Origin of the sequence: Kitasatospora cheerisanensis KCTC 2395 (genome assembly GCF_000696185.1) — a bacterium.
In the GTDB taxonomy this organism is placed as follows: Bacteria; Actinomycetota; Actinomycetes; order Streptomycetales; family Streptomycetaceae; genus Kitasatospora; species Kitasatospora cheerisanensis.
On record NZ_KK853997.1, the window covers coordinates 4,170,316 to 4,283,041 of the forward strand.

Genomic DNA, 112,726 nt, shown 5'->3' on the forward strand with positions numbered 1-112,726 from the left:
CGGGCGGGGCAGCAGGGACGGCAGGTGGGTGCGGGCGGTGGTGGCGGCGGCGTGTTCGGCGGCACGGGCGAGAGCGACCGGGTCGGCGGTGCTGGCGGTGAGGGCGGCGGCGGTGGCGCCGGCCAGCCGGCGGACCACGGGGACCAGGTCGACGGGGCCGGAGCCGAGCGGGACGGAGAGGCCGTCAGAGAGGATCCGGTGCCAGTGCGGGCGCAGCTCGGCGATTCCTGCGGAGCCCAGGAGGGACGTCAACTCGCGGCGCGCACCCCGGTGTTCGGGGCCGGACTGGTCGAAGAGCAGGCCGCCGCCGGTGAGCCGGGCGGCGGTGCCGCCGGTGGTGTGCTCGGCGGTCCGGTCGAGGGGGAGGCGGGTGAGGATCTCGCGGTACGCGTCGGGGTGGTGGACGAGGACGGTCCGGCCGAGACGGAGGAGCGGGCGGTGGCGGGTGGCCGCGAGCAGGGCGAACAGCACGGGGTGGCTGCGGAGGTAGACCGTGCGGTCGGCGGTGCGGGCGGTCACTTCGGGCTCCGGGGGTGGGGGACGGGATCGGAGTGGTGGGGGCGGGGTCAGGGCGGGGACCGGAAACGTCGTGGCCGCATCGCGCCCCGCTGGTCGCCAGCGGCCCGGCGCCGCCGTTCCCCGGGCCCTGGGGGCTTCGCCTCCGCCGGGGCCGGGGGCGTCAGCGGGACTTGGCGAGTTGTCGGGCGCAGTAGTGGGCGGCGGCCGGGCGGTCGGGTTTGTGGGAACGGCCGGTGAGGGGACGGGGCCGAGGAGGAGCGCGTCGGGGCGGGCGGAGCCCATCCGGGCGAGGGGGGTGCGGAGGGCAGCGCGGAGGCGGTGGGGGTCGGCGCCGGGGCGGGGCTGGACGAGGGCGACGAGCTGTTCGTCGCCGTCGGGGGCGGGGACGCCGACCAGGACGGCGAGTTCGACGTCCGGCAGGTGCAGGGAGGGCTCGTACAGGCCGGGGTAGATGTTCTCGGCGCGGCGCAGCACCATGTCCTTGAGGCGGCCGGCCAGCACGATCCGGCCGTCGGGGTCGAGGCGGGCGCGGTCGCCGGTGCGGACCCACGGGTCGGGGGATTCGCCGAGGTAGCGGTCGCGGGCGGCGGGTGCGGCGAGCAGGAGTTCGCCGTCGGCGGTGAGCCGGGTGCGCACGCCCGGCAGGGGGTGGCCGAGGAGGTCGCCGGGGCCCTGGTGGGCGCTCTTGTCGGCCTCTTCGACGGCGGCGGCGGGAAAGAGCTCGGTGAGCGCGTACACGCCCCAGGCCTCCGTCGCGCCGGCGGCCTTCGCCCGGCGGAGCAGGGTGGCGTCTGCGGGGGCGGAGCCGGTCCAGACCCGGCCGGTCAGGCGGGTCAGGGGGCGGAGTTGAGGGGGCGTCAGGTAGGTCTCGTCCGGGGTGAGGCGGTCGATCTGGCGTTGCAGGGTGCGGCTGCGGCGGGCCGGCAGGGCGACGGTGGCGCCGGCGGCGAGGGCCGGGACGAGGACGAAGGTGGTGCCGCCGAGCACGGTGCGGCCGGGGCGGGGCCGGACCAGGGCGTCCACGGCGCGCATGCCGGCGGCGAGCGAGGCCCGGGTGTGGACGACGGCGCGCGGGGCGGAGGTGGTGCCGGAGGTGAAGACGATCACCGCGTCGCCGTCGCCGTCGTACGGGGCGGGCGGCGCGGCCGGGTGGTCGCCGAGGGCGCGGGCGCAGCCGGGGTGGCGCGGGCCGACGGTGGCGACGGGGCGAGGGTGTGCAGCGGCGGCAGTTCGAGGTGGGCGCGGCGGGTCAGTGGGCGGGCCCAGCCGGCGACGGCCTGGGCGGCGGCGTCGGCGAGGATCAGGGCGGGCGGGGCGAGGGCGAGCCGGGCGCGCAGCACGTCCGGTCCGGCGGCCGGGTCGAGGACGGCGGTGCGCAGTCCGAGGCGGTGCGCGGCGAGCAGGACGGCGAGTGCCCGGGGGCCGGGCCGGACGGCGATGCCGAGGGTGTCGCCCGGTCGCAGGCCGTGCCGGTGGTGCAGGGCGGCGGCGAACCGGTCGGCCCGGTCGGTGAGTTCGGCGCAGCGGGCGAGGACGCGCGGGGTGCCGGAGCGGGTGCTGCCGAGCAGGGCCGGGCGCGAGCCGCCTTCGCGCAGGGTGCGGTCGAGCTGGTCGAGCACGGTCGGGACTCCTTGGGAGGGGGCGGGTTCAGCGGACGTCGACGGAGCGGTGGCCGGCGCCGCGTTCCAGGTACCAGCGGGCGGTGCCGCGCAGGCCGTAGGCGCGGATGCGGCGGGTGGAGTTCTGGACCACCATGTCGCGGCGGTGCACGATCGCGGTGCTGATCAGGCGGATCTGGTTGATGAAGGCGCGGTCGGTGGGGGAGGGCCGGCGCGGCATGCCGCCGGAGTCGAGGTACAGGTCGGCGGTGATGGCCATGTTGTTGCCGGCGTGCATCCGGTAGGGCGTCAGGTAGCCGTGCCGGCGGCGGTGCGCGGGGCGGATCCGGCCGAAGAACGCGCCGAGGGCGACCAAGACGCGGAACACGGTGCGTCCGATCGGGCCGTGCTCGTCGCGCCGGGCGGTGACCCGGCCGCAGACCAGCCCGCCGCAGGCGAGCATCCCGGCCCGGGCGGCGGCGGTCCAGCCGGGTTCGGGCAGGCAGTCGGCGTCGGTGCGGGCCAGCAGGGTGGCGCCGTGGTCGATGGCGTGCCGGAAGCCGGTGTCGACGGCGCAGCCGACGCCCTTCTGCGGTTCGACCAGCAGCTCCACCGGGAACGGGGCCCGGTCGGCGAAGGCGAGGACCTGCTCGCGGGTGGTGTCGGTGGAGCCGTTGTCGATCACCAGCAGGGTGAAGTCGCGGTCGTGCTGCCCGGCCAGGGCACGCAGCGTGGCACCGATCCGGGCCTCCTCCTGGTAGGCGGGGACGATCACCCACAGCGCGGTCACGACTTCTCCCAGACCATCGTCATCAGGCTCACCCCGCCGCCGAGGCCGACCATCAGCACCCGCTCGCCCGGCTCCAAGTCGCCGCATATTCGGTCGAGTTGGATGCCGATGGTGGCGGAGGCCAGGTTGCCGAGCTCGGGCACGGTGACCACCAGCTTGTCGTCGGGCACCCCGGTCAGCTCCACGAACCGCTCCAGGTACGGCAGCGTGACCTGGTGCACCAGCACCCGGGCGTAGGCGTCCCAGCCGAGGCCGGTGCGGCGGGCGACCCGGGTCAGGATGTCCGCGCCGATCTGTTCGAACACCCCGCGCAACTCCTTGCCGCCGCCGCGGAAGTAGCTCCACTCGTCGCCGCGCGGATGCCGGGAACCGCCGCCCGGGATGCCGCCGACCTCCCAGTGCTCGGACGCCGTCTCGGTCTCGACGTCGAGGATGCCGCCGCGCTCCACCCGCTCCACGACCACCGCCGCGCCGCCGTCGCCGAAGGTGTAGCCGGCGAAGCCGTCGCGGAACTCGGCGAGCCCGGACGGGTCGCGGCGCATCGCCCGGCTCGGCGTCTCGCCCGTCACCACCAGCGCCCGGCGGGCCCGCCCGGCCAGGATCATCGCGCGGGCGGTGTCGATGCCGTTCAGGAAGCTGTTGCAGGCGTTGGACAGGTCGAACGCGTGGGCGCGCGACCCGAGTTCGGCCTGCACCAGGTGCGCGGTGGCGGGCTCGCAGACGTCCCGCGAGGCGGACGCGAACAGCAGCAGGTCGATCTCGTCCGGCCCGATCCCGCGCGCCGCGAGCGCCCGGCGGGCCGCGCCCAGGCCGAGCGTGGAGGCGTACTCGTCGGGCCGGGCGAAGCGCCGGGTGCGGATGCCGGTCGCCTTCTCGAACATGCCGTCGGGCAGCGGCAACCGGGCGCCGGCCGCCACCTCGTCCTGCAACTGGCGGGAGGTGACGGTCTGTTCGGGCAGGTGCGAGCCGGTCGCGGTGATCCCGACGCGAGGCAGGAGGTCCATGGCTCGATGCTGGCGCGGGCCCGCCGCGGGGGCGTGAGTACGGGTACTCACGCCGGGCCGGGGAGTACGGAGGCCGGACCTGGGTCCGCCCGGGGAGGGAAGCCCCTCGCCCGGGCGGACACTGACAGGACGTGCCGGAGCCGTACCGGAGTTACTCGGCGTCGGCCTGGATCGGGATGACCTGCGCCGGGGCGGCGGCGGCCTTGCCGGCCGCGGCGTTCTCGGCGTCCCCGGCGACCGGGGACATCGCGGTCAGCAGCTGCCGGGCCAGCCCGAGGCCGGTGCCGCCCATGGTGAGCGCCTTGGCGAACATCTCGGACATGCCCTCGGCGCCGTTCAGCAGCACCATGTGCTCGACGTTGCCGAACGCGTCCGCGCCGGCCCGGACGATCGCCGGCCAGTTCTCGGCCAACTGCTGGGCGACGACCGCCTCCTGGTTCTCGGCCAGCGCCGCGGCGCGGGCCTTGATGCCCTCGGCCTCGGCCAGGCCCTGCGCCCGGGTGGCCTCCGCCTCGGCGAGACCCTTCGCCCGGGCCGCCTCCGCCTCGGCCAGGCCCTTGGCGGCCTCGGCGGCGGCCTGCGCCTCACCGGTGGCCCGGGTGGCCTCGGCCGCGGCCAGACCGCGCGCCCTGGTGGCCTCGGCCTCCGCGGCGGCGGCGACCTTGACCCGGTTCGCCTCGGCGGCGGTCTTCAGCTCGGTCTCCCGGGCGAGCGCCTCGGCGGCGGAGATCCGGGCGTCACGGTCGGCCTCGGCCTTGGTGCGGGTCTCGTACGCGCGGGCGTCGGCGGGCTTGCGGACGTCCGCCTGGAGCTGCTGCTCCTTGCGGTGCGCCTCCAGCTCGGCGACCTTGGTCTCCTGGACCACGACCTCCTGCCGGGCGGCGGCCTGCGCGAGCGGGCCGGCCTGCAGTGCGCGGGCCGCGGCGGTGTCCATCTCGGCCTGGTAACCGGCCTGCTGGATACCGGAGTTGCGGGTCGCCTCGGCCTTGCGGGCGAAGGCCTCCTGCTCGGCCTCGGTGGCCCGGCGGTCGGCCTCGGCGGCGGCGATGCGGGCGTCGCGCTGGACCGCCGCGGCGTGCGGCGCGGCCAGGTTGGTGATGTAGCCGGTCGGGTCCAGGATCTCCTGGATCTGCAGCGAGTCGATGATCAGACCGAGCTTCTCCATCTCGATGCCCGAGGCGGAGCGGGTCTCACCGGTGAGCCGCTCGCGGTCCCGGATCATGTCCTCGACGGTCAGCCCGCCGACGATGGAGCGCAGGTGGCCGGCGAACACGTTGTGCACCCGCTGGCCCATCATCTTCTGCTGGTCCAGGAAACGCCGGGCGGCGTTGGCGATCGACGCCGGGTCGTCGCCCACCTTGAAGATCACAACCCCCTTGACGTGCACGGGAATTCCCTGCGACGTCACACACTCCACGTCCAGCGCGGCCTCGTTCAGGTCCAGCGACAGCCGGCGGACCGCCTGGACACCCGGCACCACGAAGGTCCCCCGACCGGTGACCACGCGGAAGCCGAGCCCCTCACCGTGCTTGGAACCCGAGATGACCAGGGCCTCGTTCGGCTCGGCGACCCGCCACATGAGCTTGAACAGGACGATCAGAAGAACGACGCCGCCGACGGCGGCTCCAACGATGCCGATCAGCATCGGCAATCTCCCCCTTCAGGGCACACCGGCTCCGTGCTGCGCTTGGGTTGTGCAGATCTGGCGCGGAACCCGGTGGCAGCCGCATTCTCCGCCGGAACCGATCACGGGGGAAGAGCCGGGACGGTGGGAACTCTCACTGTCCCGAAACTGTTGCGACAGGTTTGCGGAGCTGCCCTGACGTGCAATCAGAAGGGCTCGACGTAGACGGTCCGCGGTGGCTGGTATTCGACCACGACCACCATGGTGCCCGGCTGCAGGGGCTCGCCCGGGGTGGCCCGGTACGCCAGGAACGCCTCGCTGCCCAGCCGTTCGGGAACGTTCACCATCACCTCGCCGACCAGCCCCGCGCCGATCCGCCCCGTCACCCGTCCCACCAGTCCGATCACCCGGACAATTCTCCCACCCCGGACGGGGCGTGAACAGCTCCGCCCCGCGCGGGAGTTGCCCGCCGGGCGCGATCCGGCCCCGGTGACGCGCCCTGGACCGGGGCCGCCCGGTGCCCTACGGTGAGGAACCGAACGCAGGCGGACGACGCCCGCGCGGAACGGGAGCTCGGAGCACCGGGCTGAGAGGGCGCTGACGGTACGCGGACCCGCGGACCACCTGCTGCGCCGACCGCAGGAACCTGACCGGGTAATGCCGGCGTAGGGAGTTGAAGGTCCGATGACCGAATTTTCTGAGCACACGTCTGCCCGCGAGTCCACCGCCGCGGCGGGCTATCCCACCCCGGCCTGGCGCAAGGCCTACCGCCAGGGCAGCCGCCCCGACCTGCGGGTCCCCTACCGCGAGGTCGAACTGACCGACGGCCGCACCGTCCCGCTGTACGACACCTCCGGCCCGTACACCGACCCGTCCCACGCCACCGACGTCCGGCGCGGACTGCCCGCGCTGCGCGACGCGTGGATCCGGCAGCGCGGCGACGTCGAGGAGTACGAGGGCCGGCAGTCCCGGCCCGAGGACGACGGCATCAAGCACACGGCCCCGCGCGGCGGCGACCTGCGCAACCTGGACGCCGTCTTCCCCGGCCGTCCGCGCCGCCCGCTGCGCGCCCGCGACGGCGTCGCCGTCACCCAACTCGCCTACGCCAAGCGCGGGTTGATCACGCCCGAGATGGAGTTCGTGGCCCTCCGGGAAGGCCTGGAGCCGGAGTTCGTGCGCGAGCAGGTGGCGCGCGGACGGGCCGTCATCCCGGTCAACGTGAACCACCCCGAGATCGAACCGGCCATCATCGGCACCGACTTCCTGGTGAAGATCAACGCCAACATCGGCAACTCGGCCGTCACCTCCTCCATCGAGGAGGAGGTGGAGAAGATGACCTGGGCCACCCGCTGGGGCGCCGACACCGTCATGGACCTCTCCACCGGTCGCAACATCCACACCACCCGCGAGTGGATCCTGCGCAACTCGCCCGTCCCGATCGGCACCGTCCCGCTCTACCAGGCGCTGGAGAAGGTCGACGGCCGGGCCGAGGAGCTCAGCTGGGAGGTGTACCGGGACACCGTCGTCGAGCAGTGCGAGCAGGGCGTCGACTACATGACCGTGCACGCCGGCGTGCTGCTGCGGTACGTCCCGCTCACCGCCCGCCGCAAGACCGGCATCGTCTCGCGCGGCGGCTCGATCATGGCCGCCTGGTGCCTGGCGCACCATCAGGAGAACTTCCTGTACACCCACTTCGAGGAGCTCTGCGACCTACTGCGCGCCTACGACGTCACCTTCTCGCTCGGCGACGGCCTGCGGCCCGGCTCCATCGCCGACGCCAACGACGAGGCGCAGTTCGCCGAGCTCACCACCCTCGGCGAGCTCGGGCGGATCGCCCGGGCCAAGGACGTCCAGGTGATGATCGAGGGCCCCGGGCACGTCCCGATGCACAAGATCCGCGAGAACATGGACCTCCAGAAGGAGATCTGCGACGAGGCCCCGTTCTACACGCTCGGCCCCCTCACCACCGACGTCGCGCCCGGCTACGACCACATCACCTCCGGCATCGGCGCCGCGATGATCGCCTGGTGGGGCACCGCGATGCTCTGCTACGTCACCCCCAAGGAACACCTGGGCCTGCCCAACCGGGACGACGTCAAGACCGGCGTCATCACCTACAAGATCGCCGCGCACGCCGCCGACCTCGCCAAGGGCCACCCCGGCGCCCAGGCCTGGGACGACGCCCTCTCCGACGCCCGGTTCGAGTTCCGCTGGGAGGACCAGTTCAACCTGGCCCTCGACCCCGAGACGGCCCGCGCCTTCCACGACGAGACCCTCCCCGCCGAACCCGCCAAGACCGCGCACTTCTGCTCCATGTGCGGCCCCAAGTTCTGCTCGATGAAGATCAGCCACCAGATCCGCGACGAACACGGCGGCGAGGCCGAGCAGGCCGTGCTGGCCGGCATGGCCGAGAAGTCCGCCGAGTTCGCGGCCCACGGCAACCGCGTCTACCTGCCGCTGGCCGACTGACGACCACCACACCGGCACCGCCGCCCCGGGAGGAAGAGGGGGCCTCCCGGAGCGGCGCCGTGGTGCCCGTGATCAAGAGGTAGCCCCTGGAGACTGCGAGGGGGAAGCCGTCAGCAAGACCTGCCGAGCCCGTGCTGCCAAGCTCACTGCGACACGGGCAAGTCGGCGAGGCGGAGTGGTCGGCGCTGGCGGGCGCCTACTCTCGCCAGGAGTCGAGTGAGACGCTCGGCCCGTTCTGGAGGTAGCTGGCAAGGGCAGTGCCAGTCGTGGAGACGAACTCCGGCGGAATGGCGTCGGTGCTCACCCATGAGACTTCCGAGTGCTTCTCGGGCTCCCCATTGCTGAGGGTGCCCGACCACTCGTGCGCGGCGAACACTACGGTCAGGAAGCCGTTGGGCGCCTCGACGCCTCGGGCGCCGTGGATGACGTGCACCAACTGCAAGTCATCGGGGGCGACTACGAGTCCGGTTTCCTCGTTGAGCTCGCGCACGGCAGTCTGGGTGATGGGCTCGCCTGGCTCGCTCTTGCCGACGGGCAGGTCCCACATGCCTCGGGCGAACTTGGCCTTGGGGCCGCGTCGCAGGAGAGCCACCCGCTGCGTCGCGCGGTCATGGACGATCACGGCGGCGACCAGCAGTGTCATCGACTCCGTGGCGGGCTTGAGCGCGGTGGACTGGTCGGCGGTTGTCTGGGCCACGTACTTCGGTCCCTTCCGGCGGTGCGGCTGTCAGGTCAGTGCCTCGCGTGCGCGGCGTTCCAGGTCAATGGCCCCTGGGACGCCGCGTCTACGGTAGATCGCCAACTGAGGGCGAATCGAACCAATCGCCTTTCTGGCGCGGTCCGAGGTCCTGCCCTCCATGAGGTCGAGAGCTTCCCCCGGTTCCGGCGTAATTGCACCTGGTCAACCGCCACTCAACGGGCCTTTTGCCTCAGGGAAGACGCCGTGTGCGCTGGTACGGAGCCTGCGCGGGAGCTACGGGGGACCAGTCCGGACGTACGGCCCTCAGCCATCGGCCTTGAACCTGCGTCACGTGTGACCGTTGCTGCCTGGTCCCGCTTCGGTGCGGGTCCTGTTCTCCCGCCTCTCGTTGTCGCGCCGCCAGCGGAGCCGAGCTGTGCGCGCGCGGACTCCGGGAGGATGCCGTCGGCTGGTCGCGGGCGGCGGGGCAGATCAGCCGGGCGCGGGACGTGTTCTACGCCTGCGCGCGACCCGACCTCGGCATCGCGGGGCCGCCACCGCCCTCGGGCCGCCGGCCTCGGACGTGGCAGCAGCCCGGACCTCGGTTGTGTCGTGCCCACCGCCGTGCTGACGGGTGGTCAGGCGGTGGAGCCGAAGATCATGTGGTGGCCGCGGGCGGTGTCCAGGTACTCGCGGACGCGGTGGATCAGGCCGTCGCGGAGGTGGAAGACCAGGCAGTAGTCGTTGGCGTAGTGCTTGCCGTCGGCGAGGGTCGCGGTCATGGTCTCCTCGACGACGACCCGGTCGCCGTCGGCGTGGAAGCCGTGGAAGGTGACGGTGACGTCGCGGACGAACAGGCGGGGGAAGTCCTCGGCGAGGAAGCGGGCGATGGCCTGCCGGCCGATCAGGTGGCTGGGGCAGTCCAGGGCGAGGGCCGTGGCGTTGCCGGGCGGGGCCAGCCACTCGGCGTCCTCGGTGAAGACGGCGGCGATCCGGTCGGCGTCGTGGCTGGCGAACTCCTTCCATGCGTGCTGGACGAGGTCGCGGCTGTGGGATGGCATGGACGCGAGGCTAGGCGGACGCGGGCTCCCGGACCGGCGGGTTTCGGACATGGTCAACCGGGTCCGGGGGTGGCCGGAATTCGTTCGCGTACGGCCGCCGGGGCGGTGCAGACTGCTCGACATGACAGAGCGTGAGGAACTGCCCGCCGAGCCGCTGGAGTGGTGCGTGGCGGCCAACGTGGCGAGCCTCACCGTCCACGGGCCGGGCGGCGAGGACGTCCGGGCCGGGCTCAAGCACTTCGCGCCGGGGGCCAGGCTCTGGGTGTTCCCGCCCCGGTACCAGGGTGACGACGAGCGGCTCCAGGTGGTCGGCGTCCACCGCGGGCGCGGGGCGCGCCACATCAACATGATCGTCTTCCGGCGGCACCTGGAGAACTTCCGGATCAAGCCGCTGTACAGCCCCGCGGTGCAGCGCGCGAAGGGCAGGAACTACTGGAGCTGGAACCGCGTGTGGTGCTGTCCCGAGGTCACCCGCCCCTGGGTCGACCGCTGGAACCTGCTCGCCCAGGGCACGCCGTCCGAGGAGTTCCCGCCCTGGCCGGTCCGCCGGACCTTCTCGCCCGCCGAGACCTGCCCGCACGGCGGTGACGGCTCCGCCTGACTGCTCCGTCTGACCGCGCGGGAGAGCCGTTCGGCGGGCCTCCCCCGCGACGGGTACGGCGCGGATACTGGAATCTCCTGACGGGGGTGGTGCGGTGATGACCGAGATCAGAATCGGCCTGGCGGTACGGGCGTTGACCGAGGCGGACCTGCCGTCCTGCGGCTGGTCCGGGGACGCCATGCACGTGCGCCAACTCGCGGCCCAGCTACGGCGGATGGCGGCCGGCGAGATCGACTACCTGGCCGCGTGCACCCCCGCGGACCTACCGGTGGCGCTCGGCGGCATCGACTACACGGCGAGCCCGGGCGCCGGAACGATCTGGCAGCTCGGCGTCCACCCCGCACTCCAGTCCTGCGGGATCGGCACCTTCCTGATCCGCACCGCGGAGCAGCGGATCACCGCCCGCGGCCTGACCCGCGCCGAACTCGGCGTCGAGGACGACAACCCCCGCGCCCGCGCCCTCTACGAACGGCTCGGCTACCGGCCGTTCGGCCGCGAGCCGGACTCCTGGAACGTGGTGGCGGAGGACGGCTCGATCCGCCGCTACGAGACGATGTGCACCCTGATGCGCAAGGAGCTCTGACGGGGCGTTCGGCGCTTCGGCGCCGTCGGTCAGGTGGTGGGGTGGAGGCCGGCCGGGAGGTCGGTGGTGGCGAGTTGGGCGGCGAGGGTCTCGGCCTGGGTGCGGGTGAAGCTGCCGCTGATGACGGCATCGCCGCCGCTGATGGGCTCGCGGACGGCGGGGCTGGAGACCACGGCGCCGTCGATGACGATGGCGAACTGGTTGGCCGGGTCGGGCTGGGGGCCAGCCGGGTGGTGAGGGCGGTGAAGGCGGTCGCGCCGGCGGGGGTGAAGGTGAGGTTGATCAGCCACTGGGTCTCGTAGCGGGCGGTGCTCGCGGCGATGTCGGCGCCCTTGAGCGCGGCCGGTCCGAGCGCGAACTTCGTGGCGGGCTGCTGGGCGGAGCCGGCGGTGCTGCAGACGACGGCCGGAGCGGCGGGGTCGGCGGGCCGGGCCGGGGCCGAACAGTTCAACGCCTGGTACTGCGCGACCAGTTCGGGCGGGAGACCGTTGGGCGGGGTGGGGCTGTCGGGGAGACCGGAGGCGAGGACCGGGCGGAACTCCACGACCAGTTGATGGGTGAGGGCGTCGACGTGGTCGGCGACCGGGCCGGCGGCGGAGAGGGAGAGGGTGCCGCCCTCGGTGCTGACCCGGGGGTTCTTGAGGCCGAGCAACTCGGCGCGGTGGCGAAGCTGCTCGGCGGCATGCCGGAGTTCCTCGACGGACATCGGACGGTCCGCGGCGAAGTTCACCGCCGTCCGCTTCGGGCCGTCGGAGCCGCACCCGGTGACGGCGAGTCCGGCGGCGAGCAGGGCGGCCAGGGAGACCAGGGCGCGGGCGCGGATCGGTGGCGTCATGGCAGCCATTGTGGCAGCCGGACGGGTGGTGCGGGCGGGTAAAGGGAAGTTCAACCAGCCGGAAAATCAAGGGAGTTGGCGGAGTTCGACCCCGGTGGGTGAGCCGCTGCGCGGCCGGTGCCGAGACCACCTGGACGGTGTCGACGCCGGGCAGGCGGAGGTGGGCGAAGCCGCCTTCGAGGGCGTGGTCGGCGCCGGCGGCGCGGTTGACGGTGGCGCCGGTGGCGCCGAACCCGCCCGCCGGCTGGTCCTGCCGATGGACGGCGCGATCGTCACCGCGCTGCGCGAGGGCAGCGCCGCACCCGCCGCCGAGGCCCGGTCGATCGCCGCCGCGCTGCTGGCGGCCCCGGCGCCGGAGCCCGCCGCGGCCGCCTGATCCGTGCGCGTACGGGCCCGGAACGCCATTCCGGGGACAGGATGTGAGGGACCGTCCGCTACCGCCCAGCCAGGAGGCGCACCATGCCGGCCGACGTCCACCCCGGGCCCGAACCCGACCCCGCCCTCGACGGGCTGCGCCGCGCGGCCGCCGCGCTCCGGCCCGAACTGGTCGCCCTCCGGCGGGAGCTGCACCGCCACCCCGAGATCGGACTCGACCTGCCGCGCACCCAGGCCCGGATCCTCGCCGCGCTGGACGGCCTCCCGCTGGAGATCACCCTCGGCGAGCGGCTGACCTCCGTCACCGCCGTGCTGCGCGGCGCCCGGCCGGGCCCGGCGGTGCTGCTGCGGGCCGACCTGGACGCGCTGCCCGTCCAGGAGGACACCGGCCTGCCGCACGCCTCCGCGGTGCCCGGCGCGATGCACGCCTGCGGGCACGACCTGCACGCCGCCGCGCTGGTCGGGGCGGCCCGGCTGCTCGCCGGGTGCCGCGAACTGCTGTGCGGCAGCGTGGTGTTCATGTTCCAGCCGGGCGAGGAGGGGGACGGCGGGGCGGGCCTGATGATCGAGGAGGGCGTGCTGGACGCGGCCGGGGAGCGGGTCGTCGCCGCCTACGCGCTGCACGTGGCCGCCGCGCTGCTGCCCGCCGGGCAGGTGGCCGGCCGGCCCGGCCCGATCATGGCCGCCGCCGACCGGCTGCGGGTCGCGGTGGTCGGCCGCGGCGGGCACGGGTCGAGCCCGCACCTGGCGCTGGACCCCGTCCCGGCGGCCTGCGAGGCGGTGCTGGCGCTGCAGAGCATGGTCACCCGGCGGTTCGACGCCTTCGACCCGGTGGTGCTGACCGTCGGCAGCTTCCACGCGGGCACCGTCGACAACGTCATCCCCGACCGGGCCGAATTCGCCGCCACCGTCCGCTCGTTCTCGCCCGCCGCCCGGGAGGCGGTGCTGGAGCAGGCCGTCCGGGTGGTGCGCGGCATCGGCGAGGCGCACGGCTGCCGGGTCGACGCGGCGGTCGAGCCCGGCTACCCGGTGACGGTCAACGACCCGGGCGAGGCGGCGTACGCGGCCCTGACGGCCCGTCGGCTGATCGGCGCGGAGCGGTACCTGGAGCTGCCCCGGCCGCTGGCCGGCTCGGAGGACTTCGGGCTGCTGGCCGCGCACGTCCCCGCCGCCTACCTGGTGTTCGGCGCCTGCCCGCCCGGCGCCGACCCGGCCGCCGCGCCCTACAACCACTCCGCGCAGGCCCGGTTCGACGACGCCGTGCTCGGCGACGCGGCGGCGCTGCTGGCCGCGCTGGCCCTGGGGCGGACGGGCGGCTGAACGGCCGGAGTCACAGCGCGCGGGCGGCCCCGCCGTCGATCCGGATCGACTCGCCGTTGATGTGCGCCGCGCCCTACCCTGGACGACGCGACCGCTCCGCTCAGTCGCCGTCCCGGCGCGGCCGGCCCTCCTCGTCGGTGAGGCCCTCGGGTCCGGGGCTGGTGAAGTCGGGTGGGGTGTAGCCGAGGCGGTCGGGGTCGGGTCGGCCGTCGGCGTCGGTGAGTTGTTCGGGTCCGGGGCTGGTGAAGTGGGGGCCTTCGGTGCGGCGGCGGCCCTGGTCGTCGGTGAGGCCGCGGGGGCCGGGGCTGGTGAAGTCCGGGCTGTGGTGGTCGGGTGGGGTGAACCCGGCAAGGCGCGGCCTGCCCTGGTCGTCCGTCAGTCCTTCGGGGCCGGGGCTGGTGAAGTCGGGTGGGGTGTAGCCGAGGCGGTCGGGGTCGGGTCGGCCGTCGGCGTCGGTGAGTTGTTCGGGTCCGGGGCTGGTGAAGTGGGGGCCTTCGGTGCGGCGGCGGCCCTGGTCGTCGGTGAGGCCGCGGGGGCCGGGGCTGGTGAAGTCCGGGCTGTGGTGGTCGGGTGGGGTGAACCCGGCAAGGCGCGGCCTGCCCTGGTCGTCCGTCAGTCCTTCGGGGCCGGGGCTGGTGAAGTCGGGTGGGGTGTAGCCGAGGCGGTCGGGGTCGGGTCGGCCGTCGGCGTCGGTGAGTTGTTCGGGTCCGGGGCTGGTGAAGTGGGGGCCTTCGGTGCGGCGGCGGCCCTGGTCGTCGGTGAGGCCGCGGGGCCGGGGCTGGTGAAGTCCGGGCTGTGGTGCCCAGGCCCGGTGAACCCGGCCGGGCGCGGCCCGCCCTGATCGTCCGTCAGCCCCTCGCGGCCCGGGCTGGTGAAGTCGGGGCTGGCGTACGCGGCCCGGCTGAAGCCGGGGCGGTGCAGGTCGGGCGGGGCGGTGCGGGGGCGCGGGACGGCGGCGAGCCCGGCGGAGTGGTGGTCGAGCAGCCAGGGCAGCAGGGCGCGTTCGCGCAGCGCGGCGTGCCAGGCGGCCCGGGCCTCGGCCAGCTCGGCGTGCTGCTGCGGATCCGCGTCGGGGCCGCCGGAGGCGTCGCGCAGCGCGGTGAGGACCAGCCCCGCGCCGCCGATCAGCAGCGCGGCGGCGGCGACGGCCAGCGCCAGCAGGCCGGCCGTCACGGTGGAACGGCCGAGCGCCAGCCCGGGCGCGGCGGCCCGCAGCAGCCAGCCGAGCAACAGCAGGACCAGCCCGGCCCCGCCGGCCAGCACCGGCGTCAGCACCGTCAGCACCGGGAACAGCCCGGCCCCGGCGGGCGGCGCGCCGTCCGGCCGCTCGGCGAGGGCGGTGCGCAGCGCCAAGTAGTGCGCGTACTCGGCGGCGGCGGGCGCGGCGACGGCGTCGGCGTCCGCGAGCGCCTTGGTGTGCAGCTGTTCGGCGGTGAGGTGCGTGCCTGGCGCGGCCAGGGCCTGCCGGACGGTGGGGTCGCGCAGCGCTTCGTCGAGCAGGCGCGCGAAGTCGGCGCGGTCCTCGGCGAGCAGGCGCGGCGGGTGGCTCATGGGTACCCCGTTCCGCGAGGTGGACGGAAGGTCGCAGGCCTCGATGGTAGGGGTGCGCGGGAGCGCGCCGACAGGCTCTTTCCGGAACTTCAGTGCGCTCAGTTCCCTTGCGCGGCCGTACAGTTGTTCAGTTCGGGGGCGGCCCGCCGGGGGTCAGTTCAGTGGCAGCCGGGCGACCAGCAGGCGACCGTCCATGGTGACGCCGCCGTCCATCGCGATGGCCAGCTCGTCGGCGTAGATGTACGGGCCGGGCACGTGCGGCGGGGTGCCGTCCTCCGGGTGCTCGCCGGTCAGGTACGGGATCGGGCTGTGGCCGTGCACCACCCGGTAGCCGCCGTACATGGCGAGCAGCTCCTGCGCGGCCATGGTGCCGGCCTGGCCGCGGAACGCGAACCGCTTGGTGAACTTGCGGAAGGCGTCCCACCATTCGTCGATGCCCTCGTCGGCGAGCAGCGCGTGCACGGCGTCGTTGACGTCGGCGATGGTCTCGCCGTACTCCAGGTACGCGGTGGTGTCGGAGTGCAGCAGCAGGTGGCCGTCCTCCAGCGCCATCGCGGGCAGCCGGGACAGCCAGCTGATGTGGTGCGGCTGCAGGCGCTCCAGGTCGTGCTGCTGGCCGCCGTTGAGCCGCCAGGCGGCCAGGAAGGAGGCGGTGCCGGCGGTGGACTGGACGGCCTCGTCGGCGTAGCGGGCGGCGCCCAGGAACAGCAGTTCGTGATTGCCCATCAGAGCGCGGCAGTAGCCGCCGGCCGCGGCCGCCTCGGCGGCCAGCTGCATCACCAGGTCGATGACGCCGATGCCGTCCGGGCCGCGGTCGGTGAAGTCGCCGAGGAACCAGACCCGCGAACGCCCGGCCGACCAGTGGCCCTCGGCGTCGATCAGGCCCTGCTGGTGCAGCGCGGCGAGCAGTTCGTCGAGGTAGCCGTGCACGTCGCCGATCACGAACAGCGGACCGGGGCCCTCGCCGGGCTCGGGCTGCGGGTACGGGAAGTGCACCTCGACGGCGGGCGCCGCCTCGATCGGCGGGCCGAGCTCGATGGTCGGCGGGTCCTCGTGCGGGGCCGCCCCGGTGGGGGCGTAGTGCCCGGGCACGGGCGCGCTGTCGCCGAACTGCCCGGCGGGCGCCCAGTGCTGCTCCAGGTAGTGGGCGCCGCCGTAGGTGCTGTGGGTGTCCTCGTACTGGTAGCCGGCCGGTTCGGCCGGCTCGAACCAGGAGCCTTGGGGGAGCACGTCGAGGTCCTGGCGGGAGCGGATGCCCGAGTGCGGGTGCTCGGGTTCGCGGAAGAGGTCCTCGGGTGTCATTCGCCCATCATAGAAAGCGCACTCTCCCGCCGTCCTCACCTGGTCGGTATCCGTTTTCCCCGTTGACCCGTCGGACGGCGGACCGGCCGCCCGGTCTGCCCCGGTCCGAGGTGGTCCGGACCACTGGCGGGCGCGGGCGGCGCACCCTCACACCTCGCCCGGCGGGCGGGGCGGACTGACCGTGGTACGCGGGCAGCGGCGCTGCGAGGAGGCCCGCACGATCAGCTCGGTCGGCATCAGCGTGCCGGGCGGCGGACCCGTCCCGGCGGTCCGGTAGCGCGGCGGGAACAGCCGGCCGGGGACCGCTCCGGAACCCGCGTCGACTCCTTCGATCGCGTCGATCAGCAGGTTGACCACGGTGGTGCCGATCCGACGGGGTTTCAGCGACAGCGTGGTGATCGGCGGTTCGGTGTTGGCGTAGACGTCGGACTCCGAGCAGCACACCAGCAGCAGGTCGTCCGGCACCCGCAGGCCGTAGCGGCGGGCGGCGGCCAGCAGGTCGGTGCCGTTCGGGTCGAACAGGCCGTACACCGCGTCCGGGCGGTCCGGGCGGGCCAGCAGCCGGTCGGCGGCGACCGCGCCGGCGGCCGGGTCGTGCGCCGGGTACGCCTCGTACACCGGCTCCTGGCCGACCCGGTCGCACCAGGCGAGGTACGCCTCGGTGGACAGCCGGGTGTAGGTGTCGGTGGAGGTGCCGGTGAGCAGGCCGATCCGGCGGGCGCCGGCCTCGCTCAGGTGCTCCAGGATGCCGAGCACGGCGGCCTCGTGGTCGTTGTCCACCCAGGCGGTGACCGGGCAGTTGCCGGGCTTGCCGTCGGAGACCACCGGCACGCCGGACCGGTACAGCTCGGTGACCAGCGGGTCCTGGTCGGGCGGGTCGATCACCACCGTGCCGTCCAGCGCGATGTTGCTCCACACGTCGTGCCGGGAGGACGCGGGCAGCACCACCAGGGCGTAGCCGCGGCCGAGCGCGGCGCTGGTGGCGGCCCGCGCCATCTCCGCGAAGTAGGCGAACTCGGTGAAGGTGAACGGCTCTTCGCCGTAGGTGGTGACGGTCAGTCCGATCAGGCCGGACCGGCCGGTGCGCAGGGTCCGGGCGGCGGCGGAGGGCCGGTAGCCGAGGCGCTCGGCGACCTCGCGGACCCGGCTGCGGGTCTCGTCGGGGAGGCGGCCCTTTCCGTTGAGCGCGTCCGAGACCGTGGTGATGGAGACTCCGGCGGCCGCCGCGACGTCCCGGATGCCTGCCCGTTCCAGGCGCCGTGAGGCGGTGGCTCGGCGACCGTTCTGATTGGCTGCTGCTGTCATGGCGGACCGATCGTATGGCGCATCGCGGCGTTCTGTGACCGGTTCGCTACGGGACGTCGAAGAACCGTTTCTCCATGAGCACCCCCGGGGTGCGCCCTTCGATAGCTGCGGTTTTTCGCCTCGGATACCTCTGACATGTGCCAAAGGAACCCGGCAGAATGGCTGATCTGCACCCGTAACCCGGACGAGCATCTCACCCGCACGGGTGAGAGGCGGTCGGTATCGTTCACGGCACCCGACCGGGGACTGATCGGCACCACCGCCGATGGAGAGAAACGGAGAACCCCGTGGTTCAGCGCGAGCACGGCCCCCGCCTGCGGCCGAGCCTGGACGGCATTCCCAGTTACAAGCCCGGAAAGCCCGCGGGCGTCGACTCCTTCAAGCTGTCCTCCAACGAGAACCCCTACCCGCCGCTGCCGGGCGTGCTGGAGGCCGCGGTCGCCGCCGCCGGCGACTTCAACCGCTACCCCGACATGGGCGTCGGCGCGCTCACCGCGGAGATCGCCCAGCGCTTCGGCGTCCCCGTCGAGCACGTCGCCACCGGCACCGGCTCGGTCGGCGTCGCGCAGTCGCTGGTGCTCGCCACCGCCGCCGAGGGCGACGAAGTCATGTTCGCCTGGCGCTCGTTCGAGGCCTACCCGATCATCACGCAGATCGCCGGCGCCACCCCGGTGCCCGTCCCGCTCACCGCCGACGAGGGCCACGACCTCGACGCGATGCTCGCGGCGATCACCGACCGCACCCGGCTGATCTTCGTCTGCAACCCCAACAACCCGACCGGCGCCGCCCTGCACCGCGAGGAACTGGTCCGCTTCCTGGACGCCGTGCCCGCGCACATCCTGGTCGTCCTCGACGAGGCCTACCGCGAGTTCATCCGCGACGAGGACGTCCCGGACGGCATCGAGCTCTACCGCGACCGCCCCAACGTCTGCGTGCTGCGCACCTTCTCCAAGGCGTACGGCCTGGCCGGCCTGCGGGTCGGCTTCGCGATCGGCCACGAGCAGGTCGCCACCGCGCTGCGCAAGACCGCCGTCCCGTTCGGCGTCAGCCAGCTCGCCCAGGACGCCGCGGTCGCCTCGCTGCGCGCCGAGGACGCCCTGCTGGAGCGGGTCGAGGCGCTGGTCGCCGAGCGCACCCGGGTCACCGCGGCGCTGCGCGCCCAGGGCTGGACGGTCGGCGACTCCGAGGCCAACTTCGTCTGGCTGCGGCTCGGCGAGCGCACCCTCGACTTCGCCGCCGCCTGCGGCGAGGCCGGCGTGGTGGTCCGCCCGTTCCCCGGCGAGGGCGTCCGGATCTCGATCGGCGAGGTCGAGGGCAACGACCTGTTCCTGACCGCCGCGGAGGCGTTCCGCAAGGAGATCTGACCGAACGTCTGATCGAACGTCAGAAGGTGGGGCGGGCAACGCGGTTGCCCGCCCCGTCGGCGTGGAAGGACTCCCGGCGGCAAGCGAACGCACCGCAGGGAGGCCCCGGATGAGCCGGCAGCACACCGATCCCACGCCCACCACCTGGTACAACATCCTCCCGGACCTGCCCGAGCCGGTCCCGCCGATGCTCCACCCCGGCACCAAGGAACCGGTCACCGCCGACGACCTCGCCCCGCTGTTCCCGGCCGAACTCGCCGCCCAGGAACTCGGCGGCCCCCGCGAGGTCGACATCCCCGGCCCCGTCCTCGACCTGTACCGCCGCTGGCGGCCCGCCCCGCTGCTCCGCGCCGAACGCCTGGAACGGGCCCTGCGCACCCCCGCCCGGATCTACTACAAGTACGAGGGCGGCAACCCGACCGGCTCGCACAAGCTCAACACCGCCCTCGCGCAGGCGTACTACAACAAGCGGGCCGGGGTGACCCGGCTGGTCACCGAGACCGGCGCCGGGCAGTGGGGCAGCGCGCTCGGCCTCGCCTGCTCCTTCCTGGAGCTGGACTGCGAGGTCTTCATGGTCCGGGTCTCCTACGACCAGAAGCCCTACCGGCGGGCCCTGATGGAGACCTACGGCGCCCGGGTGCACGCCAGCCCCTCCGAACTGACCGCGGCCGGCCGGGCCGCGCTCGCCGAGGACCCGGCCGCCACCGGCAGCCTCGGCCTGGCCATCGCCGAGGCGGTCGAGTCGGTGGCGGCGGCCGGCGGACGCGCCAAGTACGCGCTCGGCTCGGTGCTCAACCACGTGCTGCTGCACCAGACGGTGATCGGGCAGGAGGCGCTCGCCCAGTTCGCCGAACTCGACGACTACCCGGACGTAGTGATCGGCGCGGCCGGCGGCGGCTCCAACTTCGGCGGGCTCGCCTTCCCGTTCCTCGGCGAGCAGTTGGCGGGCCGCCGCGCCGTGCGGGCGGTCGCCGTGGAGCCCGCGTCCTGCCCCACGCTGACCCGCGGCCGCTACGACTACGACTTCGGCGACAGCGCCGGCACCACCCCGCTGATGAAGATGCACACCCTCGGGCACGCCTTCACCCCGCCCGCCATCCACGCCGGCGGGCTGCGCTACCACGGCATGTCACCGATCGTCAGCCACCTCAAGGAGCTCGGCCTGGTGGAGGCCGTGGCCGTGCCGCAGACCGCCTGCTTCGAGGCCGGGGTGGCGTTCGCCCGCGCCGAGGGCGTCGTCCCGGCCCCGGAGTCCACCCACGCCGTGCGGGTGGCGATCGACGAGGCGCTGGCCTGCCGGGAGTCCGGCGAGCCGCGGGCGATCGTGTTCGCGCTGTCCGGGCACGGGCACTTCGACATGCAGGCCTACCTCGACCACTTCGCCGGGAAGCTGACCGACTGAGCGGCCGCCGGCGGGTGAACCGGGGACGGGACTTCGCTGGGAGGTTTCTGGGAGACCGGTCAAGAGCTGGTGGTCCGCCGGTAGGCCGACGGCCCGCCGGCGGGTGATGCGCGGCGATTCGTCCGGATCGATGGTCCCAGCCGGCGCCCAGGATCCGCACAGGGCGGCGAAAGAGCACAGGACGATGCTTCTGCGCCATGAAGGTGCTTCCGCGACGGCGTGGTGCCGTCCTCGTCAACTCCGCGCTCGGCGTGGCCCTGCTGGGCGGGGCCGCGCTGGCGTACACCACCCTGGACAGCGGGACCAGCAAGGCCGCCACCGGCGCCAAGGTCCGGACCGCCACGGTCACCCAGGGCACGGTCCAGGCCACCGTGTCCGGATCGGGCACGCTGTTCTCGCCCTCCGACGCCGGTCAGGACTTCACCACCGGCGGCCGGCTGACCGCGGTGAAGGTCTCGGTCGGCGACGCGGTGAAGAAGGGCCAGGTGCTGGCCACCGTCGACACCACCGCCGCCCAGCAGCAGGTCGACCAGGCGCAGTCCGCGCTGACCGCCGCCGAGGCCAACCTGACCAAGGCCGAGGCCGGCGAGACGGTGACCACCACCGTCCCCGGCACCGGCGGGTCGGGCTCGGGCTCGGGCGGCTCCGCGGGCTCGTCCGGCCGCAGCGGCACCGGCGCGTCGGGCTCCGGCACGGCCGCGACCACTCCGCAGCCGACCACCACGACCACCGTGAAGATCGACCAGGCGCAGATCGCCCAGGCCCAGCAGCAGGTCGACAACGCGCAGACCACCCTGACCAACGCGAAGACCGCGCTGGCCGGCACCACGCTGACCGCCACCACCGACGGCACCGTCGCCTCGGTCTCCGGCAAGGTCGGCGAGACCGTCTCCGGCACCGGGTCCTCCTCCTCCGGCTCCTCCGGCAGCTCCTCCACGGGCACCAAGACCTCGACCGGCAGCGGCAGTTCGAGCACCACCCCGAGCGGCTTCATCGTGCTCACCAACCCGTCCGGGATGGAGGTCACCGCGAACTTCTCCGAACTGGACTCGCTGAAGCTGAAGAAGGGCCAGAGCGCCACCGTCACCCTGAACGCGCAGTCCGACACCAAGCTGGCGGCGAGCGTGCTGTCGGTCAGCTCGCTGCCCTCCAGCTCCACCAACGGCGCCGTGCAGTACGGCGCGGTGCTGCAGATCACCGGTGACACCTCCACCCTGCGCACCGGCCTGAGCGCCACCATCTCGGTGGTCACCGGCTCCGCCGAGAACGCCCTGTCGGTGCCCACCGCGGCCCTCCAGGGCACCGGCGCCACCCGCACCGCGACCGTGGTCCACGACGACGGCAGCACCGAGCGGGTGCAGGTCGGCGTCGGCATCGAGGGCGACACCACCGTGCAGGTCGTCGACGGCCTCACCGCGGGCGAGAAGGTCGAACTGACCGCCACCACCGCGGGCACCGGCAACGGCTTCCCGTCCGGCAGCTTCCCCGGCCTGAACGGCGGCGGCTTCGGCGGCGGCGCCGGCGGCTTCGGCGGCGGGACCGGCGGGACCGGCGGCGGCACCCGCGGCGGCGGCACCGGGGGCTCGCGCTGATGAGCACCGGCAAGCCCCCGGTGATCCAGGTCCGCCGGGTCACCAAGTCCTACGGCCACGGCGACGCCGTCGTGCACGCCCTGCGCGGCCCGCTCGGCCCGGACGGCGAACCGCTCGGCGTCGACCTGGACGTCGCCGAGGGCGACTACGTCGCGGTGATGGGCTCGTCCGGCTCCGGCAAGTCCACCCTGATGAACATCCTGGGCTGCCTGGACGTGCCCACCGCCGGCCGCTACCTGCTGGACGGCACCGACGTCGGCCACCTCGACGAGGGCCAGCTCGCGCTGGTGCGCAACCGCAAGATCGGCTTCGTGTTCCAGTCGTTCAACCTGGTGCCGCGCACCACCGCGCTGGCCCAGGTCGAACTGCCGCTCGCCTACGCGGGCGTGCGGGCCGCCGAGCGCCGCCGCCGGGCGATGGCCGCGCTCACCCTGGTCGGCCTCGCCGACCGGGCCGGCCACAAGCCCAACCAGCTCTCCGGCGGCCAGCAGCAGCGCGTCGCGGTGGCCCGGGCGCTGGTCACCGCGCCCGCGATGCTGCTCGCCGACGAGCCCACCGGCAACCTCGACAGCCGCTCCACCGAGGAGGTGCTGGGCATCATCGACGGCCTCAACGCGCGCGGCCGCACCGTCGTCACCATCACCCACGAGGACGAGGTGGCCCGGCACGCCAAGCGCGTCGTCCGGCTGGTCGACGGCGCGATCGTCTCCGACGTCCGGCAGGCCCCGTCGACGGCCCGCCGCCGGCGCTGGCGGCGGGGGTGGTCGCGTGATCGTCTGGCAGATGGTCCGCTTCGCGGTCGGCGGCCTGGCCGCCAACAAGGTCCGCTCCGCCCTCACCATGCTCGGCGTGCTGATCGGCGTGGCCTCGGTGATCCTGCTGCTCGCGGTCGGCAACGGCTCCTCGGTGGCGGTGAAGGAGTCCATCACCTCGCTCGGCACCAACTCGCTGACCGTCTCCTCCGCGGCCTCCCGCGGCTCCGCCACCGCCGCCAAGAAGCTCACCGTCGAGGACGCCAAGGCGCTCGCCTCGGCCACCGACGCCCCCGCCGTCAAGTCGGTCGCCCCGGTGGTCACCACCACCGGAACCGCGCTGTACGGCAACATCTCGTACCAGCCCGGCCAGATCGTCGGCACTTACCCGGCGTACTTCGAGACCGCCAACCAGAAGGTCGCCAAGGGCGACTACTTCTCCGCCGACGACGTGCTGAACTCCCGCAAGGTCGCGGTGCTCGGCTCGACCACCGCGAAGGAACTGTTCGCCGCCGAGGACCCGATCGGCAAGAGGATCACCATCGGCGGCACCCCGTTCACCGTGACCGGCGTGCTCGCCGCCAAGGGCTCCACCGGCTTCAACGACCCCGACGACGTGGTGATCGCCCCGCTGCCGACCGTGCAGAACGCCTTCACCGGCTTCGGCTCGGTCAACCAGATCCTGGTCCAGGCGTCCTCCGCCGACACCACCACCGAGGCGCAGGCCGACATCACCCGGATCCTGATGGGCACCCACGCCCTGAAGGACGCCACCAAGGTCGACTTCCGGATCAGCAACCAGACCTCGCTGCTGAGCGCCCGCGAGTCCACCACCAAGACCTTCACGGTGCTGCTCGGCGCGGTCGCCGCGATCTCGCTGCTGGTCGGCGGCATCGGCATCACCAACATCATGCTGGTCACCGTCACCGAACGGACCCGGGAGATCGGCATCCGCAAGGCGCTCGGCGCACCCCGCGCGGTCATCCTCGGCCAGTTCCTCGCCGAGTCCACCCTGCTGTCGATGATCGGCGCCGGCCTCGGCGTGCTCGCCGGGATCGTCGGCTCGCACTTCTCGGTGGTCGGCATCAAGCCGGTGGTGATCCCCGAATCGGTGCTCGGCGCGTTCGCCATCGCCGTCGCCATCGGCCTGTTCTTCGGCAGCTACCCCGCCAACCGGGCCGCCTCGCTGCGCCCCATCGACGCCCTCCGGCACGAGTAGAAGGAGCCCACCCATGTCGGACGAGCAGGAGCTGCTGGCCACCGCGCCGGACACCCGCGACATCACCGCCGAGCTGGCCGCGCCGCCGCGCCGCAAGCTCCCCTGGCCCACCCTGGCGCTGGCCGGCGGCCTGATCGCCGTGCTGTCCTTCGCGGGCGGCGTCTGGTACCAGAAGGACAACGGGAGCGGCACCGGCAGCGGCGCCCGGGCCTCCGGCAACCAGGCCCCCGGCGGCCAGAACGGCGCCCGCCGCGGCACCGGCCAGGGCGGCTACGGGGGCTACGGCGGCGGCCAGAACGGCCAGGCCGGGCAGGGCGGCGGCCAGTTCCCCGGCGGCGCGGCGGGCGGCTTCACCCGCGGCACCGTCAAGTCGGTGGACGGCACCACCGTCTACCTGACCGACGCGAACGGGAACACCGTCAAGGTCACCACCGGCGACTCCACCAAGGTCACCACGACCAAGGAGGGCAAGGTCGGCGACCTGCAGCCCGGCCAGAGCGTCACCGTGATGGGCAGCAAGGGCGCGGACGGCTCCTACAGCGCGACCCAGCTCACCGAGGGCGGCGCGGGCGGCTTCGGCGGCCGCGGCGGCCAGGCCGGAGCGGGCGGCCAGGGCGGGACCGGCTCCGGTACCGGTTCGAGTACGACCGGATGACTAATCCCTTCTTCATTCACTTTGCGTAGCCTGCCCGGGCTAGGGTCTGTCTGACGGTGTTCGGCCGGGCAGGCCCGGCAGAACACCTCGGACCGCCCCGGAACCGCCCGGGGCGGCCCCATCGGTCCCGGCCCGGGAGGCGGAGCAGATCGTGTCCGGAGCAGTGCAGTCGAGCCCCGTCGCGGCGACCCCGGGCGGCGGCGAGCCGTTCCTGCTGGTGGTGGACGACGAGCCCAACATCCGCGAACTGCTCTCCGCCAGCCTGCGGTTCTCCGGCTTCCGGGTGGCCTCCGCCGCCACCGGCCAGGAGGCGCTGGACGCGGTCGCCGCCGAGCGCCCCGACCTGGTGGTGCTCGACGTGATGCTGCCCGACCTGGACGGCTTCACCGTCGTCCAGCGGCTGCGCGACCAGACCCAGTGGCCGCAGAGCCCCGAGCACGTCCCGGTGCTGTTCCTCACCGCGAAGGACGGCACCGGCGACAAGGTCCAGGGCCTGGCCGTCGGCGCCGATGACTACGTCACCAAGCCGTTCAGCCTGGAGGAGCTGATCGCCCGGATCCGGGCGATCCTGCGCCGGGCCGGCGGCCCCGCCGACGACGGCCGCCTGGTGGTGGCCGACCTCACCCTCGACCCGACCGCGCACGAGGTCACCCGGGGCGGCGTCCCGGTGTCGCTCTCCCCCACCGAGTTCAAGCTCCTGCACTACCTGATGGCCAACGTCGGCCGGGTGGTCTCCAAGGCGCAGATCCTCGACCACGTGTGGGCGTACGACTTCGGCGGCGACCTCTCCATCGTCGAGTCGTACATCTCCTACCTGCGCCGCAAGCTCGACTCCGGCCCGGCGCACGGCCCCAAGCTGATCCACACGGTGCGCGGCATCGGCTACGCGCTGCGCCGCCCGCCGAACAGCTGAGATGGCCCGCTTCTCGCTGCGGGTCCGGCTGCTGGTGCTGTCGCTGCTGCTGGTCACCACCGGCCTGGTGGTGAGCGACACGCTGGTGCTCGGGGTGGTCCGCGGCCAGCTGGTGGAGCGCGCCGACCAGCAGTTGGAGCGGTACGCCGAACCCCTCTCGCGGCGCGCGCCGACCCGGCAGCAGACCCCGGTGTCGGTGTTCAGCCCGCAGTCGGTCAGCCGCCGCACCGGCCAGACCCTGCCCAGCGAGTACGTGGTCCGCTACCTGTCCGCGGACGGCACGGTGCTGTCGGTGCTGCGCCAGCCGCTGACCGACTCCGAGCCCGCCCCGCAGCTGCCCGCGCTGACCGCCGCCGGGCTGACCCGCCGGGAGGGCGCGCCGTTCACCGAGAAGGTGCCGCGCGGCAGCGAGTGGCGCTCGCTGGTGCTGCCGCTGCAGCGCACCACCGGCGGCGACTTCAGCTCCCCGCGGTTCGTGCAGGTCGCGGTGCCGCTGGACGACGTGCAGTCCACCATCAAGCACCTGCGCACCACCTTCTTCACCATCGGCGGCGCGGTCCTGGTCGGCCTGGCCGGGCTGGGCGCGCTCGCGGTCCGGGCCGGGCTGCGGCCGCTGCGCCAGCTGGAGGCGGGCGCCCAGCGGATAGCCGACGGCGACCTCTCGCACCGGATGCCCGAACTGCCCGCCCGCACCGAGGTCGGCCGGCTGTCGGCGGCACTGAACCGGATGCTCACCGACATCGAGACGGCGTTCGCCGACCGGGCCGCGTCCGAGCGCCGGATGCGCCGCTTCGTCGCCGACGCCTCGCACGAGCTGCGCACCCCGCTGGCCGGCATCCGCGGCTTCGCCGAGCTGCACCGGATGGGCGCGCTGGAGGACGTCGACCGGGCGATGGACCGGATCGAGTCGGAGGCGGTGCGGATGGGCGGTCTGGTCGAGGACCTGCTGATGCTGGCCCGGCTCGACGAGGAGCGCCCGCTGAACCTGGCCCCGATGGACCTGCGCACGCTGGCCGCCGACGCCCTGCACGACCTGACCGCGCTGGACCCGGGCCGCCCGGTGTCGCTGACCGGCCCGCGCGGCGAGGGCGCCCCGCAGCCCGCGCCGGTGCTCGGCGACGAGGCCCGGCTGCGCCAGGTGGTGACCAACCTGGTGGGCAACGCGGTGAAGCACACCCCGCCGGGCACCGCGGTGCGGATCGGGGTGGGCCGGACCGACGGCAGCTGCCTGCTGGAAGTGGCGGACCGGGGCCCGGGCATGACGGAGGATCAGGCGGCGCTGGTGTTCGAGCGCTTCTACCGGGTGGACGGCTCCCGGGCGCGCCGGGCCGGCGAGGGCGGGGGAGCGGGCCTGGGGCTGGCGATCGCCTCGGCGCTGGTGGCCGCGCACGGCGGCGAGCTGTCGCTGCGCACCGCGCCGGGCGACGGCGCGGCCTTCCGGGTGGTCCTGCCGCACCAGTCCTGATCCGGGCCCGCCCCGCCCGCAGGCTGACCTGCGCTGATGCTCCGTCAGTGCGAACGGTGTCAAGCGCCGTTCGGTACAGCGGCGGTGCCCGGCGGCTGCTTGTGAGTGGCCGAGCGGGCAGCGGATCATCGGACTGTCGGAAAACACCCACCCCCGTGCGAATGCACTGATAAGCATCATGGATACTGCTCTTGTGAACGTGTTCACGTTCACAAGCGGACAAGCTTGGGCAGGTTCGGCACCCTCGCGTGCTAAATATGCTTTTTGTCCGGTATGCACATCCTGTGAGAGAGGGCGCAGTGGACCTAGCAGTCGCTCACGAGACCATCTCGCGATGGCAGTTCGGCATCACCACCGTCTACCACTTCCTCTTCGTCCCACTCACCATCAGCCTGGCGTCGATCGTCGCCTGCCTGCAGACCGCGTGGGTGCGCACCGGCAAGGAGAAGTACTTCCACGCCACCAAGTTCTGGGGCAAGCTCTTCCTGATCAACATCGCCATGGGCGTGGTCACCGGCATCGTCCAGGAGTTCCAGTTCGGCATGAACTGGTCCGACTACTCCCGCTTCGTCGGCGACGTGTTCGGCGCCCCGCTGGCGATGGAGGCGCTGATCGCCTTCTTCTTCGAGTCCACCTTCATCGGGCTCTGGATCTTCGGCTGGGACAAGCTCCCGAAGAAGATCCACCTGGCCTGCATCTGGATGGTCGCCATCGGCACCGCGCTGTCCGCGTACTTCATCCTGGCCGCCAACTCCTGGATGCAGCACCCGGTCGGCTACCGGATCGACCCGGCCACCGGCAAGGCCCAACTCACCGACATCGTCCGGGTGCTGACCCAGAACACCACCCTGGTGCAGGTCTTCCACACCCTGACCGCCGCCTTCCTCACCGGCGCCGCGTTCGTGGTCGGCATCGCCAGCTTCCACCTGTGGCGCGCCAAGCAGGGCAAGCAGCCCGACAAGCGGAAGACCGCCGCGATGCGCACCTCGCTGCGCTTCGGCCTGGCCATCGCCGTGGTCGCCGGCCTGGGCACCGCGATCAGCGGCGACACCCTCGGCAAGGTGATGTTCGAACAGCAGCCGATGAAGATGGCCGCCGCCGAGGCGCTCTGGGACACCCAGGCCCCCGCCCCGTTCTCGGTGTTCGCCGTCGGCGACGTCTCCAAGGGCCACAACTCGGTCGCCCTGGAGATCCCCGGAATACTGTCCTTCCTCGCCCACAACGACTTCTCGTCCGAAGTCCCCGGCATCAACGACATCGCCGCCGCCGAGGCCGCCCAGCACGGCGGACAGCCCACCGACTACATCCCCAACATCTTCGTCACCTACTGGGGATTCCGGCTGATGATCGGCTTCGGCATGACGTCCTTCGTCGCCGCGCTGATCGGCCTGTGGACCACCCGCCGGAAGTTCTGGCTGGCCCCCGAGCACCGCACCGGCGAGGACGAGCCGCCGAAGCTGATGCTCACGAAGAACCGGGAGATGAACGTCTTCTTCACCCGGTGGAGCTGGCGGATCGGCATCCTCACCATGGGCTTCCCGCTGATCGCCAACAGCTTCGGCTGGATCTTCACCGAGATGGGCCGCCAGCCCTGGGTGGTGTTCGGCCTGATGCGCACCCGCGACGCGGTCTCCCCCAACGTCAGCGTCGGCACCCAGGTGCTCGGCCTCTGCACGCTGACCGCGCTGTACGCGATCCTCGCCGTGATCGAGGTCAAGCTGCTCGCCAAGTACGCCGCCGCCGGCCCCGACACCGACGAGAAGCCGCCCGCCAAGGACCCGACGCTGCGCGGCCCCTCCGACGACGAGGACGCCGACAAGCCCCTCGCCTTCGCGTACTGAGGACGGATCACATGCACCTGCACGACCTCTGGTTCATCCTGATCGCCGTCCTGTGGATCGGCTACTTCTTCCTGGAGGGCTTCGACTTCGGCATCGGGATCCTCACCCGGCTGCTGGCCCGCAACACCGCCGAACGCCGCGTCCTGATCAACACCATCGGCCCGGTCTGGGACGGCAACGAGGTGTGGCTGCTCACCGCCGGCGGCGCCACCTTCGCGGCCTTCCCCGACTGGTACGCCACCCTGTTCAGCGGGTTCTTCGTCCCGCTGCTGGTCATCCTGGTCTGCCTGATCGTCCGCGGCGTCTCCTTCGAGTACCGGCACCAGCGCAGCGGCGAACGCTGGCAGCGCAACTGGGAGCTGGCCATCTTCTGGACCTCCCTGCTGCCCGCCTTCCTGTGGGGCGTCGCCTTCGGCAACATCGTCCGCGGCGTCGAGATCGACCAGGACAAGAACTACGTCGGCACCCTCTGGGACCTGCTCAACCCGTACGCCCTGCTCGGCGGACTCACCACCCTGGTGCTGTTCACTTTCCACGGCGCGGTGTTCGCCGCCCTGAAGACCACCGGCGAGATCCGGCTCCGGGCCCGCGTCCAGGCCACCGTGCTCGGACTGATCACCGCCGCGCTCGCGCTGGCCTTCCTGATCTGGACCCAGATCGACTCCGGCAACCACTGGAGCCTGGCCGCCACGATCGTCGCCGTGCTCGCCCTGCTCGGCGCCCTCGGCGCCAACCAGGCGGGCCGCGAGGGCTGGGCGTTCGGCTTCAGCGGACTGACCATCGTCGCCGCCGTCGGCATGCTCTTCCTGTCACTGTTCCCCGACGTGATGCCGTCCACCCTGAACCCCGACTGGTCGCTGACCGTCAGCAACTCCTCCTCCTCGGGCTACACGCTCAAGGTGATGACCGTCGTCGCGGTGGTCTTCACCCCGCTCGTGCTGCTCTACCAGGGCTGGACGTACTGGGTCTTCCGCCGCCGGATCGGCGTCCAGCACATCCCCGCCACCGCCCACCACTGAGCAGGAGCACCGACCGATGGACAGCCGGCAGCGGATGCGTCCGATCGACCCCCGGCTGCTGGCGTACGCCCGCACCACCCGCGCCTTCCTCGCCGGCTCCGTCCTGCTCGGCGGGGTCGGCGCGGCCCTGCTGGTCGCGCAGGCCGCGCTGATCGCCGACCTGGTGGTCCGGGCGTTCCAGCGCGGCCAGTCGCCGCTGTGGGGGCCGCTGCTCGGCCTCGCCGCGGTGACGCTCGGCCGGGCCCTGGTCGCCTGGCTCACCGAACTCACCGCGCACCGCTCGGTCGCCACCGTGAAGTCCACGCTGCGGCGACGGCTGCTCGACCACGCCACCGCGCTCGGCCCCGGCTTCCTGGCCGGCCGGCGCAGCGGCGACCTCGCCACCCTCGCCACCCGCGGCGTCGACGCCCTCGACGACTACTTCGCCCGCTACCTGCCGCAACTGGCGCTCGCCGTGGTCGTCCCGGTGGTCGTCCTGGCCCGGATCCTCGGCGCCGACTGGGCGTCCGCCGCGATCATCTGCGGGACGCTGCCGCTGATCCCGCTGTTCATGATCCTGATCGGCTGGGCCACCCAGGCCCGGACGGACCGTCAGTTCGCCGGCCTGTCCCGGCTCTCCCACCACTTCCTCGACGTGGTCGCCGGCCTGCCCACCCTCAAGGTCTTCGGCCGCGCCAAGGCCCAGGCCGCCGCGATCGGCCGGATCACCGAGGACTACCGCCGCGCCACCCTGCGCACCCTGCGGCTCGCCTTCGTCTCCTCCTTCGCGCTGGAACTGCTCTCCACCCTCTCCGTCGCCCTGGTCGCCGTCTCCATCGGCTTCCGCCTGGTCGACGGCACCCTCGACCTGGAGACCGGCCTGCTGGTACTGGTCCTCGCCCCCGAGGTCTACCTGCCGCTGCGCCAGGTCGGCGCGCTCTACCACTCCAGCGCCGAGGGCCTGGCCGCCGCCGGGAAGATCTTCGAGGTCCTGGAGACCCCGCTGCCCGAGCCCGGCCGCCGCCCCGCCCCGCCGGTGGCCGGTACCGACATCCGGATCGACGGCCTGACGGTCCGTCACCCCGGCCGCGCCCAGGACGCCCTGCACGAGGTCTCGCTGCTGCTGCCGGCCGGCCGCACCACCGTCCTCACCGGACCCAGCGGGGCCGGCAAGACCACCCTGGTGAACGTCCTGCTCGGCTTCGTCCGCCCCGACGCCGGCCGCGTCCTCATCGGCGACCAGCCGCTCGCCGACACCGACCTGGCGAGCTGGCACGCCCAGCTCGCCTGGGTCCCGCAGCACCCCCACCTGTTCGCCGGCACCGTCGCCGAGAACGTCCGCCTGGCCCGCCCCGACGCCACCGACGCCCAGCTCGCCGCCGCCCTCGCCGCCGCCCACGTCGACTTCGCCGGCCCCGACACCCGGCTCGCCGAGAACGGCCACGGCCTCTCCGCCGGCCAGCGCCAGCGCCTCGCGCTGGCCCGCGCCCTGCTCGCCGACCGCCCGCTGCTCGTCCTCGACGAACCCACCGCGCACCTCGACCCCGTCACCGAGGCCGCCCTGCTGGACACCCTCGGCCGGATCGACCGCACCGTCCTGCTGATCACCCACCGGCCCGCGCTGGTCGCCCTCGCCGACCACCACGTCCGACTGCCCGGCACCCCCGCCCCGCACCCGCCGCCGCGATCCCCGCCCCGGCCCCGGCCGCCGCGCTGGCCGAACCCCGGCCCGCGCACCGGGACGAACCGGCGCCCGCCGCGTCGACCCGGGTGCCCCGGATGTGGCTCGCCGTGCTGCTCGGCTCGCTCGCCCTCGGCTGCGCCGTCGCGCTGATGGGCACCTCCGGATGGCTGATCTCCCGCGCCTCGCAGATGCCGCCCGTGCTGTACCTGATGGTGGCCGTCACCTCGGTCCGGGCGTTCGGCATCGGCCGCAGCGTGTTCCGCTACGCCGAGCGGCTGGTCTCGCACGACGCCGTGCTCAAGGCCCTCGGCGGGATCCGCACCGCCGTCTACCGCCGCCTGGAACAGCTCGCCCCCGCCGGACTCCCCCAGTTCCGGCGCGGCGACCTGCTGTCCCGGCTGGTCGCCGACGTCGACGCGGTCCAGGACTTCCACCTGCGCTGGCGGCTGCCCGCCGCCGTCGCCGCCGTGGTCTCACTGGCCGCCTCCGCCGCCCTCGCCGCGTTCCTCCCGCTCGCCGGACTCGTCCTCGCCCTCGGCCTGCTGCTCGCCGGCGCCGGCGTCCCCGCCCTGGAACGCCGGATCTCCGGCCGCACCGAACGCCGGCACGCCCCCGCCCGGGGCGAACTGGCCACCGCCGTCCTCGACACCCTCACCGGCACCGCCGAACTGACCGTCGCCGGCGCCCTCCCCGCCCGGCTGCGCGCCACCCGCACCGCCGACGCCGCGCTGACCCGGCTGGCCGGGCGCTCCGCCGCCTCCGGCGCGCTCTCCGCCGGCCTGGTCGCCCTGGTGACCGGCCTGACGGTGGTCGCCGCCGCCGCGGTCGGCGTGCGCGGCGTCGCCTCCGGGGCGCTGCCCGGCGTCTGCCTGGCCGTCGTGGTGCTCACCCCGCTGGCCGCGTTCGAGGCCGTCGCCGCGATGCCCACCGCGGTGCGCTTCCGGGAGCGCGCCCGCGCCGCGCAGGAACGCCTCGCCGAAGTCCTGGCCTCGCCGCTCCCGGTCACCGAACCGGCCGCGCCCGAGCCGCTGCCCGCCGCCCAACTCCCGGTCGTCATCAGCGGACTGACCGCCCGTTGGCCCGGCGCCGCGCACGACGCGCTGCGCGGCGTCGACCTCGAACTGCGGCCCGGCCGGCGGGTCGCCGTGGTCGGCCCGTCCGGCTCCGGCAAGACCACCCTCGCGCACGTCCTGCTGCGCTTCGTCGAGCCGTCCGCCGGCAGCGTGCGGCTGGCCGGCACCGTCGACACCCGCGAACTCGCCGGCGAGGACGTCCGCCGGGTGATCGGCCTGTGCGCGCAGGACGCGCACGTCTTCGACAGCTCCGTCCGGGAGAACCTGCGCCTGGCCCGCCCCGACGCCGACGAGCCGCGACTGCGCGCCGCCCTCGCCCGGGCCCGCCTGCTCGACTGGGTCGACGGCCTGCCCGAGGGCCTCGACACCATGGTCGGCGAACACGGCGCCCGGCTCTCCGGCGGCCAGCGCCAGCGCCTCGCGCTGGCCCGCGCCCTGCTCGCCGACTTCCCCGTGCTGATCCTCGACGAACCCGCCGAACACCTCGACACGGCCACCGCCGACGCCCTCACCGCCGACCTGCTCGCCGCCACCGAGGGCCGCACCACCCTGCTGATCACCCACCGGCTGGCCGGCCTGGACGACAGCAGCGTGGACGAGGTGCTGGTGCTCGACGACGGCCGGGTGGTCGAGCGCGGCCGCTGGTCGCAGCTGGCGGACCGGCCCGGCGGGCGGCTCGCCGCGATGATCGCCCGGGAACGCGCGGGAGAGGCCCGAGCGGTCGCCGCCTGAGCCCGGGGCGGTTCCTCCGACGGCGCTCCCCCGGAGACGCCGTTCGAAGCGGTGTCGCCGGGCCCCGAAGTCCGGACGAACCCGGACGAACAGGCACACTGGTGACATGGATCACCCGGCCGCCGAGAGCGGTCCACCGCGCATTCCCGAGATCTCCTCGCTCGGGCTGGACACCCTCGTCACCGAGGTCTCCGAGCGCCTGCAGTCCGCCGCCGTCGTCACCGACCGGATGCAGCGGCTGCTGGAGGCCGTGGTCTCGGTCGGCGCCGGACTCGACCCGCACGCCACTCTGCAGCGGATCGCCTCCGGCGCGGCCGAACTCGTCGACGCCCGGTACGCCGCGCTCGGCGTGGTCAATCCGCACGGCAGCGGCCTGTCCGACTTCATCCACATCGGCGTCGACGACGAGACCGCCCGCCGGATCGGCCACCTGCCGACCGGACGCGGCATCCTCGGCGCCCTGATCGACGACCCCCGGCCGCTGCGGCTCACCGACCTGTCCACCGACCCCCGTTCGGTCGGCTTCCCGGCCGCACATCCGCCGATGGTGTCCTTCCTCGGGGTGCCGATCCGGGTCCGCGGCGAGGTCTTCGGCAACCTCTACCTGACCGAGAAGCAGGGCGGCGGCTCCTTCACCCCCGAGGACGAGCAGGTGGTGCTGGCCCTGGCCGCCGCCGCGGGCGTCGCCATCGAGAACTCCCGGCTGTACGAGGAGGGCAGGCGCCGGGAACGCTGGATCACCGGCGCGGCCGCCGTCACCACCTCGCTGCTCTCCACCGACGAGGCGCAGATCGCGCTCACCGTCGCCGCCGAACAGGTCCGCGAACTCGCCGAGGGCGCCCTCGGCATGGTCCTGCTGCCCGCCGGCGAGGACCGCATGCGGGTCGCCCACGCCTCCGGCGAACGCGCCGACTACCTCACCGGCGAACTGCTCCCCGAACACGGCCTCGCCCCCCGGCTGCTGGCCGGCGAAGCCGTCTTCCTGGACGACCTCGCCGCCGCCCCCGAGGCCGCCTCCGACGACCAGTTCGACCGCCTGGCCCGGGGGTTCGGGCCCGCCATGGCCGTGCCCATGGTCTCCGCCGGACGGGTGCTGGGCGCCCTGTGCGTGTGGCGGCAGGCCGGCACCGCGCCGTTCACCGACACCGAACGCCAACTCGCCGAGACCTTCGCCTCACAGGCCGCACTCGCCCTGCGCCTCGCCGAGTACCAGCGCAACCAGCAGCGCCTGGCCGTCTTCCAGGACCGCGACCGGATCGCCCGCGACCTGCACGACCTGGTCATCCAACGGCTGTTCGCCACCGGCATGATGCTGGAGAGCGCCGCCCGCCGGGCCGTCGTCCCCGAGGTCCAGGAACGCATCGGGCAGGCCGTCGACGAACTCGACGCCACCATCCAGGAAGTCCGCACCACCATCTACGCCCTCCAGCACGGCGACACCGACGACGAACCCGACACCCTCCGCACCCGGGTCCTGCGCGAGGGCAGCCAGGCCGCCGCCGCACTCGGCTTCCGGCCCACCATCACCTTCACCGGACCGGTCGAGAGCCTGGTCGGCGAGCAGGCCTCCCGCCAACTGCTCGCCGCGCTGCGGGAGATGCTCTCCAACACCGCCCGGCACGCCCGCGCCTCCCGGGTCGCCGTCGAACTCGACGCCACCGTCCACCTCGGCCCCGACGGCCGCCCCGTCGCCCCCGACCCCACCTGCCCGGGCCTGCCCGGCGTCCTCCTCACCGTCACCGACGACGGCGTCGGCATCCCCGACGGCGGCCGCCGCTCCGGCCTCCGCAACCTCACCCGCCGCGCCGAAGCCCTCGGCGGCGACGCCTGGCACGAACCCGGCCCCCACGCCAAGGGCACCCGCGTCCGCTGGACGGCCCGCCTCTGACGACCCGCCGGCGAAGGCCCCGGACCGTCGGGCCGCGCTCCGGTGGGTGACGACGCGTCAGAGCAGGGTCTCGATGACGGCGGCGACGCCGTCGTGCTCGTTGCTGACGGTGTGCCGGGCGACCGAGGCGAGGACCAGGGGGTGGGCGTTGGCGACGGCGTAGGACTGGCCGGCCCAGGCGAGCATTTCGAGGTCGTTGGGCATGTCGCCGAAGGCGACGACCTCGGTGGCGTCGATGCCGTGGCGGGTGCACCAGCGGGCCAGGCTGGTGGCCTTGGTGACGCCGGGGGCGCTGATCTCGATCAGCGGGATGGGGCTGGAGCGGGTGACCTCGGCGAGCGGGCCGACGACGGCGCGGGCGCGGTCGAGGAACTCGTCGGGGGACAGGTCGGGGTGCTTGCCGAGCAGCTTGAACAGGCCGTCGACCTGGCCGGAGGCGAGCAGTTCGGCGGCCGGCCCCACCGGATGGTCCGTCTCGGACTCCCCGTGGAAGACGGTGTACTCCGCCTCCCGGGCGAACCCGCCCGGGAACTCGAACGCGAAGGCGGTGCCCGGCAGTTCGGCGCGCAGCCGGTCGACGACGGTGAGCGTGGCGGACACCTCCAGCGGGCAGCTCTCCAGCAGTTCGCCGCGCCGGACGTCGACCACCGCGCCGCCGTTGGAGCAGATCGCCACGCCGTGGCCGCCGATGTGCGGGCCGAGGTGCCGCATCCAGCGCGGCGGGCGGCCGGTGACGAAGACCACCTGCACCCCGGCGGCCTCGGCGGCGGCCAGCGCGGCGGCCGTCCGGGCGGAGACCGTCCCCCCGGGGCACAGCAGGGTGCCGTCGAGGTCGGTGGCGATCAGGCGGGGGCGAGGGGAGATGGTCACCCGTCCATCTTCGCGCACTCGTGCGAGAACCGGGCCCGCCCCGGACCGGGGCGGGCCCGGGCGGTCAGCCGGCGACGTTCAGGGTGAGCGCCGCGGTGTGCAGCGTGCCGCCGGTCTGGAACTGCAGGAACAGCCGCCAGTCGCCGGCCTGCGGCAGTTCGGCGTGGAAGGACAGGCTCGGGCCGCCGCCCGCCCCGGCGGTCGCCGGGTCCTCCGGGTGCAGGTGCGCGAACGCCTGGTCGCCGGCGTGGAAGGCGGTCAGGTGCGCGTACGTCTCCAGGTAGGGCTGCAGGTCGGTGACCGGCTTCCCGTCCTTGCTGACGGTGACGGTCAGCTCCCCGGCCGCGCCGGCCTTCGGCGTGCCCGCCACCGCCACGGTGTACCCGTCGACGGTGGTGCTCGCGGCGGCCGCCGGCAGCGGCACCGCGACGGCCTGCCCGGCCACGGTGGCCGTGCGGCTGAGCACCAGGCCGGTGCCCCTGCCGCTGCCCGCGCCGGGGACGAACGAGGCGTACATCCGCCACTCGCCGGGCTGCAGGGCGGCCAGCGGGGCCGTCCAGGCGCCGTCGGCGCCGCGCACCGGGTGCAGGTGCTGGAAGCCGGACAGGTCGGAGCGGATCGCGTAGAAGTGCATCTCCTTGGTCTGCTCGGGCTGGTAGTCGGTCAGCACCTTGCCGTCCGGGCCGGTCACGGTGAACCGGTACTCGGAGCCGGCGAGCGCGCCGTCCAGGCGGTAGCCGCCCTGCTCGGCGGCCAGCCCGTCGGCGCCGTGGCCCGTGCCGGGCATACCCGCCATGCCGTCCGGGCCGTGGCTCATGCCCGGCATGTCGTGCCCGGCGGGAGAACCGGTGGCGGACGGCGCGGCGCCGTGGTCCATGCCGGGCATCGGGTCGCTGCCGCAGGCGGTCAGCGTCAGGGCGAGCGCGGCGGCTGCCGCGCCCGCCAGGAGGGCGCGGCGGGTGGTCGTGGTGGTGCGGGTCATCGGAGTTCGCTCCAGGGTGCGCGCGCACCGGCGGTGCGCGTTCGCGGACAGGACGCGGCGCCCGGCGGCCCCGAGGGGACGGCCGGGTGGCGCCCTCACCTGCGGGTGACGCAGACCAGGGTCAGCAACTCCCGCCCGCCGTCCGGCGGCGACCGGCCGCTCTGCGCCCCGCAGCTCCGCAGCGGCCCGGCGACGGCGGGCGGCTGCGGGTGGGTCCACGGCGCGGCGGCGGCCGGCGGTCCGGTCAGCGACGAGCGGTCGCGGGCCTGGGTGGAGACGCAGTCGGCGGAGGACCGCCCGTGCGCGCCCGGCGCACCCGCGGTAACCCGCCCGCCCGTCTCCTCGGCGTGCGCCCCCCGATGCGTCATCACCTCGGCGTCCTCGGCCCGGTGGCAGCCGGCGGCGCTCGCCGGGCTCCCGTGCATCAGGAACAGCCCGAGCAGCAGGGCGCACAGCACCGCCCACCGGGCGCCCGTCCGCCCGGCGGGAGCCGTCGCCCGCCCGGTCCGCCGCATCCGGGAAACGATACCCCCACCCCGTATCTGTGGAGGGTAAGAACCCGCGGGGGCGCCGCCGACAGTTGACGAGACGTCAGACGTCACGGCCGCCAGGCACGGTACGGGTATGACCGGCTGTTCCCGTTCGATGACGAATCACCGAGTCGACGTCCGGGTCGGTGTTCAGAGCGGCCTGGTCAACCACCTGCCCGCGGTCCCGCACTTCACCGTGCCGATCGTCCACCCCGCCGCCCCCCGCCGCCCCGTGCAAACCGCCACCACCGAGGCCCCGAGCGCCCCGGCCGCCACCCCGTCGACGCCGGCCGGCCCGACGCGGACCGCGGGCGGGAAGGAGGCGGCCGTTCCGGCCGCCGTGCCGGCCGCCCTGACCGCGGCCGGCTCGCCGACCCCGTCCTCCACCCCGGTCGGCGCCGGGAACCTCGCCTCCACCGGCGGCGGCTCCGGCTCGACCCCGATGCTGATCGGCGGCACCGTCCTCGTGCTGCTCGGCGCCGGCGGCGTCGCGTTGGCGGCCCGCCGTCGGGCGGCCCACCGCGGCTGACCGAAATCAGGTCAACTCCCTTTGCCGCGAAGCCCGTTGCGGTGTTCGGGGCGAAGGGCCGCAGGGCATTCCGGTTCGCGTGTTCGAACCGGTCCGCCTAGAGTTCCGCCGACGAAGCAAGCGGACGGATCGGGGAGAACGTGGCGGGCAGGCGGGCGGCAGGCAGTGCGGACGCGATGAGAGACCCGGCGGTCGGGGGCGCGGAAGCGGCGTACTGGCGGGCCATGACGGAGGCGGACGAGCGGGAGGCCCGCCGCAAGCGGACCCTCGGCATCACCGCGCTGGCCACCGGACTGGTGGCGGTCGGCGCGATGGTCGCGGTCGCCGTAATGGTGCAGGACTCCGCCGACGGCCCGTCAACACCCAGGACCGCCGCGGCCGGTGCCACCGCGTCCCCGACCGCCAAGCCCTCCGCGAGCGCGGGCGGGAAGAACGGCCAGGGCGGCCAGGACGGTCAGACCGGCCAGGCCGGCCACGAGGACGCCGGCGCGGGCGGCTCCGACGCGGTGCCCGGCCTCAAGCTCGGCAGCGCCGCGAAGGTCGGCGCCGCCGACGGCCGCGACGGCAAGGCGCTGCAACTGACCGGCACCGGCGACGGGTTCGCGGAGGCCGCCGGCGCGTCCGTGGACACCACGAAGGACTTCACCGTCTCCGCCGTGGTCCGCAACGACGCGGCCAGCGCGTCCAAGGCGGCGGTGTCGCAGAACGGCGAGCAGTTCTTCTCCTTCTACCTGGGCCGCGAGGACGCCGGCGCCAACAAGAACCGCTGGGTCTTCAAGGTGCAGACCGCCAACGAGACCGGCAAGACCGCGACGGCGCTGTCCACCGCGGCCGCCGCCACCGGGCGCTGGACCACCCTGACCGGCGTCTACAACGCCAAGGCGAAGACCATCTCGCTGTACGTGGACGGCACCCTCGCCCAGACCACCCCCGCGCCCTCGATCGTGACCGGCACCGGCCCGCTGGAGCTCGGCCGGGCCCGTTACAAGTCGGCCTGGGCGGACGCCTGGAACGGCTCGATCACCGACGTCCAGGTGTGGAAGAAGGCGCTGACGGCCGATCAGGTCTCCAAGGCGGCCACCGGGAAGCCCGGCGAGGCCCCGGCGGCGAACCTGCTCGGATCCTGAGCCCGGGCGCACGGAAGGGGGCCGGCGGATCGCCGCCGGCCCCCTTCCGTGCGCCCTCGCGGGCCTCAGCCCAGGCCGTTGACCTTCTTGTACTCGAGCGCGTACGCCAGCTTGCCCGGCTTGGCGTCCGAGTACGGCTTGCTCAGCTTGTCGAACTCGCCCTTGTTGGCGGCCTTCCCGGCGTTCCACTGGTCCAGCGCGGCCAGGTCGCCGGCGGTGAAGCCGGAGCCGACCACGGTGCTCTTCGGCAGCGCGGTCATCGCCTGGGTGGTGGCCTTCACGGCGGCCAGGTAGCCGGTCAGGTCCGACCGGTTCCACCCGGACAGGTCGACCGGGGCGGCGTCCCGGATCCAGCTGCCCCAGTAGAACTCCTGGAACGGCACCGAGTTCTGGGTGTAGCCGATGTCGCGGCCGAAGTAGAGCAGGCTGCGGTACTTGTCGTCCTGGAAGTTGGCCAGCCCGACCGAGGTCGGCAGCTTGTTGATCTTCACCGGGTTGCCCTGCGGGTCGCTCAGGTACACCCACTTGTTGGCCTGCATCCGCGCCCAGAAGTCCTTCTGGGTGAGGGTGCTCAGGTTCGCCAGCACCCGCAGCCGCACGTGCAGGTCCGCGCCGCCGTCCGGGGTCTCGTAGAAGGCGGTCAGCGTGTGGTGGCCGTCCGTCAGGAACGGCTCGCCGCCGGGGCCGATCACCACGGTCTTCATCGCGGCCTCGCTGTCCGCGGTCTCCCCGCCGACCGGCAGCGTGCAGGTGAACGAGGACGGGTCGTCCAGCCGCGCGCCCGGCTGCACCGCGACCGCCTCGATCCGGCCGTCCGCCTCGCACCAGTCGCTGAACTTCTTGTTGACCGCGTCCTTGCCGAGCGTGTACCGGCCGAGCTTGTAGTACACCTCGTCGTACCCGAGCGAGGGCTGCGTCGGGTGGACGTCGCCGATCCGCACGTCCAGCAGCTCCCCGGGCTCGGCGCACAGGTACCCGGCGAACGGCGTGTGCCGGTTGTCGTGCCCGCAGAACGACGGACGCTGCCCCGGGGCGCCGGGCGCGGCCACCGCGCTCGGCGCCGTGGCGGCAACAGTGACCAGGGCCGCGCCGACCGCCAACAGCGGTACCGCGGACGGGACTCGGAATCGCATGACACTCCCTGCGAAGCATGGCTGAATGTGCCCGTGAGCGTCGCAGCGGCCGGCCAACACGCGGTAACCCCGCCATGGCGTCCCGGAGAACGCGGATGAACGATCCCCGCCGGCCCGGCCGCGACGTCGCCTGCGGCCCGCATCACTCCGACCGTCCTCCCCCGGATGGTCATGGTTTCGGAAAGTCCGCTCTTCCCGGGCCGTCTCGGATCTACGTTCGAACGGATATGTGGATGCCGTCGGGGGAGGGCGTGGCATGGCGATCGAGCTGCCCGGTGAAGTGGTGGAGTTCCTGTCGTTCATCGGGATCAACTGGCCCACGGTGAACGAGGACAAGGTGCGCGAGTTCGCGTCCCATGTGCGGGAGTTCGCGCAGAACGTGGAGTCGGTGCACCAGCAGTCGACGTCGACGATCCAGCAGTTGGGGCAGGCGTACGAGGGGGCGTCGTACGAGGCGTTGCTGGCGAAGTGGGCGTCGCTGTCGGACAGTCACCTGAACGAGTTGGTGCAGGCGTGCCATGTGGTGGCGCAGGCGCTGGACGTCGCGGCGGACGTGATCGTGGCGATGAAGGTGGAGACGATCGGTGAGCTGATCGCGTTGGCGGCGGCGTTCGTGGCGGACCAGGCGGCGGCGGTGGCGACGTTCGGTGCGGCGGAGGCGGCGGTGATCCTGATTGAGGAGACCGCGAAGCGTCTGATCAATTATCTGGAACAGCAGTTGGAGCAGTACATCATCGCGCAGGTGGTGGAGGCGGCGATCGGTCCGCTGGTGGACACGGTGGCGAACGCGGTGCAGGGGATGGTGTTCCAGGCGGCGGAGGCGGCGCTGGGGGTGTCGTCCGGTGGCGGGGGCGGCACCGGCTTTCGGATCGACCCGGCCGCACTGGAGACGCACGCCCGCATGATGCACGACCATGCCGAGGCAGTCGCAGGCCACGCGCAGGCGTTCGGGGCCAAGGCCGGAGCGGTGAGCTTCGCGTGACCAATCGGATCGTGAAGGCCCTGGAAGACGGGGCGGAGAAGCTCGGCAAAGCCCTCGCCGAGGATGCCGGCAAGGCCGTGTCGAAGCTCTACCAGGAGACCGGGGCGAACCTCCGGAAGGTCGCCAAGAACACCGCGGAGGTCGAGGAGAAGCACGCGGCCGAACTCAAGAAGATCCTCGAGGACGGAAAGACGGACGCCCGCCCGGTCGCGCTGTCCGGCAAGGGACACGCGCCCGGCCACGGAGCGAGTCCGGCCGGGCCGCCCTGGCCCGTGGTCGACGGTGTCGCGGGCGCGGCGCGGGGAAAGAGCCTGAACCCGCCCCACCGGAGGCACACGCTGGCAGGGGTGAAGGGCGGTCAGGTCAAGGCGGAGAACAGTGTCATCCTGCGTGGATACGAGAAGGACGTGCACGACGACGTCGCGCAGATCGCGGCCGGCCGCGCGCACTGGAACGCGCAGACCCAGCGCTACGAGATCAACGGCCGGAGCTACGGCGTCGAGCCGCACGGAACCGTGTTCCCGGACTCCGGTGTCGGAATCGTCAACATGGACCGGAACGAGTACGCGGCGCTGAAGGAGCTGGCCAAGGCCGACGGAGACCCGTCGAAGGTGCCGGCATTCACCAGGGATCCCCGGTTCCGCGACAATCCGCACGTGATCACCAAGGCCCACGCCGTCTACCACGGGAAACACAAATGACGTACAACGTGCTCCTCACCAGCATGCTGTCGCGAGACCGCGTCGCCGCCGTCCTCGCGGAGCTGTTCCGGCAGCCGCTGGACGAGGTCGATGTCGCAGGCGCGGACGACTACGACCACCGGAACTGGGACGCGACCGTCAGTTGCACCTACGAGCCGGTCCACGGCGACGTCTCCTGGGCACTCGACATCTACGTACCCGACGGACACCCGGATCGCCCGGCCGAGGCCGAACTGGCGGCGGCGCTGGCCGAGGCGCTGGGGCAGCCGGTCCTGTTCCCCGCGGCGGAGCAGCTGCCGAGTGCCTACTGGCTGGCGGCGCCGCACGGCCTGCTGACCCGGGCCCGGCTGTACGAGTCGGACGAGGAAGAAGCCGGGTTCACCATCGACGCGGTCGGCCGCGCGGTGCCCGGACTCCCGAACGTACCGGTGGAGCCGCAGTCCGAAGTGATCCGGGAGCACCGGGTCGCCACTCCCGTCAGCGATGCGTTCAGTGCCTGGGTCGCCGAACGCAGGACCGGGAACGCCGCATCGGGCGGCGAGCAGACAGAGGGCGAGTGGTACGCCCGGACCCGGCTGGGCGCTTGGGAGTCCCTCGTCACCCGTATGTCGACAGGGTGGCCGCCCGACGGCTGGTACCCCGTCGCCTTCTACCAGGAGGACCTGGCACTGCGGGACGACCTGACGCAGACGGCCACCCAACTCGACGGGGAGAGCGCGGTTCGCTTCGCCGAGGCCCTTGCCCTGGTCGACGACGCTTTCCGCGTTCGGACCGTCGAGGACAGGGGCACGGCTCTCGCCGAAGCAACGGGTCTGCCGCGTCTCGAGCTCGCGCTGCGCGGCTGGTGGTGGCAGCGCCGCCCCGAGCCGGTTCCCTGGCCGCGACCCGGTGAATGAGCCAGGTCGGAGGCCTCTGCCGACCCCGGTGCCCGTACCGCCTGTTGAACGGGCACCGGTCCAACACCACAAGTGAACGCAGCCGGCCGGCTGTTGTGACGCAAGGTCAGCTGTGCGCACCCCGGCGACGGCGGAGGGCGACCAGGGTCGCGGCGCCGCCGGCCACCAGGGCGAGGCCGCCGCCCACCGCGGGGACCAGGCCGTCCGCGCCGGTGCTGGCCAGCGTGCCGGAGGTGGTGGTGCCGGGGGTGGTGCCGGTGACGACCGGGGCGCTCGTCGTCGCGGCCGGGGAACCGGTCGGGGTCGGGGTCGGCGACGGGGCCGGGGTCTCCGTGGCGCTCGGTGCAGGGCTGCTCGGGGCCGGGGAGGTGGGGGCCGGGGAGGTCGCCGGGTCGGTCGGCTCCGGGGTCGGGGTCGGGGTCGGCGCCGGGGAAGGGTCGGCGCCGGGGTGGTGCCCAGGAAGGCGAAGGTGCGGTGCGCCTCCGGGTTGCCGGCGCCCCAGGTGAGGATCTGGTACTCGGCCCGGACGTCCACCTTCCAGCTCACCAGCTCCGGCTGGGCGGCCAGGGTGTAGGAGACGGTGGTGTCACCGGCGGGGAGGTCGCACCAGATGATCGTTGTCGGAGAGTTGAGCTCGCTCGTCACGTGGTTGCAGGAGCCCGCGGGGGACGCCGTCGCGTCGGTGACCTTCACGCCGATCGGGGTCGGGAAGTAGGGCCAAGTGGGCTGACCCGCGGCGCTGTTGAAGTGGAGCTGGAGCTTGCCTGGGTCCACCGCGTGCACCGTCACCTGCTGGGTGACCGACGTGCCCGCCGGCAGGTCCGGGGCCGTCAGCTTGACGGTGTTCCGGGCCACGTGCCCGGGCGTCTCCACGGTGACCTTCGCGGCCGCCTTGCTCGCGGGGCCGCCGGCCGGGCTGCTGCCCGCCGTCTTCACCTCGGCCACGGCGTCCGCGACGTTCCCGCCCCGCGGCACGAAGACCGCGCCGTAGTAGGCGACCGTCCCGTCCGGCACGGAGTCGCCGACGGCGATCAGCGGCGAGGCGAAGATGTTGGGCGGGGCGGAGTCGCAGGTGTAGACGCCCGCGGTGCCGGTCACCGTCGCACAGGTCGAGTTCTCGAACCGGGTGCTCAGGTCGACGCTGATCCCGGCCGGGAGCTGGAGCGGGGCGGCGGCGTCGGTCAGCGGCTTCGCGCTCACGGCGTAGACCCAGGTGCCGTCCGCGATGCCGTACACGCTTCCGGGCGCCAACGGGCGGCTGTACTCGCCCGGTTGGAGCACGAGGTCCTTGAGCTGGAACGTCACGGGCTGCGGGTCCGCCTGGGCCGCCCCGGCGAAGGCGAGGGTCGTCCCGGCGCCGAGCGCGGCGACCGCGATCCCGGCACTCAGCCTGCGGCGTGAGGCACTTCTGGCCATGCGCATCTCTGTCTTCCTCGAAGTCGAATGGCCGCGGCTCGACCGCGGCGGCGCGAGGTCCCCCCTGCGCGCGGACGCAGCGTAGTCGAATCCGGTACGAACAGAGAACGCAATTCCCCCACCGGCCACGACCGTTGAGCCCCCTCCCGAACCGGCCCGGACGGCCGCCGGAATCGGGCGCGCCCTCCGGTCCCGGTGATCCTCCCATCCACCGGTGGAGCGAGGGACGGAAGACCTGGCGGCTGGCCGGGGAGTTGGAGTCCGCCGGGTCGGTGCCGACGCCGACGGCAGCAGCCTGTGCGACCGAGCGGATCCGGCTCGGGAAAGCTGGTGACCTCGGTCGAGCCTCGTTCACCCATCACCGTCTGTCGTACATCACTTGGTACTCCTGTGCGCCGACGCTCCGGATTCCGGAGGTTCGGGTGCTGTCGACGGCAGCGCTCCGCCCGGTACTACCGTCGACCGGCGGCGAGTTCGGCGAGGCGATCGCCGATCACCGAGACGCCGGGCCTGGGCTCCCGCGCGTAGTACCAGGGCTTGCGCCGGCGCAGCAGTTCCTCGCCGTGCTCGGCCCAGCTGAATCCGGGCTGCCGCAGGAGTTTCCGGAAGACCGCGTCGGCCGTCCCTGGATGGGTGGCGACCAGTCGGCGGATCGGCAGGGGCGTGATCGATTCCTCGCGCAGGTAGGTGCGCAGCAGGTTCTGGTGCTTCCGGCGGCCCGCCAGCTCAGGGGCGGTGAACAGGTCCCGCAGCATCCCGTAGTCCGCATAGAGGTTGAGCCCCTCGACCTCGTCGTAGATGACGCCGACGGTTTCCGCCTCCGCGAGTTCGGGCGAGAGTTCGACGGTCGGGAGATCCGGGTGGGGAAGCCGCTCTCCTCGGCCCCGGCCGGGGTGTGCGGCCGCGGTGGACTCCTGCCGCTGCCGGTAGTAGGCGGTGAGCAGGTCCGCGGCCTCGGCCGGGGGGAGGACGAGTTCGTCGGTGCCGGAGAACTCGACGAAGGCGGCCCGGTCCTCCCGCATCTGCTGCCAGCCCTGCTCGACCTTCTCGGGGTTGCGGAAGACCAGTTCGGGCCGGCTGACTGCCAGGTGGAGCGCGGCCCGGGCGATTTCGGCGGCGCTGGACCTGGGGTGGTGCTCCATCGCCCCCGAGATCAGCCACGTCCCCCCGTCCGGCTGGAGGGGCACCAGGCAGACGAGGAGGAACCCTCCCTTGGACACGCCGCGGAACGCGCCCCGCCCGAGGGTCGAGTACGTGCGGTACTCCAGATCGTCGACCAGGTTCAGCAGGACGACGGCTTCGCCGTCCTTGCGCCGCACCTCGAAGACCCCTTCGACCGGCTCGCGCCAGCTGAGCAGCATCTCCCGTTCGGCCCCGGTCAGGTCCCGCCGCCCGGCGACGAACCGGTCCACCACCGTCGAACCGTCCGGCAGGCGGTACCGCAGGAGGAAGTGGTCGATGATCCGGATCGCCTCGGCTTCGTCCAACCACCGCTCGGGGCCGGCCGCCTCCAGCAGCAGCGGCGTCAACCACCGGTCGAAGCGCGCGCTCTGCCCGAAGGCGACCAACTCACCCTTCAACTCGGCACTGCGATCGATCAGGTTGGCAAACAAGCGTGCGTCAGCGTCCACGGCACCACGTTAGCGATCGCCCCGACTCCTTCGCTCCGCGTTGCCGGCCCTCACGCCGGCAAGCTCGCGCGTAGGGTCGGCAGCATGCGACTGAGTACGGTGATCCTCCCCATCCACCGGTGGAGCGAGGGGCAGAAGATCTGGCGGCGGGCCGAGGAGCTGGGGTTCCACGCGGCCTACACCTACGACCACCTGAGCTGGCGGAGCTTCCGGGACGAGCCGTGGTTCGGGTCGGTGCCGACGCTGACGGCGGCGGCGTGCGCGACCGAGCGGATCCGGTTGGGGACGCTGGTGAGCTCGCCGAACTTCCGGCACCCGGTGACGCTGGCGAAGGAACTGATCACGCTGGACGACGTGTCCGGCGGCCGGATCTCGCTGGGCATCGGCGCCGGCGGAACGGGCTTCGACGCGACCGCCCTCGGACAGCAGGCCTGGTCGCCCAAGGAGCGGGCCGACCGGTTCGGCGAATTCCTGCCGCTGCTGGAGGAGTTGCTGACCAACGGGACGACCACCCGGGAGGGCGCGTACTACTCGGCGGTGGAGGCGCGGAACATCCCGGGCTGCGTGCAGCGCCCGCGGCTGCCGTTCTACGTCGCGGCGACCGGGCCGCGCGGCCTGCGGCTGGCGGCCGAGCACGGGCAGGGCTGGGTGACCTACGGCGACCCGAAGGGGCCCGCCGAGGTGCCGGTCGCGCAGGCGCCCGCGGTGATCGCCCGGCAGGTCGAGAAGCTGACCGCGGCCTGCGAGCAACGCGGCCGGAACGTCGGCGAGTTGGAGAAGCTGCTGCTGCAGGGCTCGACCGCCGAGCAGCCGCTGCAGTCGGTGGACGCCTTCGTCGACTGGGCCGGGACGTACCGCGAACTCGGCATCACCGAACTGGTGGTCCACTGGCCGGTGCCGGACTCGATCTTCGCCAACGACCTCGACGTCTTCGAGCGGATCGCCACCGACGGCCTGCGTCAACTCGGCTGACGCGCCGTCGGACCGGACGGCGGCCCCGGGCCCGGGACCGGCCAGGGGCCGCCGCAGAAAAGGTCGCCGGGGAGTCCTAGGCTCGTCGCATCCCGGCGCACGCACGGGACGAGAGCCTCAGGAGGGGTAAGGATGAGCGGGGACAGCGGCGGTCCCGGGCAGCAGCCCGGCGGCCAGTGGGGCTACGGACAGCCCTACGGCCAGGGCCACGGCCCGGGTTACGGGCACACGGGCTGGGGAGCGGGAGCCCCCGGCGGGTGGGGGCACGGTCCGTGGGGGACCACGCCGCTCGCCCCGAAGCCGGGCGTCGTCCCGCTGCGGCCGCTGTCGTTCGGCGAGATGTTCAGCGCCGTGTTCGACACCGTCCGCCGGTACTTCAAGGCGCTGTTCCTGCCGCTGCTGGCCGTCACCGGCATCGGCGCGGTGCCGGTGGTGGTGCTCGCGGTGCTCTTCACGGGCAACCTGCGCGACGCCCTCGACCGGCTGCCGGACGACGGTTCGGCGACCGGCCGGCAGGTGTGGGACGTGTTCGGCCCGATGCTGGTGCTGGGCCTGGTGTTCCTGCTGGTGCTGCTCGCCCAGTACGCGGTCGCCGGCCCGGTCTCCACGATCGTGCTGCGCGCGGCCGCCCTCGGACGCCCGATGACGGCCCGTCAGGCCTGGCGCGAGGCCATGCCCCGGGTGTGGCCCGCACTGCTGTCGCAGGCGCTGGTCATTGTGCCGGTGATGCTGCTGGCCGTCCTCGCGATCGTGGGTCCGATCGCCTGGGCGGTGGCCGCCGACAACCCGCTGATCGGGCTGTTCGCCTTGGTGATGGTCCCGGCCGCGGTGGTGGCCGCCGTCTTCGTCAACATCCGCCTGGTCCTGCAGGTGCCGGTGCTGGTGCTGGAGGAGACCACCGCGGTCGGCGCGATCCGCCGGGCCTGGCGGCTCAACGAGGGCAACTGGTGGCGCAGCCTGCTGCTGTCCTTCGTGGTGTGGCTGATCGGCCGCCTCGCGTCCAACATCGTCAGCTACCCGTTCGGCATCGTCCTCTCCGCGGTGATGCCGAACACCGACCCCTACGTCTACGACTACGACACGCCGCCGACCGCCGCGCTGCCCGGCACCGGTGCGCTGACCACCGTGGTGGTGATCGGCCTGCTGTTCGTGCTGCTGGTCGTCGCGGCGACCGCCCCGCTGACGCCGCTCGCCAACGGCGTGATGTACATCGACCGCCGGATCCGCAAGGAGCGCCTGGACGTCGCCCTGGCGGAGGCCGCCGGCATCCGGCTGGGCGACCCCACCGGGTACGCCGCCCCGCCCGCCCAGCCCACGCCGCCGGCCCCGTCCGCCCAGCCCGCCCCGGCGGCCCAGCCTGCGCCGCCGGCCCAGCCCGCGCCGCCCGCCGAGGCTCCGGCAGCCCCGCCCGCCAAGGCTCCGGCAGCTCCGGTCGCCCCGCCCGCCGAGGCTCCGAAGGCCCCGCCGGCCGACGCCCCGCCGGTGCTGCCGGCCCAGCCCGGCACGCCTGCTGACGCTCCGTCGGACGCATCTGCTCCGTCTACGAAGGATGACTCGGACGCGGGCTGATCCGGGCCGGGTTGCGTTTCGATCACGGACTGCCCGATTGACGCGGGATTACGGCATTCGCCCGCCCAATCGTGTTGTTGACGACTGCACAGGGCTCCCATAATTCGTGCACCGCATGTGAAGCCGGTGTCCGAGTCGGCCCGGGGGACGGCTCGCCGCTGCCGTGCGGTCATCCATGTGCACTCTGGGGGGAGACCCTTGTCCGTTTCCGAACCGACCCCTGGTCAGGTGCCGGCCGCCACGCCTGCCGAGCAGCCGCCGGTCACCGAGTCCAACCCGTTCGCCCCGACCGCGCCCGACCCGGAGAACGCCGGGGCCGTGCCGTCCGACGCCCCGCAGCCCGCTGCCGCGGGGCGCGGACTGCCCCGGGCGGCGGGCGTGGCGCTGACGGTGGCCGCGCTGCTCGCCGTGACCGCGACCAGCGCGGCCGTCACCGTCGTGGTCGGCCGGCCCGACCCGGCCAAGCGGGTGGCCGCCGCCCCGGCGGCCACCGCGAGCGCCTCGGCCAGTGCGAGCGCCAGCGCCTCGCCCAGCCCGACGCCGACCCCACCCCCGCCGCGACCGTGGCGCCGCGCCCGGCCAGCACCCTGCAGGGCAGCGTCTCCGGCGGCAAGCACAGCGGCGACCTGCGCTACTTCCTGCTGCCGGTGCCGGACAACGCCGACCCGTACGGCTCGCCGGACGGCGCGATGCTGACCACGGAGGACCTCCAGGCGCAGTACAGCGACAGCGTCGACATCAAGGAGGTGCTGGACTCCTGGGGCTTCAAGGACGCCGCCGGCCGCACCTACCGCCTCCGTGACGGCAAGACCGAGATCCGCTCCGAACTCAAGCGCTTCGGCCGCACCGACCGCGCGCAGGGCTTCGCCGACCACTCGGGCTACGGCGACAACTCCTTCGACATCGACGGCGTGTCCAACGCCAAGGGCTACATCTTCAAGCCCAAGGAGCAGGCGTACACCGGCGCCCTGATCGGCATCGGCGTGGTCGGCGACGTGGTCTACGAGATCACCGTCGAGGTGCAGGGCGACCCCGACAAGGCGCTGCTCTTCGACGCCATGAAGCGCGAGCGCGACCGCCTCACCAACGGCTGACGGCCGTCCCGAACTCTTCTTCCAGGAGCACCAGTTGAGCACCGAGTCCACGGGCGCCGCGGAGCCCGGGGCGGCCGCCGCCGTGCCGTCCGAACCCCCGGCGGCAACCCCGCCCGCCGAGACCGCCACCGAGAACCCCACCGAGAACGCCGCCGAGACCGAAGTGGCGCCGCCCGCCGCGGCTGACGCCCCGTCCGACGGCCCGTCCGAAGTGCCGCAGGACGGGCCGGCCGAGCAGGACGAGCCGAACGAGCAGGGCGAGCCGGCCGAGCCGGTCGCTGAGGGTGTCGAACCCGCCCGCAGGAAGCGGAAGTTCGGAGTCGGCGCGCTGTTCCTGACCGCCGTGGTGGCCGGGCCGCTGATCGGCGTCGGCGTCGGCTACGGCATCCAGGCGGCCCGCCCGGCGACGCCGCTGCCGGCGCTGGAGGCGCCGAAGCTCAGCTACCCGGCCGAGCGGGTCGACGCCAAGGCGCTGGCCGCGGCCGGCCCGCAGCCGCTGAACATCGACGGCGACCTGCGCGACCTGCTGATCAAGCGTCCGGACGGCAGCCAGGACGAGACCGACGGCGACGGCGACGGCTGGCTGACCGTCGCGGACCTGGCGGAGTACCGCGGCGACAGCGCCCGAGAGTTCACGGACCTGCTGGCCGACGGCCTCCGCCGGACGGCGTCGGTCAGCTGGTCCTCCGGTGACGTCAAGTACCGGGTGAAGCTGATGCAGTACACGCCCGAGGCGGTGAACAAGGTGATGCTCGGCATGATGCCCCGCAGCACCACGGACATGGACCTGTCGCAGATCGCGGGCAATGACGACAGCCTGATCATGACCTCCAAGGTGGAGTACACCTACGCCCGCAGCACCGAGAAGTACTACTACGGCGAGGCACTGGCCCGGAAGGGCACCGTGCTGATGGACATTCAGGTCTACGGCAAGAACCCGGTGGACCGGGTCCAGCTGGCGGACGTCGCCAAGCGACAGTGGGAGCGAATCGCGTGACCGACATCGAATCCCCCGAGCCGGTCGCCGAGCCCACCGTGCCGTCGCCGACCAAGCCGGCGGTCGAGCCGGATGCCGAACCCGCCCCCGCCGCACCGGAGTTGGCCGAGCAGGAGGCCCCTGCTCCGGCGAAGCCCCGGCGTACCGCGCTGAAGGCGGTCGCCGCGGTGGTCGCGGCGGCGCTGGTCGGCGTCGGCATCGGCGAAGCGATCATCAAGGTCCACTACAGCGACGAACCGGCGCCCGCGGCCGCGGCGCCCGCCGCCCCCTCGGCGAGCCCGACCCAGGCGTGGGGCGCGAAGTCCAACGGCAACCACTTCGGGAGCCTGCGCGACCTGATGCTGCCGGTGCCGTCCGGCTGGCGGCTGGGCCCGGACTACAAGTCGATCGGCAACGACCACGAGATCCGTGACACCGACCTGGACAAGGTGCTGAAGGAGACCCTCGCGGACGTTCCGGAGAAGTACCGGAAGGACGCCGAGAACGCCCTGTCCTCGCTGCACATCCAGGGCATCGGGGCGCGCACCCTGGCCTCCACGGACAACTCGACGATGGTGACGCTGGTGCTGAGCCAGTACAACCAGCAGGCGGTGGCCGCGGAGAACAACTCGTACGGCAAGTGGTACACGGACAACGAGCTGTACCGGGTGGGCCCGGGCGTCGCCGGCCACGCGGAGGCGCACTGCGCGCTGCCGATGCTGAAGGCGGGCGACCAGCTCGACTACCTGCAGTGCTACGCCGGCGTCGGCGACCTGCTGGTGCAGCTGGAGGTCGCCGGGACCGCGCCCCTCGACCAGAACAAGGTCATCGACCTGTTCCGTCAGCAACTCGACCGACTGGCCATCCCGGGAGCCACCGCATGAGCACCGACACCACCCCGAGCACCGGGCCGTCCGAGCCGTCCGAACCGTCCAAGCCCGAGCCGACCGTGCAGGCCGAGCCGGCCGTGCAGGCCGAGCCGGCCGTGCAGGCCGAGCCGGCCGTGCAGGCCGAGTGGGCGGCCCCGTCGGGCGCGGAGAGCACCGCCCCGGACGCCGACGCGGCGGAGGCCAACCCCTTCGCCGGGCCGTTCCCCGAGCGTCCGAAGGCCGACCGGAAGCGGAGGTGGCAGGTCGGCGGCGCGCTGCTGCTGACCGTGGCGCTCGGCTCCGGGAGCGCCGTCCTGATGACGCTGCCGGACCGCACCGACCTGCCCGGTCTGGCCACGCCGAACGACGGCCGGTACGTGTTCCCGGAGTTGGCGCTGCCGCCGCTGCCGGTGGGCGCCTCGGCCCCGTCCGACTACAAGCTCAAGACGCACGCCGCGGACCTGCGGGGGCTGCTGCTGCCGCTGCCCAAGGGCGCGGTCGGCACCGGCCCGTCCGCGGCGCCGAGCCCGAGCGCCTCGGCGTCCGCGTCCGCGAGCGCCGCACCGAGCGCGTCCGCCAGTGCCTCCGCCTCGGCGGGCGCGGCCGCGCTGCCGCCGGTGGCCGGCCGCTGGGTGCCGTGCGACCGGGACATGATGCTGGCCAAGGAGGACAAGTACGCGCAGCGGCTGACCAGCGACGCCTGCCGCGGCGCGGCCGCCCAGGGCTGGAGCGCCAAGGACGGCACCCGCACCGAGCTGCGGCTGATCCGGTTCGGTTCGCAGGACGAGGCGAACGACTTCTTCAACGGCGCCAACCTGATGGGCGCGACCAAGGACATCGAGTCCTCGCACCTGGACGTCGACGGCTCCTACAAGGTGGCGCTGGGCCAGTCGAACGTCCGGCTCTCGGACGCGAAGGCGGGGGACCTGCCGACCGGCCGGATCGGCTGGGTGGCGTGCGGCGACACGGTCGCGCTGATCCAGATGACCAATCCGCAGGGCGTCCCGGAGCAGGCGTTCCGGCAGGTGCTGCTGCTGCAGAGCAGCCTGATGGCCTGACCTGCGGCGACCCGCCGCGACCCGCCGCGACCCGGTACGCGCCGCAAGAACGTCGGCACGTGCCGGAGGAGCGCCGGAAGGCCGCCCGGAACGGCGGCTGACGCGGCGTCAGTGGTGAAGCGGCTCCCGCCCGCCCCCCGAACCCCTAGGGGGCGGGCGCGGAGTGTCATCCCGTGGGCGGATGAAGGCTCGGCCGCCCAGCGCATGTTCCCGGGGTGTGACGAGGACTACGTTGATGACCGTGTCCACAGTCATCAAGACGGACGGCCTCACCAAGAGGTTCCCCCGGGTCACCGCGCTCGACCGGCTCACCGTGGAGGTGCAGCCCGGCGTGGTCGGACTGGTCGGAGCGAACGGCGCGGGCAAGTCCACACTCATCAAGATCCTCCTCGGGCTGTCCCCGGCCACCGAAGGCACCGGCCAGGTGCTCGGCCTGGACATCGCCACCCAGGGTGCGGAGATCCGCGAGCGCGTCGGCTACATGCCCGAGCACGACTGCCTGCCGCCGGACGTCTCCGCCACCGAGTTCGTGGTCCACATGGCCCGGATGTCCGGCCTGCCGGCCTCCGCGGCCCGCGAGCGCACCGCCGACACGCTCCGCCACGTCGGCCTGTACGAGGAGCGCTACCGCCCGATGGGCGGCTACTCGACCGGCATGAAGCAGCGCGTGAAACTGGCCCAGGCGCTCGTCCACGACCCGCAGTTGGTGCTGCTGGACGAGCCGACCAACGGCCTCGACCCGGTCGGCCGGGACGAGATGCTGGGCCTGATCCGGCGCGTCCACACCGACTTCGGCATCTCGGTGCTGGTCACCACCCACCTGCTGGGCGAGCTGGAGCGCACCTGCGACCACCTGGTGGTGATCGACGGCGGCAAGCTGCTGCGGTCCTCCTCCACCGCCTCGTTCACCGAGGCCACCCAGCTGCTCGCGGTCGAGGTCACCGACCACCCGACCGACCGCGACTTCGACGCCGAGGCGGTGCTGCGCGAGCGCCTGACCGCCGCCGGGCTGACGGTGCGCCCCGACGGCAGCCGCATCCTGCTGGTGGAACTCGCCGGCGACGGGACGTACGACACCGTCCGCGACACCGTGGACGACCTCGGCCTCGGCCTGATCCGGCTGGAGCAGCGCCGCCACCGGGTCGCCGAGATCTTCAGCGCCGACCCCGGCGTGCCCGCGGAGCACCAGCCGCAGCAGGCGCAGGAGTCGCACGAGTCGCACGAGTCGCACGACGAGCAGGCCGCGGCCGTGCCGGCAGGAGGCGAGCAGGCATGACCACCCCCGCCCAGACCCACAGCGGCGTCATCCACGACATCGGCTACCGCCCGTACACCGGGCCCCGGTTGGGCCGCGGCTACGCCACCCGTTCGCTGTACGTGCAGAGCCTGCGCGCCGCGTTCGGCCTCGGCCGGTCCGGCAAGTCGAAGGTGCTGCCGTTCCTGCTGCTCGGCGGCCTGACCGCGCCGGCGCTGGCGATGCTCGCCATCGCGGTGTTCGCCAACCTGAAGCAGATGCCGCTGGACTACGCCCAGTACCTGTCCAACTTCTCGGTGCTGACGCAGATCTTCCTGGCCGCGCAGGCCCCCGTGCTGATGTCCCGCGACCTGCGCCACCACGTCGTGCCGCTGTACTTCTCCCGGCCGGCCGGGCGCGGCGACTACGTGGCCGCCAAGTTCGCCGCCATGTTCAGCGCCCTGATGATCATGCTGTCGCTCCCGCTGCTGGTGCTGTTCGTCGGCTCGCTGCTGGCCAAGTTCCCGTTCGGCGACAACCTGGTCCACCTGCTGTACGGCCTGGTCGCCGCCGTCCTGTACGCGCTGCTGTACTCCGCGCTCGGCCTGCTGATCGCCGCCGCCACCCCGCGCCGCGGCTTCGGCGTGGCCGCCATCATGGGCACCCTGATGATCACCGGCGCGATCGCCGCGATCGTCCGCGGCCTCACCGGCGGCTACGACCCGGTCCCGCGGGAGTCCGCGTACTGGGCCGAGCTGATCTCGCCCAGCGGCACCGTCGAGGGCCTGGTCAACCAGCTCTTCGGGATCGGCGGCGACGGCCCCGACAAGCTGCACGCCCCCGGCTCCCTCGGCGCACTGGTGTTCGCCGCGGTGATCGCCCTCGTCACGGCCGGCAGCTACGCGCTGATGCTGCGCCGCTACCGGAACGTCTGAGAGGCAGCCATGGCCGTCATCACCATCGACAAGGTCTCCCGCTGGTTCGGCAACGTGGTCGCCGTCAACGACGTCACCATGACCATCGGACCGGGCATCACGGGCCTGCTCGGCCCCAACGGCGCCGGAAAGTCCACCCTCATCCACATGATGAGCGGCTTCCTCGCCCCCTCCTCCGGCGCGGTCACCCTGGACGGCGCCCAGATCTGGCGCAACCAGCAGGTGTACCGGCAGATCGGCCTGGTCCCCGAAAAGGAGTCGATGTACGACTACCTGACGGGCTGGGAGTTCGTCCTCGCCAACGCCGAACTGCACGGCCTCGCCGACCCCGGCGCCGCCGCGAAGCGGGCCATCGCTCTGGTCGAGATGGAGTACGCCCAGGAACGCCAGACCGGCACCTACTCCAAGGGCATGAAGCAGCGCGTCAAGATGGCCTCCGCCCTGGTCCACGACCCGGCGGTGCTGCTCCTCGACGAGCCGTTCAACGGCATGGACCCCCGCCAGCGCCTCCACCTCATGGAACTGCTGCGCCGGTTCGGCGCCGACGGGCGCACCGTGCTGTTCTCCTCGCACATCCTCGAAGAGGTCGAGCAACTCGCCCGCCACATCGAGGTGGTGGTCGCCGGACGGCACGCCGCCTCGGGCGACTTCCGCGAGATCCGCCGCCTGATGACCGACCGCCCGCACCGCTACCTGGTGCGCTCCAGCGACGACCGCCGGCTGGCCGCCGCGCTGATCGCGGACGGCTCCACCGCCGGCATCGAACTCGACACCGCCGAGAAGGCGCTGCGCATCCAGGCGATCAACTTCCAGGGCTTCACCACCCTGCTGCCCAAGGTCGCCCGCGAGGCCGGCATCCGGCTGTACACCGTCTCCCCGGCCGACGAGTCGCTGGAAAGCGTCTTCTCGTACCTGGTCTCGTCCTGAAGGGCCACCGATGAACACCACCGTCGCCAGGCTCACCGCCCGCGGCCTGTTCGGCCGCCGCCGGATCCTGATCCTGCTGGCCGTCCCGGTCCTGCTGCTGGTCATCGCCGTGATCGCCCGCAACAGCACCCTGGACAAGCTGGAACTCGCCCACAGCATCCTCGGCAACCTCGCCCTGGGCACCCTCGTCCCGATCACCGGCCTGATCGTCGGCACCGGCGTGATCGCCACCGAGATCGAGGACGGCTCGATCGTCTACCTGCTGGCCAAGCCGCTGCCGCGCTGGCAGATCGTCACCACCAAGCTGGCCGTCGCCGTCGGCGCCGCCTGGCTGCTGTCCGCGCTGCCGACCTACCTGGCCGGCCTGATCCTCTACGGCTCCGCGGACGGCATCGCGGCCGGCTACGCCGTCGGCACGCTGGTCGCCGGCGCCGCCTACAGCGCACTGTTCCTGCTGCTCGGCGTGGTCACCCGACACGCGGTGATCGCCGGCCTCGCCTACGCGCTGATCTGGGAGAGCCTGATCGGCAACTACGTCGAGGGCGCCCGCACCCTGTCCGTCCAGCAGTGGGGCCTGTCGCTGACCCAGGCGGTCGCCGCCGACGGCACCGTCACCGCCCCGGTCGGACTGAGCACCGCGGTCTGGCTGCTGATCGTCGCCGCGGTCGGCGCCACCGCGCTGGCCTCGGTCAAGCTGGCCGGGCTCACCCTCAACGGCGAGGAGTAGCCCCCGACGGCGAGGAGCAACCCTCCCGGAGACGCGGAACGGCGGGGACGGCACATGCCGTCCCCGCCGTTCCGCGTGGTCCGTCAGACCGTCCGGTCGCGGCCCGCGCCCCAGCCGGCCACCGCCGCCACCGCGGACAGCGCCAGCATCACGACCAGCGTGGCGTCCCAGCCGCCGGTCAGCTGGTGCAGCGCGCCGCCGCCGACCGGGCCGGCCGCCGCCACCAGGTAGCCCACCGCCTGGCTCATCCCGCCCAGCCGGGCCGCGCCCAGCACGCTGTCGGTGCGCAGCACGATGAACGCCAGGCCCAGGCCCAGCGAGCCGCCCTGCGCCAGGCCAAGCACCGTCGCCGAGGCCCACGCGCCCGACACCGGGGCCAGCAGCAGCCAGGCGATGCCCGCCGCGTTCAGCCCGGCCATGGCCAGCGCCAGCCCGCGCTGCCGGGTCATCCGGCCCGCCGCCAGCGGCACCAGGAACGCGCCGACCACCTGCACCAGGTTGCTGAACGCGAACACCAGGCCGGCTTCGCCGCGCGGCATCCCGTGGTCGGCCAGGATGGTCGGCATCCACGCCACCAGGGTGTACACCAGCAGCGAGGAGATGCCCATGAACGCGCTGATCTGCCAGGCCAGCGGAGACTTCCACGGACTGACCGCGGGCCGCTGCGGCACCGCCGCCGGCGCCACCCGCACCGGCACGGTGGCCTCCTGACGGGCCTTCAGCACCTGCGGCAGCCACGCCAGTCCGGCGACCAGCGCCAGCACCGACCAGGCGCCCAGCGAGGCCTGCCAGCCGCCGCCCAGGGCGTGCTCCAGCGGCACCGACAGCGCGGCGGCCATGGTCGCGCCGACCAGCATGGTGGTCGAGTAGACGCCGGTCATCATCGCCGCCCGGTGCGGGAACTCGCGCTTCACCAGGCCCGGCATCGACACGTTCAGCACCGCGATGGCCACGCCGATCACCACGCAGCCCAGGTACAGCGTCGCCACCGACGGCAGCACCCGCAGCAGCACGCCCGCGCCCAGCGCCAGCACCGCGCCCAGCACCACCCGCTCGGTGCCGAACCGGCGGGTCAGCCGCGGCGTCAGCGGCGCGCCCACGCCCTGGAACAGCACCGGCACGGTGGTGATCAGGCCGCTCGCCGCCGCGGACAGGCCGAAGGTGTGCTGGATCTCCGCCACCATCGGCGAGACCGCCGCCAGGCAGGCCCGCATGTTCAGGGCCACCAGCACGATGCCCGCCAGCAGCAGGGCGGGGTGGGCGAACTTGGCGGTTCGGGTACCGACCTTCGGGTCGAGGACGGGCTGCACGGCACGGGTGACCGACATGGCGGGGCTGACTCTCTGTGCGGGTGAACGAAGAAGGGGGACCGGAGGGTTGACGGCGCGTTACTTGCGCGCGGCGATCTCGGCGAGCAACTGCTCCACCGCCGCCGTCGGCTCCGCCAGCAGGGCCCGACAGGCCGCCTCGGCGCGCTCCGGGTCACCGCTCTCGATCGCGTCGACCAGCGCCGCGTGGGTGCCGATCGCCACCTCGGGCATGTCGTGGTCGCCGAACGCCGCGCGCATCGACTCCCGCACCGAGGCCCCGAAGTAGCGGTACACCTCGGTCAGCGCCGGATTGTGCGCCGCCTCCACCACCGCCGTGTGGAACTCCAGGTCGTGCTCGACGGTGGCCTCCCGGCCGGCCCGCTCCGGGTGCGCGGCCATCACTTCGGCCTCCCGGGCCAGCGCCGCCCGCATCCGGGCCAGGTCGTCCGGGGTGTGCCGCTCGGCGGCCAGCCGGGCCGCCTCGGTCTCCAGCGCGGCACGCACCTCCAGCACGTCCCGCACCCCCGAGCGCTGCACCCCGCGCAGCACCGACGCCGGGTCGCTGGTCGAGCGGACGAAGGTCCCCTCGCCCTGCCGGGAGACCAGCATGCCGGCGTGCACCAGCACCCGGATCGCCTCCCGGACGGTGTTGCGCCCCACTCGCAGCCGCTCGGCGAGCTCGTGCTCGGTCGGGATCCGCGACCCCACCGGCCACGCCCCGCCCGCCAGTTGCTCCCGCAGCTGCTCGATCGCCTCGTCCACCAGCGAACGCCGCCCGGCCGCCTGCAGTCCCTCCACGCCGGGCTCCCTTCACGTGCGCGGTCCGATGTCGGTCATCCTACAACTGCTTTGCCCGGTCATCCTACAACCGCTCTGGCGTGCGGGAACGCGGAGACAACCGGCGGGCCGAACGGTGCCCGGAAGCGGGCGGAGGAGAGCGGTGCGAACGCCGAAGTCGCGTGTCTCACACGGGAGAACGGGAACCGGCGGTCCGTACGCGTCGTTGCTGAGCTCGGAGTGGAGCCCCGGGCCGTGACTCGGCAATGATCCCTTTATATGCTCCGCTCTCATAGCTTCATCCGTCCGCCCAGCAGACGGAGCGGTTGCTGAGGGGCCCGACGGCCGCCTCCGGTGAAGGGTGTACGTATGGCAGGCCAGAGGGCGGGGGCGTCCGACGCGGACGCCGGCTGGTGGGAGAACGTCCCGCCACAGGGCGACCCCTACCGGCAGGACGCGCCCCGTCGCGACGACGCGCCGCCCCCCGGCGTGCCCCGTCGCCGGGCGGCCGGCCACGACGACGCCCCCGCCCCGGCAGCCGCAGTGAGGCCCGCCGCGCCGCCCAGGGCCGCGGCGCCGCCGCGCAGGGCCGCTCCGGACGCCGCGCCGCCCCGAGCCCGAGACCGCGGGCGCCGGAGCGGGCGGCGGCGGCCGGGCCGAAGCCCGCCGCGCCGCCCAGGGGCGCCGCAAGCCCCGCGGCACCAAGAAGATCATCATCTGGTCGCTGGTCGGCGCCAGCGTCGCCGTGGTCGGCACCGGCGGCTACTTCTACTGGCGACTGAACGCCAACATCTCCTCCTTCGACCGCGACGGCATCAGCAAGGACCGCCCGGCGGCCGCCGAGGCCGACGCCCAGGGCCGCCGCCCGATGAACATCCTGCTGATCGGCTCCGACTCGCGCGACGGCGCCAACAAGGACCTCGGCGGCGGCGAGGAGGGCGGCGCCCGCTCCGACACCACGATCCTGTTGCACGTCTACGCCGACCACAAGCACGCCGTCGGCGTCTCGTTCCCCCGCGACGCACTGGTCAACATCCCCAAGTGCATGCTGCCGAACAAGAATTGGACCAAGCCGCAGACCAACGTGATGTTCAACAGCGCGTTCTCGGTCGGCAACAGCGAGCAGGGCAACCCGGCGTGCACCCAGAACACCGTCGAGGCCCTCACCGGCCTCCGCGTCGACCACACCATGGTGGTCAACTTCGAGGGCTTCGCCGCGATGACCAAGGCCGTCGGCGGCGTCGAGGTCTGCCTGCCCAACGCCATCTACGAGAAGGACCTCAACCCCAACCTGCCCAAGAAGGGCAAGGAGATCTACCCCAAGGGCGTGCAGAAGGTCGAGGGCCAGGCCGCCCTCGACTACGTCCGGCTGCGGCACGGCATCGGCGACAACTCCGACGTCGGCCGCATGCAGCGCCAGCAGGCCTTCCTGTCCTCGCTGATCAAGTCGGTCAAGACCAAGGGCATGAGCCCGACCAACCTGCTGCCGCTGGCCGACGCCGCCACCAAGTCGCTCACCGTCGACCCCGACCTGGCCGGCGTCGACAAGCTGCTCGACCTGGGCATGTCGCTCAAGGACATCGACCTGCACGACATCAAGTTCCTCACCACCCCCTGGCACTACGAGAAGGAACGGATCGGCCTCAACCACCCCGAGGTCGACCAGCTCTGGGCCGCCCTCAAGGCCGACCGCACCCTCGACGGCCAGGACGCCAGCGGCGGCGGCGCCAGCCCCGCCCGAGCGAGCCGCCGCGCCCTCCTCCGGCCGCCGGCCGCCCCGGCCGCCAACGGGGCCGGCATCAAGGTCGGCGTCTACAACGGCACCACCACCGGCGGCCTCGGCACCAAGGCCTCCGCGACGCTCAAGGCCGCGAACTTCACCGTCACCATGACCGCCAACGCCGCCAACCAGAACCACGCCACCACCGTGGTCCAGTACGGCAGCGGCCAGAAGGCCAACGCGCAGGCCGTCGCCGCGCTGTTCCCCGGCGCCACCATCGAGGCCGGCTCCGCCGCCGGCATCTCGCTGGTGCTCGGCAAGGACTACGCCGCGACCGCCGGCGGCACCGCGACGGGCGGCGGCGCCGCCGACCCGGGCCCGGTCTCCACCAGCGTCGCCAACGACGCCCGCTCCGCGGACGACGACGTCTGCTCCAACGTCAGCTACGGCAGCTGACCGGACCGCAGCACACGCGAAAGCGCCGCCGGCCCCGGGCCGGCGGCGCTTTCGCCGTTCCTGCCGCTACTGCCCGCCGAGGCCGAACACCCGGTCCAGCACCACGGCCACGCCGTCCTCGTCGTTGCCGACCGTCACCTCGTCGGCCACCGCCCGCAGCTGCTCGTGGGCGTTGCCCATCGCCACGCCATACCCGGCCCAGCGGAACATCGGAATGTCGTTGGGCATGTCGCCGAACGCGATGGTCTCGGCCGCGGTGACGCCCAGCCGGCGCGAGGCCAGCGACAGGCCGGTGGCCTTGGTCAGGCCCAGCGGGAGCAGCTCGACGATGCTGTCGCCGGCCATCACCACGCCGACCAGCTGACCGGCCACCGCCCGGGCCGCGTCGGCCAGTTGATCGTCCGTCAGCTCCGGGTGCTGGATGTACAGCTTGCTGACCGGCGCGGCCAGCAGCTGCTCCGGGGCGACCTCGCGCACTGGCAGGCCGGTCGCGATCCGCAGCCGGTAGCCGGGGCCCGCGACGACCTCGCCGTCCAGGCCGTCCTGGTTGGCGGCGACCGCCAGCGGGCCGACCTCGGCCTCGATCTTGGCGAGTGCCAGCGCGGCCAGCTGCCGGTCCAGGGTCACCGAGGTGAGCAGCTTGTGCGCGCCCGCGTCGTAGACCTGCGCGCCCTGCCCGCAGACCGCTATCCCGGTGTAGCCGATCTCGTCCAGCACCGGCTTCGTCCAGCCGGCCGAGCGGCCGGTGACGATGATGTGCTGCGCCCCGAGCGCCGTGACGGCGCCCAGGGCCTCGCGGGTGCGGGCGGAGACGTTCTCGGCGCTGGTGAGCAGCGTCCCGTCGAGGTCGGTGGCGACCAGCCGGTAGGGCAGGGCGGCGGTGCTCATGCGCGAAGTGCTCCAGGTGCTCCGGGACGACGGGAACGGCGGGCGGCTACCGGGCCGCGGGCTCCAGGACGGCCTTCCCGCCCAGGAAGGGACGCAGCGCCTCGGGCAGCACCACCGAGCCGTCGGCCTGCTGGTGGTTCTCCAGCAGCGCGACGATGACCCGGGGCACGGCCACCAGGGTGCCGTTGAGGGTGGCGAGCGGACGGACGCCGTCCTGGTCGCGCATCCGGATCGACAGGCGGCGGGCCTGGTACTCGGTGGTGTTGGAGGTCGAGGTGACCTCGCGGTACTTGCCCTGGGTGGGGATCCACGCCTCGATGTCGAACTTGCGGGCGGCGGACGCGCCGAGGTCGCCGGAGGCGACGTCGATCACCCGGTAGGGCAGCTCCAGCGCGTTCAGGAAGTCCTTCTCCCACTGGAGCAGGCGGCGGTGCTCGGCCTCGGCGTCCTCGGGCGCGGTGTAGACGAACATCTCCACCTTCTCGAACTGGTGGACGCGGATGATGCCGCGGGTGTCCTTGCCGTAGGTGCCGGCCTCGCGGCGGAAGCAGGAGGAGAAGCCGGCGTAGCGCAGCGGCAGCTTGTCGGCGTCCAGGATCTCGTCCATGTGGTAGGCGGCCAGCGGGACTTCGCTGGTGCCGACCAGGTAGCGGTCGTCGTCCTCTAGGTAGTACACGTTCTCGGCGGCCTGGCCGAGGAAGCCGGTGCCGTCCATCGCGGCCGGGCGGACCAGCGCCGGGGTGATCATCGGGACGAAGCCGGCCGCGGTGGCCTGCGCCATCGCCATGTTGACCAGGGCGAGTTCGAGCAGCGCGCCCGGGCCGGTCAGGTAGTAGGAGCGGGCGCCGGCCACCTTCGCGCCGCGCTCGGTGTCGATCGCGCCGAGCAGCTGGCCGAGCTCGACGTGGTCGCGGGGCTCGAAGCCCTCGGCGGCGAAGTCGCGCGGGGTGCCGATCTCCTCGAGGGTGACGAAGTCCTCCTCGCCGCCGACCGGGGCGGCCGGGTCGATCAGGTTCGCCAGCGAGCGCTGCAGCCGCTCGGCCTCCTCCTTCGCCTCGCTCTGCGCGGCGTCGGCGGCCTTCACCTCGGCGGCCAGCTCCTTGGTGCGGGCCAGCAGGGCGGCCTTCTCCTCGCCCTTGGCGGCGGCGACCTGCTTGCCGAGCTGCTTCTGCTCGCTGCGCAGTTCGTCGAAGCGGGTGCCGGCCGCGCGGCGGCGTTCGTCGGCGGAGAGCAGGGCGTCGACCAGGTCGACGTCCTCACCACGGGAGCGCTGCGAGGTACGTACGCGGTCCGGGTCGTCACGGAGCAGGCGAAGGTCGATCACGGATCCAGCCTACCGGTGGCGCGGGAGCGTTCCGGGCCGCCGGCGGGCGGGCCGGGGCGGCTCCGACGGGCCGGGTTCCGGCCACTGCGGGACTTGGGCCAGTATGTCGCCTTCTGTCCGGAAATCTGGCATCCTGTGCCCGGCCGCCGGCCCGAGGGGTGTGGGAAAGCCGCCCGGGGCTGGGGATAACTCCCCCCGCCCTGTGGATAACCCCGGTGGACAAGGCTTTCGGGGGGCGGTTATCCACAGGTTCGCGCGGGGGCCTGTGGACAGGAGAAAACCCATGGTCCACGGGCCTTCGAACCGGCAATTCCAGGTTTCAAACCTCGATACGGCTTCTCGAGTGAGGGAATTCGCTCGCTCGCACAGGTGATTTGTCGGCGCAGAGGTGACTCTGGTCCGATTAGTCCTTCCTATGGCCCTAGCTGATGATCTGCCCGGGCCTGCGGGTGTCTTTGCCGGTTTGTCGACTCCGGCCCCTCCTGTGGATAACTTCGCCGAAGCTGGGGACAACGGCCCCTGTGGATGCCGGGCCCCGCCCTGTGGATGAACCGCCCCGTCCCCGACCTGCCCGGCAGGGCCCGCACGACGCTGCCGGTGAACGCCGGTCGGCCGGGCAGGTGACGTCCGGGCGTGTCGAAAATGAACGGGGCAGGACCGGCCCCGCCCCGCCCCGGCCGGAAAGGCGTTCTTGCGGAAGCCCCGCGTCAGAGTTCGCCGCGGCCGTCCAGGCAGCGCGACAGCCAGTCCGCGGCGTTCGCGAAATCCAGCTCCGAGGTGCCCTGCCGGAGCGGGAAAGCGGTGCCCCGGTCCGCCCGCGGGTACGAGCCGAGGAAACGCACCTGCGGGCACATCCGCTTCAGGCCCATCAGCGCCTCGCTGACCCGCCGCTCGCTCAGGTGCCCCTCGCAGTCGATCAGGAAGCAGTAGTTGCCCATGCCCTCGCCGGTCGGCCGGGACTCGATCCGCATCAGGTTGATCCCGCGCACCGCGAACTCCTGGAGCAGCTCCAGCAGCGCGCCCGGGTGGTCGTCCGGCAGCCACACCACCATCGAGGTCTTGTCCCAGCCGGTCGCCGAGGACACCCGCCCCGGCCGGCCGACCAGCACGAACCGGGTGGTCGCCGCCGCTGCGTCCTGGATCTCGTCCGACAGCACCTCCAGCCCGTACAGCTCGGCGGCGAACGCCCCCGCCACCGCCGCGTCGTAGCGGCCGTCCTGGACCAGCCGGGCGCCCTCCGCGTTCGACGCCGCCGACTCCCACTGCGCGTCCGGCAGGTTCGAGGCCAGCCAGTGCCGCACCTGCGGCTGCGCCACCGGGTGCCCGGTCACGGTCTTCACGTCGCCCAGCGCGGTGCCCGGGCGGACCAGCAGCGCGAACGAGATCGGCAGCAGCACCTCGCGGTAGATCATCAGCGCGCTGCCGTTGATCAGCTCGTCGCTGGTGGTGGTGACCGCGCCGTCCACCGAGTTCTCGATCGCCACCATCGCGCCCGCGGCGTTGCCCGCCCGCACCGCGTCCAGCGCCGCCGACACCGACGCCACCGGCGTCAACTCCCGCGTCCCCGCCTCCGGCAGGGTGCGCAGCGCGGCCTCCGTGAAGGTGCCCGCGGGCCCGAGATAGGTGTAACGGGTCGCCGACATGACCGCCTCCGAACGAACAGCGCGTATGCATCACGCAGACCTGGCGTCTGCGTCCCCAGCCGCCGTGCCTACTCCGAGTCTGCACAACGGCGCCCCGGTCACCTTAGTCACTCCGTCGGCCCCGCCGTGCCGCCGTCCGGCCGTCGAACGCCGCCCTCCCGCCGGGCGACGGGCCTACCCCTCCAGCAGCGGCTGCCCGACGTACCCGCCCTCCGGCGCACCCGGCGGCACCGCGAACAGCGCGCCCGCCTCGTGCCGCAGGAACCGCGACAGGCCGTCGCCGCGGGCCAGCCGCTGCTGGACCGGGACGAAGCCGCGCGCCGGGTCGGCCTGGAACGCGGCGAACAGCAGGCCCGCGTCCGGCGCGCCGTCGGCCAGCAGGCCGTCGTGGAACGAGAACCCGCGCCGGAGCATCGCCGCCCCGCCGTTGGAGGCCGGCGCGGCCACCCGGACGTGCGCGTCCGGGGCGATCGCCAGCGTCCCGTCCGGGTTCGCCGCGGCCAGGTCGACGGGGGTGCGCTCGCCCGCGTCCGGGCCGCCCGACAGCGGGGCCCCGTCGCTCTTGCGGCGCCCCACCAGGCGTTCCTGCCGGTCCGTCGGCAGCGACTCCCAGTCGTCCAGCAGCATCCGGATCCGGCGCAGCACCGCGTAGCTGCCGCCGGCCATCCAGTCGGGGCCGGTGGCGAACACCTTCGCGGCGAAGTCCGGGTCCTGCGGGCGCGGGTTGTTGGTGCCGTCGACCTGGCCCATCAGGTTGCGGCCGGTCATCGGCCGCGGCGTCGCGCCCGGGGTGCGGGCGAACCCCGACATCTGCCAGCGCGGCGCCGCCACCCCCGCCGCCAGCCGGCGCAGCACCCGCAGCGCGTGCACCGCGACCAGCGCGTCGTCCGCGCCGAGCTGCACCCACAGGTCGCCGTCCGAGCGGGCCGGATCCAGCGCGTCCCCGGGGAACGCGGGCAGCGCGGCCAGCGCCGGCGGGCGGCGGTCGGCCAGGCCCAGCTTGTCGAACAGGCTCGCGCCGAAGCCGAAGGTGACGGTCAGCGAGCTGGGCCCGGCATCCAGCGCGATACCGCCGCCGCCGTCCCCGGCCGGCTCGCCGGCGGCCAGCCGGGCCGCGGCCGCCGACCAGTCCCGCAGCAGGCCGGCGGCCCGGTCCCGCCCCGTCCCGGCGAGCAGGTCGAACGCCGCCCACTCGACGCGAGCCTGCGCGGGCTCCACGATCCCGGCCTGCCGGGCCCCGTGGAACGCCACCCGGCCCTCGCCCAGCAGCTCCGTCCGCTGCCGCGCGGACGCCCGCCCGCCCCACGCGCCGCCGGCCGCCCCCACCACCAGGCCGGCCCGGCCCCGCCGAGCACCGCCCGGCGGGAGACCGCGGGTATCCCCGTCACTGGCCGACCTTCAACTGCTGGGTGGCCGTCACCTGGTCGATGTCGGAGGACCTGACGGTCACCGACACCACCCACACGCCCGCCAGCGGCAACTGCGCGGTGCCGCTCCACGACCCGGTGCCCTGCGCCTCCAGGGTGGTCGGCAGCGGCCCCAGGTCCCGGTCCGGCAGGGTGAAGGCCAACTGCACCTCGGGCACCTCGACCGGCTGCCCGGCCGCGTCGGTCAGCTTGAGGGTGACCGCGTTCGGCCCGGTGCCGACCGGGTTGACGGTGACGACGGCGGTGCCCTTGGCGTTGGGCGTGCGCCCGCCGGTGTCGTACGGCAGCTTCAGCTCCTGCGTCCGGCCCGGCACCTGGGAGGCCCCGCCGCCGGGGCCGCGCCGCCCGCGCCGGGCTGCGCGGCGATCGCCTGCGCGACCCGCCCGGGCGGGGAGTTGGTGAGCATCGTGGTGACGACCAGCACCAGCGCGGCGACCGTCGTCTCGACCAGCACGCTGCGCCGCAGCCCGGCCCGGGTCGGCGAGCCCTCGACGGCGCGCCGCTCGTGCGCCCGGGCCCGCACCGCCCGCTGGCGGGCGAGCTGCGCGGCCCGCTCCGGGTCGGCGTCCCCGGCCCGGTCTCCCCGGCCCCGGTCTCCTCGGCCTCGGTCTCCTCGGCCGGGGCGTTCCCGGTGGTGGCGGGAACGGTGACCGCCCCGGCCGGGACGGCGACCGCGGCCGGCTCGTCCGCGGTGCGCAGCCGGGCGGTCCAGGCGCGGGAGATCCAGGCGACGCCGAGCATCGCCGCCACGCAGCCGATCTTGATCAGCAGCAGCCGCCCGTACTCGGTGTCCACCAGCGCGCCCCAGCTGCCCAGGCCGCGCCAGGACTGGTAGACGCCGGTCGCGGCGAGCACCGCGACCAGCCAGAACGCCAGCCGGGAGAAGCGGTCGACGGCGGCCGCGGGCAGGCCGTGGCGCAGGCCGGCCACCAGCACGGCGAGGCCGCCGAGCCAGCCGGCCATGGCGAGCAGGTGCAGCGCGGCCAGCGGCAGCGCCAGCGGGACCTGGATGCCCACCGAGGAGTGGTCGGCGCCGACCCAGGTCGCGGACAGTGCGATGGCCAGCGCCAGCCCGGCCAGGCCCAGCCCGAGCCGGGTGTCGCGCTGCGGGCGCTCGGCGGCGGCCCGCTCCAGCCGGCGCAGCTCGGCCTCCTCCTCGTCGAGCTCCCCGTCGGTGTCCGCGTCGGTGGCGGCGGTCGGCTTCTGCTGCAACCCCAACTGGCCGACCAGCAGCGACAGGAACACGCCGGCCGCGGCCAGCAGCAGCAGGCGGGCGGCCAGCGCGGTGCCGATCCGCTCGTCCAGGGTGGCGCGCACCAGCGACAGGTCGAGCGCCTGCCCCAGCCCGGTGCCGCGCTCGTACGGGCCGCGCAGCATCAGCACGGCGACGGTGGACAGCAGCAGCGCGACCCAGCCGGTCATCAGCAGCCGCTGCACGCCGCGCACGGCCGCGCCGCCCGGCCAGACCACGATCACGAACGCGGCGGCGCCGGCCAGCAGCGCGAACGCCCCGTAGGCGACGGTCCGGGCGGTGCCGTAGGCGAACGCCACCGCGCCGTCGGCCTTGGCGCCCTGCACGGCGGAGGCGTTCACGGTGGTGTCGGAGGGCGCGCCGATGGAGAAGACGAACGCGCCGCCGATCGGGTGGGAGTCCTCCGAGACGGCCCGCCACGCCACCGTGTAGGTGCCGTTCTCCAGGCCCTGACGGAGCGCCACCCGGGCGGTCGCGGCCTTGCCGTCGACGTGCTCGGGCCGGCCGTCGTCGACGGCGTTGCCCTTCGGGTCGAGTACCCGCACCGAGTCGGCGGCCAGCGACACGCCCTCGCTGAAGGTCAGCGTGACCGCGGCGGGCGCGGTCGGCACCACCGAGCCCTGCGCCGGGTCGGTGCCCTCCAGGGTGGCGTGCGCGGACGCCGCCGTCGCCCCGCCGAGCACCAGGGCGAGCGCCGCCACCAGCACCGCCAGCAGCGAACCCAGCCGTCTCCGTCCCACCGCCGTCATCACCTGTGCGCCTCTTCTCGTCGCCACGCGGTCTGCTGCCATCGCCGGGACCCTAACTTCCCGGACGGTACGTCAGGGGCTTCACCGGAACCTTGACCACCACGGTGCCCGCCTTGGCGAACTCCAGGTCCAGCTCCAGTTCGTCGCCGAGGGCCGGCTGCTTCGCCCACTCCATGATCATCAGATGGGTGCCGCCGCGGGCCAGGTCGAGGCTGCCGTGCGCGGGCACCGCCAGCTCGCCGACCTCCTCCATGGACTTCTCGGTGGACCGGTGCATGGTCACCGACCCGGCCGCCGGACTGGTCACCTTCACCAGCCGGTCCGCGCCGCCGTCGTTGCGCACCGTCAGGTAGCCCGCACCCATCCCGCCGGGGGTGGCGGGCAGCGGTATGTACGGGTCGGCCACCGACAGCTTCGGCGCGGCGGACCCGCCGCCGTCCGAGGACTGGCAGGCCACCACCGCGGTGCCCGCGGCCAGCGCGGTCGCCAGCCCGGCCCCGATCAGCGCACTGCGCCGGAACGCGCGGCTCACACCGCCACCCCCTGGGCGAGCAGCTGCAGGTCGTGCGCGTAGGTCTCGACGGTGGTCCCGGCCATGTACAGCAGGTGCGCCTTGTCGTCGCCCGGCAGGAACGCCAGCACCTGCGCGCCGTGCGTGGAGGTCACCGAGCCGTTCGCGGCGACCACCGGGTCCTCCACCAGGATGCCCAGCGGCTTCGCGGCGGCCTTCACCTTCGCCAGGTCGCCGGTCAGCCCGACGAAGTCCTTGCCCATCGAGTCCAGCCAGGTCCGCAGCACCTGCGGGGTGTCGCGCTCCGGGTCGGTGGAGACGAACACCACGTCGAGCTTCTGCCGCTGCTCCGGCGCCAGCTTGGACATCGCCACGCCGATGTCGCCCATGGTGGTCGGGCAGACGTCCGGGCAGCTGGTGTAGCCGAAGAACAGCAGCACGGTCCGCCCCGCGGTGCGGGCCTTCAGGTCGTACGGCTGCCCGGAGGTGTCGTTCAGCACCAGGTCGGGCTTGTCGAAGTGCTTGCTGAGCACCGTGCCCCGGTACTGGCTGGTCGAGGCCTGCTTGCTGACCTTCGCCGCCCCGGAGTCCTCGCCGCCGCCGCCCGAGGACGAGCAGGCGGACAGCGCGAGCGAGGCGCCGAGGACCAGGGCGGCGGCCGTCATCAGCCGGGGACGGGTGCTGCGGAGGGATGCCAAGGGACTTTCCGTTCCGTACGAAAGGGCGGTGCGGGGAGGGACGCCGGGCGGGGCCGCACGCGCGGCCCCGCCCGAGGGGGTCAGGACTGCGCGGAGCGGCGGCGCAGCCCGGCCACGCCGAGCGCCGCGCCGATCACGCCGACCACGATGCCGACCACACCGAGGGTGCGGGCGGCCGAGTCGGAGGACTTCGCGGCCGGAGCCGCGTCCTGCTGCTTCGCGGCGGCGGTGTCCGCCGAGTGGTGGTCGCCGGCCGCGTCGGCCTTGCTCAGGGCGAGCACCGGGGCGGGCTTGGCCGGCTCCGGCTGCCCGTCCTTGCTCTCCTCGATCCAGCGGACCACGTCGCCGTTGTCGTAGGTCTGCAGCGCCTTGAAGGTGAGCTTGTCGGTGTCGGTGGGCAGCGCGCCCAGCGAGACCTTGAACTCCTGGAACTGGCCGGGGGCGATCTTGGTGCCGGCGTCGGCGGTCCAGGTGATCTTGGAGACGGCCTCGGTGATCTGCTGCCCGTGCGAGTCCAGCGGCTTGTCGAGCTTCGACTTCTCCAGGCTGGCCGTCCAGCCCGGCAGCGGCTGGGTGCGCACCGACGCCATCGGGTGGTCCAGCGGCAGGCTGACCTCCAGCTTCACGGTGGAGGCGGTGTCGCTCTCGTTCGGCACCCGGAACGCCACCGCGGTGTACCCGCCCTGCTGGGCGGTGCCCGGCTGGACGGAGACGTGCGCGAAGGCGGGAACGGCGGACGCCAGCAGGGCACCGGCCGCCACCACGAGCGCGCCGACGGAACGACGGGCGGAAAGCGAACGCATCAGGGGACTCCTGAGGAAAGGGGCCGCGCGGACACCGCGCGACAGAAGGGGAGGAAGGGGAACCCGACCGGCCCGCTCACGACACGGGCACGGCGGCAGCAGTGCGCGCCCGAGCCCCGGCCCTCCGGCCCCGGCTCAGCGCGCGAACGCCACCACGGGCGGTCCCCGGCGCAGCACGCTGTGCCGCAGCGCCGCCGCCACCGGCAGCCGCCAGTCCTCCGGCCGCGCACCCCGGCGCGCCGGCGCCGGGCGCGACCCGCCCAGCAGCAGCGCCACCAGCAGCGCCACCGCCGTCCGCAGCGGAGCCGCCCACTCCCGGGCGGTCAGCGCCGCCGCCCGCACCAGCCGCCACAGCGCGGCCTCGCCGCGCCGCAGCCACCAGCCCGCGACCAGCGCCGCCGCCAGGTGGGCCGCCACCATGCCGGGCGTCAGCCCCAGCCAGCCCGCCGCGTGCGGCGCCGCCGCCGCGTACGCCTGCGGGTCCAGACCCGCGGCGCTCACCACCTGCTCCGGCGTGGTGTCCAACGGGACGACCGTCAGCCCGTCGCCCGGAGTGTCGTTGCACAGCAGCCGGCCCGCGGCGGACACCAGCGGGTCGGAGGCGCCGTTTCCGGCCATCGCGGCGTGCGCCATCCCGGCACCGCCGCCCAGCCCCTCGCCGAACCGGTGGAACAGCAGGTGCAGACCCAGCTGCCCGGCGGCCAGCGCCGCCGCGATCGCCCCCAGCGAGCGCTCCCGCCGGCCCAGCAGCGCCGCCGCCGCGCACACCGCGGCGAAGCCCGCCGCCAGCGTGTCGGGCGCCACCGCGCCGCCCGCCCGGGCGTGCCCGAAGGCCGCCACCAGCGTGCACACCAGCGCGAACGGCACTGCACGCAGCACCCGCAGATCCCAGGCGGCCGCCGTGGCCCGCGCGGCGGGCAGGGCGGCGCCCCGGCGGGCGGCGGCGGTCGGCTCAGTCATGGCCGGCCCATCATCTCACCGCCTACACCCGCTCCCGGGGCAGGCCCCGAAACCCGCCCGAATGGCGCGAACCCGACCGGCGCACGCACCCGCCCACGCGCTGATCGGCACACCCGACGGGGGCAGTCCATCCGCCGAACGGGCGGTACCGGCGAGTGCGGACGGTTCACCGCGCGCGGCCGAGGAGATAGCTAGTTGTATGTGGAGCCGCAGCCAGGAGGGATCTCCCGTGGACATCTGGTGGACTCTGCACCTCAAGCGCGACCCGGCCAGCGTGCCGCTCGCCCGCCGCATCCTGCTCGGCGCCATGGACTCCGCCGGAGTCGACCCGCAGGTCGCCTTCGACCTCGGCCTCGCCCTCACGGAGGCCTGCGCCAACGCGGTCGAGCACGCCGGGCCCGCCCGCCTCGGCGACACCTTCCAGGTCACCGCCGCCCTCAGCGGCGACCGCCTGCGGATCGAGGTCGCCAACACCAGCACCCCGTCCTCGCCCGCCGCGTCCCGCCCGGCCCGCGCCGCCGCCCCGCCCCGACCGGCCCGCCCCGCGCTGCCGCACCCGCCGCGGCCGCGCCTCCGTCCCGGTCCGGGTGCTGGCCGCCCGCCGCCCCGCCGCCGACCGGCCCGCGCCCTACGACACCCACGTGCTGCCCGCGCTGCGCCCGGCCCTGCCCGCCGCCGAGGCCGGCGCGGACCTGCTGCCCGAGCCGACCGCCGAGTCCGGCCGCGGCCTGTTCCTGATCCACGCGCTCGCCGACCACGTCCAGTTGCGCACCCACCCGCAGCGCGGCGCGACCGTCAGCTTCGACAAGATCCTCACCGCGCCGCTGCTGCGCACCGCGTCCTGACGGCCGCTCGGCCCCGCCGCCGACGCGCACCGCGTCCTGACCGCTCCGGCCGGTCACCGGGCGGTCCCACGGTACGAAACCCCCTGGTCGACGGGCCGGGTACTCCGGTTATGGTCTAGTCCAATCACCGGAGGGGACCATGACCACCACCGCCGCGGAGCCGCTCTCCGCCCCCCGTCGTTCGCTCGCCCGGATGGGGCAGGCGCTGCGCGGACGGGACTTCCGCATCTGGTTCGCCGGCCAGCTGATGTCCGCGTCCGGAGCGCTCGCGCAGGGCGTGGTGCTGTCCTGGATGGTCTACCGGCTCACCGGGGACGCGGTCTGGCTGACCGTGCTGACCGCCTGCACCTGGGGCCCCACGCTGCTCCTCGGGCCGTGGGCCGGCGCCCTGGTGGACCGCTCCGACCGGCGCCGGCTGCTGATGGTCACCCAGGCCCTGATGATGCTGCTCGGCCTCGCCCTGGCCGTCACCACCGCCCTGTTCGGCCCGCACCTGTGGCTGCTGCTGGTGCTCGCCACCGGCACCGGACTGGTCGCCACCGTGGACGCCCCGGCCCGCCAGGTCTTCGTGGTCGACCTGGTCGGCACCGGGGCGGTGGCCAGCGCCGTCGGCCTGTGGGAGGTGGCGCTCAACGCCTCCCGGGTGATCGGCCCCGGCGCGGCCGGCGCGCTGCTGAACTTCGGCGGGCCCTCCTGGGCGTTCGCCTTCAACGCCCTCGGCTACCTCGCGCCGCTGCTCGCCCTCACCAGGCTCCGCCCGGCCGCCCCCGTCGACCGCACCGCCGACCGCCCTCCCCGGGCCGACGCCCGCGGCGGCCTGGCGTACGCCCGCCGCTCGCCGATCATCCGCGGCCTGCTGCCGATGTCCGCCGCCAGCGGCCTGATCTTCGCGATGAACCTGACCGTCCCGCCGCTGGTCGACCGCGCGCTGCACCTCGGCCCCGGCGGGTACGGCCTGCTGATGGCCGCGTTCGGCCTCGGCGGACTGCCGGGCGCGCTGCTCGCGGCCGCCGCGCCCGCGCCGACGCCGCGCCGGGTCCGCACCCTGGCGGTGGCCACCTCGGTCGCGGTGCTCGCCACCGCGCTGGCGCCGAACGCCTTCCTGGCGGTGGCCGGGATGGCGGCCGTCGGCGTCACCTCGATCTGGTTCATCGCCACCGCGAACACGCTGGCCCAGCTGCGCTCCGCGCCGGAGATGCGCGGCCGGGTGATGTCGCTGTGGGGCAGCGCGATGACCGGCACCCTCCCGTTCACCGGCCTCGGCGTCACGTTCGTGGCGCAGCACGTCGGCGCCCGGACCGGGTTCGCGCTGGCCGGCACGGCGCTGCTGCTGGCCACCGCGGCCGCGTGGCGGGCGCTGCGGCCCCGGGACTGAGAACCTGTCCGGGGGGATGTCGAGAACCGCGGTGCGGCTCCGTCCCCGGCATGAGACCGAACGCACCGAGAGGAGCCGTCCGCCGTGACGCACATGCTGCAGATGCACTTCAGCCAGACGGACGCCGGCATCGCGCCGATCCCGACCTGGGATCCGGCAGCGACCGCCGCGCACATCGCCTTCATGCGCACCGCCGTCGCCGAGCTGACCGCCGCCGGCGAGCTGGTGGAGGCGCAGGGGCTGGCGCTGCCCGACTCCGCGCGGATCGTCCGGGCCGGCGAGGACGGGCCGTCCGTCACCGCGGGGCCGTTCCCGGACGACAAGGAGTTCCTGTTCGGCTGGTGGATCGTCAACTGCGCCACCGACGAACGGGTGCTGGAGATCGCCGCCATGCTGTCCGCCGCGCCGGGCCACGACGGCCGGCCGATGAACATGCCGATCGAGGTCCGCGAGGTGCTGGCGGAGCCCCCGGCGCAGCCCTGACCGGCGTGCGAATTGCCGGGTTCGTCCCGGCGGCGGACGATGGTGATCATGATGCATCAGATGCGCGCCGAGACCGCCCCCGCCGCCGGCGACCCGGACTCCGTGGTCAGCTGGCACATCGTCCGCAACGCGGACCTGACCGCCCTGTGCGGCAAGGAGCTCTCCCCCGCCGCCCCGGTCCAGGACGCCACCCGCTGGACCCTCGACCCCGACCACAACTGCCACACCTGCGGAGCGCTGTACCTCCGCGAGACCCCGTACCTGCCGGGCGAGCACACCGGCTGAGCGGCGGAGCGCCGAGGGGCCGCCGGGACCGTTCCCGGCGGCCCCTCGGCGTACTCTTGCCGGTGTCCCGTTCCCGCCCCCGGAGGTGTCCCGTGGTCGTCGAGTCCTCCACGGACGGCCGGGTCCGGCGCGGCAACGAGACCCGTCGTGCCGTGCTCGGCCGTGCCGTCCAGATCGCCTCCGTCGAGGGCCTGGGCGCCCTGTCGATCGGCCGGCTGGCGACCGACCTGGGGCTGAGCAAGAGCGGGGTGTTCGCCGGCTTCGGGTCCAAGGAGGAGCTGCAGCTGGCGACCGTCCGGGCCGCCCGGCGGATCTTCTACGACCGGGTGGTGGCCCCCGTGGCCGACCTGCCGCCGGGCGCCGCCCAGGTGCTGGCGCTGTGCGAGCACTGGATGGACTACTCGCGCGGCCGGGTGTTCGACGGCGGCTGCTTCTTCTACTCGGTGTCGGCCGAGTTCGACGCCCAGCCCGGCCCGGTCCGGGAGGCCCTGGCGGCCGCCTCGCGGGAGTGGGAGGAGCAGATCACCGCTGTGCTCCGCGCGGCCGACGACCTGCCCGCCGGCTCCGACCCGGACGAACTGGCGCTGCTGCTCACCAGCCTGATGGACAGTGCGAACGGCCACGCGGTGCTGCACGACGACCCGCAGCGCTACGACCGGACGATGCGCACCATCCGCCGCCTGCTCGGCGTCGCCCCGGCCTGACGCGGCCTCCGGAACCCAACGGGAAACCGCTTCCCCACTCGTCGTTCCGGCCTGACGCGGCGTCCGGGATCCAACTGGAAATCGCTTTCCCGCTCGCCCGTCCTGACCTGACGCGGCCTCCGGGACCCAACGGGAAGCCGCTTTCCCACCGTTCGGTCCAGCCCAGAAGTTGCACGAACGGTCGTGCTAATATCCCGCCCATGGCACCCACCGCCGCCCTCGTGCGCCTCGCGCTGAACGCCGCCTCCCACGTCGCCACCGCCCCGCCGGGCCGGGTGGCCTTCGAGCTCTTCCGGCACCCCGTCCGCCGCAGCCGGGTGCGCAGTTCGGAACGCGAACTGCACGAGCAGGCCGCCACCGAGGAGCTGACGGTGAACGGCAAGCGGGTACGGGTCTACCGCTGGGGCGACGGCCGCCGGCCGGTGCTGCTGGTGCACGGCTGGCGGTCCCGGGCCTCCCGGTTCACCCCGTACGTGCGCGGGCTGCTGGACCTCGGGATGAGCCCGGTCGGCTTCGACGCCCCCGGGCACGGCGACTCGGCCGGCCGGGAAACCACGATCCTGGAGTACCGCGAACTCATCGGCCGGCTCGCCGACCGGAACGGCCCCTTCGAGGCCGTGGTCGCGCACTCCTTCGGCGTCTGCTGCGCCTTCCTCGCCCTGGCCGAGGGAGTGCCCGCCCGCCGCCTGGTCGCGGTCGCCGGGGTCGCCGAATTCGGCTTCCTGGTCGAGGGGTTCGCCGCCACCCTGGGCCTGAACGACCGGCTCAAGGACGACCTGGCCCGGCGGATCGACCGGAACCTGCTCCCCGGCGCCGGGCCGATCGGCCGGCGCTTCGATGCCACCCACCGCCCGGAGCTGGTCACCGCGCCGATCCTGGTGGTCCACGACGAGCAGGACCGGGTGGTCCCGCTCCGGCAGGCCCACCTGCTGCGCGCGGCGTACGGCGAGCCGCAGCTGCGGCTGCTCACCACCCGCGGCCTCGGGCACCGCCGGGTGCTGTCCGAGCCGACGGTGGTCGACAACGTGCTCGCCTTCCTCGCCGAGCCGCTCCCGGCCGCGCCGGTCGCGTCGCCCGCGCCGCTCGGGCCACTCGCTCCTGCCGTGAGCCCCACCGAGGCGGCCACGGCCGGGATCTGACGACAGGTCGGGAGACGCCGAACGGCCGGCCCCGGGGCGGGGCCGGCCGTTCGCGTCAGGTGCTGACGGCTGCTCAGCCGCCGCTCTTGCGGCGGAAGGTGCGCTTGCCGCCGGCCGCGCCGGCGGTGCCGTGGATCTTCGAGTCGCCGCCGGGCCGCCGCCGGCGCCCCGGTTGTTGCCGCCCTTGCGCTGCAGCGCGGCCAGGAACTTGGCCTTCTGGTCGTCCTGCCCGGGCGCCTCGGCGGCGGTGTCGGCACCGGCGTCGGCGGTGGCGTCCGGCGCGGGCTCGGCTGCTGGGGCGGTTTCGCTGCTCATTGGGGACCTCCTGGACGGGAGCGGGTACTGGAGCACACCCTCCCATGCCGACCGGGGGTGCTGTCGGCCGACACCGGGCCGGGTCAGCCCCGCTCGGCGGGCGCGTGGTGGTGGTGCCGCTCGTCGCGGTACTGCAGGCCGCCCATCATGAACAGCAGGGCGAGGGTCGGGAAGCCGATCGAGGCGATCACCAGTACGAAGAACTGCCAGACCATGGGGCGCTCCTGTCGTGAAACCATGGCTAATTGACATACTTCGTTCCATTATGTCCGAATCGCCGTGCGGCGGACCGGACCCCGCCCCTGTTCGAACGGCGTATGGTCGTCGCAGACTGAGGGGCATGCGGGTACAGCTGGCAGTCGACGCGCGCCGCCCGGACCGGGCCTGCGAGGACTTCGTGGTGGCCACCCCGGAGGTCCTGGTGCTGCTGGACGGCTCCAGCGCCCCGGACACCCTGGACTCCGGCTGCGCGCACGGCATCCCCTGGTACGTGCGCCGCCTCGGCGCCCACCTGGTCGCCCGGCTCACCGACCACCCCGACCGGGCCGTCGCCGACTGCCTGGCCGACGCCATAGCCGACACCGCCGCCCTGCACGGCGACGGCTGCGACCTGGCCAACCCCAACACGCCCGCCGCGATGGTGGTCGCCGCCCGGCTGCGCGGCGAGGCCCTGGAGTACCTGGTGCTCGGCGACTCCCTGCTGGTGCTGCACCCCAAGGCCGGCCCGCCCCGGGTGATCGGCGACAACCAGCGCTTCCCCGGCGGCGAGGAACTGCGCCGCCAGATCTGGTCCACCGTCCCCGGCACCGCCGAACGCGCCGACCTCTACCTGCGGTACGCGATCGCCGTCCGCGCCGCCCGCAACACCGGCCACGGCCCGTGGATCGCCGCCGCCACCCCGCACGCCGCCGCCCACGCCGAGACCGGCGTGGTCGCCCGCGCCGCCCTGCACGGGGTGGCCGCCCTCTCGGACGGCGCCGCCCGCTTCACCGAGCGCCTCGGCCTGGGCAGTTGGGCCGACGCCGTCCGGCTGCTCGCCGAGACCGGACCGGCCGAACTGATCGCCCAGGTCCGCACCGCGGAGCGCACCGACGCCGACTGCGTCCGGTGGCCCCGCGGCAAGGCGCACGACGACGCCGCGGCGCTCTACGCCCGGCTCTGAGCGTCCGCGTCGACGGCCGCCCGGTTCACCGGCCTGCCGTCAGGAACACCGCGCGGACCGCCGACCCGTCCGGCGCCGTGTACCCGGCGACCACCTCGCCCGGGGCCGGCTCGCCGCCCGGCTCCAGCTCGCGGCGCAGCGCCACGGCCGGCTCGCCGTCGACGGGCGCCACCGCCACGGTCTCGTCCACCGTGTCGCTGACGCTCTGCATCTGCGGCACCGCCTGCCCGCGCAGCAGGGCGGCCAGCTGCGCCAGGACCACCGGGTCCTGCGCGCCGTCGTAGAACCAGCGGGTGCCCAGCACGCCGTGCTCGGCGGTGCCGATCAGCGCGCCCTCCGGGGCGCCGTCCAGCGGGGCGCCGCGGTACGCCAGCGGCACCAGGTAGGCGGTCCGGTCGTCGGCCACCACCATCAGCTCGATGCCGACCTCGCCCGCCGGGTCGTCCAGCCGGAAGCCGCCGGCCCGCACCAGCTCGCCGTGGCCGGGCCGGAACCAGTCCTGCTTCGGCAGCCAGTCGGCCAGCAGCTCCAACTTGCCCGGGGTCATCGTGGTCTGATGGATCGTCGCCATGTCCTCGGTCTCCTCCTCGCGCGGGTGTTCCTGTGTGGGCCAGCCTACGAACCGTTCGACCGGTAGCGTGCCGGAAGGCACAGAAGGGGGAAACGGCCGTGGGTATCAGGCAGTTGGGCGGGAGCGCCGGCCGGCGGGCCGGGGCGGCGCTCGGAGCGGTGACGGGCGCGGTGGCGGGCGCGGTGGCGGGCACCGTCGCCTCGGCGCGGGAGAAGGCGGGCGGCGACTGGGTGCGCCGCGCGGTGGAGAACCACCCGAAGCCGGAGGACCCGCTCACCGCGCCCTGGGAGATCTCGCTGGCCGGCCTGATCGGCCGGCTCCCGCACGTGCCGGGCCCGGCGGTGCGGCTCCTGCACCTGCTGGACGGGCTGGGCCAGGTCGCGGTCGGACCGGACGAGGTCGGCTTCGACGGCGAGGCGGTGGCCTGGGGCAAGGTGCTGGAGATCCGCTGCCACAGCACCGTCGACCTGCTGCCGGACGTCGTGGTGGAGCGCGAGGTCGACCGGATCCGCGAGTTCCTGCCGCCCGTCCCCGGCCGCAAGTGGCTGGTCACCAAGGCCGCCGAAGGACTGCTGACGCTCGCCCTGGCCGCCACCGCCGCGGCCGAGCGCGAGGAGCGCTCGCTGCCCTGCGAGCTCGTCGTCAAGAACCTGATCGGCCGTCCGAAGAGCGTGGCCGGCGGCCTGTTCGCGGCCTCGGCGCTCACCCTGGTCCCCGCGGCGGGCGACAGCATCCTCGCCGAGGCCCGCCGCCGCGGCATTCCCGTCACCGTGATCGACGACCCGATGACGGGCGTGCACGCCGAGCACGCCGCCCAGCTCCGCGGCGCCGCCGAACGCCTCACCGAGGCCCTCCGCCGGCTGCGCGCCGCCGACCCGGAGGCCGCCAAGTCCGAGGCCGGCGCCGCCGCCCTCGCCGAACTCGAACAACTCCGCTCCGACCGCCCCGCGGAGGACTGAACCGGCCCGCCGGGGGCGGTCGCGGTGGGATCACCCGACGGATGCGCGGTTCGGATGAATCCGGCGCGCAGCAGCACTGGTTCGTCCACGGCCGATGCTAGAAATTCCCTGCGCTCGGATCAGAGCCGCACTCCAGGGCCGCGCGGGCAGGTCTCCCGGCCCTCAGCGAGAACGGAATCCGCCTCATGGCCATCGCTTTCCGCAGGGCGCTCGCCATCGCCACGCTGGGCCTGACCGCCTCCGTCCTGCCGACCGTCGGCGCCGGGGCCGCCGACACCGGCCGCGCGAGCACCCGCACCCCCGGCCTCTACTGCCTGGCCAACGCCTGGGGGACGACGGGCATCTCCAGCAAGCCGTGCGACGGCTCCGACAAGGGCCAGCACTGGAAGCTCTCCGGCCAGCAGATCGCGCTCTCCAACGCGCCCGCCTACTGTCTCGCCAACACCTGGAACGCCACGGACATCTCCAGCAAGGCGTGCGCCCCCGGCGACCAGGGCCAGTACTGGACGGTCGCCGGCCAGCAGATCTCGCTCACCTTCGCCCCGGCCTACTGCCTGGCCAACGCCTGGGGGACGGCGACCGTCTCCACCAAGCCCTGCGACACCTCCGACCCGGGCCAGCATTGGGTGGTCTTCAACGAGCAGATCAGCCTCGCGCTCGCCTGACGTCCCCAACCCGCCGTCCCGCCCGGGCAGTTGCCCGGGCGGGACGGCGGCGCTCCGGCCGGACCGACGGCTGCCGGACCGGCGGGCGACCGCTCAGCGGGTGACGGAGAAGGGCATCGACGGCAGCGGCTCGCCGTTCTCGTCCTTGCCGAGCAGGTCGCTGCCGACGACCGTCAGCCGGCCGCCGAGCTCCATGACGGCGCGCGGGATGCGGCCCTGCGGGGCGGTGCCCTGCGGGATGTCCAGCGGCTGCCAGCCGTGCGCCGTCAACCGGGCGCCGACCGGCCGGAACCGGCCGCCCTCCTTGGCCGCGCCCACGACGGCGACGCCGCCCGCGACGCGGGTCAGGCCGTTCAACTGGCCCGCCCCGATGCCGGTCTCCTGGCTGCTCCAGCCGCGGCCGTCGTAGTGGACGACCAGGGCGTGGTCGTCGGTGCGGGACATGCCGGTGTCGGTGCCGGACGCCCAGATGTCGTTCGGGCCCACCGCGACCAGCTGGGTCAGCTCGCCGAAGCGCGAGTCCAGGTCCGGCACGGCGACCCGGTTCCAGCTGCGGCCGTCGTAGTGCAGCAGCAGCGGGCGCGGCCAGCCCTCCGGGGTGCCGATCTCGCCGACGGCCCAGACGTCGGAGGGGCCGGTGGCGACCACGTCGCGGAGCGTCCAGTAGTCGCTGTCGATCCTGGGACCCTCGACCTGCTCCCAGGACGTGCCGTTCCAGTGCTCGATCAGGCCGAGGAAGGTCAGGATGTCGTCCGGCTGGTAGTAGCCGGCCGCCCACACGTCGTCGGGGCCGCCGGCCGCGGCGATGCCGTTGATCCCGGCCGCCAGCGAGCGCGCCGGGGCGGGCGCGTCCTGCACCTGCCAGCGTCCGCCCTGGTAGCGGGCGGTCGGAATGCCGGTCGCGGTGCCGTACTTGAGGCCGGTCGCCCAGGTGGCACCGGCGCCGTCGGCCTCGACCGAACGGGCGCTCAGGCCGTCGGGGAGGGCGAGTTCGGTCCAGTCCCCGCGGGCCCCGTCGCGGGCGAACGCCACCGGCGCGGTGCTGGTCTCCCGGCCCTTCCCGAACTGCCGGAAGCCCACCGCCCACGCGGTGCGGCCGTTGGCGGTCGGGCCTGCGTCCTGGATGTTCGCGTTGCCGGCCGGGAAGGCGTTCACGGTCCAGGCCCGCGCCCCCGGACGGTCGGCGCCGACGTCCTGCGCGCCGGCCGGCGCGGCCGTCGCCAGTAGCGTCCCGGTCAGCAGCAGGGTGGTCAGGGCGGTGCGTCGCTTCATCGGTTCTCTCCTTCGTTGTGGGACACCTGGGGTTCCTCCACCGGGTGCAGGTCGGCCTCCCGGACCAGGTCCAGGACCTGCGGGGACCCGACGAACGCCGCCATCTGATCGGCCGTCACCGGCGCCGACGTGTTCGTGCGACCGTCGGGGCTGACGGAGACGGACACGTCACTGCCGCCGACGTGGAAGGAGGCCATGGTGAGCGTCACCGAGCCGTTGCCCTCGGGGACGACCCGGACGGCGACCGGCGTGCCGTCCGACAGCCGCACCACCCGGCAGGTGCCGAGCTTGTCGACCGGGCCGGGGGTGCAGGTCCGCTCCGTCGCGGCGCCGGGGGCGGGCCGCACCGAGAACCGGACGAAGTGGCTGCCCAGCGGGGACTCCGCCAGGTAGCTGCTCACGTCGTCGGCGACCAGCCGGATGTCGCCGACCGCCGGCGGCAGCAGGTCCTGCAGCGTGCGGGCCGTCGCCTGGCGGAACGCGTCGATCCGCTGCCGCTCGGCCTCCGGCAGCGGGGCCGGCGGTGCGGCCGGCGAGGCGGTGGGCGTGAACGTCACCGTCGGGAAGACCCGCGGCACCGTCGTGTTCCCCGCCTGCACCCCGACCGGACCCGGACCGCCCCCGGTGCCGGGCAGCGCGCCGATCCCCGTCACCGCCAGCGCGGCCGTGCACGCCGCCGCCCCGCCGACCGCCACCCGCGACCGCAGCCGCCGGCGCCGCCCGTCCCGCACCGCCCGGGCGGTCAGCCCGAGCGGCTCGGCCAGGCCGTCCGTGACCCGGTCCATCGCCTCTCTCACGAACAGCGCCTCCGGCGCCCGCTCCTGCACGTCATGCTCCTTCACGGTCTCGGTCCGATTCATGGCGCGTCCTCACGCGGACGCGTACGGGCTGGGCTCGCCGAGCTGCTCGCGGAGCCGGGCCAGGGCCCGCGAGCACTGGCTCTTGACGGTGCCGGTGCTGCAGCCGAGGAGGTCGGCCACCGTCTCCACGCTGAGGTCCTCCCAGTACCGCAGGACGACCATCGCCCGGGCCCGTGCCGGGAGTTCGGCCAGCGCGCTCAGCAGCGTCACCCGCAGGTCGGCGTCGCCGTGGGCGGCCGCCGCCGGGGTGCTCGCCAGCACCCCGATCCGCTGCGCCACCGACCGCCGGCGCTGCTCCGCCAGGAAGGTGCGGGTCAGCACGGTGCGGGCGTAGGCGTCGAGGTTCTCCATCCGGGACGCCCGCCGCCAGTGCGCGAACAGCTTGGCCAGCGTGGCCTGGGCCAGGTCCTCGGCCCGGTGCGCGTCCCCGCACAGCAGGTACGCCGTCCGGTACAGCCGCTGCCCCCGCGCCGCCGCGTACTCCTCGAAGTTCAACGTGCCGTGTCCGCGCATCCCGCCCCTCCGCCTGGCTCGCGTCTCTCACCCGTCCTCAATGCGCGAGCCCGGCGAAAGGTTGAGCCCCGGAACGCGGAAAACCCGCGTGCCCCGTCCGGGGACGGGGCACGCGGGTTCGAACGGTGACGGAACGTCAGTAAATTTCCCCGGTCAGCCGGGCAGCACCTGCCAGGAGCCGGCGCCCGGGCCGCGGTCCGAGTAGGGGGCCGGTGGAGACGGGAGCCCGGCGGCGTACGGATCGGGGCGGCCGGTGGTCGAAACGGAACCGCCCGCGTGGCCGCCCCGGTCGGGGCGGGCGCACGCGGGCGGTTCCGGCGGAGGCGTCGGTCAGTGGCCGTCGGCGGGGACGGTGCCGAGGCGGCCGGCCTGGAAGTCCTCCATGGCCTGCTGGAGTTCGCGGTGGCTGTTCATCACGAACGGGCCGTAGTGGGCGACGGGTTCGCGGATCGGGAGGCCGCCGAGGAGGACGACCTCGAAGTTGTTGTCGCGGGAGTCCTGCTTCTCGTCGGCGCGCAGGGTGATCGAGTCGCCGTCGCCGAAGACGACCGCCTGGCCCCGGTGGAAGGGGCGCTGCTCGGCGCCGGCCGAGCCGTTGCCGGCGAGGCCGTAGGCGAGGGCGTTGAAGTCGGAGCGCCAGGGCAGGGTGATCTGGGCGCCGGGGTTGATCGACGCGTGGATCATGGTGATCGGGGTGTGGGTGGCGCCGGGGCCCTGGTGGCCGTCCAGCTCGCCGGCGATGACGCGCAGCAGCGCGCCGCCGTCCGGGGTGCTGAGGAGCTTGACGTTGCCGCCGCGGATGTCCTGGTACTTCGGGGCGATCATCTTGTCCGAGGCCGGCAGGTTGACCCAGAGCTGCAGGCCGTGGAAGAGGCCGCCCGACTTCACCAGCGACTCCGGCGGGGTCTCGATGTGCAGCAGGCCCGAGCCGGCCGTCATCCACTGGGTGTCGCCGTCGGTGATGGTGCCGCCGCCGCCGTGCGAGTCACGGTGGATGAAGGTGCCGTCGATGATGTAGGTGACGGTCTCGAAGCCGCGGTGGGGATGCCAAGGGGTCCCCTTCGGCTCGCCGGCCGCGTAGTCCACCTCGCCCATCTGGTCCATCATGATGAACGGGTCGAGGAACTTCTGGTTGATCTTCGCGAAGGCGCGGCGGACGGGGAAGCCCTCGCCCTCGTAGCCCTCGGGTGCGGTGGCCACGGTCAGGACCGGCCGGGCGGTGCTGTGCACCGGGTCCGGCGTGGTGACGCGCGGCAGGGTCAGCGGGTTCTCGACGGTCACGGCGGGCATGTCGGCCTCCTTCGGCGGGTCTGTGGCCTACGTCCACCACAGTAGTTCAACTCTCAACCACTCGCAAGGTTGAACGTTGAACTATGTGGGGGCATTCCCGCCGGGAGGGGGTGGGGAAAAGGGGTCAGCCGTACATCCGGCGCATGGTGAAGTCCACCATCTGCTCGACCGCGCGGGCGTCGAACACCATCCGGTGCTCGCCCTCCATGTCCAGCGCGAAGCCGTAGCCGGTCGGCAGCAGGTCGAGCACCTCGGCGCCGGTCACCGAGAAGTGCTTGGACTCCTTGCCGGCGTACCGCTTCAGCTCCTTGAGCGAGCTGAACATCGGGATCACCGGCGTCGGGGTGTTGTGCAGCGCCAGGAAGCCGGGGCGGTCGCCGCGCGGGCAGTACACCTTCGAGGTGATGAAGATGGCCTGGAAGTCCTCCACCGGCATCGCGCCGGTGGTGAAGGCGCGCACCGCGTCCGCCAGCGAGGGCGGCGAGGGCTCGGGGTAGAGCGACTGCTGGGCGGCCTGCGGGTCGCCGTACCCGGGGCCGGGCATGCCGGGCATCCCCTGCTGCATCTGCTGCTGATAGGGGTCCTGGTAGGCGCTCTGCTCGTAGCCGTACACGGGACAAGGCTATCGGGCCGGACCCCGCTTGGGGGCGGGTGATCCGCACAATCCGGCGGTGGGCCCCATTGTGGGACGTGACCACGTTCATAGCTGCTTCACGTCGGAGGGGTTGAACAAGTTACCAACGGGTAGCATCATGGGGCGTACTGGTGGGTAAGCGGTGCGCCGTAAGCGGCTCGCCCGTGGAAGACGAACCGGAGAAACGGTCATGGGTCACTACAAGTCCAACCTGCGGGACGTGGAGTTCAACCTCTTCGAGGTGTTCGGCCGCGACCAGGTGTACGGCACCGGTCCGTTCGCCGACATGGACGTCGACACCGCGAAGAACATCCTCAGCGAGATCTCCCGGCTGGCCGAGAACGACCTCGCCGCCTCCTTCACCGACACCGACCGCAACCCGCCGGTGTTCGACCCGGAGACCAACACCGCTCCGATCCCGGAGACCTTCAAGAAGAGCTACCAGACGTTCATGGACGCCGAGTGGTGGCGCCTGGGCATCCCGGAGGGCATCGGCGGCCAGGTCACCCCGAACTCCCTGGTCTGGGCGTATGCGGAGCAGGTGCTCGGCTCCAACCCCGCGATCTGGATGTACTCCTCCGGCCCGGCCTTCGCCGGCGTCGTCTACGACGAGGGCACCGAGGAGCAGCAGAAGGTCGCCGAGCGCATGGTCGAGGGCCTGTGGGGCGCCACCATGGTGCTGACCGAGCCCGACGCGGGCTCCGACGTGGGCGCCGGCCGCACCAAGGCGATCAAGCAGGAGGACGGCTCCTGGCACATCGAGGGCGTCAAGCGCTTCATCACCTCGGGCGAGCACGACATGTCCGAGAACATCATCCACCTGGTGCTGGCCCGCCCCGAGGGCGGCAAGCCGGGCACCAAGGGCCTCGGTCTGTACATCGTCCCGAAGTACGACTTCGACTGGGAGACCGGCGAGATCGGCGAGCGCAACGGCGCCTACGCCACCAACGTCGAGCACAAGATGGGCCTCAAGGCCTCCAACACGTGCGAGATGACCTTCGGCGCCAAGCACCCCGCCAAGGGCTGGCTGCTCGGCGAGAAGGTCGACGGCATCCGCCAGATGTTCAAGATCATCGAGTTCGCCCGGATGATGGTCGGCACGAAGGCCATCGCCACCCTGTCCACCGGCTACCTGAACGCGCTGGAGTACGCCAAGGAGCGCGTGCAGGGCGCCGACATCTCGCAGTTCATGGACAAGACCGCGCCGCGCGTCACCATCACCCACCACCCGGACGTGCGCCGCTCGCTGCTGACCCAGAAGGCGTACGCCGAGGGCATGCGCGCCCTCGTCCTCTACACCGCCTCGGTGCAGGACGACATGCTGGCCGCCCGCCTGCGCGGTGAGCACGACGCCGCCGCCGAGCGCCTGAACGACCTGCTGCTGCCGATCGTCAAGGGCTACGGCTCGGAGAAGTCCTACGAGCAGCTCGCCCAGTCGCTGCAGACCTTCGGCGGCTCCGGCTACCTGCAGGAGTACCCGATCGAGCAGTACATCCGGGACGCCAAGATCGACACCCTGTACGAGGGCACCACCGCCATCCAGGGCCAGGACTTCTTCTTCCGGAAGATCGTCAAGGACGGCGGCCAGGCGCTGACCGCGGTCAACGAGCAGATCCAGAAGTTCCTCGCCTCGAACGAGGGCGGCGAGGCGCTGGCCGCCGAGCGCGAGCTGCTCGCCAAGGCCGCCGGCGACCTGGAGGCCATCGTCGGCAAGCTGATCGCCGACCTGACGGCCGTCGAGCAGGACGTCAAGAACATGTACAAGGTGGGCCAGAACACCACCCGCCTGCTCATGGTCTCCGGCGACGTGGTGGTCGGCTGGCTGCTGCTCCGCCAGGCCGCGGTCGCGCTGGCCAAGCTGGAGGCCGGCGCCTCCGAGAAGGACGTCCCCTTCTACCAGGGCAAGGTCGCCGCGGCGAAGCACTTCGCCCGCACCGTGCTGCCGACCACCGCTCCGCAGCGCCAGATCGCCGAGGCCGTCGACAACGAGCTGATGGACCTCGCCGAGGAGGCGTTCTGATCCGGCACTGACCGACGCGGCCCCGGACCGGCCGCCCGATCGACTGCCTGACCCACCCTCACACCGCGGGGCCCGGTTCATCACCGGGCCCCGCGGCGTTGTGTCGCGCCCCGCTCACTGTTGTGTCACCGTTGCGGACTTCACACGGCCCTGTCCGTGTACGGGCATATGCTCAGGGGGCGGGCCCGTAACCCCCATCAGGCCCGGCCGCCCTCAACCCAGGAGCAAAATGTCGACCGCCGCCCGCACGGCCCACTTCGACCGGAAGCACACGGACGACCTGATCGCCTTCCTCGCCGCCTCCCCCTCCCCGTACCACGCGGTGCAGAGTGCGGCCGAGCGGCTGGAGCGGGTCGGCTTCCGACGGGTCCGTGAGACGGATGCCTGGGACGGCGGCAGCGGCGGCCGCTACCTGGTGCGCGGCGGCGCCCTGATGGCCTGGTACGTCCCCGAGGGCGCCGGACCGGCCACCCCCTACCGCGTGGTCGGCACCCACACCGACTCGCCGAACCTGCGGGTCAAGCCCGTCCCCGACACCGGCTCGGCCGGCTGGCGGCAGATCGCCGTCGAGATCTACGGCGGCGTCCCGCTCAACACCTGGCTCGACCGCGACCTCGGCCTGTCCGGCCGGCTCGCGCTCCGCGACGGCTCCACCCGCCTGGTCCACCTCGACGAGCCGCTGCTGCGCGTCCCGCAGCTCGCCATCCACCTCGACCGCGGCGTCAACGACGGCCTCAAGCTCGACCGGCAGCGCCACCTGACGCCGATCTGGGGACTCGGCGACACCACCGAGGGCGCCCTGCTCGACTACGTCGCCGAGAAGGCCGGCCTCGCCGCCGCCGACGTCACCGGCTGGGACCTGATGGCCCACGACGTCCAGCCGCCCGCCTACCTCGGCCGCGACCGCGAACTGCTGGCCGGCCCGCGCCTGGACAACCAGCTGTCCGTGCACGCCGCCACCGCCGCGCTCGCCGCCGTCGCCGAGGCCGGCGGCGAGCTGCCGTACATCCCGGTGCTCGCCGCGTTCGACCACGAGGAGACCGGCAGCGAGTCCGACACCGGCGCGCAGAGCCCGCTGCTCGGCAACGTGCTGGAGCGCTCCTGCTACGCCCGCGGCGGCACCGCCGAGGACCGCGCCCGCGCGCTGGCCGGCACCGTCTGCCTCTCCTCCGACATGGGGCACGCCGTCCACCCCAACTACAGCGAGCGGCACGAGCCCGGCCACCACCCGCTGCCCAACGGCGGCCCCATCCTCAAGGTCAACGTCAACAACCGGTACGCCACCGACGGCGTCGGCCGGGCCGTGTTCACCGCCGCCTGCGAGAAGGCCGGCGTGCCGTGGCAGACCTTCGTCTCCAACAACGCGATGCCCTGCGGCACCACCATCGGCCCGATCACCGCCGCCCGCCTCGGCATCACCACCGTCGACTGCGGCATCGCGGCGCTGTCCATGCACTCCGCGCGCGAGCTGTGCGGCGCCGAGGACCCGCACTACCTGGCCGGCGCCATCAAGGCGTTCCTGGAGGGCTGAGGGGGCCTCAGGGTGTGGGCGGGGCCCACACCCTGACCGAGCGTCACTCCATTCCGGCCAGCACCAGCGGAAGCCGGACCGCACCGCCCGGCACCACCTTCACCGGCACGCCCCAGTCCTGCTGGTGCACGTGGCAGGCCGGGTACTCGATCGCCGGGTCGTCGTCGCAGGACGCGGCCATCGCCGACACGTGCAGCACGCCCTCCGTCACCTCGTCCGACAGCACCAGCTCCCGGTGCAGCGCGGTGTCCGCACCCGCGCCCGAGACGAGCAGCTCCGGCGGGGTGGAGCTGACCAGCAGCCGGGTGGACGGGCCGTAGCGCTCGTCGAGCTTCTGGCCGGTCGGCGCGGAGAACACCACGTCCAGGTCCAGCGTGCCCGGGGCGACCTCGGTCGCGGCCCGCCGGGTGCGGTGCGCGACCGCCTCGACCCGGACCGCCTCCTCGGGCAGCCGCAGCCGGGTCAGCCGGTGCCGGGCGGACTCCACCACCACGATGTCGCCGTCCACCACCACCGCGCCGGACGGCTCGCGCAGATCGGTGGCCAGCGTCGAGACCTCGCCGGTCGCCGGGTCGAAGCGGCGCAGCGCGTGGTTGTAGGTGTCGCTGACCGCGACCGAGCCGTCCGGGAGCACGGTGACGCCCAACGGGTGCTGGAACAGGGCCTGTTCGGCCGCCCCGTCGCGGTGCCCGAAGTCGAACAGGCCGGTGCCGACGGCGGTGTGCACCTCGTGGGTGCCACGGGAGACCCAGCGCAGCGCGGAGGTCTCCGAGTCGGCGACCCACAGCCGCTCGCCGTCCGCGGAGACCGCCAGGCCCGACGGCTGGGCGAACCACGCCTCCGCGGCCGGCCCGTCGACCAGGCCCTCGTTGGTGGTGCCCGCCGCGACCCCGACCGTGCCCGCCGCCGGGTCGAACGACCACAGCTGGTGCACGCCCGCCATCGCGATCCACACCCGGCCGTCGAAGAACGCGACGTCCCACGGCGAGGAGAGGTCGACCCCGGTGGCCGCGCCGGAGGTCGGCGAGCCCTGCCACCACTGCCGGCCGGTGCCGGCCAGCGTGGTCACCGAGCCGTCGGCGAGCCGCACCCCGCGCAGCGCGTGGTTGACGGTGTCCGCCACCACCACGTCGTAGCCCAGGTCCAGCCCCGCCGGGACCAGCGCCAGGCCCTGCGGCTCGCTGAACCGCGGCTCGGCGCCGTCCACCAGGCCGCGCACCCCGTCGCCGATCCGGCGCACCACCCGCTCGCCGTCCTCGGCGAGCTCCACCAGCGCGTGGTGCCCCGAGTCCGCGACCAGGTAGTGGCCGTTCGGCAGCCGCACCGCCTTCCCGGGGAAGCGAAGGTCACCGGCCTCCGGCTCGGGCGCCACGTACGGGCCGTCGCCGCGCCGCAGCGTGCCCTTCGCTGCGTGCTCTGCCTCCAGCTCCTCGACCAGCTTCCCGATCGCGTGCGCGTGCCCCTCGCCCGCGTGCTGGGCGACCACGTACCCCTCCGGGTCGATCACCACCAGCGTCGGCCAGGCCCGCACCGCGTACTGCTTCCAGGTCGCCAGCTCCGGATCGTCCAGCACCGGGTGGTGCACCTCGTACCGGGCCACCGCGTCGACCACCGCGCGGTGGTCGGCCTCGTGCACGAACTTCGGCGAGTGCACACCGACGATCACCACGGTGTCCCGGTGCTTCTCCTCCAACTCCCGCAGCTCGTCCAGGACATGGAGACAGTTGATGCAGCAGAAGGTCCAGAAGTCGGCGATCACGATCTTGCCGCGGAAGTCCGCCAGCGACAGGTCCTTGCCGCCGGTGTTCAGCCATCCGCCCTTGCCGACCAGTTCGGGGGCGCGGACACGTGCACGAGAAGTCATGAACCCAGTCAACCCCATCGGGCCGGGCCGCCATTCCGCGCGGCGCCGGCCCGCCCGGCCGTGACGGCCGGTCAGCGCGTCGCGCAGGAGCGGATCAGGGTGACGGCCTCGTCGAGCAGGGCGATCTCGTCGGGTGCCATGGTCGGGTTGGCGGTGCGGCGGGCGCAGGCCTCGGCGAGGTGGTGGTCGGCGATCGGGGGGAGGCCGCGGAGCAGCGGGACGAGGATCGCGGGCGCGGCCTCGGCGCCGCCCGGGCGGCCGAGCAGGGCCTGGGCGAGGATGACGGCGCTCATCGCGTCGTCGAGACCGGGCTCGCCCTCGGCGGCGGTGGACCAGTCGATGACGACCGGGCCGTGCGCGGTCAGCAGGACGTTGTCGGGGTGCAGGTCGAGGTGGAGCACCCGGTCGCCGGGCCGGGCGGCGGCGCGCGGCGGGATCTCGTGCAGGCGGCGCAGCAGTTCGGCGAGCAGTTCGCCGGCCGCGGCGGGGCTGATCGCGCCGGACACCAGTGACTGCAGCATGGTCGGGCCGCCGAGCCGCTCCATGATCAGGTCGCCGGGCCGTTCGGCGGCCCACACCGCGGGCACCGGGTAGCCGTGCTCGGCGAGGTGCATCATCACCTCGGCCTCGCCGCCGGCGCTCAGCCCGTCCCGGTAGCGGCGCAGGACCCGCCCGTCGCCCAGTGCCCAGACGTCCGCGGTGCGGCCGGTCCCGATCAGTTCGCCGATCTCCATGCGAGCAGAAACTAGCGCCCCGGGTGCCTCCCGGGGAGGGGAACCGGAGGATCGTTGTGCGTCCGAGGCGTGCCGCCGGCCGGGGCGGCCGGGGGCGGCCGGAAAACCGGAGGAGGAGCGGCCGGCCGGTGCGCGACACTGGGCGGATGAGTGCCTACGCCCCCGAGGACGTCGTCGCCGTTCCGCCCGCCGTCGCCGAACTGGCGCGCGGCGTGCCGCTGGTCCCGGTGTGGCGCAACAACCTGGGCGGGACGACGTTCCGGCTGGAGGACGGCCCGGGGCGGCGGTTCGTGAAGTGGGCGCCGGCCGGCAGCGGGGCGGACCTCCACGCGGAGGCCGAACGGCTGCGCTGGGCGGGCGCGTTCACCACCGTCCCCGAGGTGCTGGGGACGGGCGGTGACGAGACCGGGCGCTGGATGCTGACGGCGGGTCTGCCCGGCCGCTCCGCCGTCGACCCGGAGCTGCTGACGACCCCGGCGGTCGCCGTCCGCGCGATCGGCGAGGGGCTGCGCGCCCTGCACGAGGCACTGCCGGTCGCCGGCTGCCCGTACACCTGGTCCGCGCAGGAGCGGATCGGCCGCGCCGCCGCCCAGCGCCGCGACCCGGCGACCTGGCACCCGGACCACCACCACCTCGGCACCGTGGACCGGGCCCTCGCGCTGCTCGCCGACCGGCCGCCGGTGGACGTCGAGGTGGTCTGCCACGGCGACGCCTGCGCACCCAACACCCTGGTCGGCGCGGACGGCCGCGCCCTCGGCCACGTCGACCTGGGCGCGCTCGGCACGGCCGACCGCTGGGCGGACCTCGCGGTGGCGAGCTGGAGCACGGTGTGGAACTACGGCCCGGGCTGGGAGCGTCCCCTGCTGGAGGCGTACGGGGTCGACGAGGACCGTGAACGTCTCGCGTACTACCGCCTGTTGTGGGACCTCACGTAGCGCCGGCTGGCACCATGGCGAAGGCCGCCCGACGGCGGGCCGGCAAGCAGACGAGGAGTCGGGTCATGGGTCGCAAGTTCGTGGTCAAGGAACGCCTGTTCGCGGTCGGCGACGACTACTGGGTCGAGGACGAGCACGGCGAGAAGTGCTTCCTGGTGGACGGCAAGGTGCTGCGCATGCGCGACACCTTCGAACTGCAGGACACCGACGGCAACACGGTCGCCACCATCCGGGAGAAGGTGCTGACCGTCCGCGACGCGATGAAGATCGAGAACGCCGACGGGGACGTGGTCGCCACCGTCCGCAAGAAGCTGTTCACCCCGTTCCACGACAAGTACCACGTGGAACTGGAGAACGGCGGCGAGTGGGAGATCCACGGAGACCTGATCGACAAGGAGTACACCGTCAAGAGCGACGGGCACCGGCTCGGCGAGGTCTCCCGCAAGTGGTTCAGCATCCGCGACGCGTACGGCGTGGAGATCGAGGACGGCGCCGACGTCCCGCTGATGATCGCCGTCGCGGTCTGCCTGGACCGCCTGGTCGAGCACAACGACTGAGGCTCGCCCCGGTACCGCCGCCCGCCCCGTGCGCTATGTTGTGCCGGTCCTCGGCACGGGGCCGGCAGGCGGACAGAAGGGGGCGGGACCGATGAGCGACATCCTTCACCAGCTGGGCTACGCGGCGGCGTACGGCGGCGTCGGCCTGGTCCTGCTGCTGCTCGGCGTCGTCCTGGTGGACGTCCTGACGCCCGGTCGGCTGCGCCACCAGATATGGATCGAGCGCAACCGCAACGCGGCGGTGGTGCTCAGCTCCGCGCTGCTGTCGGTGGGCGCGATCGTGTTCACCGCCGTCATCTCCACCTACCAGGAGTTCGGCAAGGGCCTGGCCGCCGCCGCCGTCTTCGGCCTGTTCGGGCTGCTGCTGATGGCGGTCTCGTTCTGGGTGCTCGACCTGGTCACGCCCGGCAGGCTGGGCGAACTGCTGGTCGACCCCGAGCCGCACCCGGCGGTCTGGGTGACCGCCGCCACCAACCTGGCCGTCGCGGCGATCGTCTCCGCCGCCATCTACTGACGGGCCATCAGCGCTCCCGCGTCAGCCCGCCGCCAGCCGCTCGGTCAGCCGGGCCTTCGCCGCGGGCCACTCGTCGGCCAGCATCGAGAAGTACACGGTGTCCCGCCAGCTGCCGTCCGGGCGCTGCTTGTTGCGCCGGAACGTTCCCTCGTAGGACGCGCCGAGCCGGCGGATCGCTTTCTGCGAGCGCTCGTTGCGGATGTCGGTGCGCCAGGTGACCCGGCCCATGCCGAGGTCCTCGAAGGCGTGCGTGAGCAGCAGCAGCTTCGCCTCGGTGTTCACCGCCGTCCGCCACGCGGAGCGCGCGTACCAGGTGCCGCCGATCTCCACCTGCTCCTCGGCCGCGCTGGCGTCGAAGTAGCAGGTCACGCCGATCGCCCGCCCGTCGGCGAGCGAGATCACCGCGTACGGCTCGCAGAGCGGGTCGGCCAGCCGGTCGTCGATGGTCCGCTCCATGTCCTCCAGCGTGCGCGGCAGCGGGACCGGCACCCAGCGCCACAGCTCCTCGTCGCCGCCGCCGGCGGCGAACAGGTCGGGGACGTGGGCGCGGGTCAGCGGCTCCAGACGGAGGTGACGGCCGGTCAGGACAACGGGGGCGGGCAGCTTCGCGGTCATGCGCACACCGTAGGGCCAGCTTTGCACTAGGCGCAAGCCATATCTGCACTAGTGCAAACATTCCGGCGCATGCGAAAGGCCCGGCACCCCCGTGATCAGGGGCGCCGGGCCTCGCGGAGTCCTACAGGAAGGAGTTGATCTCGATGGTCTCGGTCCGGCCGGGGCCGACGCCGATCGCGGAGATCGGGGCGCCCGACATCTCCTCGAGCGCCTTCACGTACGCCTGCGCGTTCTTCGGCAGGTCCGCGAAGGTCTTCGCCTTCGAGATGTCCTCGCTCCAGCCCGGCAGGTTCTCGTAGATCGGCTTCGCGTGGTGGAAGTCCGACTGGTTGTACGGGAGTTCCTCGACCCGCTGCCCGTCGATCTCGTACGCCACGCAGACCGGGATCTGCTCCCAGCCGGTCAGCACGTCCAGCTTGGTCAGGAAGAAGTCGGTCAGGCCGTTGACCCGGGTCGCGTAGCGGGCGATCACCGCGTCGAACCAGCCGCAGCGCCGGTCGCGGCCGGTGGTCACACCGCGCTCGCCACCGATCCGCCGCAGCGCCTCGCCGTCCGCGTCCAGCAGCTCGGTCGGGAACGGGCCCGAGCCGACGCGGGTGGTGTAGGCCTTGAGGATGCCGATCACCCGGTCGATCTTGGTGGGACCGATGCCGGAGCCGGTGCAGGCGCCGCCCGAAGTCGGGTTCGACGAGGTGACGAACGGGTACGTGCCGTGGTCCACGTCCAGCAGGGTGCCCTGGCCGCCCTCCAGCAGCACGACCTTGCCGGCCTTCAGCGCCTCGTCCAGGACGAGCGTGGTGTCCGCCAGGTACGGCTTGATCTTGTCGGCGTAGCCCAGGTACTCCTCGAGCACCAGGTCGGCCGGGATCGCGCGGCGGTTGTACAGCTTGACCAGCAGCTGGTTCTTGTCGTGCAGCGCCGCCTCGATCTTCTGGCGCAGGATCGACTCGTCGAACAGGTCCTGGACCCGGATGCCGACGCGGTTGATCTTGTCCGCGTAGGCCGGGCCGATGCCGCGGCCGGTGGTCCCGATCCGGCGCTTGCCGAGGAAGCGCTCGGTGACCTTGTCCAGCGTCCGGTGGTACGGGGTGATCAGGTGGGCGTTGCCCGAGATCAGCAGCTTGGACGTGTCGATGCCGCGGTCGTTCAGGCCCTGCAGCTCGGAGAGCAGCACGCCCGGGTCGATCACCACGCCGTTGCCGATCACCGGCACCACGTTCGGGCTGAGGATGCCGGAAGGCAGCAGGTGGAGGGCGTACTTCTGGTCGCCGATGACCACCGTGTGACCGGCGTTGTTGCCGCCCTGGTAGCGGACGACGTAGTCGACGGAGCCTCCGAGCAGGTCGGTGGCCTTCCCCTTGCCCTCGTCTCCCCACTGGGCACCAACGAGCACGAGTGCCGGCACAGGCGTACACCCCTTCCGGTTGGGGCATCCTGCGAAGACCGCAGTCTGCCCCGAGATGGACGAAGCCCCTGGCGCAATGGCGCAAGGGGCTCTTGCACCGAGAGATTACCTGAGGAAGGACCGGTCGTGTCGTCGCTGTCCACGCCCGTATCCCGCCCCCGGACGCCGAGGGGGCCGGGCCGCTCCTGGTGTTGCTCGACCCGTCGGCCAGGGAGGCGGACGGCGAATCGGTGCGAATCGCCAAGGACGTCCTGTGCGGCGGCGCCGACGTGAAGGTCACCCTGCCGGAGAGTCCGTCCGAGCTCGACCGGGTGCTCGCGCACCGCGGGAAGCGCCGCGCGGTGGTGATCGGCTCGGACCAGGCGCTGCAGCGGGTGTTGCAGGCCCTGCACCGGCAACGGGAACTGGACACCGACCCGGTCGGACTGGTCCCGGTGGGCGGTCCGGTGGCCACCGCGACCGCCCGGCTGCTCGGGGTGCCGCCGGAGCCGGTCGCGGCCGCCCGGACGGTGCTGGCGGGCAGCGCCCGGCGGCTCGGCATGCTGCTCGACGACGGCGGCGGAGTGGTGCTCTCGGAGGTCCGGTTCACCGGCCCCCGGCAGGGCCGAACGGGTGGCTGGCGTTCGCTATGGGCGAAACTGGCTGCGGCCGAGCAGGCGAGCCCCACCGGATCCGAGGAACTGCGCATCGAGGCCGACGGCCGCCTGCTGGTCGACGTCCACCAGCGGGTCCGCCACCTGCGGGTCGCCATGGTCGACGGCGCCATGGAACTCGTCCTCGACCTGGACGGCAGCCCGCAGCGCCACCGGGCCGGCCGGCTCACCGTGGCCGGGCGCGGCTTCGGCTACGAGGCCGACGGCTGCCCGGTCGGCCCGGTCCGCCACCGCACCTGGACGGTCCGGCCGGACTCCTGGCGGCTGCTGCTGCCCGCCGGGTGAGCAGGCTCACAACACGCCCCCGCCCGGGCCGCCCGTCCACCGTGCGAAGGCCTGATGACAAGGGCGTGAAGGCGGTCGCCGACCGGGGCAAAAACTGGTAAGGGGCGGGGTCTACGCGCGTACCGCGGGCCTGCCATCAGGGCGTTCCCGCCAACTGCCCTAGACTCGAAGACGTGCCACGTGGTGACGGACGACTCAACCACGATCTTCTTCCCGGCGAGAAAGGCCCCCAGGACGCTTGCGGCGTCTTCGGTGTCTGGGCTCCCGGCGAGGAGGTCGCAAAGCTCACGTACTTCGGCCTCTATGCCCTGCAGCACCGCGGACAGGAATCCGCGGGCATCGCAGTGAGCAACGGCTCCCAGATTCTCGTCTTCAAGGACATGGGACTCGTGTCCCAGGTCTTCGACGAGACCTCCCTGGGGTCGCTGCACGGGCATATCGCCGTCGGACATGCCCGCTACTCGACCACCGGGTCCTCGGTCTGGGAGAACGCCCAGCCGACCTTCCGGGCGACCGCCAACGGATCGCTGGCCCTCGGCCACAACGGAAACCTGGTCAACACCGCCGAACTCGCGGCGATGGTCGCCGAACTGCCCGGCGAGGAGCACGTCTCCCGCTCCGGGCGGACCGCGGCGACCAACGACACCGACCTGCTGACCGCCCTGCTGGCCGGCCACCCCGAGCTGACCATCGAGGAAGCCGCGCAGCAGGTGCTGCCGGGCGTCAAGGGCGCGTTCTCGCTGGTCTTCATGGACGAGCACACGCTCTACGCCGCCCGCGACCCGCAGGGCATCCGCCCGCTGGTGCTCGGCCGGATCGAGCGCGGCTGGGTGGTCGCCTCCGAGACCTCCGCCCTCGACATCGTCGGCGCCAGCTTCATCCGCGAGGTGGAGCCCGGCGAGCTGATCGCCATCGACGAGAACGGCATGCGCACCTCGCGCTTCGCCGAGGCCAAGCCCAAGGGCTGCGTCTTCGAGTACGTGTACCTGGCCCGCCCGGACACCACCATCGCCGGCCGCAACGTGCACCTCTCCCGGGTGGAGATGGGCCGCAAGCTGGCCGCCGAGGCGCCGGTCGAGGCCGACCTGGTGATAGCGACCCCCGAGTCCGGCACCCCCGCCGCGATCGGCTACGCCGAGGCCAGCGGCATCCCGTTCGGCGCCGGCCTGGTGAAGAACGCCTACGTCGGCCGCACCTTCATCCAGCCCAACCAGACCATCCGCCAGCTGGGCATCCGGCTCAAGCTGAACCCGCTGCGCGAGGTCATCCGGGGCAAGCGCCTGGTGGTCGTGGACGACTCGATCGTCCGCGGCAACACCCAGCGCGCCCTGGTGCGGATGCTCCGCGAGGCCGGGGCGGCCGAGGTCCACATCCGGATCTCCTCGCCGCCGGTGAAGTGGCCGTGCTTCTTCGGCATCGACTTCGCCACCCGCGCCGAGCTGATCGCCAACGGCCTGTCGGTCGACGAGATCGGCCGCTCGCTGGGCGCCGACTCGCTGGCCTACATCTCCATCGACGGGATGATCGAGGCCACCAAGCAGCCGAAGGACAAGCTCTGCCGGGCCTGCTTCGACGGCGAGTACCCGATGGAGCTGCCGGACCCGGCACTGCTCGGCAAGCTGCTGCTGGAGGCGGAGATCGCCGGCGGCCAGGCCAAGCAGCCGGTCCGCGGCAAGCAGACCAGCGACCTCGACGGCGTGCAGTCGCTGCTGGGCGGCGCCGGCGCGGCGGACGCGCTGCGACGCCCGTAACCGACCGAACCGCCCCCGGCACGGGCCGGGGGCGGCGGCCGGCACCACCACTTCGAAAGGGCCACACCAGGTGACCAGCAACGAGACCGGGGCGACCTACGCCGCCGCGGGTGTCGACATCGAGGCCGGCGACCGTGCCGTCGAGCTGATGAAGCAGTGGGTGAAGAAGACCAACCGTCCCGAGGTGCTGGGCGGCCTGGGCGGCTTCGCCGGACTGTTCGACGCCTCCGCCTTCAAGCGCTACGAGCGCCCGCTGCTGGCCTCCGCCACCGACGGCGTGGGCACCAAGGTCGCCATCGCCCAGGCCATGGACAAGCACGACACCATCGGCCACGACCTGGTCGGCATGGTCGTCGACGACCTGGTGGTCTGCGGCGCCGAGCCGCTGTTCATGACCGACTACATCTGCGTCGGCAAGGTCGTCCCGGAGCGGGTCGCCGCCATCGTCAAGGGCATCGCCGAGGGCTGCACGCTGGCCGGCTGCGCGCTGATCGGCGGCGAGACCGCCGAGCACCCGGGCCTGCTCGGCCCGACGAGTACGACGTGGCGGGCGCCGGCACCGGCGTGGTCGAGGCCGACGCGCTGCTCGGCGCGGACCGGGTCCGGGCCGGCGACGTGGTGATCGCGATGGCCGCGTCCGGCCTGCACTCCAACGGCTACTCGCTGGTCCGGCACGTGCTGCTGAACCAGGCCGGCTGGAAGCTCGACCGCAAGGTCGAGGAGTTCGGCCGCACCCTCGGCGAGGAGCTGCTGGAGCCGACCCGGATCTACTCGCTGGACTGCCTGGCGCTGACCCGCGCCACCGAGATCCACGCCTTCTCGCACGTCACCGGCGGCGGCCTGGCCGCCAACCTGGCCCGCGTCATTCCGGACCACCTGCACGCCCGCCTGGACCGCGGCACCTGGACCCCGCTGCCGGTGTTCCAGACCGTCGCCAAGGTCGGCGCGATGCAGACCCTGGAGATCGAGAAGACCCTCAACATGGGCGTCGGCATGGTCGCCGTCGTCCCGCCGGAGTCGGTCGACGTGGTGCTGTCGGTGCTGGAGGACCGCGGCGTCGAGGCGTGGCTGCTCGGCGACGTGGTCGACCGCGACGCGGAGCACGACGGCGGCGCGGCGCTGTACAACGCCTACGAGGCGTTCTGATCCACGGCACGCCGAAGGGCCCCGCCTCGGCGGGGCCTTTCCCGTGCGCGGCCCGCCGCGTCAGCAGCGGCCCGGCGCACAGCGGCAGGAGGAGCGGAACAGGTACGCCGAAAACCGGCCCGGCGCCCACGGGGAGCGCCCGGACCGGTCCGGTCGAAGAACGTTACGCGCGGCGACGAGCCGGAGGGGTGTCCTCGTCGTCGTCATCGTCGTCGTTGTACATGTCCGCGTACGCCGCGTAGGGGTCGTCCTCGTCGTCGTCCTCGATCGGCTCAGGCTCGATCGCGGTGGACGGAGATACACCCAGCTCGTGAGACAGACGGTTAGCGTCGAACCCGCCGCTGTTGTACTTCAGCTCGCGGGCGACCTTCGTCTGCTTGGCCTTGGCCCGGCCGCGCCCCATGGGTCGACCCCCTCAACGGTGGGGCTCACGGCCCCGAGTCTGACACGTGTTGATGATCAGGTCCGGCCTGCCCGAAGTGGGAAACCGTCCCTTGGAGCATTAACGGTACCTGTTTCCGCCGCCGGACGGTACGTCGCCCGTGTGACGTGGCGCGCACCCAAGCCCCCTCGAACCAGGTCCGCCCAGGTCAGAGGGGAATTTCGGGGCTTTTGCAGGGTGTCCGGCGCGGGGCCGGTTCCGTCGTTCCTGCAGAGATTATCCCCCGAAGGAGGCGCGGTATCGCCCGATCGGGGGACAGACTGAGAATCCGGTTCCACATCGTGATGCGCGGGGCCGGGCGGCGCCGGCCCCGCGCATCACGATCGGTGGCGGTCAGCCCCGGCGGGCGGCCGGCAGCAGGACCGAGCGCAGCGCGCTGATCTCCCGCATGCGCTTCTCGGCGAGCCGGTCGGCGGCGACCGCCGGCGGGATGCCGTCGGCGGCGGCCCGGGTGAAGATCTCCAGCGTGGTGTCGAAGATCTTCGTGGCCTTGTTCTTGGCCCGGTCGAAGTTGAAGCCGTCGATCTCGTCGGCGACCTGGATCACGCCACCGGAGTTCACCAGGTAGTCGGGCGCGTACAGGATGCCGCGGTCGGCGAGGTCCTTCTCCACGCCCGGGTGGGCGAGCTGGTTGTTGGCCGCGCCGCAGACGATCGAGGTGCCGGCCGCGCCGAGCGCCCCCACCGTCTCGTCGGTGAGCGCGCCGCCGAGCGCGCACGGGGCGTACACGTCCAGGTCGGAGGCGAGCAGGGCGGCGGTGTCGGCCACCACCTCGACCTCGGGGTGGGCGGCCCGGACCCGGTTCACGGCGGCCTCGGAGACGTCCGTGATCACCACGGTGGCGCCGTCCGCGACCAGGTGGCCGACCAGGTAGTGGCCGACCTTGCCGACGCCCGCCACGCCGACCCGCTTGCCGCGCAGGGTCGGCTGGCCCCAGCGGGCCTGCGCGGAGGCGCGCATGCCCTGGAAGACGCCGAAGGAGGTGAGGACGGAGGAGTCGCCGGCGCCGCCCTGCTCGGGGGAGCGGCCGGTGACGAACTCGGTCTCGCGGGCGATCACGTCCATGTCCTGGACGTAGGTGCCGACGTCGCAGGCGGTGATGTAGCGGCCGCGCAGGGACTGCACGAAGCGCCCGTAGGCGCGCAGCATCGCCTCGTTCTTGACCTTGTTCGGGTCGCCGATGATCACGGCCTTGCCGCCGCCGAGGTCGAGCCCGGCGAGGGCGTTCTTGTAGCTCATTCCGCGGGAGAGGTTCAGCGCGTCGGTCAGCGCCTCCTCCTCGCTCGCGTACGCGAAGAACCGGGTGCCGCCGAGGGCCGGGCCGAGGGCGGTGGAGTGGATGGCGATGATCGCCTTGAGGCCGGTGGAACGGTCGTGGCAGAGGACGACCTGCTCGTGCCCTTCGCCCTCCTGGCCGGTGCCGAAGACTCGGCCCAGCACGCCTGGTGCGGGGTGCGTGGTGTGTACGTCGGTCACGGTGGTGACTCCAGCAATGAATGGCCCGCGACGGTGGTGCGGGCGACTGGTCGAAGCCTAGCTCTGGACCTGCCTTCGAATCTGCCCTCGGGCGGCCCCCGGGGGATAACGATCGAAGCCGTCTTCACGACACCCTGACGCGTCCCTGAGGCGCATGCGAACATGCGGAGCGTGACCGTGCCGCACACCTCCGTGCTCCCCCCGTACACCGCCCAGTTGCGGGTCTACGAGCCCCTGGCCGCCTACCCCGAACCGGACCGGGCGCGCTGGCAGGCCTACGCCGCCGCGAACGGCCCCGACGCCGACGGGCCGGGCCGGCCGGTGACCGGCGCCGCGCTCGCCGAGCAGCGCGCCGCACTGGCCGCGCTGGCCGCCCTGACGCCCCGTCCGCTGCCCGACCAGGAGGACGGGCAGGCCTACGTGCGGGTCGCGGACGGCGTCACCTACGTCTGTCCGTGGACGACCCGGCTGCGCGCCTGGCTGGCCCTGCAGGAGCTGCGCCGGACGCTGCCCGCGCACCTGGTCGACACCGTGCTGCCGCCCGCCCTGCGGGCCGCCGCCGAGGCCGACCGCGCGCAGTGGCAGCAGGACCACCCCGACGCCCGGCCGTGGATCCTGGCCAGCCGCTGGGAGGTGCCGCTGCACTGGTTCCTGGCGTTCGGCGAGGAGGACCGCCACCACCAGCCGGCCGGCGAGTACGGCTCCGCCGGGGACGGCGAACGGCCGGAGCCGGCCGCGCTGTTCTACCTGACGCCGATGGTGCAGGCCCGCCGCCGGATCGCCCGGGCCTACCGGGCGCTGCGCGAGCGGGCGGCGGGCGCGGCGCTCGCGGAGGGCGCGGAGGAGGTCGGGCGCTGGCTGGAGGAGTTCCATCCGCGCTCCCTGGTGGAGCTGGACTACGGCGGCCTGGTGCAGCTGCTCGGCCCGCGGGCGCTGGCCGAGGAGCGGTCGGTGGGCCAACTCGCCGACGGCCTGGCGGCCTTGCGGGCCGGGGAGGCGACGGCCGCGCTGCGCATGTACGAGGACCTGGCGGCGCGCTGGCGGCGGGTGCTGGCACTCCGGCACGCGTCCTGAGCGTGATCGGCCCGGGGACGGGGGAGGCTCAGGGGGCTGAGGGGTTGTCAGAAAATGCCCCCTGGTCGAAAACCGGTGCGACAGGAGAGGATGGTCCATACCATTGGGACAGTTTTTGGGACCATGGTCCCGGATCGGGTCAATAGCCGAGGAACGTGACACTACTCACCGTTGACGCGAACTCAGACCTATGTGCCAAAATGGGACAACCAGCCCAAGCTCACTCAGGCGTGCCGCACCGTGACCGGACGTCACCACTGTGTGACTGTCCGCTATGGGGTGGTCCATGGCCATCCGTCGCCCTTGAACCCGTGAGGGGTCAATTTTGACGGTTTGGCCGATAGGGCTGGACGGATGGTGTAGTTGTAGACACCAGGACAAGCCGTTCGTCCTATAACCGACTCGGCCCGTCCGTGCCATTTCGGGCATCGCGGGTCAAGGTGCAGAATTTGAAGGATAGAACCGCCCTGGTTCGGTTCTCCCGAGGAGGCCGCTCATGACCGCTCGTACCCCTGACGCCGAGCCCCTGCTGACGCCGGCAGAGGTCGCCACCATGTTCCGCGTGGACCCGAAGACGGTGACCCGCTGGGCCAAGGCCGGCAAGCTCACGTCGATTCGGACCCTCGGCGGCCACCGCCGCTACCGCGAGGCGGAGGTGCGCGCCCTGCTGGCCGGTATTCCGGCCCAGCGCACCGAGGTCTGATTCCCGCACTTCCCCGGACCGCCCCCCGACTCCGCCGGGTCGGGACCGCGTCCGACAGGTCCGAAGGGCCGCCTCCCCGACTCCGCCGGGTCGGGGAGGCGGCCCTTCGGCATGTCCGGACCCGGAATGCGGGATTCCTCGTGGGGCCCGTGGGGGAGGGGGGAATTTCAGGGAATGGCAGTACAATTTTACATATTAAATAAGGGTGCTTTGCCGCGATGCTCCGGAAGTGCTCTCCCGAAAGGGCGTCAGTGACGGTGATCACAGCACCGTTATCTTGTGGCCCGGTCGGGAAATGCGATAGGGCCCGGAACTCGAAGTTCCGGGCCCTGCGCTCCTGCGATCCCGACGGGACTTGAACCCGCGACCTCCACCTTGACAGGGTGGCGAGCTAACCAACTGCTCCACGGGACCAGTGATCTGATCCTTGCCCGCCTGCTCTCGCCTGCGAACAAGACAGATCGTACTGCATCGCGACCCCCCAGGTCGAACCGGCTCCGGACCGGCCTCAGAGGGTCGCCGCGGCGGCCTCCATCGCCTTCAGGATCCGCTTCTCCGACACCGGGCTCGGGGTGCCGAGGCCCTGCGCGAAGAAGCTCACCCGCAGCTCCTCGATCATCCAGCGGACCGCCGCGATCTCCGGCGACGGCTCCCGGCCGGCAGGCACCTTCGCCAGCAGCTCGCCGTACGCCTGCTGCACCGCCTGCACCTTCTGCAGGTTCTGCAGGTCGCGCTGCGGATGGTCGGGCAGCGCCTCCAGGCGGCGGTCCACCGCGATCAGATAGCGCTTCAGATCGCCCAGGCGCTGCCAGCCGGTGCCCGTGACGAAGCCCGGGTGCACCAGCGACGCCAGGTGCAGGCGGACGTCGTTCACCGCGGACAGCAGCACCGGGCTGGAGACGGACTTCAGCCGGTTCGACGCCTTGTGGAAGGCGATCAGCGCCGCCGCCGTCTTCAAGGTGGTGTCCGCCGACAGCTCGTAGAGGTCCGCCCGGACCTTGTCGTACAGCGCCGTGAACGCCTCCGCGTCCCAGGCGACGCCGCCCGCCAGCGTCATCAGCCGGTCGGTGGCGGCCGCCACCACGTCCTCGAACAGGGCCGGGATCGAGCCGTGCGGGTTGTAGGACAGCGCCAGCTTCGCCTGGTTGCCCAGCCGGCCCTGGATCGACTTGGCGGGCGAGTTGATCTGCAGCATCAGCAGCCGGCGGGTGCCCGCCCACATGGCGCGCTGCTGGGCCTCCGGGGTGTCGAACAGCTTGATGCCGACCGTGGCGCCCTCGTCCACCAGCGCCGGGTAGGCGCGCAGCGAGTGGCCGCGGGTGCGCTGCTCGAACGTGCGCTGCAGGACCGGCAGATCGGCCGGCCAGGCGGTCAGGCCGGTCCGCTCGATGCCGCGGCCGGACGCCGCGCTGGACAGCGTCTCGGACAGCTTCGGGCGCAGGCCCTGGCGCAGCTCCTCCAGGTCCTTGGACTCGGCGAGCTTCCGCTTCCCGTCCACCACCCGGAAGGTGACCTTCAGGTGGTCGGGGATCCGCTCCTCGTCCCACGCCTCCGGCGGGATCGGCAGGCCCGACATCCGGTGCAGCACCCGCTCCAGGGTCGGCAGCAGCGGCTCCTGGCGGTCCGTCAGCTCGCGCATCGCCGCCCGGGCGTAGTCCGGGGCGGGCACGAAGTTGCGGCGGACCGCCTTCGGCAGCGAGCGGATCCAGGCCGTCACCAGCTCCTCGCGCAGGCCCGGGATCTGCCAGTCGAAGCCGTCCGCGACCACCTGGTTGAGCACCGCGAGCGGGATGTGCACCGTCACGCCGTCCGCATCGCTGCCCGGCTCGAACTGGTACGTCAGCGGGAAGCGGAGCTTGCCCTGCTGCCAGACGTCCGGGTAGTCGGCCTCGGTGACGCCGTCCGCCGAGTCGTTGATCAGCATCGACTTCTCGAAGTTGAGCAGGTCGGGCTGGTCGCGGCGGGTCTTCTTCCACCAGGCGTCGAAGTGCCGGGCGGAGACGACGTCCTCCGGCAGGCGGGCGTCGTAGAAGTCGAACAGGGTCTGGTCGTCCACCAGGATGTCGCGGCGGCGGGCCCGGTTCTCCAGCTCCTCGACCTCGTCGAGCAGCTTGCGGTTCTCCGCGAAGAACCGGTGGTGGGTCTCCCAGTCGCCCTCCACCAGGGCGGAGCGGATGAACAGCTCGCGGCACAGCTCGGGTTCGACCCGGCCGTAGTTGACCTTCCGCTGGGCGACGATCGGCAGGCCGTACAGCGTCACCTTCTCGTAGGCCAGCACCGCGCCGGCCTTCTTCTCCCAGTGCGGCTCGCTGTAGGCGCGCTTGATCAGGTGCGGGGCGAGCGGCTCCACCCACTCCGGCTCGATCTTCGCGTTGATCCGGGCCCACAGCCGGGAGGTCTCCACCAGCTCGGCCGACATCACCCAGCGCGGCGGCTTCTTGAACAGCCCCGAACCCGGGAACACCGCGAACCGGGCGCCGCGCGCGCCCGCGTACTCGCGCTTCTCCACGTCGAACAGGCCCAGGTGGGAGAGCAGGCCGGACAGCAGCGCCTGGTGGATCCGGTCGGCGTCCGGCTCGGCGTCGTCGTGCGGCTCGTCGATGGTCACGCCGAGCTGCTTGGCGATGGTGCGCAGCTGGACGTAGACGTCCTGCCACTCCCGTATCCGCAGGTAGTTGAGGAACTCGGACTTGCACATCCGGCGGAACGCCGAGGAGGACAGCTCCTTCTGCTGCTCCCTGACGTACCGCCACATCGCCAGGTAGGAGAGGAAGTCGGAGGTCTCCGAGTGGAAGCGGCGGTGCCGCTCGTCGGCGGCCTGGCGCTTCTCGGCCGGGCGTTCGCGCGGGTCCTGGATGGACAGCGCGGCGGCGATCACCATCACGTCGCGGACGCAGCCCAGGCGGTCGGCCTCCAGCACCATGCGGGCCATCCGCGGGTCGACCGGGAGCTGGGCGAGCTTGCGGCCCAGCGGGGTCAGCCGCTTGCGGTGGTCCTTCTCGGCCGGGTCGAGCGCGCCCAGCTCGTGCAGCAGGTTGACGCCGTCCTTGATGTTGCGGGAGTCCGGCGGGTCGAGGAACGGGAACGCCGCGATGTCGCCGAGGCCCGCCGCGGTCATCTGCAGGATGACGGAGGCCAGGTTGGTGCGGAGGATCTCCGCGTCGGTGAACTCGGGGCGGGAGAGGAAGTCCTCCTCCGAGTACAGCCGGATGCAGATGCCGTCCGAGGTACGGCCGCAGCGGCCCTTGCGCTGGTTGGCGCTGGCCTGGCTGATCGCCTCGATCGGCAGCCGCTGGACCTTCGTGCGGTGGCTGTAGCGGGAGATCCGGGCGGTGCCCGGGTCGATCACGTACTTGATGCCGGGGACGGTCAGCGAGGTCTCGGCGACGTTGGTGGCCAGCACCACGCGGCGCTGCGAGGAGCGCTGGAAGACCCGGTGCTGCTCGGCGGAGGACAGCCGGGCGTACAGCGGCAGGACCTCGGTGGACTTCAGCTTCAGCTTCGTCAGTGCGTCCGCGGTGTCGCGGATCTCGCGCTCGCCGGAGAGGAAGACCAGGACGTCGCCCGGGCCCTCGGCCTGGAGCTCCTCCACCGCGTCGCAGATCGCCTGGACCTGGTCGCGGTCGCGGTCCAGCTCCTCCTCGTCGGCGTCGTCGTCGAGGATCGGGCGGTAGCGGACCTCGACCGGGTACGTCCGGCCGGAGACCTCGATGATCGGGGCGTCGTCGAAGTGCTCGGCGAAGCGCTCCGGGTCGATGGTGGCCGAGGTGATGATCACCTTGAGGTCGGGGCGGCGGGGGAGCAACTGCTTGAGGTAGCCGAGCAGGAAGTCGATGTTCAGGCTGCGCTCGTGCGCCTCGTCGATGATCAGGGTGTCGTACTGGTACAGGTCCCGGTCGGTCTGGATCTCGGCCAGCAGGATGCCGTCCGTCATCAGCTTCACCAGGGTGTCCTGGCCGGCCTGGTCGGTGAACCGGACCTTCCAGCCGACGGCCTCGCCGAGCGGGGTGTCCAGCTCCTCGGCGACGCGCTCGGCGACCGTGCGGGCGGCGATCCGGCGGGGCTGGGTGTGGCCGATCAGGCCGCGCACGCCGCGGCCCAGCTCCAGGCAGATCTTCGGGATCTGGGTGGTCTTTCCGGAGCCGGTCTCGCCCGCCACGATCACCACCTGGTGGTCGCGGACGGCGGCCAGGATGTCGTCCTTCTTCTGCGCCACCGGCAGTTCCTGCGGGTAGCGGATCTCGGGAACGGCCGCGCGGCGGCCGGCCACCCGCAATTCGGAACGGTCGAAGTCGGCGGCCAGTTCGGCCAGGATCTTCTGCCGGGCCTCGGCCGACCGGACCTTGCGGGTGCCCTCCAGGCGGCGGCCCAGGCGCTGCGCGTCGCGCAGCATCAGGCCGGGCAGCCGGGCGGCCAGCTCCGCGAGCGTGGGGGCGGGCTGCGGGGCTACGGGAGAACTCACTGCGGGCATCCCTCTAGGTTGCATAAAGGCGGGGCCGGGGCGCACCTCGGTTTTTGTTGCGAGCTTCCAGTGTCACAGGCCCGGCGGGCCGACCGCGAACAGCCGCCCGGGACGGTCAAAGGAAGGTATTGACGGCCACCCGCCCGTTTCGCTCGAACGTCGTACTGACTAGCCTGGGGGGAACGCTTTAACGGGGAACAGGGGGAGTTCTGATGGGTCTTCTGGACGGCGTGGGCCACCTGATCAGCGACGTCGGGCACGTGGTCGGCGACGTGGTCGAGGTCGGCAAGGACATCGTCATGGCGCCCGCCGAGATCGCCCACTGGGCGCTCAGCAAGATGTTCGGGGACGCCGACGCCGAGCTGAACAAGATCGCGCAGGAGCTGGCCGAGATGGCCAAGCAGGTCGAGCAGCTGGGCGGCGAGGTGAACTCGGTCCTGTCGAACATGTCCTGGCACGGTGCGGCGGCCGACGCGTTCACCGCGCACGCGCAGGGCCGGGTGCGGGAGCTGAACGGGGTCGCGGACGAGCTCGGCCAGCTCGGCGACTCGGTGAAGCGCCTCGCCAACGTGCTGTGACCCGGGGCCGGACGGTGAAGAGCGTGCCGTGCCCGGCCGCGGGCGGAGAACGAGGGGACGTCCTTCGATGACGGGGAACCAGTTCGGCTTCCATCCGGACGAACTGCTGAAGATCCAGCGCGACTTCGAGCAGATCAACCAGCGCATGGAGGAGATGACCAAGCAGGTCGGGCACATCAGGGCGACGGTCGCCAAGGCCGCCGCCACCGATGTGTTCTCCGGCTCGATCCTCGGGGTCCTCGGGGCCGGCGCGGTGCTGGCGGAGGTCCACCGGGACGTCGCCGACATCAGCCACCGGGCCGAGGCGCTGATGAAGACCAAGGAGAAGCTCACCCAGGAGCTCGGCCAGGACGCGGCGAAGATCAAGCAGGTCATCGCCCGGTACGCGGCGGCCGAGAAGAAGATCGCCGAGGAGCTGAACAAGCCCAAGGGCGAGGGCAAGCCGCAGCCGAAGTCCCCGCACACCGGGATCGACAGCACCGGCGGCGGCAGCGGCAGTGGCGGCGGCAGTGGTTCGGGCGGCGGCGGGAGCCACACGCCGCAGCCGAAGTCCCCGCACACCGGGACGGACAGCACCGGCGGCGGTGGCGGCGACGGCGGCACCGGCACGCCCTCGGGCGGGCCCGGCGGGAAGCACGACGGGCCGAAGCTCAAGGACCACTCGACCGGCGACTGGAAGACCAAGATCATCAACGGCAGTGGCTGGGACTCCTGGTCCGACCACCGCCACAAGCGCAACGGCGAGGGCCTCGGCGTGAAGGCGCGGCCCAAGCTGGAAGGGCTGTCGCCGGAGCGCCGGGCCATGGTCGAGCGCGCCCTGGAGCGCGCCGAGCACAAGCTCGGCTACAGCCAGGGCGCCGTCACCAACGGCTACCGGGTCGACTGCTCCGGCCTGGTGTCCTGCGCCTGGGGCCTGCCCGGCCCCGGCCTGAACACCATCGGCCTGATGCAGCACAACGTGTCGCACCACATCGGCAAGGGCGACCTGCAGCCGGGCGACGCGATGATCTCGAACGACCACACGGTGCTGTTCGCGGGCTGGGCGGACGCCGCCCACACCCGCTACATCGGCATCGAGGACAGCGGCGACGCGGGCATGGTCTCCCGGGAGATCCCCTACCCGTACTTCCACGGCGGCTCCGCCTACCAGCCGTACCGCCGCAACGGCGTCGACTGACGAACGGTCACGGGGAAGGGCCCGGGCCGGGGTTGAGCACCCCGGCCCGGGCCCTTCGTCCGTTCGTCGGAGCAGTCTTGAAATATTCTTGGGACGACCGGCCAGGGGGGCCGTGGGTCGACAAGGGGGGCGAAACACGATGGCAGGCAACCAGTTCGGCTTCCATCCGGAAGAACTGCTGAAGATCCAGCGCGACTTCGAGCAGATCAACCAGCGCATGGAAGAGATGACCAAGCAGGCCGCGCACATCAAGGAGACGGTCGCCAAGGCCGCCGCAACCGACGTGTTCTCCGGCTCGATCCTGGGGATCGTCGGAGCGGGTGCGGTGCTGGCGCAGGTCCACCGGGACGTCGCCGACATCAGCAGCCGGGCGGACGCGCTGATGAAGACCAAGGAGAAGCTCACCCAGGAGCTCGGCCAGGACGCGGCGAAGATCAAGCAGCTCATCGAGCGGTACGCCGCGGTGGAGAAGCAGATCGCCGACGACCTGAACAAGCCCAAGGGCGAGGACAAGCCGCAGCCCAAGTCGCCGAGCACCGGTATCGACAGCACCGGTGGCGGCAGCGGAAGTGGCGGCGGCAGCGGTTCCGGCGGCGGCAGCGGTTCGGGCGGCGGAGGCAGCCACGCGCCGCAGCCCTCCTCGCCGAACACCGGCGGCAGCGACACCAGCGGCAACGACGGCTCCGGGATCTCCACCCGGCCCGGCGGCCTGCACGACGGCCCGAAGATCAAGGACCGGTCCAGCGGAGACTGGAAGACCACGATGATCAACGGGCGGGGCTGGGACGACTGGTCGCCCACCCACAAGTGGCACCCGCGCAACGGCGGCGGCGTCGGCGTGGTGGACCGGCCGAACCTGGACGGCGTCTCCGACGAGCGCCGGGCGATGGTCGAGCGGGCGATGGAGCGGGTCGAGCGCAAGCTCGGCTACAGCCAGGGCGCCGTCACCAACGGCTACCGGGTCGACTGTTCCGGCTTCGTCTCCGCGGCCTGGGGCCTGTCCACCTCGGGCGGCGGCACCTCGACCGGCCCGCTGATCAGCGAGAGCGCCGGCATCGCGCACCACATCAACAAGAGCGACCTGATGCCCGGCGACGCCCTGGTCATCCACCACGAGGGCGGCGACAACAACCAGCACGTGGTGCTGTTCGGCGGCTGGGCGGACGCCGCGCACACCAAGGCGATCATCCTGGAGGACTCCGGCAGCAACGGCTGCATCTCGCACGAGGTGGCGATGTCGAAGCTGTCCGGCTACACCGCGATCCGCAAGAACGGGATGTGACCCGGCGGGCGGTCCCCCGGCCCGGCCGCCGGGGCCGCCCACCGCCCGGGGATCGCCCACCGCCCGGGGCGGCCTTGACCTCAAGCGCGCTTGAGGTCCTACCGTCGGGACGAGAAAGGTCACCCCGCCCCGGAACGAGAGGCAGTGCACCATGCCCGTCGAGCTCAACCACACCATCGTGGCCGCCAAGGACCGGCAGGCCACCGCCGCCTTCCTGACCGAGCTGCTCGGCCTGCCCGAGGCCGAGGTTCACGAGCCCTTCCTCGCCGTGCAGTTGGGAAACCGGGTGACGCTCGACGTGATGACCGCGCCCGGCCCGATCACCCCGCAGCACTACGCCTTCCTGGTCTCCGAGGACGAGTTCGACGCCGTCCTCGGCCGGATCACCGCCGGCGGACTGCCGCACTGGGCCGACCCGTTCTTCCAGCAGCCCGGCCGGATCAACCACTGGAACGGCGGCCGCGGCGTCTACGTCAAGGACCCGGACGGGCACAGCATCGAGGCGCTCACCAGGCCCTGAGCGCTGCCGCCGGTTCGCTCGGCGACCCGGTTAGGGTGGAGCGATGAGCGAGCAGCAGCGGCCGGACTTCGAAGCGGACCCGGGCAACGTCCACCCGGTGGCCAGGGTGGTTCTCGGAGTGGCCGGGGTGACGCTGATCGGCGTCGGCATCGTGCTGCTGGTGCTGCCCGGGCCCGGCATGCTGCTCCTGCTGGCCGGAATGGTGCTGCTGGCCCGGGCGATCCCCGCGTTCTCCCGCTTCGTCGAACCGGTCCGGCTCAAGGCGATGCAGGGCGCCGAGGCGAGCGTCGCCTCCCGCTGGCGGATCGCCGGCTCGGTGCTGGCCGGCCTCGGACTGATCGGCGCGGGCGTGGTCGCCTTCCTGGTGCCCAGCCTGCCGCTGGCGGGCTGGGCGACCGGGCTCAGCCTGGTGCTGTCCGGCCTGATCCTGTTCGCCCTGCTGATCTGGAGCCACCGCCGGGTGCACGGCGGACGCTGAACCCGCCCCGCTCCGCTCGGAGGTGACGGCCCGTCAACGGGCCAGCCGGAACACGGCGGCGGCCGCCGCGCGCAGCGGCCAGGCGGGCCGGGGGACGTCGAAGGCGGCCCGCAGCGGGGCGTCCAGCAGGGCCGTGGCGAACGCCGGGGCGTGCCGCGCCAGCGGGCCCGGCAACCGGGCCGCGAACAGGCCGGAGACGGCCTCCCAGAGGGCCCGGCCGGCCGGGCTCGGAGCGAACCGGGCGGCCTCGAACTCCCGCATCCAGGCCGCGATCGAATCCAGCCCCGGACCGGGCAGCGCCGGCAGCCCCAGGGCGTCGGCCAGCGCCGCCTGGAAGGCGAACGCGGCGGCCCGCTCGGCCGGCGACACCCCGCCGTTGCGGGCCGTGAACTCCACCGGGCAGACCGTGAAACAGGCCAGCACGTAGCGCATCAACTCGGCTTCCACACCCGGCAGTCGGTGCATCGCGGCGAGCTCGGCGACGATCGCCCGGCCCGGCTCGCTGTCCACCCCGTGCCCGATCAGGGCGAACATCATCGCGCCGGTGGCCTTCGCCCGGGCCTTCGGCGCGGACGCCAGCCTCCCGGTGCCGGCCAGCACCCCGGCGATCTCCGGGACGGCGAAGGTGCGCACGAAACCGAGCGTCAGCCCGACCCGGGCCCGCTGCGGGGCCCGGTGCAGCACCAGCGCGGCGAACGCGTCCCGGGGCGGCTCGACGGTCACGACCGCTCGGCCAACGCCCGCTCCAGCAACGGCGACCGCAGGAACGACGCGACCCGCACCAGGTGCGCACGCTCCTCGGCCGGATCGGTGTCCAGCCCCGGCAGCACCGGCTGCTCCTCGCGCGGCCTCGGCACCGCCCCCGCCGTCAGCCCGTCGACCGCGGAGCGCAGCGCGGCCGCGACCACCAGCGCGTCCCGCTCGCCCGGCGCGAGCGAGGCTCGCTCGGCGAACCGCTCCGCACGGCCGACCGCGGCCGGGTCGATCCACGGACGGAGCGTCAACTGCCCGTCGCGGATCTCCAGTCCGCGCCGGGTGGTGCGCCACTCCAGGTCGCGCAGCGCGGCGCGCTCGCGCCAGGCGGGGGACGGCGGGCCCTCCAGGGCGAGCCGCCGGTCCGCCCGGTACACCAAGTCCCACAGCGGGCGCAGCGCCCGGAAGTCGCTGCGGCGGCGGGTCCAGGCGGCGACCGCCGGGCCGGCGAAGCCGAGGGTGATGCCGACCGCGCCGAGCGCGGCGAACGCCGGGCCGAGCGCCGTGCTCAGCCACTCGGCGCCGCCGAGGCCGAAGTACGCCAGCGCGATCGCGGCCAGCTTGCACACCACGTAGCCGCAGGCGGTGAGCGCCCCGGCGGCCAGCAGCCGGATGCCGCGGCGCAGCCAGCCCGCCGGGAGCCGGGCGGCGTGGCCGAGGCAGACCCGGCCGATGTCGATCAGCGCGTAGGCGAACAGGCCCTGGTACAGCATCAGGAACAGGGCGGTGGCCGCCCGCGGCGCGAAGGTGGTGTCGAAGGTCAGCGGCGTCTCCGGCCGGTACGGGCCGCCCGCCAGGAACAGCGCCGCCAGCACCGGCACCAGCGCGGCGAACACCGCGGTGCGGCGGCGCACCCGCTGCCGCAGCCGGTCGTCCAGCGGCGCCCACCGCTCGGCGCCGACCCGCTCCTCCGGCGGCGTCCAGACCAGCGCGAGCACCACCGCGGCCGCGGAGAACCCGACGATGCCCAGGTAGACGAACAGCGTCGCCAGGTTGCCGACACCGGTGACGTGGCCGACCGCCCGGTACACCAGCGGCGAGGCCAGCAGGAACGCGGTGGACGGGGAGGCGATCGCCAGCGCGACCACCAGCAGACCGAAGGACGGGTCGCGCCGCCAGGCCCGCAGCTTCAGCCCCGCGACCACCCAGGCGGCGCTGCCGATACCCAAATAGACCAGGTTGTACGGCAGTTCAGACATGCTGCCCCTTGCGGTGCTCCAGCGCGGGGGCGAGCTGCGAGGTGGTGCCGGCGCCCGGCGCGAGCACCAGGATGCGCATCAGCTCGGCGCCGAGCACCTCCGCCTCCTCCTCGGCGATGTCGTCGTAGTGCGAGCGGCCCAGCACCAGGCGGAGCATCTCCGGGTCGATGGTGGGCAGTTCGACCAGCGAAGGGTCCTCGTCCGCCCGGGCCGGCTCGCTCAGGTGCCCGCACAGCAGGTGCGCCAGCTCGTGGCAGACGATGTGCGCGCGGTGCAGCCCGGAGGTCTCCTGCTCCACGTGGATCACGTCCTCGGCGGGCAGCCGCTCCACGAAACCGGACGGCTCGCCCACCCGCATCCGGCGCGGGGCGATCCGGATCGGCCGGTCCAGGTGCGCGGAGACCGCCCCGCACAGCTCCTCCACGGTGCTCAGCGGCGGCAGACGCAGCTCGCGCGCAACTGCCCGCATCCGGCGGCGGGTCCGACCGAGCCCGCTTCCCACACCCCGCACGTCGACCCCCTCCGGAAGCCGCCAGTGTCCCAGCGGCACCTGCTGGCGCTCCGTCACGTCACCGGGCCGGCCTCGTCCGGCTGGCCGGCGGGCAGGCCGACCGCCCGCCGCAACTGCTC

At 73.3% G+C, this 112,726-nt stretch carries 104 protein-coding genes, 1 tRNA gene and 5 pseudogenes (2 of these 110 running past the window's edge); 60 read left to right on the forward strand and 50 right to left on the reverse strand.

Annotated features, from left to right (window positions below):
- From KCH_RS46090 to KCH_RS18970, 6 genes are all read right to left on the reverse strand, one after another.
- A protein-coding gene (locus KCH_RS46090) for an AMP-binding protein (RefSeq protein WP_279635883.1) crosses the window boundary here: on the reverse strand, positions 1-1,626 show its 5' portion. Its footprint begins 39 nt before the window's first position; only the first 1,626 of its 1,665 coding nucleotides appear in the window; it begins with the start codon at positions 1,624-1,626; the stop codon falls past the left edge of the window.
- Positions 1,623-2,138 carry an AMP-binding protein gene (locus KCH_RS46095; protein ID WP_279635884.1) on the reverse strand — a complete coding sequence of 172 codons (516 nt, stop codon included), beginning with the start codon at positions 2,136-2,138 and terminating at the stop codon, positions 1,623-1,625. The genes KCH_RS46090 and KCH_RS46095 overlap by 4 nt, the downstream gene beginning before the upstream one ends.
- Positions 2,139-2,166: 28 nt before the next feature.
- A complete protein-coding gene (locus KCH_RS18955) occupies positions 2,167-2,907 on the reverse strand; it encodes a glycosyltransferase family A protein (RefSeq protein WP_244305368.1) in 741 nt (246 codons plus the stop codon).
- Positions 2,904-3,911, reverse strand: coding sequence for a 3-oxoacyl-ACP synthase III family protein (locus KCH_RS18960; protein ID WP_035864511.1), 1,008 nt, complete (start codon positions 3,909-3,911; stop codon positions 2,904-2,906). Before KCH_RS18960 ends, KCH_RS18955 begins: the two co-directional genes overlap by 4 nt.
- A 151-nt stretch (positions 3,912-4,062) precedes the next feature.
- Entirely contained in the window at positions 4,063-5,556 is a 1,494-nt protein-coding gene (locus tag KCH_RS18965) for a flotillin family protein (protein ID WP_035864512.1), read from the reverse strand.
- A 185-nt stretch (positions 5,557-5,741) separates the two neighbouring features.
- Positions 5,742-5,942, reverse strand: a complete 201-nt coding sequence (locus KCH_RS18970) for a hypothetical protein (protein ID WP_035864514.1) — start codon at positions 5,940-5,942, stop codon at positions 5,742-5,744.
- A gap of 277 nt (positions 5,943-6,219) precedes the next feature.
- On the opposite strand from KCH_RS18970, the gene thiC reads away from it, so the two are divergent.
- Complete coding sequence (thiC, locus tag KCH_RS18975) at positions 6,220-8,004, forward strand: phosphomethylpyrimidine synthase ThiC (RefSeq protein WP_035864515.1); 1,785 nt, start codon at positions 6,220-6,222, stop codon at positions 8,002-8,004.
- Between the two features lie 196 nt (positions 8,005-8,200).
- Here the strand turns inward: thiC and KCH_RS18980 are convergent, their stop codons facing one another.
- Positions 8,201-8,701, reverse strand: a complete 501-nt coding sequence (locus tag KCH_RS18980) for an NUDIX domain-containing protein (RefSeq protein WP_035864516.1) — start codon at positions 8,699-8,701, stop codon at positions 8,201-8,203.
- 620 nt (positions 8,702-9,321) lie between these two features.
- Entirely contained in the window at positions 9,322-9,744 is a 423-nt protein-coding gene (locus KCH_RS18985) for a nuclear transport factor 2 family protein (RefSeq protein ID WP_035864518.1), read from the reverse strand.
- Between the two features lie 121 nt (positions 9,745-9,865).
- Between KCH_RS18985 and KCH_RS37490 the strand changes: the two genes are divergently transcribed.
- Positions 9,866-10,345: a hypothetical protein gene (locus KCH_RS37490; protein ID WP_051653214.1), complete on the forward strand. Its 480-nt coding sequence runs from the start codon at positions 9,866-9,868 to the stop codon at positions 10,343-10,345.
- 97 nt (positions 10,346-10,442) lie between these two features.
- Positions 10,443-10,928, forward strand: a complete 486-nt coding sequence (locus tag KCH_RS18995; RefSeq protein WP_035864520.1) for a GNAT family N-acetyltransferase — start codon at positions 10,443-10,445, stop codon at positions 10,926-10,928.
- A gap of 29 nt (positions 10,929-10,957) precedes the next feature.
- Here KCH_RS18995 and KCH_RS41455 read toward each other — a convergent pair whose 3' ends face one another.
- Positions 10,958-11,218: a SecDF P1 head subdomain-containing protein gene (locus KCH_RS41455; RefSeq protein ID WP_157032107.1), complete on the reverse strand. Its 261-nt coding sequence runs from the start codon at positions 11,216-11,218 to the stop codon at positions 10,958-10,960.
- A 263-nt stretch (positions 11,219-11,481) separates the two neighbouring features.
- On the opposite strand from KCH_RS41455, the gene KCH_RS19005 reads away from it, so the two are divergent.
- The 3 genes from KCH_RS19005 to KCH_RS19015 all read left to right on the forward strand — a co-directional run bounded on the left by KCH_RS19005 (position 11,482) and on the right by KCH_RS19015 (position 13,458).
- Positions 11,482-11,805 carry a hypothetical protein gene (locus tag KCH_RS19005; protein ID WP_035864524.1) on the forward strand — a complete coding sequence of 108 codons (324 nt, stop codon included), beginning with the start codon at positions 11,482-11,484 and terminating at the stop codon, positions 11,803-11,805.
- Positions 11,762-12,139, forward strand: coding sequence for a hypothetical protein (locus tag KCH_RS43405; RefSeq protein WP_208865968.1), 378 nt, complete (start codon positions 11,762-11,764; stop codon positions 12,137-12,139). Before KCH_RS19005 ends, KCH_RS43405 begins: the two co-directional genes overlap by 44 nt.
- Before the next feature lie 83 nt (positions 12,140-12,222).
- Positions 12,223-13,458, forward strand: a complete 1,236-nt coding sequence (locus KCH_RS19015) for a M20 metallopeptidase family protein (RefSeq protein ID WP_084223746.1) — start codon at positions 12,223-12,225, stop codon at positions 13,456-13,458.
- Positions 13,459-14,070: 612 nt separating this feature from the next.
- On the opposite strand, the gene KCH_RS19020 is transcribed toward KCH_RS19015, so the two are convergent.
- From KCH_RS19020 to KCH_RS19030, 3 genes are all read right to left on the reverse strand, one after another.
- Positions 14,071-15,009 carry a hypothetical protein gene (locus tag KCH_RS19020; RefSeq protein ID WP_051653215.1) on the reverse strand — a complete coding sequence of 313 codons (939 nt, stop codon included), beginning with the start codon at positions 15,007-15,009 and terminating at the stop codon, positions 14,071-14,073.
- A 153-nt stretch (positions 15,010-15,162) separates the two neighbouring features.
- Positions 15,163-16,311, reverse strand: coding sequence for a metallophosphoesterase (locus KCH_RS19025; protein ID WP_084223748.1), 1,149 nt, complete (start codon positions 16,309-16,311; stop codon positions 15,163-15,165).
- A 147-nt stretch (positions 16,312-16,458) separates the two neighbouring features.
- On the reverse strand, positions 16,459-17,616 hold the full coding sequence (locus KCH_RS19030; RefSeq protein ID WP_035864529.1) for a LacI family DNA-binding transcriptional regulator: 1,158 nt from the start codon (positions 17,614-17,616) through the stop codon (positions 16,459-16,461).
- A 287-nt stretch (positions 17,617-17,903) separates the two neighbouring features.
- On the opposite strand from KCH_RS19030, the gene hisC reads away from it, so the two are divergent.
- The 12 genes and pseudogenes from hisC (at position 17,904) to KCH_RS19090 (ending at position 35,194) form a co-directional block, all read left to right on the forward strand.
- Complete coding sequence (hisC, locus tag KCH_RS19035) at positions 17,904-18,980, forward strand: histidinol-phosphate transaminase (protein ID WP_035864531.1); 1,077 nt, start codon at positions 17,904-17,906, stop codon at positions 18,978-18,980.
- A 109-nt stretch (positions 18,981-19,089) separates the two neighbouring features.
- Positions 19,090-20,382 carry a TrpB-like pyridoxal phosphate-dependent enzyme gene (locus KCH_RS19040; protein ID WP_035864533.1) on the forward strand — a complete coding sequence of 431 codons (1,293 nt, stop codon included), beginning with the start codon at positions 19,090-19,092 and terminating at the stop codon, positions 20,380-20,382.
- 197 nt (positions 20,383-20,579) lie between these two features.
- Entirely contained in the window at positions 20,580-21,974 is a 1,395-nt protein-coding gene (locus tag KCH_RS19045; protein ID WP_035864534.1) for an efflux RND transporter periplasmic adaptor subunit, read from the forward strand.
- Positions 21,975-22,132: 158 nt separating this feature from the next.
- Positions 22,133-22,471: pseudogene (locus tag KCH_RS44630) on the forward strand (ABC transporter ATP-binding protein); the annotation flags it as partial.
- A gap of 271 nt (positions 22,472-22,742) precedes the next feature.
- Positions 22,743-23,945 (forward strand): ABC transporter permease, encoded by a 1,203-nt coding sequence (locus tag KCH_RS19055; protein ID WP_035864536.1) that lies wholly within the window; start codon positions 22,743-22,745, stop codon positions 23,943-23,945.
- 13 nt (positions 23,946-23,958) lie between these two features.
- A complete protein-coding gene (locus tag KCH_RS19060) occupies positions 23,959-24,600 on the forward strand; it encodes a DUF5666 domain-containing protein (RefSeq protein WP_051653216.1) in 642 nt (213 codons plus the stop codon).
- Between the two features lie 151 nt (positions 24,601-24,751).
- Complete coding sequence (locus KCH_RS19065; RefSeq protein ID WP_244305369.1) at positions 24,752-25,513, forward strand: response regulator transcription factor; 762 nt, start codon at positions 24,752-24,754, stop codon at positions 25,511-25,513.
- Position 25,514: 1 nt separating this feature from the next.
- A complete protein-coding gene (locus KCH_RS19070; RefSeq protein WP_035864540.1) occupies positions 25,515-26,978 on the forward strand; it encodes a sensor histidine kinase in 1,464 nt (487 codons plus the stop codon).
- 299 nt (positions 26,979-27,277) lie between these two features.
- On the forward strand, positions 27,278-28,819 hold the full coding sequence (locus KCH_RS19075; RefSeq protein WP_035864543.1) for a cytochrome ubiquinol oxidase subunit I: 1,542 nt from the start codon (positions 27,278-27,280) through the stop codon (positions 28,817-28,819).
- Positions 28,820-28,830: 11 nt separating this feature from the next.
- The gene (cydB, locus tag KCH_RS19080; RefSeq protein ID WP_035864545.1) at positions 28,831-29,838 is read left to right on the forward strand and encodes a cytochrome d ubiquinol oxidase subunit II; all 1,008 of its coding nucleotides are present in this window, start codon (positions 28,831-28,833) and stop codon (positions 29,836-29,838) included.
- 34 nt (positions 29,839-29,872) lie between these two features.
- Positions 29,873-33,306, forward strand: a pseudogene (gene cydD / locus KCH_RS19085) (thiol reductant ABC exporter subunit CydD).
- A 106-nt stretch (positions 33,307-33,412) separates the two neighbouring features.
- Positions 33,413-35,194, forward strand: coding sequence for a GAF domain-containing sensor histidine kinase (locus tag KCH_RS19090; RefSeq protein ID WP_084223750.1), 1,782 nt, complete (start codon positions 33,413-33,415; stop codon positions 35,192-35,194).
- Positions 35,195-35,251: 57 nt separating this feature from the next.
- Here KCH_RS19090 and KCH_RS19095 read toward each other — a convergent pair whose 3' ends face one another.
- The 3 genes from KCH_RS19095 to KCH_RS19105 form a co-directional block, all read right to left on the reverse strand.
- Positions 35,252-36,064, reverse strand: a complete 813-nt coding sequence (locus tag KCH_RS19095) for an HAD family hydrolase (RefSeq protein WP_084223752.1) — start codon at positions 36,062-36,064, stop codon at positions 35,252-35,254.
- Positions 36,065-36,128: 64 nt separating this feature from the next.
- The gene (locus KCH_RS19100; protein WP_035864548.1) at positions 36,129-37,046 is read right to left on the reverse strand and encodes a hypothetical protein; all 918 of its coding nucleotides are present in this window, start codon (positions 37,044-37,046) and stop codon (positions 36,129-36,131) included.
- Positions 37,047-37,141: 95 nt separating this feature from the next.
- Entirely contained in the window at positions 37,142-37,561 is a 420-nt protein-coding gene (locus KCH_RS19105) for a hypothetical protein (protein WP_035864550.1), read from the reverse strand.
- A 130-nt stretch (positions 37,562-37,691) separates the two neighbouring features.
- On the opposite strand from KCH_RS19105, the gene KCH_RS19110 reads away from it, so the two are divergent.
- Both KCH_RS19110 and KCH_RS19115 read left to right on the forward strand, forming a co-directional pair.
- Positions 37,692-38,105, forward strand: a complete 414-nt coding sequence (locus tag KCH_RS19110) for an LPXTG cell wall anchor domain-containing protein (RefSeq protein ID WP_157032108.1) — start codon at positions 37,692-37,694, stop codon at positions 38,103-38,105.
- Positions 38,106-38,329: 224 nt separating this feature from the next.
- Entirely contained in the window at positions 38,330-39,232 is a 903-nt protein-coding gene (locus KCH_RS19115) for a LamG domain-containing protein (RefSeq protein ID WP_035864552.1), read from the forward strand.
- Positions 39,233-39,297: 65 nt separating this feature from the next.
- Here the strand turns inward: KCH_RS19115 and KCH_RS19120 are convergent, their stop codons facing one another.
- Positions 39,298-40,365, reverse strand: coding sequence for a ParB-like protein (locus KCH_RS19120; RefSeq protein ID WP_035864554.1), 1,068 nt, complete (start codon positions 40,363-40,365; stop codon positions 39,298-39,300).
- Positions 40,366-40,621: 256 nt separating this feature from the next.
- Between KCH_RS19120 and KCH_RS19125 the strand changes: the two genes are divergently transcribed.
- From KCH_RS19125 to KCH_RS19140, 4 genes are all read left to right on the forward strand, one after another.
- Complete coding sequence (locus KCH_RS19125; RefSeq protein ID WP_035864556.1) at positions 40,622-41,347, forward strand: WXG100 family type VII secretion target; 726 nt, start codon at positions 40,622-40,624, stop codon at positions 41,345-41,347.
- The gene (locus KCH_RS19130) at positions 41,344-42,048 is read left to right on the forward strand and encodes a hypothetical protein (RefSeq protein WP_035864558.1); all 705 of its coding nucleotides are present in this window, start codon (positions 41,344-41,346) and stop codon (positions 42,046-42,048) included. The genes KCH_RS19125 and KCH_RS19130 overlap by 4 nt, the downstream gene beginning before the upstream one ends.
- Entirely contained in the window at positions 42,045-42,944 is a 900-nt protein-coding gene (locus KCH_RS19135) for a hypothetical protein (protein WP_035864561.1), read from the forward strand. Before KCH_RS19130 ends, KCH_RS19135 begins: the two co-directional genes overlap by 4 nt.
- Positions 42,945-43,704: 760 nt before the next feature.
- Positions 43,705-43,935 carry a hypothetical protein gene (locus KCH_RS19140; RefSeq protein ID WP_035864563.1) on the forward strand — a complete coding sequence of 77 codons (231 nt, stop codon included), beginning with the start codon at positions 43,705-43,707 and terminating at the stop codon, positions 43,933-43,935.
- An 877-nt stretch (positions 43,936-44,812) separates the two neighbouring features.
- On the opposite strand, the gene KCH_RS19150 is transcribed toward KCH_RS19140, so the two are convergent.
- On the reverse strand, positions 44,813-45,991 hold the full coding sequence (locus tag KCH_RS19150) for a hypothetical protein (RefSeq protein ID WP_035864565.1): 1,179 nt from the start codon (positions 45,989-45,991) through the stop codon (positions 44,813-44,815).
- An 84-nt stretch (positions 45,992-46,075) separates the two neighbouring features.
- Between KCH_RS19150 and KCH_RS19155 the strand changes: the two genes are divergently transcribed.
- Positions 46,076-46,963, forward strand: coding sequence for an LLM class flavin-dependent oxidoreductase (locus KCH_RS19155; RefSeq protein ID WP_035864566.1), 888 nt, complete (start codon positions 46,076-46,078; stop codon positions 46,961-46,963).
- Positions 46,964-47,095: 132 nt separating this feature from the next.
- Entirely contained in the window at positions 47,096-48,532 is a 1,437-nt protein-coding gene (locus KCH_RS19160) for a hypothetical protein (RefSeq protein WP_035864570.1), read from the forward strand.
- Positions 48,533-48,756: 224 nt separating this feature from the next.
- Here the strand turns inward: KCH_RS19160 and KCH_RS19165 are convergent, their stop codons facing one another.
- Positions 48,757-49,023: a hypothetical protein gene (locus KCH_RS19165; RefSeq protein WP_035864571.1), complete on the reverse strand. Its 267-nt coding sequence runs from the start codon at positions 49,021-49,023 to the stop codon at positions 48,757-48,759.
- A gap of 72 nt (positions 49,024-49,095) precedes the next feature.
- On the opposite strand from KCH_RS19165, the gene KCH_RS19170 reads away from it, so the two are divergent.
- The 8 genes from KCH_RS19170 to KCH_RS19205 all read left to right on the forward strand — a co-directional run bounded on the left by KCH_RS19170 (position 49,096) and on the right by KCH_RS19205 (position 56,352).
- The gene (locus KCH_RS19170) at positions 49,096-49,626 is read left to right on the forward strand and encodes a hypothetical protein (RefSeq protein WP_035864573.1); all 531 of its coding nucleotides are present in this window, start codon (positions 49,096-49,098) and stop codon (positions 49,624-49,626) included.
- A gap of 34 nt (positions 49,627-49,660) precedes the next feature.
- Entirely contained in the window at positions 49,661-50,623 is a 963-nt protein-coding gene (locus KCH_RS19175) for a hypothetical protein (RefSeq protein ID WP_035864574.1), read from the forward strand.
- Positions 50,620-51,486: a hypothetical protein gene (locus tag KCH_RS37500; RefSeq protein WP_051653219.1), complete on the forward strand. Its 867-nt coding sequence runs from the start codon at positions 50,620-50,622 to the stop codon at positions 51,484-51,486. Before KCH_RS19175 ends, KCH_RS37500 begins: the two co-directional genes overlap by 4 nt.
- Positions 51,483-52,529 (forward strand): hypothetical protein, encoded by a 1,047-nt coding sequence (locus KCH_RS19185; protein WP_035864575.1) that lies wholly within the window; start codon positions 51,483-51,485, stop codon positions 52,527-52,529. The genes KCH_RS37500 and KCH_RS19185 overlap by 4 nt, the downstream gene beginning before the upstream one ends.
- Positions 52,530-52,764: 235 nt before the next feature.
- On the forward strand, positions 52,765-53,805 hold the full coding sequence (locus tag KCH_RS19190; protein ID WP_051653220.1) for an ABC transporter ATP-binding protein: 1,041 nt from the start codon (positions 52,765-52,767) through the stop codon (positions 53,803-53,805).
- Positions 53,802-54,698 (forward strand): ABC transporter permease, encoded by an 897-nt coding sequence (locus tag KCH_RS19195; RefSeq protein ID WP_035864578.1) that lies wholly within the window; start codon positions 53,802-53,804, stop codon positions 54,696-54,698. Before KCH_RS19190 ends, KCH_RS19195 begins: the two co-directional genes overlap by 4 nt.
- A 9-nt stretch (positions 54,699-54,707) precedes the next feature.
- The gene (locus KCH_RS19200; RefSeq protein ID WP_035864579.1) at positions 54,708-55,625 is read left to right on the forward strand and encodes an ABC transporter ATP-binding protein; all 918 of its coding nucleotides are present in this window, start codon (positions 54,708-54,710) and stop codon (positions 55,623-55,625) included.
- Between the two features lie 10 nt (positions 55,626-55,635).
- Complete coding sequence (locus KCH_RS19205; protein ID WP_035864581.1) at positions 55,636-56,352, forward strand: ABC transporter permease; 717 nt, start codon at positions 55,636-55,638, stop codon at positions 56,350-56,352.
- A gap of 83 nt (positions 56,353-56,435) precedes the next feature.
- Here KCH_RS19205 and KCH_RS19210 read toward each other — a convergent pair whose 3' ends face one another.
- Complete coding sequence (locus tag KCH_RS19210) at positions 56,436-57,680, reverse strand: CynX/NimT family MFS transporter (RefSeq protein WP_035864582.1); 1,245 nt, start codon at positions 57,678-57,680, stop codon at positions 56,436-56,438.
- A gap of 60 nt (positions 57,681-57,740) precedes the next feature.
- Complete coding sequence (locus KCH_RS19215) at positions 57,741-58,460, reverse strand: FadR/GntR family transcriptional regulator (protein ID WP_051653221.1); 720 nt, start codon at positions 58,458-58,460, stop codon at positions 57,741-57,743.
- A gap of 724 nt (positions 58,461-59,184) precedes the next feature.
- On the opposite strand from KCH_RS19215, the gene KCH_RS19220 reads away from it, so the two are divergent.
- Positions 59,185-60,615, forward strand: a complete 1,431-nt coding sequence (locus KCH_RS19220) for an LCP family protein (RefSeq protein ID WP_244305370.1) — start codon at positions 59,185-59,187, stop codon at positions 60,613-60,615.
- A 66-nt stretch (positions 60,616-60,681) separates the two neighbouring features.
- On the opposite strand, the gene KCH_RS19225 is transcribed toward KCH_RS19220, so the two are convergent.
- The 10 genes and pseudogenes from KCH_RS19225 to KCH_RS19265 form a co-directional block, all read right to left on the reverse strand.
- Positions 60,682-61,503, reverse strand: a complete 822-nt coding sequence (locus KCH_RS19225; protein ID WP_035864583.1) for an HAD family hydrolase — start codon at positions 61,501-61,503, stop codon at positions 60,682-60,684.
- Between the two features lie 46 nt (positions 61,504-61,549).
- A complete protein-coding gene (gene serS / locus KCH_RS19230) occupies positions 61,550-62,827 on the reverse strand; it encodes a serine--tRNA ligase (RefSeq protein WP_035864585.1) in 1,278 nt (425 codons plus the stop codon).
- Positions 62,828-63,534: 707 nt separating this feature from the next.
- Positions 63,535-64,470: a prephenate dehydratase gene (pheA, locus tag KCH_RS19235; RefSeq protein ID WP_035864587.1), complete on the reverse strand. Its 936-nt coding sequence runs from the start codon at positions 64,468-64,470 to the stop codon at positions 63,535-63,537.
- Between the two features lie 174 nt (positions 64,471-64,644).
- Positions 64,645-65,688, reverse strand: coding sequence for a Dyp-type peroxidase (locus KCH_RS19240; protein ID WP_341865390.1), 1,044 nt, complete (start codon positions 65,686-65,688; stop codon positions 64,645-64,647).
- Between the two features lie 166 nt (positions 65,689-65,854).
- The gene (locus KCH_RS44635; protein WP_244305669.1) at positions 65,855-66,211 is read right to left on the reverse strand and encodes a FixH family protein; all 357 of its coding nucleotides are present in this window, start codon (positions 66,209-66,211) and stop codon (positions 65,855-65,857) included.
- A gap of 418 nt (positions 66,212-66,629) precedes the next feature.
- Positions 66,630-67,940: pseudogene (locus KCH_RS44640) on the reverse strand (copper resistance CopC family protein); the annotation flags it as partial.
- Positions 67,941-67,950: 10 nt separating this feature from the next.
- Positions 67,951-68,430 carry a copper chaperone PCu(A)C gene (locus tag KCH_RS19250; protein WP_035864589.1) on the reverse strand — a complete coding sequence of 160 codons (480 nt, stop codon included), beginning with the start codon at positions 68,428-68,430 and terminating at the stop codon, positions 67,951-67,953.
- Complete coding sequence (locus tag KCH_RS19255; protein WP_341865391.1) at positions 68,427-69,107, reverse strand: SCO family protein; 681 nt, start codon at positions 69,105-69,107, stop codon at positions 68,427-68,429. Before KCH_RS19255 ends, KCH_RS19250 begins: the two co-directional genes overlap by 4 nt.
- A gap of 80 nt (positions 69,108-69,187) precedes the next feature.
- Positions 69,188-69,910 (reverse strand): YcnI family copper-binding membrane protein, encoded by a 723-nt coding sequence (locus tag KCH_RS19260; protein ID WP_035864596.1) that lies wholly within the window; start codon positions 69,908-69,910, stop codon positions 69,188-69,190.
- Between the two features lie 135 nt (positions 69,911-70,045).
- Positions 70,046-70,870: a hypothetical protein gene (locus tag KCH_RS19265; protein WP_051653223.1), complete on the reverse strand. Its 825-nt coding sequence runs from the start codon at positions 70,868-70,870 to the stop codon at positions 70,046-70,048.
- A gap of 229 nt (positions 70,871-71,099) precedes the next feature.
- On the opposite strand from KCH_RS19265, the pseudogene KCH_RS44645 reads away from it, so the two are divergent.
- From KCH_RS44645 to KCH_RS19295, 7 genes and pseudogenes are all read left to right on the forward strand, one after another.
- Positions 71,100-71,345 (forward strand): annotated as a pseudogene (locus KCH_RS44645) (ATP-binding protein); the annotation flags it as partial.
- 112 nt (positions 71,346-71,457) lie between these two features.
- Positions 71,458-71,715 carry an ATP-binding protein gene (locus KCH_RS47225; RefSeq protein ID WP_051653224.1) on the forward strand — a complete coding sequence of 86 codons (258 nt, stop codon included), beginning with the start codon at positions 71,458-71,460 and terminating at the stop codon, positions 71,713-71,715.
- A gap of 139 nt (positions 71,716-71,854) precedes the next feature.
- Complete coding sequence (locus tag KCH_RS19275) at positions 71,855-73,090, forward strand: MFS transporter (RefSeq protein WP_035864598.1); 1,236 nt, start codon at positions 71,855-71,857, stop codon at positions 73,088-73,090.
- A gap of 93 nt (positions 73,091-73,183) precedes the next feature.
- Positions 73,184-73,573 (forward strand): YciI family protein, encoded by a 390-nt coding sequence (locus KCH_RS19280; protein WP_063750291.1) that lies wholly within the window; start codon positions 73,184-73,186, stop codon positions 73,571-73,573.
- A 48-nt stretch (positions 73,574-73,621) separates the two neighbouring features.
- Complete coding sequence (locus tag KCH_RS19285) at positions 73,622-73,858, forward strand: hypothetical protein (protein ID WP_035872786.1); 237 nt, start codon at positions 73,622-73,624, stop codon at positions 73,856-73,858.
- Between the two features lie 92 nt (positions 73,859-73,950).
- On the forward strand, positions 73,951-74,562 hold the full coding sequence (locus KCH_RS19290; protein WP_035864601.1) for a TetR/AcrR family transcriptional regulator: 612 nt from the start codon (positions 73,951-73,953) through the stop codon (positions 74,560-74,562).
- Between the two features lie 200 nt (positions 74,563-74,762).
- A complete protein-coding gene (locus KCH_RS19295) occupies positions 74,763-75,701 on the forward strand; it encodes an alpha/beta fold hydrolase (RefSeq protein WP_063750167.1) in 939 nt (312 codons plus the stop codon).
- Positions 75,702-75,774: 73 nt separating this feature from the next.
- Here KCH_RS19295 and KCH_RS47230 read toward each other — a convergent pair whose 3' ends face one another.
- Together KCH_RS47230 and KCH_RS46100 are read right to left on the reverse strand one after the other, a co-directional pair.
- Complete coding sequence (locus KCH_RS47230) at positions 75,775-76,062, reverse strand: DUF5302 domain-containing protein (protein ID WP_167574080.1); 288 nt, start codon at positions 76,060-76,062, stop codon at positions 75,775-75,777.
- A gap of 37 nt (positions 76,063-76,099) precedes the next feature.
- Positions 76,100-76,231, reverse strand: coding sequence for a hypothetical protein (locus tag KCH_RS46100; protein ID WP_279635885.1), 132 nt, complete (start codon positions 76,229-76,231; stop codon positions 76,100-76,102).
- Positions 76,232-76,356: 125 nt separating this feature from the next.
- Between KCH_RS46100 and KCH_RS19300 the strand changes: the two genes are divergently transcribed.
- Entirely contained in the window at positions 76,357-77,178 is an 822-nt protein-coding gene (locus tag KCH_RS19300) for a hypothetical protein (protein WP_035864603.1), read from the forward strand.
- 25 nt (positions 77,179-77,203) lie between these two features.
- On the opposite strand, the gene KCH_RS19305 is transcribed toward KCH_RS19300, so the two are convergent.
- Entirely contained in the window at positions 77,204-77,749 is a 546-nt protein-coding gene (locus KCH_RS19305; protein ID WP_035864604.1) for a maltokinase N-terminal cap-like domain-containing protein, read from the reverse strand.
- A gap of 98 nt (positions 77,750-77,847) precedes the next feature.
- On the opposite strand from KCH_RS19305, the gene KCH_RS19310 reads away from it, so the two are divergent.
- A complete protein-coding gene (locus KCH_RS19310; RefSeq protein ID WP_157032109.1) occupies positions 77,848-78,708 on the forward strand; it encodes a hypothetical protein in 861 nt (286 codons plus the stop codon).
- A gap of 185 nt (positions 78,709-78,893) precedes the next feature.
- Positions 78,894-79,373 carry a ricin-type beta-trefoil lectin domain protein gene (locus KCH_RS37510; RefSeq protein WP_051653225.1) on the forward strand — a complete coding sequence of 160 codons (480 nt, stop codon included), beginning with the start codon at positions 78,894-78,896 and terminating at the stop codon, positions 79,371-79,373.
- 93 nt (positions 79,374-79,466) lie between these two features.
- Here KCH_RS37510 and KCH_RS19320 read toward each other — a convergent pair whose 3' ends face one another.
- The 5 genes from KCH_RS19320 to KCH_RS19340 form a co-directional block, all read right to left on the reverse strand.
- A complete protein-coding gene (locus tag KCH_RS19320) occupies positions 79,467-80,645 on the reverse strand; it encodes a hypothetical protein (RefSeq protein ID WP_035864607.1) in 1,179 nt (392 codons plus the stop codon).
- Positions 80,642-81,505, reverse strand: a complete 864-nt coding sequence (locus KCH_RS19325; RefSeq protein ID WP_035864610.1) for a hypothetical protein — start codon at positions 81,503-81,505, stop codon at positions 80,642-80,644. The genes KCH_RS19320 and KCH_RS19325 overlap by 4 nt, the downstream gene beginning before the upstream one ends.
- A gap of 9 nt (positions 81,506-81,514) precedes the next feature.
- Positions 81,515-82,018, reverse strand: coding sequence for a SigE family RNA polymerase sigma factor (locus tag KCH_RS19330; protein WP_035864613.1), 504 nt, complete (start codon positions 82,016-82,018; stop codon positions 81,515-81,517).
- 330 nt (positions 82,019-82,348) lie between these two features.
- Positions 82,349-83,308: a pirin family protein gene (locus tag KCH_RS19335; RefSeq protein ID WP_035864616.1), complete on the reverse strand. Its 960-nt coding sequence runs from the start codon at positions 83,306-83,308 to the stop codon at positions 82,349-82,351.
- Between the two features lie 124 nt (positions 83,309-83,432).
- The gene (locus KCH_RS19340) at positions 83,433-83,921 is read right to left on the reverse strand and encodes an SseB family protein (RefSeq protein WP_035864619.1); all 489 of its coding nucleotides are present in this window, start codon (positions 83,919-83,921) and stop codon (positions 83,433-83,435) included.
- A 211-nt stretch (positions 83,922-84,132) separates the two neighbouring features.
- Between KCH_RS19340 and KCH_RS19345 the strand changes: the two genes are divergently transcribed.
- A complete protein-coding gene (locus KCH_RS19345; protein ID WP_035864620.1) occupies positions 84,133-85,962 on the forward strand; it encodes an acyl-CoA dehydrogenase in 1,830 nt (609 codons plus the stop codon).
- Positions 85,963-86,191: 229 nt separating this feature from the next.
- A complete protein-coding gene (locus KCH_RS19350) occupies positions 86,192-87,493 on the forward strand; it encodes a M18 family aminopeptidase (RefSeq protein WP_035864622.1) in 1,302 nt (433 codons plus the stop codon).
- 43 nt (positions 87,494-87,536) lie between these two features.
- Here the strand turns inward: KCH_RS19350 and KCH_RS19355 are convergent, their stop codons facing one another.
- Both KCH_RS19355 and KCH_RS19360 read right to left on the reverse strand, forming a co-directional pair.
- A complete protein-coding gene (locus KCH_RS19355; protein ID WP_035864625.1) occupies positions 87,537-89,357 on the reverse strand; it encodes an NHL domain-containing thioredoxin family protein in 1,821 nt (606 codons plus the stop codon).
- A gap of 71 nt (positions 89,358-89,428) precedes the next feature.
- Positions 89,429-90,091 carry a phosphotransferase gene (locus tag KCH_RS19360; RefSeq protein WP_035864628.1) on the reverse strand — a complete coding sequence of 221 codons (663 nt, stop codon included), beginning with the start codon at positions 90,089-90,091 and terminating at the stop codon, positions 89,429-89,431.
- Between the two features lie 146 nt (positions 90,092-90,237).
- Between KCH_RS19360 and KCH_RS19365 the strand changes: the two genes are divergently transcribed.
- The 3 genes from KCH_RS19365 to KCH_RS19375 all read left to right on the forward strand — a co-directional run bounded on the left by KCH_RS19365 (position 90,238) and on the right by KCH_RS19375 (position 92,097).
- Positions 90,238-91,026 (forward strand): aminoglycoside 3'-phosphotransferase, encoded by a 789-nt coding sequence (locus KCH_RS19365; RefSeq protein ID WP_035864630.1) that lies wholly within the window; start codon positions 90,238-90,240, stop codon positions 91,024-91,026.
- 65 nt (positions 91,027-91,091) lie between these two features.
- The gene (locus tag KCH_RS19370) at positions 91,092-91,583 is read left to right on the forward strand and encodes an LURP-one-related/scramblase family protein (protein WP_035864632.1); all 492 of its coding nucleotides are present in this window, start codon (positions 91,092-91,094) and stop codon (positions 91,581-91,583) included.
- A gap of 91 nt (positions 91,584-91,674) precedes the next feature.
- Positions 91,675-92,097 carry a DUF350 domain-containing protein gene (locus tag KCH_RS19375; protein ID WP_035864633.1) on the forward strand — a complete coding sequence of 141 codons (423 nt, stop codon included), beginning with the start codon at positions 91,675-91,677 and terminating at the stop codon, positions 92,095-92,097.
- 21 nt (positions 92,098-92,118) lie between these two features.
- Here the strand turns inward: KCH_RS19375 and KCH_RS19380 are convergent, their stop codons facing one another.
- Together KCH_RS19380 and KCH_RS19385 are read right to left on the reverse strand one after the other, a co-directional pair.
- The gene (locus KCH_RS19380; RefSeq protein ID WP_035864634.1) at positions 92,119-92,712 is read right to left on the reverse strand and encodes a GNAT family N-acetyltransferase; all 594 of its coding nucleotides are present in this window, start codon (positions 92,710-92,712) and stop codon (positions 92,119-92,121) included.
- Positions 92,713-92,833: 121 nt separating this feature from the next.
- Positions 92,834-94,117: an adenylosuccinate synthase gene (locus tag KCH_RS19385; RefSeq protein ID WP_035864635.1), complete on the reverse strand. Its 1,284-nt coding sequence runs from the start codon at positions 94,115-94,117 to the stop codon at positions 92,834-92,836.
- 230 nt (positions 94,118-94,347) lie between these two features.
- Between KCH_RS19385 and KCH_RS19390 the strand changes: the two genes are divergently transcribed.
- The 3 genes and pseudogenes from KCH_RS19390 (at position 94,348) to purM (ending at position 97,952) form a co-directional block, all read left to right on the forward strand.
- The gene (locus KCH_RS19390; RefSeq protein WP_244305371.1) at positions 94,348-95,055 is read left to right on the forward strand and encodes a diacylglycerol kinase family protein; all 708 of its coding nucleotides are present in this window, start codon (positions 94,348-94,350) and stop codon (positions 95,053-95,055) included.
- Positions 95,056-95,228: 173 nt separating this feature from the next.
- Complete coding sequence (purF, locus tag KCH_RS19395; protein ID WP_035864638.1) at positions 95,229-96,806, forward strand: amidophosphoribosyltransferase; 1,578 nt, start codon at positions 95,229-95,231, stop codon at positions 96,804-96,806.
- Between the two features lie 70 nt (positions 96,807-96,876).
- Positions 96,877-97,952, forward strand: a pseudogene (purM, locus tag KCH_RS19400) (phosphoribosylformylglycinamidine cyclo-ligase).
- 163 nt (positions 97,953-98,115) lie between these two features.
- Here the strand turns inward: purM and KCH_RS19405 are convergent.
- Together KCH_RS19405 and KCH_RS19410 are read right to left on the reverse strand one after the other, a co-directional pair.
- On the reverse strand, positions 98,116-98,355 hold the full coding sequence (locus tag KCH_RS19405; protein ID WP_035864640.1) for a DUF3073 domain-containing protein: 240 nt from the start codon (positions 98,353-98,355) through the stop codon (positions 98,116-98,118).
- Between the two features lie 372 nt (positions 98,356-98,727).
- Complete coding sequence (locus KCH_RS19410; RefSeq protein ID WP_035864641.1) at positions 98,728-99,870, reverse strand: Glu/Leu/Phe/Val dehydrogenase dimerization domain-containing protein; 1,143 nt, start codon at positions 99,868-99,870, stop codon at positions 98,728-98,730.
- A gap of 171 nt (positions 99,871-100,041) precedes the next feature.
- Between KCH_RS19410 and KCH_RS19415 the strand changes: the two genes are divergently transcribed.
- A complete protein-coding gene (locus tag KCH_RS19415; RefSeq protein WP_425268782.1) occupies positions 100,042-100,944 on the forward strand; it encodes a DUF8083 family protein in 903 nt (300 codons plus the stop codon).
- A 496-nt stretch (positions 100,945-101,440) separates the two neighbouring features.
- Positions 101,441-101,647, forward strand: a complete 207-nt coding sequence (gene bldC, locus KCH_RS19420) for a developmental transcriptional regulator BldC (RefSeq protein WP_030459248.1) — start codon at positions 101,441-101,443, stop codon at positions 101,645-101,647.
- 340 nt (positions 101,648-101,987) lie between these two features.
- Here the strand turns inward: bldC and KCH_RS19425 are convergent.
- Positions 101,988-102,061, reverse strand: a tRNA-Asp gene (locus KCH_RS19425).
- A 94-nt stretch (positions 102,062-102,155) separates the two neighbouring features.
- The gene (gene hrpA / locus KCH_RS19430; RefSeq protein WP_035864644.1) at positions 102,156-106,118 is read right to left on the reverse strand and encodes an ATP-dependent RNA helicase HrpA; all 3,963 of its coding nucleotides are present in this window, start codon (positions 106,116-106,118) and stop codon (positions 102,156-102,158) included.
- 203 nt (positions 106,119-106,321) lie between these two features.
- On the opposite strand from hrpA, the gene KCH_RS19435 reads away from it, so the two are divergent.
- The 5 genes from KCH_RS19435 (at position 106,322) to KCH_RS19455 (ending at position 110,144) form a co-directional block, all read left to right on the forward strand.
- Complete coding sequence (locus KCH_RS19435; protein ID WP_035864646.1) at positions 106,322-106,687, forward strand: hypothetical protein; 366 nt, start codon at positions 106,322-106,324, stop codon at positions 106,685-106,687.
- Positions 106,688-106,754: 67 nt separating this feature from the next.
- Positions 106,755-107,864, forward strand: coding sequence for a hypothetical protein (locus KCH_RS37515; protein WP_051653227.1), 1,110 nt, complete (start codon positions 106,755-106,757; stop codon positions 107,862-107,864).
- 139 nt (positions 107,865-108,003) lie between these two features.
- Complete coding sequence (locus KCH_RS37520; RefSeq protein ID WP_051653228.1) at positions 108,004-109,146, forward strand: spectrin repeat-containing protein; 1,143 nt, start codon at positions 108,004-108,006, stop codon at positions 109,144-109,146.
- Positions 109,147-109,297: 151 nt separating this feature from the next.
- Entirely contained in the window at positions 109,298-109,666 is a 369-nt protein-coding gene (locus KCH_RS19450; protein ID WP_035864648.1) for a VOC family protein, read from the forward strand.
- A 43-nt stretch (positions 109,667-109,709) separates the two neighbouring features.
- Positions 109,710-110,144, forward strand: a complete 435-nt coding sequence (locus tag KCH_RS19455) for a PGPGW domain-containing protein (RefSeq protein ID WP_051653229.1) — start codon at positions 109,710-109,712, stop codon at positions 110,142-110,144.
- A gap of 33 nt (positions 110,145-110,177) precedes the next feature.
- Here KCH_RS19455 and KCH_RS41465 read toward each other — a convergent pair whose 3' ends face one another.
- The 4 genes from KCH_RS41465 to KCH_RS19475 form a co-directional block, all read right to left on the reverse strand.
- Positions 110,178-110,867: a DUF2236 domain-containing protein gene (locus KCH_RS41465; RefSeq protein ID WP_157032110.1), complete on the reverse strand. Its 690-nt coding sequence runs from the start codon at positions 110,865-110,867 to the stop codon at positions 110,178-110,180.
- Complete coding sequence (locus KCH_RS41470) at positions 110,864-112,096, reverse strand: MAB_1171c family putative transporter (RefSeq protein ID WP_035864651.1); 1,233 nt, start codon at positions 112,094-112,096, stop codon at positions 110,864-110,866. The genes KCH_RS41465 and KCH_RS41470 overlap by 4 nt, the downstream gene beginning before the upstream one ends.
- Positions 112,089-112,565: a hypothetical protein gene (locus KCH_RS19470; protein WP_035864652.1), complete on the reverse strand. Its 477-nt coding sequence runs from the start codon at positions 112,563-112,565 to the stop codon at positions 112,089-112,091. Before KCH_RS19470 ends, KCH_RS41470 begins: the two co-directional genes overlap by 8 nt.
- 95 nt (positions 112,566-112,660) lie before the next feature.
- Positions 112,661-112,726, reverse strand: the 3' portion of a protein-coding gene (locus KCH_RS19475) for a helix-turn-helix domain-containing protein (protein ID WP_063750292.1). The gene runs 372 nt beyond the window's last position; 66 of the gene's 438 nt are visible here — the last part of the coding sequence; its start codon lies off the right edge, out of view — the gene reads right to left on this strand; it ends in the stop codon at positions 112,661-112,663.

Coding starts and splice junctions, on each gene's coding strand:
- KCH_RS19210 (WP_035864582.1), bottom strand. CDS start 57,680: ATGTCGGTCACCCGTGCCGTGCAGCCCGTCCTCGACCCGAAGGTCGGT.
- KCH_RS19370 (WP_035864632.1), top strand. CDS start 91,092: ATGGGTCGCAAGTTCGTGGTCAAGGAACGCCTGTTCGCGGTCGGCGAC.
- KCH_RS19190 (WP_051653220.1), top strand. CDS start 52,765: ATGACCGTGTCCACAGTCATCAAGACGGACGGCCTCACCAAGAGGTTC.
- KCH_RS19115 (WP_035864552.1), top strand. CDS start 38,330: ATGACGGAGGCGGACGAGCGGGAGGCCCGCCGCAAGCGGACCCTCGGC.
- KCH_RS19305 (WP_035864604.1), bottom strand. CDS start 77,749: ATGGCGACGATCCATCAGACCACGATGACCCCGGGCAAGTTGGAGCTG.
- KCH_RS19295 (WP_063750167.1), top strand. CDS start 74,763: ATGGCACCCACCGCCGCCCTCGTGCGCCTCGCGCTGAACGCCGCCTCC.
- KCH_RS19160 (WP_035864570.1), top strand. CDS start 47,096: ATGAGCGGGGACAGCGGCGGTCCCGGGCAGCAGCCCGGCGGCCAGTGG.
- KCH_RS19125 (WP_035864556.1), top strand. CDS start 40,622: ATGGCGATCGAGCTGCCCGGTGAAGTGGTGGAGTTCCTGTCGTTCATC.
- thiC (WP_035864515.1), top strand. CDS start 6,220: ATGACCGAATTTTCTGAGCACACGTCTGCCCGCGAGTCCACCGCCGCG.
- KCH_RS46100 (WP_279635885.1), bottom strand. CDS start 76,231: ATGGTCTGGCAGTTCTTCGTACTGGTGATCGCCTCGATCGGCTTCCCG.
- bldC (WP_030459248.1), top strand. CDS start 101,441: ATGACCGCTCGTACCCCTGACGCCGAGCCCCTGCTGACGCCGGCAGAG.
- KCH_RS19360 (WP_035864628.1), bottom strand. CDS start 90,091: ATGGAGATCGGCGAACTGATCGGGACCGGCCGCACCGCGGACGTCTGG.
- KCH_RS19365 (WP_035864630.1), top strand. CDS start 90,238: ATGAGTGCCTACGCCCCCGAGGACGTCGTCGCCGTTCCGCCCGCCGTC.
- KCH_RS19265 (WP_051653223.1), bottom strand. CDS start 70,870: ATGACTGAGCCGACCGCCGCCGCCCGCCGGGGCGCCGCCCTGCCCGCC.
- KCH_RS41470 (WP_035864651.1), bottom strand. CDS start 112,096: ATGTCTGAACTGCCGTACAACCTGGTCTATTTGGGTATCGGCAGCGCC.
- KCH_RS19335 (WP_035864616.1), bottom strand. CDS start 83,308: ATGCCCGCCGTGACCGTCGAGAACCCGCTGACCCTGCCGCGCGTCACC.
- KCH_RS19015 (WP_084223746.1), top strand. CDS start 12,223: ATGCCGGCCGACGTCCACCCCGGGCCCGAACCCGACCCCGCCCTCGAC.
- KCH_RS19090 (WP_084223750.1), top strand. CDS start 33,413: ATGGATCACCCGGCCGCCGAGAGCGGTCCACCGCGCATTCCCGAGATC.
- KCH_RS19405 (WP_035864640.1), bottom strand. CDS start 98,355: ATGGGGCGCGGCCGGGCCAAGGCCAAGCAGACGAAGGTCGCCCGCGAG.
- KCH_RS19100 (WP_035864548.1), bottom strand. CDS start 37,046: ATGACCCGCACCACCACGACCACCCGCCGCGCCCTCCTGGCGGGCGCG.
- KCH_RS19455 (WP_051653229.1), top strand. CDS start 109,710: ATGAGCGAGCAGCAGCGGCCGGACTTCGAAGCGGACCCGGGCAACGTC.
- KCH_RS19380 (WP_035864634.1), bottom strand. CDS start 92,712: ATGACCGCGAAGCTGCCCGCCCCCGTTGTCCTGACCGGCCGTCACCTC.
- KCH_RS19030 (WP_035864529.1), bottom strand. CDS start 17,616: ATGACAGCAGCAGCCAATCAGAACGGTCGCCGAGCCACCGCCTCACGG.
- KCH_RS19350 (WP_035864622.1), top strand. CDS start 86,192: ATGTCGACCGCCGCCCGCACGGCCCACTTCGACCGGAAGCACACGGAC.
- KCH_RS37520 (WP_051653228.1), top strand. CDS start 108,004: ATGGCAGGCAACCAGTTCGGCTTCCATCCGGAAGAACTGCTGAAGATC.
- KCH_RS19205 (WP_035864581.1), top strand. CDS start 55,636: ATGAACACCACCGTCGCCAGGCTCACCGCCCGCGGCCTGTTCGGCCGC.
- KCH_RS19435 (WP_035864646.1), top strand. CDS start 106,322: ATGGGTCTTCTGGACGGCGTGGGCCACCTGATCAGCGACGTCGGGCAC.
- KCH_RS19320 (WP_035864607.1), bottom strand. CDS start 80,645: ATGAAGCGACGCACCGCCCTGACCACCCTGCTGCTGACCGGGACGCTA.
- cydB (WP_035864545.1), top strand. CDS start 28,831: ATGCACCTGCACGACCTCTGGTTCATCCTGATCGCCGTCCTGTGGATC.
- hrpA (WP_035864644.1), bottom strand. CDS start 106,118: ATGCCCGCAGTGAGTTCTCCCGTAGCCCCGCAGCCCGCCCCCACGCTC.
- KCH_RS19155 (WP_035864566.1), top strand. CDS start 46,076: ATGCGACTGAGTACGGTGATCCTCCCCATCCACCGGTGGAGCGAGGGG.
- KCH_RS19300 (WP_035864603.1), top strand. CDS start 76,357: ATGCGGGTACAGCTGGCAGTCGACGCGCGCCGCCCGGACCGGGCCTGC.
- KCH_RS19345 (WP_035864620.1), top strand. CDS start 84,133: ATGGGTCACTACAAGTCCAACCTGCGGGACGTGGAGTTCAACCTCTTC.
- KCH_RS19275 (WP_035864598.1), top strand. CDS start 71,855: ATGACCACCACCGCCGCGGAGCCGCTCTCCGCCCCCCGTCGTTCGCTC.
- KCH_RS19200 (WP_035864579.1), top strand. CDS start 54,708: ATGGCCGTCATCACCATCGACAAGGTCTCCCGCTGGTTCGGCAACGTG.
- KCH_RS43405 (WP_208865968.1), top strand. CDS start 11,762: ATGGCAGCCATTGTGGCAGCCGGACGGGTGGTGCGGGCGGGTAAAGGG.
- pheA (WP_035864587.1), bottom strand. CDS start 64,470: ATGTCGGCGACCCGTTACACCTATCTCGGGCCCGCGGGCACCTTCACG.
- KCH_RS18960 (WP_035864511.1), bottom strand. CDS start 3,911: ATGGACCTCCTGCCTCGCGTCGGGATCACCGCGACCGGCTCGCACCTG.
- KCH_RS18965 (WP_035864512.1), bottom strand. CDS start 5,556: ATGCTGATCGGCATCGTTGGAGCCGCCGTCGGCGGCGTCGTTCTTCTG.
- KCH_RS19060 (WP_051653216.1), top strand. CDS start 23,959: ATGTCGGACGAGCAGGAGCTGCTGGCCACCGCGCCGGACACCCGCGAC.
- KCH_RS19105 (WP_035864550.1), bottom strand. CDS start 37,561: ATGCGGCGGACCGGGCGGGCGACGGCTCCCGCCGGGCGGACGGGCGCC.
- KCH_RS19185 (WP_035864575.1), top strand. CDS start 51,483: ATGAGCACCGACACCACCCCGAGCACCGGGCCGTCCGAGCCGTCCGAA.
- KCH_RS37515 (WP_051653227.1), top strand. CDS start 106,755: ATGACGGGGAACCAGTTCGGCTTCCATCCGGACGAACTGCTGAAGATC.
- KCH_RS19070 (WP_035864540.1), top strand. CDS start 25,515: ATGGCCCGCTTCTCGCTGCGGGTCCGGCTGCTGGTGCTGTCGCTGCTG.
- KCH_RS19260 (WP_035864596.1), bottom strand. CDS start 69,910: ATGCGTTCGCTTTCCGCCCGTCGTTCCGTCGGCGCGCTCGTGGTGGCG.
- KCH_RS19040 (WP_035864533.1), top strand. CDS start 19,090: ATGAGCCGGCAGCACACCGATCCCACGCCCACCACCTGGTACAACATC.
- KCH_RS19285 (WP_035872786.1), top strand. CDS start 73,622: ATGATGCATCAGATGCGCGCCGAGACCGCCCCCGCCGCCGGCGACCCG.
- KCH_RS19325 (WP_035864610.1), bottom strand. CDS start 81,505: ATGAATCGGACCGAGACCGTGAAGGAGCATGACGTGCAGGAGCGGGCG.
- KCH_RS18985 (WP_035864518.1), bottom strand. CDS start 9,744: ATGCCATCCCACAGCCGCGACCTCGTCCAGCACGCATGGAAGGAGTTC.
- KCH_RS19120 (WP_035864554.1), bottom strand. CDS start 40,365: ATGCGATTCCGAGTCCCGTCCGCGGTACCGCTGTTGGCGGTCGGCGCG.
- KCH_RS19110 (WP_157032108.1), top strand. CDS start 37,692: ATGACGAATCACCGAGTCGACGTCCGGGTCGGTGTTCAGAGCGGCCTG.
- KCH_RS19195 (WP_035864578.1), top strand. CDS start 53,802: ATGACCACCCCCGCCCAGACCCACAGCGGCGTCATCCACGACATCGGC.
- KCH_RS19045 (WP_035864534.1), top strand. CDS start 20,580: ATGAAGGTGCTTCCGCGACGGCGTGGTGCCGTCCTCGTCAACTCCGCG.
- KCH_RS19470 (WP_035864652.1), bottom strand. CDS start 112,565: ATGCGGGCAGTTGCGCGCGAGCTGCGTCTGCCGCCGCTGAGCACCGTG.
- KCH_RS19005 (WP_035864524.1), top strand. CDS start 11,482: ATGGGTGAGGGCGTCGACGTGGTCGGCGACCGGGCCGGCGGCGGAGAG.
- KCH_RS19450 (WP_035864648.1), top strand. CDS start 109,298: ATGCCCGTCGAGCTCAACCACACCATCGTGGCCGCCAAGGACCGGCAG.
- KCH_RS19025 (WP_084223748.1), bottom strand. CDS start 16,311: ATGACACCCGAGGACCTCTTCCGCGAACCCGAGCACCCGCACTCGGGC.
- KCH_RS47230 (WP_167574080.1), bottom strand. CDS start 76,062: ATGGGAGGGTGTGCTCCAGTACCCGCTCCCGTCCAGGAGGTCCCCAAT.
- KCH_RS19330 (WP_035864613.1), bottom strand. CDS start 82,018: ATGCGCGGACACGGCACGTTGAACTTCGAGGAGTACGCGGCGGCGCGG.
- KCH_RS19135 (WP_035864561.1), top strand. CDS start 42,045: ATGACGTACAACGTGCTCCTCACCAGCATGCTGTCGCGAGACCGCGTC.
- KCH_RS37510 (WP_051653225.1), top strand. CDS start 78,894: ATGGCCATCGCTTTCCGCAGGGCGCTCGCCATCGCCACGCTGGGCCTG.
- KCH_RS19020 (WP_051653215.1), bottom strand. CDS start 15,009: ATGAGCCACCCGCCGCGCCTGCTCGCCGAGGACCGCGCCGACTTCGCG.
- KCH_RS18995 (WP_035864520.1), top strand. CDS start 10,443: ATGACCGAGATCAGAATCGGCCTGGCGGTACGGGCGTTGACCGAGGCG.
- KCH_RS19280 (WP_063750291.1), top strand. CDS start 73,184: ATGCTGCAGATGCACTTCAGCCAGACGGACGCCGGCATCGCGCCGATC.
- KCH_RS37490 (WP_051653214.1), top strand. CDS start 9,866: ATGACAGAGCGTGAGGAACTGCCCGCCGAGCCGCTGGAGTGGTGCGTG.
- KCH_RS19225 (WP_035864583.1), bottom strand. CDS start 61,503: ATGAGCACCGCCGCCCTGCCCTACCGGCTGGTCGCCACCGACCTCGAC.
- KCH_RS19375 (WP_035864633.1), top strand. CDS start 91,675: ATGAGCGACATCCTTCACCAGCTGGGCTACGCGGCGGCGTACGGCGGC.
- KCH_RS19355 (WP_035864625.1), bottom strand. CDS start 89,357: ATGACTTCTCGTGCACGTGTCCGCGCCCCCGAACTGGTCGGCAAGGGC.